The 111,361-nt window shown below is 71.5% G+C and carries 106 protein-coding genes, 7 pseudogenes and 1 CRISPR repeat array (2 of these 114 running past the window's edge); of the genes and pseudogenes, 70 read left to right on the forward strand and 43 right to left on the reverse strand.

Translation table 11 applies throughout. The features are described from left to right. Positions 1-213: the final stretch of a CHAT domain-containing protein gene (locus tag ACIOMQ_RS06565; RefSeq protein WP_402188118.1), read on the forward strand. Its footprint begins 2,250 nt before the window's first position; only the last 213 of its 2,463 coding nucleotides appear in the window; its start codon lies off the left edge, out of view; it ends in the stop codon at positions 211-213. A gap of 84 nt (positions 214-297) precedes the next feature. Here ACIOMQ_RS06565 and ACIOMQ_RS06570 read toward each other — a convergent pair whose 3' ends face one another. Next, positions 298-885 (reverse strand): HAAS signaling domain-containing protein, encoded by a 588-nt coding sequence (locus ACIOMQ_RS06570; RefSeq protein WP_362193020.1) that lies wholly within the window; start codon positions 883-885, stop codon positions 298-300. Continuing rightward, the gene (locus ACIOMQ_RS06575; RefSeq protein ID WP_402188120.1) at positions 882-1,277 is read right to left on the reverse strand and encodes a PadR family transcriptional regulator; all 396 of its coding nucleotides are present in this window, start codon (positions 1,275-1,277) and stop codon (positions 882-884) included. Before ACIOMQ_RS06575 ends, ACIOMQ_RS06570 begins: the two co-directional genes overlap by 4 nt. A 159-nt stretch (positions 1,278-1,436) precedes the next feature. On the opposite strand from ACIOMQ_RS06575, the pseudogene ACIOMQ_RS06580 reads away from it, so the two are divergent. The 3 genes and pseudogenes from ACIOMQ_RS06580 to ACIOMQ_RS06590 all read left to right on the forward strand — a co-directional run. Further along, positions 1,437-2,282, forward strand: a pseudogene (locus tag ACIOMQ_RS06580) (LysR family transcriptional regulator); the annotation flags it as partial. A gap of 366 nt (positions 2,283-2,648) precedes the next feature. Then, entirely contained in the window at positions 2,649-2,876 is a 228-nt protein-coding gene (locus ACIOMQ_RS06585) for a helix-turn-helix transcriptional regulator (RefSeq protein ID WP_362193014.1), read from the forward strand. Positions 2,877-3,079: 203 nt separating this feature from the next. Further along, positions 3,080-3,310: a hypothetical protein gene (locus ACIOMQ_RS06590; protein WP_362193011.1), complete on the forward strand. Its 231-nt coding sequence runs from the start codon at positions 3,080-3,082 to the stop codon at positions 3,308-3,310. Between the two features lie 68 nt (positions 3,311-3,378). Here ACIOMQ_RS06590 and ACIOMQ_RS06595 read toward each other — a convergent pair whose 3' ends face one another. The 7 genes from ACIOMQ_RS06595 to ACIOMQ_RS06625 all read right to left on the reverse strand — a co-directional run bounded on the left by ACIOMQ_RS06595 (position 3,379) and on the right by ACIOMQ_RS06625 (position 9,899). After that, a complete protein-coding gene (locus tag ACIOMQ_RS06595) occupies positions 3,379-3,843 on the reverse strand; it encodes a hypothetical protein (protein WP_362193008.1) in 465 nt (154 codons plus the stop codon). 266 nt (positions 3,844-4,109) lie between these two features. Then, positions 4,110-5,171, reverse strand: coding sequence for a helix-turn-helix transcriptional regulator (locus ACIOMQ_RS06600; protein WP_362193005.1), 1,062 nt, complete (start codon positions 5,169-5,171; stop codon positions 4,110-4,112). Between the two features lie 212 nt (positions 5,172-5,383). Next, complete coding sequence (locus ACIOMQ_RS06605) at positions 5,384-6,262, reverse strand: JmjC domain-containing protein (RefSeq protein WP_362193002.1); 879 nt, start codon at positions 6,260-6,262, stop codon at positions 5,384-5,386. 35 nt (positions 6,263-6,297) lie between these two features. After that, positions 6,298-7,167, reverse strand: coding sequence for a JmjC domain-containing protein (locus tag ACIOMQ_RS06610; protein WP_362192998.1), 870 nt, complete (start codon positions 7,165-7,167; stop codon positions 6,298-6,300). Positions 7,168-7,401: 234 nt separating this feature from the next. Further along, positions 7,402-7,608, reverse strand: a complete 207-nt coding sequence (locus ACIOMQ_RS06615; protein WP_362192995.1) for a hypothetical protein — start codon at positions 7,606-7,608, stop codon at positions 7,402-7,404. A 345-nt stretch (positions 7,609-7,953) separates the two neighbouring features. Continuing rightward, positions 7,954-8,706, reverse strand: coding sequence for an MBL fold metallo-hydrolase (locus tag ACIOMQ_RS06620; RefSeq protein WP_362192992.1), 753 nt, complete (start codon positions 8,704-8,706; stop codon positions 7,954-7,956). 191 nt (positions 8,707-8,897) lie between these two features. Further along, complete coding sequence (locus ACIOMQ_RS06625) at positions 8,898-9,899, reverse strand: GlxA family transcriptional regulator (RefSeq protein ID WP_402188122.1); 1,002 nt, start codon at positions 9,897-9,899, stop codon at positions 8,898-8,900. A gap of 500 nt (positions 9,900-10,399) precedes the next feature. Here ACIOMQ_RS06625 and ACIOMQ_RS06630 point away from each other — a divergent pair, with 500 nt between their 5' ends. The 9 genes from ACIOMQ_RS06630 to ACIOMQ_RS06670 all read left to right on the forward strand — a co-directional run bounded on the left by ACIOMQ_RS06630 (position 10,400) and on the right by ACIOMQ_RS06670 (position 18,582). Continuing rightward, the gene (locus ACIOMQ_RS06630) at positions 10,400-11,641 is read left to right on the forward strand and encodes an ATP-binding protein (RefSeq protein ID WP_362192986.1); all 1,242 of its coding nucleotides are present in this window, start codon (positions 10,400-10,402) and stop codon (positions 11,639-11,641) included. After that, positions 11,638-12,042 carry a roadblock/LC7 domain-containing protein gene (locus ACIOMQ_RS06635; protein WP_362192983.1) on the forward strand — a complete coding sequence of 135 codons (405 nt, stop codon included), beginning with the start codon at positions 11,638-11,640 and terminating at the stop codon, positions 12,040-12,042. Before ACIOMQ_RS06630 ends, ACIOMQ_RS06635 begins: the two co-directional genes overlap by 4 nt. Then, a complete protein-coding gene (locus ACIOMQ_RS06640; RefSeq protein WP_362192980.1) occupies positions 12,039-12,413 on the forward strand; it encodes a DUF742 domain-containing protein in 375 nt (124 codons plus the stop codon). The genes ACIOMQ_RS06635 and ACIOMQ_RS06640 overlap by 4 nt, the downstream gene beginning before the upstream one ends. Continuing rightward, complete coding sequence (locus ACIOMQ_RS06645) at positions 12,388-12,978, forward strand: ATP/GTP-binding protein (RefSeq protein ID WP_362192977.1); 591 nt, start codon at positions 12,388-12,390, stop codon at positions 12,976-12,978. Before ACIOMQ_RS06640 ends, ACIOMQ_RS06645 begins: the two co-directional genes overlap by 26 nt. 102 nt (positions 12,979-13,080) lie before the next feature. Beyond that, complete coding sequence (locus tag ACIOMQ_RS06650; protein ID WP_401262235.1) at positions 13,081-14,472, forward strand: cytochrome P450; 1,392 nt, start codon at positions 13,081-13,083, stop codon at positions 14,470-14,472. Positions 14,473-14,799: 327 nt separating this feature from the next. After that, positions 14,800-15,930 (forward strand): cytochrome P450, encoded by a 1,131-nt coding sequence (locus ACIOMQ_RS06655; RefSeq protein ID WP_362193721.1) that lies wholly within the window; start codon positions 14,800-14,802, stop codon positions 15,928-15,930. Continuing rightward, on the forward strand, positions 15,927-16,736 hold the full coding sequence (locus ACIOMQ_RS06660; RefSeq protein ID WP_362192970.1) for an enoyl-CoA hydratase/isomerase family protein: 810 nt from the start codon (positions 15,927-15,929) through the stop codon (positions 16,734-16,736). The genes ACIOMQ_RS06655 and ACIOMQ_RS06660 overlap by 4 nt, the downstream gene beginning before the upstream one ends. An 87-nt stretch (positions 16,737-16,823) precedes the next feature. Next, positions 16,824-17,507, forward strand: a complete 684-nt coding sequence (locus tag ACIOMQ_RS06665) for an RNA polymerase sigma factor (protein WP_402188125.1) — start codon at positions 16,824-16,826, stop codon at positions 17,505-17,507. A 280-nt stretch (positions 17,508-17,787) separates the two neighbouring features. Then, on the forward strand, positions 17,788-18,582 hold the full coding sequence (locus ACIOMQ_RS06670; RefSeq protein WP_401754830.1) for a DUF2785 domain-containing protein: 795 nt from the start codon (positions 17,788-17,790) through the stop codon (positions 18,580-18,582). 149 nt (positions 18,583-18,731) lie between these two features. Here ACIOMQ_RS06670 and ACIOMQ_RS06675 read toward each other — a convergent pair whose 3' ends face one another. Next, positions 18,732-19,442: a hypothetical protein gene (locus tag ACIOMQ_RS06675; RefSeq protein WP_362192961.1), complete on the reverse strand. Its 711-nt coding sequence runs from the start codon at positions 19,440-19,442 to the stop codon at positions 18,732-18,734. A gap of 270 nt (positions 19,443-19,712) precedes the next feature. Between ACIOMQ_RS06675 and ACIOMQ_RS06680 the strand changes: the two genes are divergently transcribed. The 5 genes from ACIOMQ_RS06680 (at position 19,713) to ACIOMQ_RS06700 (ending at position 25,656) form a co-directional block, all read left to right on the forward strand. Continuing rightward, on the forward strand, positions 19,713-20,105 hold the full coding sequence (locus ACIOMQ_RS06680; protein ID WP_402188127.1) for an FAD-dependent oxidoreductase: 393 nt from the start codon (positions 19,713-19,715) through the stop codon (positions 20,103-20,105). A 108-nt stretch (positions 20,106-20,213) separates the two neighbouring features. Then, on the forward strand, positions 20,214-22,475 hold the full coding sequence (locus tag ACIOMQ_RS06685; RefSeq protein ID WP_402188129.1) for an MMPL family transporter: 2,262 nt from the start codon (positions 20,214-20,216) through the stop codon (positions 22,473-22,475). Positions 22,476-22,645: 170 nt separating this feature from the next. Then, a complete protein-coding gene (locus ACIOMQ_RS06690; RefSeq protein ID WP_362192955.1) occupies positions 22,646-23,884 on the forward strand; it encodes a histidine kinase in 1,239 nt (412 codons plus the stop codon). Next, positions 23,881-24,567: a response regulator gene (locus ACIOMQ_RS06695; RefSeq protein ID WP_401262222.1), complete on the forward strand. Its 687-nt coding sequence runs from the start codon at positions 23,881-23,883 to the stop codon at positions 24,565-24,567. Before ACIOMQ_RS06690 ends, ACIOMQ_RS06695 begins: the two co-directional genes overlap by 4 nt. A gap of 291 nt (positions 24,568-24,858) precedes the next feature. Continuing rightward, entirely contained in the window at positions 24,859-25,656 is a 798-nt protein-coding gene (locus ACIOMQ_RS06700) for a VOC family protein (protein ID WP_362192949.1), read from the forward strand. Between the two features lie 26 nt (positions 25,657-25,682). Here ACIOMQ_RS06700 and ACIOMQ_RS06705 read toward each other — a convergent pair whose 3' ends face one another. After that, complete coding sequence (locus ACIOMQ_RS06705) at positions 25,683-26,546, reverse strand: HAD-IIA family hydrolase (protein WP_401262220.1); 864 nt, start codon at positions 26,544-26,546, stop codon at positions 25,683-25,685. A gap of 120 nt (positions 26,547-26,666) precedes the next feature. Between ACIOMQ_RS06705 and ACIOMQ_RS06710 the strand changes: the two are divergent. Then, positions 26,667-27,293 (forward strand): annotated as a pseudogene (locus ACIOMQ_RS06710) (phosphoribosyltransferase); the annotation flags it as partial. Between the two features lie 70 nt (positions 27,294-27,363). On the opposite strand, the gene ACIOMQ_RS06715 reads toward ACIOMQ_RS06710, so the two are convergent. From ACIOMQ_RS06715 to ACIOMQ_RS06725, 3 genes are all read right to left on the reverse strand, one after another. Continuing rightward, complete coding sequence (locus tag ACIOMQ_RS06715) at positions 27,364-28,869, reverse strand: alpha/beta hydrolase (RefSeq protein WP_401262217.1); 1,506 nt, start codon at positions 28,867-28,869, stop codon at positions 27,364-27,366. A gap of 158 nt (positions 28,870-29,027) precedes the next feature. Continuing rightward, positions 29,028-29,243: a DUF397 domain-containing protein gene (locus ACIOMQ_RS06720; RefSeq protein WP_362192940.1), complete on the reverse strand. Its 216-nt coding sequence runs from the start codon at positions 29,241-29,243 to the stop codon at positions 29,028-29,030. Beyond that, positions 29,240-30,076, reverse strand: coding sequence for a helix-turn-helix transcriptional regulator (locus tag ACIOMQ_RS06725; protein ID WP_362192937.1), 837 nt, complete (start codon positions 30,074-30,076; stop codon positions 29,240-29,242). Before ACIOMQ_RS06725 ends, ACIOMQ_RS06720 begins: the two co-directional genes overlap by 4 nt. Before the next feature lie 101 nt (positions 30,077-30,177). Here ACIOMQ_RS06725 and ACIOMQ_RS06730 point away from each other — a divergent pair, with 101 nt between their 5' ends. From ACIOMQ_RS06730 to ACIOMQ_RS06790, 13 genes are all read left to right on the forward strand, one after another. Next, positions 30,178-30,357 carry a hypothetical protein gene (locus ACIOMQ_RS06730; RefSeq protein ID WP_402188131.1) on the forward strand — a complete coding sequence of 60 codons (180 nt, stop codon included), beginning with the start codon at positions 30,178-30,180 and terminating at the stop codon, positions 30,355-30,357. Then, a complete protein-coding gene (locus ACIOMQ_RS06735; protein WP_402188133.1) occupies positions 30,354-30,545 on the forward strand; it encodes a hypothetical protein in 192 nt (63 codons plus the stop codon). The genes ACIOMQ_RS06730 and ACIOMQ_RS06735 overlap by 4 nt, the downstream gene beginning before the upstream one ends. Before the next feature lie 119 nt (positions 30,546-30,664). Beyond that, positions 30,665-30,808 carry a hypothetical protein gene (locus ACIOMQ_RS06740; RefSeq protein WP_362192931.1) on the forward strand — a complete coding sequence of 48 codons (144 nt, stop codon included), beginning with the start codon at positions 30,665-30,667 and terminating at the stop codon, positions 30,806-30,808. Between the two features lie 105 nt (positions 30,809-30,913). Further along, positions 30,914-31,324: a fluoride efflux transporter CrcB gene (gene crcB, locus ACIOMQ_RS06745; protein ID WP_362192928.1), complete on the forward strand. Its 411-nt coding sequence runs from the start codon at positions 30,914-30,916 to the stop codon at positions 31,322-31,324. Continuing rightward, positions 31,321-31,743, forward strand: coding sequence for a DUF190 domain-containing protein (locus tag ACIOMQ_RS06750; protein WP_401754842.1), 423 nt, complete (start codon positions 31,321-31,323; stop codon positions 31,741-31,743). Before crcB (ACIOMQ_RS06745) ends, ACIOMQ_RS06750 begins: the two co-directional genes overlap by 4 nt. After that, complete coding sequence (gene crcB, locus ACIOMQ_RS06755; protein ID WP_362192922.1) at positions 31,740-32,114, forward strand: fluoride efflux transporter CrcB; 375 nt, start codon at positions 31,740-31,742, stop codon at positions 32,112-32,114. The genes ACIOMQ_RS06750 and crcB (ACIOMQ_RS06755) overlap by 4 nt, the downstream gene beginning before the upstream one ends. A gap of 273 nt (positions 32,115-32,387) precedes the next feature. Beyond that, positions 32,388-33,155, forward strand: coding sequence for an SDR family oxidoreductase (locus ACIOMQ_RS06760; RefSeq protein WP_362192915.1), 768 nt, complete (start codon positions 32,388-32,390; stop codon positions 33,153-33,155). Between the two features lie 572 nt (positions 33,156-33,727). Next, positions 33,728-35,626, forward strand: coding sequence for a LamG-like jellyroll fold domain-containing protein (locus ACIOMQ_RS06765; RefSeq protein WP_401262203.1), 1,899 nt, complete (start codon positions 33,728-33,730; stop codon positions 35,624-35,626). A gap of 468 nt (positions 35,627-36,094) precedes the next feature. Further along, on the forward strand, positions 36,095-36,562 hold the full coding sequence (locus ACIOMQ_RS06770; protein ID WP_362193718.1) for a hypothetical protein: 468 nt from the start codon (positions 36,095-36,097) through the stop codon (positions 36,560-36,562). A 6-nt stretch (positions 36,563-36,568) separates the two neighbouring features. Next, positions 36,569-37,186 carry a toxin gene (locus tag ACIOMQ_RS06775; protein WP_362192909.1) on the forward strand — a complete coding sequence of 206 codons (618 nt, stop codon included), beginning with the start codon at positions 36,569-36,571 and terminating at the stop codon, positions 37,184-37,186. Between the two features lie 40 nt (positions 37,187-37,226). Next, a complete protein-coding gene (locus ACIOMQ_RS06780) occupies positions 37,227-38,525 on the forward strand; it encodes an MAB_1171c family putative transporter (protein ID WP_362192906.1) in 1,299 nt (432 codons plus the stop codon). Beyond that, complete coding sequence (locus ACIOMQ_RS06785; RefSeq protein WP_401939235.1) at positions 38,522-39,190, forward strand: hypothetical protein; 669 nt, start codon at positions 38,522-38,524, stop codon at positions 39,188-39,190. Before ACIOMQ_RS06780 ends, ACIOMQ_RS06785 begins: the two co-directional genes overlap by 4 nt. 61 nt (positions 39,191-39,251) lie before the next feature. Beyond that, positions 39,252-40,100, forward strand: a complete 849-nt coding sequence (locus ACIOMQ_RS06790; RefSeq protein WP_402188136.1) for a GNAT family N-acetyltransferase — start codon at positions 39,252-39,254, stop codon at positions 40,098-40,100. A gap of 88 nt (positions 40,101-40,188) precedes the next feature. On the opposite strand, the gene ACIOMQ_RS06795 is transcribed toward ACIOMQ_RS06790, so the two are convergent. The 3 genes from ACIOMQ_RS06795 to ACIOMQ_RS06805 all read right to left on the reverse strand — a co-directional run bounded on the left by ACIOMQ_RS06795 (position 40,189) and on the right by ACIOMQ_RS06805 (position 43,317). Next, positions 40,189-41,844, reverse strand: coding sequence for a SpoIIE family protein phosphatase (locus ACIOMQ_RS06795; RefSeq protein WP_362193715.1), 1,656 nt, complete (start codon positions 41,842-41,844; stop codon positions 40,189-40,191). A gap of 413 nt (positions 41,845-42,257) precedes the next feature. Continuing rightward, positions 42,258-42,530 carry a DUF1876 domain-containing protein gene (locus ACIOMQ_RS06800; protein ID WP_362192896.1) on the reverse strand — a complete coding sequence of 91 codons (273 nt, stop codon included), beginning with the start codon at positions 42,528-42,530 and terminating at the stop codon, positions 42,258-42,260. Between the two features lie 13 nt (positions 42,531-42,543). Next, a complete protein-coding gene (locus tag ACIOMQ_RS06805; RefSeq protein WP_362192893.1) occupies positions 42,544-43,317 on the reverse strand; it encodes an alpha/beta fold hydrolase in 774 nt (257 codons plus the stop codon). 119 nt (positions 43,318-43,436) lie between these two features. Between ACIOMQ_RS06805 and ACIOMQ_RS06810 the strand changes: the two genes are divergently transcribed. The 3 genes from ACIOMQ_RS06810 to ACIOMQ_RS06820 all read left to right on the forward strand — a co-directional run bounded on the left by ACIOMQ_RS06810 (position 43,437) and on the right by ACIOMQ_RS06820 (position 46,107). Continuing rightward, positions 43,437-43,922, forward strand: coding sequence for a peroxiredoxin (locus tag ACIOMQ_RS06810; protein WP_362192890.1), 486 nt, complete (start codon positions 43,437-43,439; stop codon positions 43,920-43,922). Between the two features lie 147 nt (positions 43,923-44,069). After that, the gene (locus ACIOMQ_RS06815; protein WP_362192886.1) at positions 44,070-44,579 is read left to right on the forward strand and encodes a hypothetical protein; all 510 of its coding nucleotides are present in this window, start codon (positions 44,070-44,072) and stop codon (positions 44,577-44,579) included. Positions 44,580-44,649: 70 nt separating this feature from the next. Beyond that, on the forward strand, positions 44,650-46,107 hold the full coding sequence (locus ACIOMQ_RS06820; protein WP_362192883.1) for an SPFH domain-containing protein: 1,458 nt from the start codon (positions 44,650-44,652) through the stop codon (positions 46,105-46,107). Positions 46,108-46,212: 105 nt separating this feature from the next. Here ACIOMQ_RS06820 and ACIOMQ_RS06825 read toward each other — a convergent pair whose 3' ends face one another. Together ACIOMQ_RS06825 and ACIOMQ_RS06830 are read right to left on the reverse strand one after the other, a co-directional pair. After that, on the reverse strand, positions 46,213-46,608 hold the full coding sequence (locus tag ACIOMQ_RS06825) for a nitroreductase/quinone reductase family protein (RefSeq protein ID WP_401939241.1): 396 nt from the start codon (positions 46,606-46,608) through the stop codon (positions 46,213-46,215). A 69-nt stretch (positions 46,609-46,677) separates the two neighbouring features. Further along, positions 46,678-47,442 (reverse strand): hypothetical protein, encoded by a 765-nt coding sequence (locus ACIOMQ_RS06830; RefSeq protein ID WP_402188138.1) that lies wholly within the window; start codon positions 47,440-47,442, stop codon positions 46,678-46,680. Positions 47,443-47,708: 266 nt separating this feature from the next. Here ACIOMQ_RS06830 and ACIOMQ_RS06835 point away from each other — a divergent pair, with 266 nt between their 5' ends. Beyond that, complete coding sequence (locus ACIOMQ_RS06835; protein ID WP_402188396.1) at positions 47,709-48,032, forward strand: HNH endonuclease; 324 nt, start codon at positions 47,709-47,711, stop codon at positions 48,030-48,032. Positions 48,033-48,095: 63 nt separating this feature from the next. Here ACIOMQ_RS06835 and ACIOMQ_RS06840 read toward each other — a convergent pair whose 3' ends face one another. Next, positions 48,096-49,397, reverse strand: a complete 1,302-nt coding sequence (locus ACIOMQ_RS06840; RefSeq protein ID WP_402188140.1) for a tetratricopeptide repeat protein — start codon at positions 49,395-49,397, stop codon at positions 48,096-48,098. Between the two features lie 289 nt (positions 49,398-49,686). On the opposite strand from ACIOMQ_RS06840, the gene ACIOMQ_RS06845 reads away from it, so the two are divergent. The 5 genes from ACIOMQ_RS06845 to ACIOMQ_RS06865 all read left to right on the forward strand — a co-directional run bounded on the left by ACIOMQ_RS06845 (position 49,687) and on the right by ACIOMQ_RS06865 (position 54,231). Further along, complete coding sequence (locus ACIOMQ_RS06845; protein ID WP_362192870.1) at positions 49,687-49,872, forward strand: hypothetical protein; 186 nt, start codon at positions 49,687-49,689, stop codon at positions 49,870-49,872. A 96-nt stretch (positions 49,873-49,968) separates the two neighbouring features. Next, the gene (locus tag ACIOMQ_RS06850; RefSeq protein ID WP_402188142.1) at positions 49,969-51,876 is read left to right on the forward strand and encodes a nucleotidyltransferase domain-containing protein; all 1,908 of its coding nucleotides are present in this window, start codon (positions 49,969-49,971) and stop codon (positions 51,874-51,876) included. After that, the gene (locus ACIOMQ_RS06855) at positions 51,873-52,991 is read left to right on the forward strand and encodes a hypothetical protein (protein ID WP_401262186.1); all 1,119 of its coding nucleotides are present in this window, start codon (positions 51,873-51,875) and stop codon (positions 52,989-52,991) included. Before ACIOMQ_RS06850 ends, ACIOMQ_RS06855 begins: the two co-directional genes overlap by 4 nt. Further along, on the forward strand, positions 52,972-53,763 hold the full coding sequence (locus tag ACIOMQ_RS06860; RefSeq protein WP_401262185.1) for an SDR family NAD(P)-dependent oxidoreductase: 792 nt from the start codon (positions 52,972-52,974) through the stop codon (positions 53,761-53,763). Before ACIOMQ_RS06855 ends, ACIOMQ_RS06860 begins: the two co-directional genes overlap by 20 nt. Positions 53,764-53,793: 30 nt before the next feature. Further along, on the forward strand, positions 53,794-54,231 hold the full coding sequence (locus ACIOMQ_RS06865) for an NUDIX domain-containing protein (protein WP_402188144.1): 438 nt from the start codon (positions 53,794-53,796) through the stop codon (positions 54,229-54,231). A gap of 244 nt (positions 54,232-54,475) precedes the next feature. On the opposite strand, the gene ACIOMQ_RS06870 is transcribed toward ACIOMQ_RS06865, so the two are convergent. Beyond that, positions 54,476-54,784, reverse strand: a complete 309-nt coding sequence (locus ACIOMQ_RS06870; RefSeq protein ID WP_402188398.1) for an ImmA/IrrE family metallo-endopeptidase — start codon at positions 54,782-54,784, stop codon at positions 54,476-54,478. A 189-nt stretch (positions 54,785-54,973) separates the two neighbouring features. On the opposite strand from ACIOMQ_RS06870, the gene ACIOMQ_RS06875 reads away from it, so the two are divergent. Together ACIOMQ_RS06875 and ACIOMQ_RS06880 are read left to right on the forward strand one after the other, a co-directional pair. Further along, positions 54,974-55,444: a TrkA C-terminal domain-containing protein gene (locus ACIOMQ_RS06875; RefSeq protein ID WP_362192851.1), complete on the forward strand. Its 471-nt coding sequence runs from the start codon at positions 54,974-54,976 to the stop codon at positions 55,442-55,444. Between the two features lie 2 nt (positions 55,445-55,446). Continuing rightward, a complete protein-coding gene (locus ACIOMQ_RS06880; RefSeq protein ID WP_401262178.1) occupies positions 55,447-56,709 on the forward strand; it encodes a cation:proton antiporter in 1,263 nt (420 codons plus the stop codon). Positions 56,710-56,844: 135 nt separating this feature from the next. Here the strand turns inward: ACIOMQ_RS06880 and ACIOMQ_RS06885 are convergent, their stop codons facing one another. Beyond that, entirely contained in the window at positions 56,845-57,813 is a 969-nt protein-coding gene (locus ACIOMQ_RS06885; protein ID WP_362192846.1) for a M56 family metallopeptidase, read from the reverse strand. A gap of 7 nt (positions 57,814-57,820) precedes the next feature. Beyond that, positions 57,821-58,246 (reverse strand): BlaI/MecI/CopY family transcriptional regulator, encoded by a 426-nt coding sequence (locus tag ACIOMQ_RS06890; RefSeq protein WP_362193709.1) that lies wholly within the window; start codon positions 58,244-58,246, stop codon positions 57,821-57,823. Between the two features lie 351 nt (positions 58,247-58,597). Here ACIOMQ_RS06890 and ACIOMQ_RS06895 point away from each other — a divergent pair, with 351 nt between their 5' ends. Continuing rightward, positions 58,598-59,053 (forward strand): TerB family tellurite resistance protein, encoded by a 456-nt coding sequence (locus ACIOMQ_RS06895; RefSeq protein ID WP_362192843.1) that lies wholly within the window; start codon positions 58,598-58,600, stop codon positions 59,051-59,053. 312 nt (positions 59,054-59,365) lie between these two features. Here the strand turns inward: ACIOMQ_RS06895 and ACIOMQ_RS06900 are convergent, their stop codons facing one another. Beyond that, on the reverse strand, positions 59,366-60,436 hold the full coding sequence (locus tag ACIOMQ_RS06900; RefSeq protein WP_362192840.1) for a helix-turn-helix domain-containing protein: 1,071 nt from the start codon (positions 60,434-60,436) through the stop codon (positions 59,366-59,368). Positions 60,437-60,714: 278 nt separating this feature from the next. Between ACIOMQ_RS06900 and ACIOMQ_RS06905 the strand changes: the two genes are divergently transcribed. From ACIOMQ_RS06905 to ACIOMQ_RS06925, 5 genes and pseudogenes are all read left to right on the forward strand, one after another. Beyond that, a complete protein-coding gene (locus ACIOMQ_RS06905) occupies positions 60,715-61,419 on the forward strand; it encodes a hypothetical protein (RefSeq protein ID WP_401939249.1) in 705 nt (234 codons plus the stop codon). 118 nt (positions 61,420-61,537) lie between these two features. Beyond that, complete coding sequence (locus tag ACIOMQ_RS06910; RefSeq protein WP_362192834.1) at positions 61,538-63,658, forward strand: flotillin family protein; 2,121 nt, start codon at positions 61,538-61,540, stop codon at positions 63,656-63,658. 227 nt (positions 63,659-63,885) lie between these two features. Further along, positions 63,886-68,922: a DNA repair ATPase gene (locus tag ACIOMQ_RS06915; protein WP_402188146.1), complete on the forward strand. Its 5,037-nt coding sequence runs from the start codon at positions 63,886-63,888 to the stop codon at positions 68,920-68,922. Positions 68,923-68,951: 29 nt separating this feature from the next. Continuing rightward, positions 68,952-70,943, forward strand: coding sequence for an NAD-binding protein (locus ACIOMQ_RS06920; protein ID WP_362192828.1), 1,992 nt, complete (start codon positions 68,952-68,954; stop codon positions 70,941-70,943). A gap of 170 nt (positions 70,944-71,113) precedes the next feature. Beyond that, positions 71,114-71,314: pseudogene (locus tag ACIOMQ_RS06925) on the forward strand (DNA polymerase III); the annotation flags it as partial. Between the two features lie 15 nt (positions 71,315-71,329). Here the strand turns inward: ACIOMQ_RS06925 and trpS are convergent. Next, positions 71,330-72,394 carry a tryptophan--tRNA ligase gene (gene trpS / locus ACIOMQ_RS06930; RefSeq protein ID WP_402188148.1) on the reverse strand — a complete coding sequence of 355 codons (1,065 nt, stop codon included), beginning with the start codon at positions 72,392-72,394 and terminating at the stop codon, positions 71,330-71,332. A gap of 475 nt (positions 72,395-72,869) precedes the next feature. Next, entirely contained in the window at positions 72,870-74,333 is a 1,464-nt protein-coding gene (locus tag ACIOMQ_RS06935) for an FAD-dependent monooxygenase (RefSeq protein ID WP_401262171.1), read from the reverse strand. A 63-nt stretch (positions 74,334-74,396) separates the two neighbouring features. Between ACIOMQ_RS06935 and ACIOMQ_RS06940 the strand changes: the two genes are divergently transcribed. Continuing rightward, positions 74,397-75,026: a TetR family transcriptional regulator gene (locus ACIOMQ_RS06940; protein WP_362192819.1), complete on the forward strand. Its 630-nt coding sequence runs from the start codon at positions 74,397-74,399 to the stop codon at positions 75,024-75,026. 223 nt (positions 75,027-75,249) lie between these two features. Here the strand turns inward: ACIOMQ_RS06940 and ACIOMQ_RS06945 are convergent, their stop codons facing one another. Then, the gene (locus ACIOMQ_RS06945) at positions 75,250-76,827 is read right to left on the reverse strand and encodes a hypothetical protein (protein WP_402188150.1); all 1,578 of its coding nucleotides are present in this window, start codon (positions 76,825-76,827) and stop codon (positions 75,250-75,252) included. A gap of 24 nt (positions 76,828-76,851) precedes the next feature. Continuing rightward, entirely contained in the window at positions 76,852-76,980 is a 129-nt protein-coding gene (locus ACIOMQ_RS06950) for a DUF6126 family protein (RefSeq protein ID WP_362192816.1), read from the reverse strand. 165 nt (positions 76,981-77,145) lie between these two features. Between ACIOMQ_RS06950 and ACIOMQ_RS06955 the strand changes: the two genes are divergently transcribed. The 3 genes from ACIOMQ_RS06955 to ACIOMQ_RS06965 all read left to right on the forward strand — a co-directional run bounded on the left by ACIOMQ_RS06955 (position 77,146) and on the right by ACIOMQ_RS06965 (position 79,566). Next, a complete protein-coding gene (locus ACIOMQ_RS06955) occupies positions 77,146-78,234 on the forward strand; it encodes an LLM class flavin-dependent oxidoreductase (RefSeq protein WP_389793349.1) in 1,089 nt (362 codons plus the stop codon). Positions 78,235-78,257: 23 nt separating this feature from the next. Continuing rightward, positions 78,258-78,911: an FMN reductase gene (locus ACIOMQ_RS06960; protein ID WP_362193706.1), complete on the forward strand. Its 654-nt coding sequence runs from the start codon at positions 78,258-78,260 to the stop codon at positions 78,909-78,911. A gap of 232 nt (positions 78,912-79,143) precedes the next feature. Next, the gene (locus ACIOMQ_RS06965) at positions 79,144-79,566 is read left to right on the forward strand and encodes a universal stress protein (RefSeq protein WP_362192810.1); all 423 of its coding nucleotides are present in this window, start codon (positions 79,144-79,146) and stop codon (positions 79,564-79,566) included. A 121-nt stretch (positions 79,567-79,687) separates the two neighbouring features. On the opposite strand, the gene ACIOMQ_RS06970 is transcribed toward ACIOMQ_RS06965, so the two are convergent. Continuing rightward, a complete protein-coding gene (locus ACIOMQ_RS06970) occupies positions 79,688-80,098 on the reverse strand; it encodes a hypothetical protein (RefSeq protein ID WP_362192807.1) in 411 nt (136 codons plus the stop codon). A 121-nt stretch (positions 80,099-80,219) separates the two neighbouring features. Between ACIOMQ_RS06970 and ACIOMQ_RS06975 the strand changes: the two genes are divergently transcribed. The 4 genes from ACIOMQ_RS06975 (at position 80,220) to ACIOMQ_RS06990 (ending at position 84,515) form a co-directional block, all read left to right on the forward strand. Then, entirely contained in the window at positions 80,220-81,104 is an 885-nt protein-coding gene (locus tag ACIOMQ_RS06975) for a hypothetical protein (protein WP_402188152.1), read from the forward strand. A gap of 89 nt (positions 81,105-81,193) precedes the next feature. Further along, positions 81,194-82,141 (forward strand): NADP-dependent oxidoreductase, encoded by a 948-nt coding sequence (locus tag ACIOMQ_RS06980; RefSeq protein ID WP_401262161.1) that lies wholly within the window; start codon positions 81,194-81,196, stop codon positions 82,139-82,141. A gap of 129 nt (positions 82,142-82,270) precedes the next feature. Next, entirely contained in the window at positions 82,271-82,534 is a 264-nt protein-coding gene (locus ACIOMQ_RS06985; protein WP_401985971.1) for a DUF2630 family protein, read from the forward strand. A gap of 22 nt (positions 82,535-82,556) precedes the next feature. Beyond that, positions 82,557-84,515 carry an FUSC family protein gene (locus tag ACIOMQ_RS06990; protein WP_362192795.1) on the forward strand — a complete coding sequence of 653 codons (1,959 nt, stop codon included), beginning with the start codon at positions 82,557-82,559 and terminating at the stop codon, positions 84,513-84,515. A gap of 127 nt (positions 84,516-84,642) precedes the next feature. On the opposite strand, the gene ACIOMQ_RS06995 is transcribed toward ACIOMQ_RS06990, so the two are convergent. After that, positions 84,643-85,044, reverse strand: coding sequence for an RNA-binding S4 domain-containing protein (locus ACIOMQ_RS06995; protein WP_362192792.1), 402 nt, complete (start codon positions 85,042-85,044; stop codon positions 84,643-84,645). Between the two features lie 137 nt (positions 85,045-85,181). Continuing rightward, on the reverse strand, positions 85,182-85,307 hold the full coding sequence (locus tag ACIOMQ_RS07000) for a hypothetical protein (protein ID WP_362192789.1): 126 nt from the start codon (positions 85,305-85,307) through the stop codon (positions 85,182-85,184). A 582-nt stretch (positions 85,308-85,889) separates the two neighbouring features. Here ACIOMQ_RS07000 and ACIOMQ_RS07005 point away from each other — a divergent pair. Beyond that, positions 85,890-87,596 carry a VWA domain-containing protein gene (locus tag ACIOMQ_RS07005; protein WP_402188154.1) on the forward strand — a complete coding sequence of 569 codons (1,707 nt, stop codon included), beginning with the start codon at positions 85,890-85,892 and terminating at the stop codon, positions 87,594-87,596. Here ACIOMQ_RS07005 and ACIOMQ_RS07010 read toward each other — a convergent pair. Both ACIOMQ_RS07010 and ACIOMQ_RS07015 read right to left on the reverse strand, forming a co-directional pair. Further along, positions 87,530-88,750: an ATP-binding protein gene (locus tag ACIOMQ_RS07010; protein ID WP_362193703.1), complete on the reverse strand. Its 1,221-nt coding sequence runs from the start codon at positions 88,748-88,750 to the stop codon at positions 87,530-87,532. The genes ACIOMQ_RS07005 and ACIOMQ_RS07010 overlap by 67 nt on opposite strands. A gap of 32 nt (positions 88,751-88,782) precedes the next feature. Then, the gene (locus tag ACIOMQ_RS07015; protein ID WP_362193700.1) at positions 88,783-89,436 is read right to left on the reverse strand and encodes a response regulator transcription factor; all 654 of its coding nucleotides are present in this window, start codon (positions 89,434-89,436) and stop codon (positions 88,783-88,785) included. Between the two features lie 311 nt (positions 89,437-89,747). Here ACIOMQ_RS07015 and metG point away from each other — a divergent pair, with 311 nt between their 5' ends. Continuing rightward, complete coding sequence (metG, locus tag ACIOMQ_RS07020) at positions 89,748-91,352, forward strand: methionine--tRNA ligase (RefSeq protein WP_402188156.1); 1,605 nt, start codon at positions 89,748-89,750, stop codon at positions 91,350-91,352. 66 nt (positions 91,353-91,418) lie between these two features. Here the strand turns inward: metG and ACIOMQ_RS07025 are convergent. The 5 genes and pseudogenes from ACIOMQ_RS07025 to ACIOMQ_RS07045 all read right to left on the reverse strand — a co-directional run. Beyond that, positions 91,419-91,535, reverse strand: a pseudogene (locus ACIOMQ_RS07025) (Uma2 family endonuclease); the annotation flags it as partial. A 191-nt stretch (positions 91,536-91,726) separates the two neighbouring features. Then, positions 91,727-92,545 (reverse strand): L,D-transpeptidase family protein, encoded by an 819-nt coding sequence (locus ACIOMQ_RS07030; RefSeq protein WP_362192780.1) that lies wholly within the window; start codon positions 92,543-92,545, stop codon positions 91,727-91,729. Positions 92,546-92,722: 177 nt separating this feature from the next. Next, complete coding sequence (locus ACIOMQ_RS07035) at positions 92,723-93,676, reverse strand: intradiol ring-cleavage dioxygenase (RefSeq protein ID WP_402188158.1); 954 nt, start codon at positions 93,674-93,676, stop codon at positions 92,723-92,725. A gap of 73 nt (positions 93,677-93,749) precedes the next feature. Next, the gene (locus ACIOMQ_RS07040) at positions 93,750-93,947 is read right to left on the reverse strand and encodes a DUF397 domain-containing protein (protein WP_362192774.1); all 198 of its coding nucleotides are present in this window, start codon (positions 93,945-93,947) and stop codon (positions 93,750-93,752) included. A gap of 8 nt (positions 93,948-93,955) precedes the next feature. Beyond that, positions 93,956-94,807: a helix-turn-helix transcriptional regulator gene (locus ACIOMQ_RS07045; RefSeq protein ID WP_362192771.1), complete on the reverse strand. Its 852-nt coding sequence runs from the start codon at positions 94,805-94,807 to the stop codon at positions 93,956-93,958. Between the two features lie 243 nt (positions 94,808-95,050). Between ACIOMQ_RS07045 and ACIOMQ_RS07050 the strand changes: the two genes are divergently transcribed. The 6 genes and pseudogenes from ACIOMQ_RS07050 to ACIOMQ_RS07075 form a co-directional block, all read left to right on the forward strand. Continuing rightward, entirely contained in the window at positions 95,051-95,467 is a 417-nt protein-coding gene (locus ACIOMQ_RS07050) for an ATP-binding protein (RefSeq protein WP_401985966.1), read from the forward strand. Between the two features lie 163 nt (positions 95,468-95,630). Then, positions 95,631-95,834 (forward strand): hypothetical protein, encoded by a 204-nt coding sequence (locus ACIOMQ_RS07055; RefSeq protein WP_401262148.1) that lies wholly within the window; start codon positions 95,631-95,633, stop codon positions 95,832-95,834. Position 95,835: 1 nt separating this feature from the next. Next, a pseudogene (locus tag ACIOMQ_RS07060) lies at positions 95,836-96,371 on the forward strand (DUF6879 family protein). Next, a pseudogene (locus ACIOMQ_RS07065) lies at positions 96,368-96,463 on the forward strand (transcriptional regulator); the annotation flags it as partial. The pseudogenes ACIOMQ_RS07060 and ACIOMQ_RS07065, both read left to right, overlap by 4 nt. 319 nt (positions 96,464-96,782) lie before the next feature. Continuing rightward, positions 96,783-96,994: a CRISPR direct-repeat array (repeat unit 29 nt; unit sequence CTGCTCCCCGCGCACGCGGGGATGGTCCC). Between the two features lie 69 nt (positions 96,995-97,063). Then, the gene (locus ACIOMQ_RS07070; protein ID WP_402188400.1) at positions 97,064-97,807 is read left to right on the forward strand and encodes a DUF6879 family protein; all 744 of its coding nucleotides are present in this window, start codon (positions 97,064-97,066) and stop codon (positions 97,805-97,807) included. Next, positions 97,804-97,989 (forward strand): annotated as a pseudogene (locus ACIOMQ_RS07075) (helix-turn-helix domain-containing protein); the annotation flags it as partial. The gene ACIOMQ_RS07070 and the pseudogene ACIOMQ_RS07075, both read left to right, overlap by 4 nt. Before the next feature lie 546 nt (positions 97,990-98,535). On the opposite strand, the gene ACIOMQ_RS07080 reads toward ACIOMQ_RS07075, so the two are convergent. After that, positions 98,536-99,444, reverse strand: a complete 909-nt coding sequence (locus ACIOMQ_RS07080; RefSeq protein ID WP_362192762.1) for a lysostaphin resistance A-like protein — start codon at positions 99,442-99,444, stop codon at positions 98,536-98,538. Between the two features lie 165 nt (positions 99,445-99,609). Between ACIOMQ_RS07080 and ACIOMQ_RS07085 the strand changes: the two genes are divergently transcribed. Beyond that, complete coding sequence (locus tag ACIOMQ_RS07085; RefSeq protein ID WP_362192759.1) at positions 99,610-100,836, forward strand: histidine kinase; 1,227 nt, start codon at positions 99,610-99,612, stop codon at positions 100,834-100,836. Further along, positions 100,833-101,504 carry a response regulator transcription factor gene (locus ACIOMQ_RS07090; protein WP_362192756.1) on the forward strand — a complete coding sequence of 224 codons (672 nt, stop codon included), beginning with the start codon at positions 100,833-100,835 and terminating at the stop codon, positions 101,502-101,504. The genes ACIOMQ_RS07085 and ACIOMQ_RS07090 overlap by 4 nt, the downstream gene beginning before the upstream one ends. A 706-nt stretch (positions 101,505-102,210) precedes the next feature. Here ACIOMQ_RS07090 and aspS read toward each other — a convergent pair. Beyond that, positions 102,211-103,995 carry an aspartate--tRNA ligase gene (aspS, locus tag ACIOMQ_RS07095; RefSeq protein WP_401262141.1) on the reverse strand — a complete coding sequence of 595 codons (1,785 nt, stop codon included), beginning with the start codon at positions 103,993-103,995 and terminating at the stop codon, positions 102,211-102,213. A 219-nt stretch (positions 103,996-104,214) separates the two neighbouring features. Here aspS and ACIOMQ_RS07100 point away from each other — a divergent pair, with 219 nt between their 5' ends. Then, entirely contained in the window at positions 104,215-106,338 is a 2,124-nt protein-coding gene (locus ACIOMQ_RS07100) for a SpoIIE family protein phosphatase (RefSeq protein ID WP_362192750.1), read from the forward strand. A 12-nt stretch (positions 106,339-106,350) separates the two neighbouring features. On the opposite strand, the gene ACIOMQ_RS07105 is transcribed toward ACIOMQ_RS07100, so the two are convergent. The 3 genes from ACIOMQ_RS07105 to ACIOMQ_RS07115 all read right to left on the reverse strand — a co-directional run bounded on the left by ACIOMQ_RS07105 (position 106,351) and on the right by ACIOMQ_RS07115 (position 109,103). Beyond that, positions 106,351-107,472, reverse strand: coding sequence for an AI-2E family transporter (locus tag ACIOMQ_RS07105; RefSeq protein ID WP_402188161.1), 1,122 nt, complete (start codon positions 107,470-107,472; stop codon positions 106,351-106,353). Positions 107,473-107,524: 52 nt separating this feature from the next. Further along, complete coding sequence (locus ACIOMQ_RS07110) at positions 107,525-108,481, reverse strand: pirin family protein (protein WP_362192744.1); 957 nt, start codon at positions 108,479-108,481, stop codon at positions 107,525-107,527. Positions 108,482-108,662: 181 nt separating this feature from the next. After that, complete coding sequence (locus ACIOMQ_RS07115; RefSeq protein ID WP_072487501.1) at positions 108,663-109,103, reverse strand: SseB family protein; 441 nt, start codon at positions 109,101-109,103, stop codon at positions 108,663-108,665. A 172-nt stretch (positions 109,104-109,275) separates the two neighbouring features. Here ACIOMQ_RS07115 and ACIOMQ_RS07120 point away from each other — a divergent pair, with 172 nt between their 5' ends. Beyond that, entirely contained in the window at positions 109,276-111,102 is a 1,827-nt protein-coding gene (locus ACIOMQ_RS07120; protein ID WP_362192741.1) for an acyl-CoA dehydrogenase, read from the forward strand. A gap of 208 nt (positions 111,103-111,310) precedes the next feature. Continuing rightward, positions 111,311-111,361, forward strand: partial view of a M18 family aminopeptidase gene (locus ACIOMQ_RS07125; protein WP_362192738.1) — the start only. It continues 1,248 nt past the right edge of the window; 51 of the gene's 1,299 nt are visible here — the first part of the coding sequence; it begins with the start codon at positions 111,311-111,313; its stop codon lies off the right edge, out of view.

Genomic DNA, 111,361 nt, shown 5'->3' on the forward strand with positions numbered 1-111,361 from the left:
TACCGCCACGTGATCGGCACCCTCTGGCCCGTCGCCGACGACGCCGCTGCCGACATCGCCGTCGACGTGTACGACAACCTGCCGCAACGGCCCGACGGCACCCCCGACACCGACCACATCGCGCTCGCCCTGCACCATGCCCTGCGCAGGCTCCGCCACGCCTATCGCAGAGTTCCGACGCGCTGGGCATCCCATCTCCACGTCGGCAGGTGACGCACCGCTCGGGAGCAGGGCTGCCGGTGAAAGCCGAAGGGGGAAAGAGGGAAAGGGGGAAGGCGAAAGCAGAAAGGGGCGCGGTCAGGAGCGCTTGGTGCGCCACAGCCACCCGGAGCCGACCGCCGTCAGGACGAGCACCAGGGCGACGGCCGTCCAGCGCCACGTCTCGGTGACATCGGTGTTGTCGGGGGCGACGAAGAGGAAGTACCAGGCGATGTGCATGGCCACAGGGACGAGGACGGTCAGGGTGAGGCCGATCCACTTCTGGGGCGCGCTCCAGTGGCGGGAGCGGCACACCATCACTATGGCGGTGATCTTGATGGCGACGGAGAGCCAGTCCAGGAGGACGAAGCCTCCCGCATAGGGCAGGACATCGCTGACCAGCAGGAGCAGGATCGGCAGCCATGCCGGGGAGCGGCGTCGGCGGGGCTTGTGGGCGCGCGTGTCGGGGGTGTGGCCGAGCTCCTGGAGTGCTGTGGTGGCGATCGTGCGCGGGTCGCCCACTTCGCGGAGGATCTCGCGGATGCCGCCGGGCCGTTCGGCGAGCGCGACCTCGATGTGCTCGCCCAGGTCGGCCAGAAGTTCCTGGCGGGCGGCCGGGGGCAGCGCCGCGCTCTCGCGGTCGACGGCCGCGAGGTAGTCCCGGACGAGGGTGTCGTCGGTCTTCATGAGTGTTCGTCCTTTGCGGGATTGTGCCGATGCCCGGTGGTAGGCGTGAGGAGATGGTCGACGGCGTCGCGGAACCCTGGCCAGATGCCGGCGAACTCCGCGAGTGCCGCGTGCCCGGACTCGGTCAGTTCGTAGTAACGCCGTGGCGGACCGGACGCGGACTCCTGCCAGGTGGTGACGACGAGTTCGTCCCGCCGCAGCCGTGACAGCAGCGGGTAGACCGTGCCCTGGCTGGTCGCCAGGGTGCCGGTGCCCTGCAATTCGCTCAGCAGTTCGACCCCGTACTTGGGCCCGGCGCGCATCAGAGCCAGGACGCAGTACTCCAGAACCCCTTTGCGGAGCTGGCTCTCGACCTTCTCCGGCGCTTGGCGACTTGCCTTACCGCGTTCCATGCATAGCAATGTACCAGGCGAGTCGACCTACATGGCGAGTCGACCTGCATCGGGGTTGGGCAAGCGCACGGCTTCCAGGGCCGGGCAGGCATGTCGCAGCACCCGCACAGGGCGACCGCATGACCTCCAGCGCCGGGGAGGCACGCCGCAGCACCTTGCACCCAGAGCCGTGTGAGCCAGTTGCTGCGCGCCCTGGAGAACAGGATCGGCGCCCGGCCCGTCGAGCGCACGAGCCGTCGCGTACGGCTCACCCCGCTCGGGGAGCAGCTGCACGAGGGGCTGCGTCCCGCTTTCGACGCGATACTGACGACGCTCGATGACGTCCGTACGGTCGCCAGAGGCGTCGAAGGGGTCCTCCGCATAGGTTTCCAGGGCACGGCCAACGACCACGTCATGGACGCCATGGCGCTCTTCCAGAACAGACACCCCGACTGTGCCACCGAGATCGTGGAGATCCCCTTCTCCGACCCTTTCGGTCCGATCCACCGTCGCGAGGTCGACACGGCCGTGGTCCTCCTGCCGGTCGAGGAGAGCGACCTCGTTCTCGGGCGGGTCTTCTCCGAACAGCCGCAGGCACTGGCTGTTTCCTCCCGGCACCCCCTCGCGAGACGCGGCAGTCTGAGCGCCGAGGATCTCGCCGCCTGCCCGCTCATCAGCGTCCATGGCGCGGCGCCGGAGTACTGGCGCCGCGCGCAAGCCCCGAGCACCACTCCCGAAGGACTCGCGATCCCCGCCGGGCCCACGGCGACCACTCTTCAAGAGGGCCTCGCCCTCATGCAAGCAGACCGTGGCGCCATGCTTCTCTGCCGCCCCGCCGCCGACTACTACGGCCGCCGCGCGATCACCCTCGTGCCCCTCACCGGGCTCGCGGACTCGTATCTCGGCCTGGTGTGGCACCGGAACCACGAGACCGCACGCATCCGCGCCTTCTCACAGGCTCTCGCCACCGTCACGGATGGCGCCGACGGACCGCGCCGGAGGCGCCGGGACGACAAGCCCAACTGAGCAGGGGAGAAAACCGTCAGCGCTTCACGCGGGGAGCGGGAGCCGGTTCCTGGCTGCGCTTCGGCGGCTTTCGCCTGCGCTTCGCCGGTTCCTGGCCGTGCTTCGCCGGCTTCCGGTTGCGCTTCGGTGAAGGCTCATCGGGGATCGGGCATCAGGCATCGGGCGACCACCGAACGGGGCCGGGCCCGCGACGACGTGGCGCGCTTCGTCCCCCTTTGTCGCCACCTCGCTTTGCTGTCAGGCAGGTTGATGAGGCGTCCGGCCCGTCGCGGGCGGGTTCGCGGGTGGCCCAATGTGGTGGATGTCCGGACGGGCCCACCCCAAGAGGGCGCCCGCCGGTCACCCGTCGACGAGGAGGAGCCCGCCATGCCGGACGCCCTGAACACCGTTGTCTGCGAGCCCACACTGACCCCCCGCGAGCACCAGGTCCTGACGCTGCTCGCAGGAGGCGAGACCTACTGGGGAATCGGCCGTCGGCTGGGCATCAGCCCGCACACGGTCGACACCCATCTGCGCCGGCTCCGCGACAAGACGGGCACGACGAACCGGACCCAGCTCGTGGTGCTGGCCATGCAGCGGGGCTACCTGACCTGAGGGGGCGCGCACGGCCCGGAGATTCGCCGGACTTCCACCGCCTCGGGGGTATTCGAGCCCCCTTCACTTTGCGGTCACGCACCTTGGTGAGGGGCTCGCTCCCGTACATGCGCGACGGGCCTGGGCCAGTGTGGTCACACACCGCACGAACGGAGCGGGTCCGCCGGAACGGCGGGCCCCACACCACGTCCCTGGGGGGAATCATGCCGAAGCGCCTTGCCCTGCTCCTCACCGCCACCGCCGCCCTGTTGGTCCTCCAGCCCGGCTCCCCCGCGTACGCCGCCGACCTCGATTGCGGCGGCATCGGGCTCCAGTCGGTGCCCGTCTCCGCCGAGGAGGCCACGGGCGACCCGGCCACCGGATGGCACCTCTCGGACGTGGAGCCGACGGGCCAGGGCGTGGTGACCCCGTGCGACACCTCATGGGGCGGCTGATCCCCCCGGCGTCCATGGGGCCCCGGCGCCCATGGGACCGACAGGGGCCGGCAGGGGCCGGTACGGGCCTAACCGCCGGGCGGCGTCAGGTCGGTGACCACGTACTGCGCTCCCGGCGTCAGTTCCACCGTCCAGGACCAGCGCGCCGGAATGTAGAGGACCTCGCCCGACCGCAGGCGGTGCCGGAACGCCCCCGCGCCGCCGTCGGTCCGGTCGCCGCGCAGTCGCCACAACCCCGTGCCCTCGGTCTGATGGATCACCAGATGTGCGGCGGGGTTCCGCGCACCGTCGCACGTGCGAGTGGCCCGGCCGCTGTTCGCGACCAGGCCGGTACGCAGGCCGAGTTCGGCGGCCAGGCCGTCGAGCGCCTCCGGTCGTTCCGGGCTGCCGAAGGCCGGATGCTCGTACTCGGGCCACATCACGCCGGGCGCCCGGTCCAGGTGCACCGAGAGGAACAGCAGCAACTCCTGCAGATGGAGCCTGCCTTCACTCTCTGCCCGGGGTGCCGGGGGTGCCAGGGGCCGGCCGTCCATGTCCCTCCTCGTAGTCGCCGCCGAAGCGCCGTGCGGGAAGCGTCCCGCACGGACTCTGCTGACAGCATCCGACACCGGACGGCCCCGGGCCAGTCGCGTAAGTTCGCTACCGGGGAACGGGACCGGCCGGCGAGAGGCACGGCCGTCGGCCGACCGCCGGCCGACGGCTCTCAGGAGACCGGACCGCCGGACGACCGGACCGCCAGGGGACCGGGCCGCCAGGGGACCGGGCCGCCGGGCGACCGGACCGCCAGGAGACCGGGCCGTCAGACGACCGGGGCGTCAGGCGCCTCGGCTACGGGAACGGGGTTCGCCAGGAGCCCCCGGGCCGCGGCGTGGGCACCGGCCTGGAAGCGGCTCGCGGCGTCCAGCTCCTCCATGATGTCGGCGATGTGCCGACGTGCGGTACGCAGCGACATGCCGAGTCTTCGTGCGATGGCCTCGTCCTTCAGGCCCGCTGCGAGCAGCCGGACGATCGTCTCGTGGATCTCCCGGGACACCTCTTCCAGGCCCTGGCTGACGGCATCGGCGAACGGGGTGGCCCGGTCCCAGGCCTGCTCGAAGATCTCGCAGAGGTACATGACCGTGGACGGCTCCCGTATGACGACGGCGCCCCAGCTGTCGTCCTGTACGGGGATGAAGGCGAGTTCGCGGTCGAAGACGATGAGCCGGCCGAACAGTTCGTGCGCGGTGCGGTACTTGCCGCCCAGCGCCGACGCGGCGGCCACGTAGGCCTGGCTGGGGCCGTTGAAACGGGCCGTGTGGTGGTAGAGCGTACGCAGCTGGATGCCGCGCTCCAGCATCGACTGGTCCCGCACCAGCGCCTCCCGCATCGCCTCGGGATCCCGCGCTCCGCCGCCGGGCTGGCTGGTCAGCACCTCTTTGCGGCAGCGGTTCGACGCCTGGTTGAGGGTGTTGCGGACGTCCTGGACGTTCTCCAGCAGCTCCAACGACTCGCTGCGGGAATGCCGCTGGTGGTAGCACGCGACGAAGGGACCGAGGTCCTGGCGCATACCGGCGAGGCCGTCCTGCTGTTCGCGTATCTTCGCCTCCACGGGCGCGGCCAGCTGCGCCAGCGCGGTCTCGGGCGCGACGGCGAACAGCGCCCGGGAGCTCCCGGAAATGTCCTGCGCGTGCAACAGCCTGGCCAGCCGCAGCCGTTCCAGGCTCAGTGCGGCCTCCTCGGGGCCGATCCCGGTGGCCTCGGACACGGCCTCCGGGTCGCCCGTACGGTGTTCGAGAACCCAGCCGTACACGGCGAGGTCGTTCTCGCCCAGCCCCCGGGCCGCCTCGAACGGCCCGGTGCGTACTTGCTCCTGCCCTTCCACGTACCCCCCTCGTCGCCGTCTGACGGGTGGTGCCGACCGGCGCATCGGATGCCCCGGGCAAGAATAGGCAGAAGGGCCAGGCAGAAAAGATCTTGTCGCGTCAGGACTGCGCAAAAGCCCCCGAGCACGGGGCTTCGGGGGCTGTGTGCTGCGGACTGCGGGCTGCGCGGCGGTTCAGTCACCGGCGCCGGTGCCGGCACCGGCCGGACGGGTCACGCGGCGGCGGGCATCGTCGCGCGCATCGCGTCGCGTGCGTGGGCCACCAGCGCCTCGGGGGTCAGGGTCGCCAGGGTGCGGCGGGTGTGGCCGATCAGTGCCTCGGCGGCATCGGTGAGCGCCTCGTCGTCGAGCGGCCGGCCGGGGATCGCGGCTCCGTCCGCGAGGAACGCCTGCAGCAGGGCGTACAGGTTCGCGGTGCCCGCCTCGCGCACGGTCAGCGAGAGGTGGACGGACGGTGCGTCGCCCACGGCGTCCGCGTGGTGCGCGAACCCCCGCGGCACGTACAGGACTTCGCCGGGGCGCAGGACGGTCTCCAGCAGTACCTCGCCCGGGTCGCCGTCCTCCCTGGCCGGTTCCCAGTTGCCGTCGGCCGGTCCGGCGTGGACGCGCCAGCGCTTCTCCCCGCTGATCTGGATCGCGAGGACGTCGGCGTCGTCGCGGTGGAGGGGGCGGCCCTGGGTGCCTGCGGGGGTGCGGAAGCAGAACGCCTCGACCTGGCGGCCGAGTTGCTCGGCGAGGCCCGTGGTGAGCGCCCGTACACCCCGGTGCCACTGGTCCACGTACCGCAGCAGTACGGTGGCCCGCTCGTCGTCGACCAGTCGGCGCACCAGTTCCGCGTCCGCGTAGTCCTCGACCACCTCGCCGAGCACCACCCGCGGCGTGCAGAACCGTTCGGTGGGTACGTGGCTGTCCTCGTGGACGAGCCCGATGTAGGGCACCTTGAGCAGCCCGGCGTCGAGCAGGCCGTCGAGTTCGGCGGTGTCCAGGAGGTCCACCGGGGGGTCGTCGGGGCGCAGCACGGCCGGTGCGCGGCGCCAGTGCGCGGCGAAGAACTCCTGCTCGTCCCGGACACATCGCTTCAGCCAGTCCATCGTTGTTCTCACTCTCCGTCGGGTGCTCCGGCCGCTCAGGCCGTGGGGCGGCTGCTGTACGCGTGCAGGCGGGCGCTGTGCACGAGGGACTCGGCGCTCGCGCTGTCGAGCCGGTCGCGGAAGTGGTCGAGGAGGGCGGCGGCCGTCCCGGTCAGATCCGCGTCGTCGAGGGGGCGGGCGGGCAGGGCGAGGCCGGAGGAGAGCAGGGACTGCAGCTCCGCGCGCAGGTGCCCGGCGCCGGCTTCGCGCAGCGCGATCGTGAGGTGCAGCGAGGGGCCGTCCTCGGTGGCCTGCGCGGTGTGGGCGTAACCGTTCGGGACGTACAGGACCTCGCCGGCCCGTACGACGGTGTCGAGCAGGACCGGGCCCGGGTCGTCCTCCCGTACGGGCTGCCAGCCCGCGTCGGTGGGGCCGCCGAACACCTGCCAGTGCTTGGCGCCGCTGAGCTGGAGCACGAGGATGTCGCCGTCGTCGCGGTGTACGGCACCGAAGCGGCCGGGCTGCGAGTAGAAGCAGAACGCCTCGGCCAGCCGCCCGAGTTGCCCGGCGAGGCCCGTGGTGAGCTGCCGGACCGGCGGGTACCAGTGGTTGACGTAGCGAAGTTGCAGGGTGGCCTGCTCCTCCCGGATCAGCGTCCGTACGCGCTCCGGGTCGAGCCAGCCTTCGAGATACCGCCCGGCCACCACACGGGGCGGGCAGAAGGCCGCCTCCGGCACGGCGCCCGCCTTCGTGAACAGTCCGGCGTAGGGCACTCTCAGGGCGCCCGAGTCGATGAGGTCGTCGAGGTCGGCGGGGGTGAGGATTTCGGTGGGCGGATCGTCCGGCCGCAGCACGACGGGCCCTTGGCGCCACTGCGTACGGAGGAACCGTTCCGCGTCGGAAACACAGCGTTCGAGCCAGTTCACGGCTCACTCTCCTTGCTCACGTTGCTCACGCTCCGGCTGCGGGGCCCGCCGGCCGGGTGGCAGGCGGGCCCCGTCAGGGCGCTGTCGGGTCGGATCCGAAGGGACCGCGGGAGTCGGACGGCTCCGGGGGTCGGGCGACCATCGGAGTCGGACGACTGCCGGGATCAGCCGACCGGGATCGGTCGGACGACTACCGGGGTCGACCGACCGGGATCAGTCGGACGACTGCCGGGATCAGATGACGTCCGGGTAGCAGTCGCCGCAGCCCGCCTCGACGGAGTGGCTGGGCGCGGAGTCCGTCGCGGCGAAGGCGCTCGGGGCGAACATCGAGCCGCCGATGACCGCGGCCGCGGCGACACCGAGCGCGGCCTTGCGGGACAGGGTCAGGCCGGTCTTGGTCTGGGCGTCGGTCGACTGGGCGGTGTTCTGCGAGAGGTTCATGAGATCTCCTGTGACTTCGGCCGGCCCTGTGAGGACCGGGGTTCTGCCTGGGGCGTTTCCCCTTGGCTGGTCTCAATACTGGATTCCGCCCGCCTTCGCCGACAGTGACGAGAGCCCGCTCCCGCATGCACGTGACCCGAGGTCCCGGGACGGGCAGGCACGCCGTGACACCGCGTCCTGGGCCGGGGTTTGAGCCCGGGTTTGAGCCCGGGTTCGGGCCTGGGTTCGGGCCTGGGTTCAGGCCTGGGTTGGGCCTGGGTTGGGCCCGGACGCGGGCGCGGGGTTTCAGTCGGTGGTGGCCCGTCGGCTCGCCGACGGCACCGCGGCGGCGGGCCGTGCCCCGTATCAGTCGAGGGGTTCGGCGACCCCCGGAGTGAGCCAGTGGAGCCGGTCCGCGAGACCGGCCTCGGCGAAGCGGGCGGTGACCTGCTCGCGGCCCTCGGTGAAGTGCTCCCAGGAGTCGTAGTGCACCGGCACCACCCTGCGGGCGCCGAGCGAGCGGGTGAGGGCCGCGGCCTGGGCGCCGTCCATGGTGATCAGCTCGCCGCCGCCGAAGGCCTCGATACGCGCCGCCCCCAGGTGCAGCAGGGCGGTGCCGATCGTGAAGCGCCGGCCGATCTCGTCGAGCTCGGGAATGTGGACGGTGTCGCCGGAGACGTAGACGGCCTCGTCCTCGCCCGGCGCCTCGACGACGAAGCCGGTGACGTCCCCGACCGGACCGTGCAGGCCGGGCGTGCCCGTGACCCGTACGGTCCTGTCGCCGATGGCCAGCGTCCGGGTCTCCCACGGCGCCAGGCCGCGGGCTTCGCCCCCGAGGCGCGCCGCGCCGCTGACGGTGGTGAGTACGGGGCGCCCCGTAAGGAGTCCGCGTCCGGTGGCGTCCAGGTTGTCGGGGTGCTCGTCATGGCTGAGCAGCACGGCGTCCACGTGGGGGAGCTCGGCCGCGCCGATCGCGGGCCCGGCGGTGCTGCGCAGAGTGACCGGGCCGTGGTGGTACACGGCGGGTGCGGGGTCGAACGCCGGGTCGGTGAGCAGGCGCAGCCCGCCGATCTCCAGCAGGACGGTCGCGGTGCCCAGGTGGGTGACGGTGATCTTCAAGGTGATTCTCCTTGGTCGAGTCGGCGCCTTGATTGAGTCGGCGCCTCGGTGACGTCAGCGCCTCGGTGACGTCGGCGCCTCGGTGACGTCGGCGTCGCCGTATCGCGGCGTGCGGGAGTGCTCGACGCCACGGGATGCGGCGCCGATGTCCTGCGGCGTCGGGGACCCGGGGCCGGCCCGGAGTCGCGGCGTCAGTGCGCGGAGGTCCGGAAGCGGCGCCGGTATGCGGCCGGCGTGGTGCCGAGGCGATCGCGGAAGACGCGGTGCAGGGTCTCCACGGAGCCGAAACCGCAGGCGCGCGCCACGTCGTCCAGCACCCGGTCCGTACGTTCCAGAAGTCTGCGCGCGGCCTCCAGCCGCATCTCCTCGACGAACGCACCGGGCGTGCTGCCGGTCTCGGTGTGGAAGGTCCGCGCGAAGTGGCGCTCGCTCATCGCCAGTCTGGAAGCCAGTGCGGGCACCGACAGATCGGCGTCCAGATGCGCACCGATCCACAGGCGCAGGCTGCGTACGTCGTCCCGGCTTCCCGCCTGCTGAGCGAGCGGCACGCTGAATTGACTCTGCCCGCCCGGCCGTTGCAGGTACATGACCATGATCCGGGCCACTTCCAGCGCGACCCGGTCCCCGTGGTCGTCGGCGACCAGGGCGAGCGCGAGGTCCATCGACGAGGTGAGCCCGGCACTGGTCCACATCCGTCCCGAGCGTACGAAGACGGGGTCGGCCTCGACCTCGATCTCCGGGTACTCGGCGGCGAGGCGTGCGGCGGTCGCCCAGTGCGTCGTGGCCCGGTGGCCGTCGAGCAGCCCGGCGGCCGCCGTCACATGCGCGCCCGCGCACACCGAGGCGACCCGGCCGGCCTCCGGCCCGACCGCGCGGAGCCACGCGACCACGGCCTCGTCGATCCGCGGCACCGGGCCCTGCGGACCGATGTCCATCCGGCCGGGCACCAGCACGGTGCCGGGCCTCCCGGGCTCCTCGGCGAAGGTCCCGTCGACGCCGAGCCGTACGCCCGAGAAGGTCGCCACGTCGCCGGGCCGCTCGCCGACCACCCGCACCTCGTACGGCGCCCGCCCCGCGGGCGGCATCCGGGCGGCGAGCGCGAAGATCTCGGCCGGTCCGGTCACATCGAGTGCGTTGACTCCAGGGAACACCGGGATCACGACCAGATGCGGGATCGGAGGGGAATCGCTCATGCCCTCAACCTTCACCCATGGCCGGAATGTCCGCAATGACAGATCTCTGCAACATACGGACAGCGGTATTCGGGCATCGAGCCGGGCTTCCCGGCCGTTCTGAACGACCCCGCTCGCGCGTCGACAGCCCCCTCGGGCAGCGGACCCCTACCGCGGGGCACCCCGGACAGATCTGAGCAATCGTCACATTTCACCCCGCAAAACCGAGGCGTCCGCCAGGGCGGAGGGGGCGCCGCCCCTCATCCCGGATGTGAACATTCCGCGTCAAGCGTGCAACTGGCGTGTCGGTCTTGACATTTACCCAACAGGCCGATGCTAAGATCATCTTACTTCCAGTGGGCTGATGGCATACGGGGGCATTCCGGGAGGGATGGGTTCCTCGGCCCCACTTTCGGAGGCTTCCCCGCGTGACACAGGCCGTGGCTCAGCCAGCCCGGCCCGTGCGGCACATGAGGGAGCGTCAAGCCGTTTCCATAGCCATGGCACTTGAAGTGAGTCTCATGACATTTGCACAGGGCCCGCTCCTCTGGGCGCTGGTTGTCGTAGCACTGGTCGCTGTCGGTGCCGTCCTGCGGGCTCGCAAGACCAATACCGGGCTTCGCAGACAGAACTCCCAACTCCGGGGCGAGCGCGATGCGCTGCAACGGCAGCGGGACGAGCTCCACGTCGCCCACACCGGTCTTCTGCACCGGCAGGCCGCGGAGATGACCGAGGTCCGCAAGGACGCCGAGGAGGAGACCAAGGCCGTCCTCAAGGCGGCCGTGCGCACCCTCCAAGGGCTCGCGGACGAGCAGCAGGTGGTCATCGAGAACGCCCAGAAGAAGTACGGCGACGACCCGCAGATGCTCGCCGACCTGATGGCCATCGACCACGCCAACAGCCAGTTCGGCCGCCGGGCACAGGGCATCGCGGTGCTGTGCGGTGGCTGGCTCGGGCGCCGGGAGACCGTCGCGTCCGTCTTCGACGTGGCCCGCAGCGCCCAGGGCCGTATCCGGCAGTTCGACCGGGTCCGGGTCAACGGGCAGGTCAACTTCTCCGTCGTCAGCAAGGCCGTGGAGCCGGTGGCGGTGGTCCTCGCCGAGCTGCTGGCCAACGCCACCAACTACTCCGCCCCCGGCACCCCGGTGGAGATCAACATCCAGGCCGTCCCGATGGGCGTCTGCCTCATCGTCGACGACGCCGGCCTCGGCATGGGCCAGGAGGAGAAGGACCGCGCGGCGGCCCTCCTCGCGCCTCAGGCCGCGATCAGCGTCTCCAGCCTGGGCATTCCCCCGCAGTTCGGATTCGCCGTCTCCGGCGTGCTGGCCTCCCGCTACGGGTTCAAGGTCTCGGTGGACTCCGTATCCCCCTATGGAGGCGTACGCGCGGTGGTTCTCCTGCCCGACGAGCTTCTCACCGGCGACGCGCCGGCACCCCCGGCCGCTGCCGCGGCCCCGATGACCAACGGCGGCTACGACGCGGACGTGGCGGCGCTCCCCCAGCGCCACGTGCCCGCGCCGGCCCCGACCCCGCTGTTCCCCCCGGCCGCGCAGCCGGCCTCCGCCCCGCAGCCCTCGGGGTCCTTCACCACCGCAGGCGGCCTGCCCAAGCGTCGTCGCAAGAGCCCGGTGTCCGTGGTGCCGTCGACCGAACCCGGGCCGGCGCGCAGCAACGAGGAGACCGCTTCCCGCCTGGGCGCGTTCCAGCGCGGAACCCGGTCCGGACGTGACCAGACGACGATGGAAGGACCCGAGATCCTGTGAACCCCGATCTCTCCTGGGTGCTCAACGATGTGCTCCAGGTACCCGGCGCCCGGCACGCGATCCTCGTATCCGCCGACGGCCTGCTGCTGGCCAACTCCAGCCAGATCGGCCGGGACGACGCGGAGACCGTGGCGGCGGCGATGAGTTCCATGCAGTCGCTGAGCCGGGCCGTCGCCCCCTTCATCGGCGCCCAGACCCCCGGCCGCTGGCGGCAGACCCTCCTTGAGTACGAGCACGGCTGGATCTTCCTGATCGCCGCCGGTACCGGCGCCTACCTGGCGGCGGCCGCCGCGGCCGACGTGGACATGGAGGCCATGTCCTTCCGCATGCAGCAGCAGGTCACCGCGCTGGGGAAGGCGATGACCACGCCGCCCCGCCAGAACGCCGGAAGCGACGCATGACGGCGCCGGGCGAGGAGCAGTCGGTCAGCAGCGGGTTCGTCCGGTCGTACGTCATCACGGGCGGCCGCGGCCTGCCCGACGCGGAAGACCTCTCCCTCGTCACCCTGGTCACGATCGCGCCCGACCGGCTGCGGCCCCCGAACCCGAGCCCCGAGGTCCGGGCGATCTGGGAGCTGTGCTCCGGCGGCTATCTGTCGGTGGCCGAGGTGGCGGGCCACCTCGGCCAGCCGGTCGGAGTGGCGCGGCTGCTGCTGAACGACTTAGCGGAACAAGGTCATCTGATCCGCCGCAAGGCGCCCCCGCCGGCCCAGCTCGTTGACAGGAAGATCCTCGAAGAGGTGTTGCATGGACTCCAGGTCCGGTTCGGCTGAGAACATCTATGTGCCGGACGCGGTGCAGCGTGCGGCGAAGATCCTCGTCGTCGGACACTTCGCCGTGGGCAAGACGACGCTCATCGGCACCCTCTCCGAGATCACTCCGCTGCGCACCGAGGAGCGGATGACGCAGGCCGGCGCGCACATCGACGATCTGCGCGGCGCGCCCGACAAGGTGACCACGACGGTCGCGCTGGACTTCGGCCGTCTGACCCTGAGCGACGAGCTGGTGCTGTACCTGTTCGGTACGCCGGGCCAGCAGCGCTTCGTCGAGCTGTGGGAGGACATGGCCCGGGGCTCGCTCGGTGCGCTGCTCCTCGTCGACCCGGCCCGTCTCGCCGACACCTTCCCGGTGATCGACCTGGTCGAGACGTACGGGCTGGAGTACGCGGTCGCGGTCAACAGCTTCGACCCGTACTCCCGGCATGCCGAGGAGGAGCTGCGCGAGGCCCTCGACCTGCTGCCGGACACCCCGGTCGTGTACTGCGACGCCCGGGACGAGAACTCGTCCGCGCAGGCCCTGATCACCCTGGTCCAGCACCTTCTCGCCCGGGTGGCCTGACCCCCGCTCCGTCCGCCGTCCTTCGGTACGGGTGGTCCCGTCCCCGTTTTCCGTCCACCGTCCGGGCCCCGCGAGGCCCGCGATCACATCGAGGAATCACACATGGACTCTCATCCGGGAGCCGCCCCGTACAGCGCCCCCACCGGGTGCCCCATGCACGGTGAGCGGCAGAAGTCGCTCTACGGGCCGGAGTTCGCGTCCGATCCGCAGCGTGTGTACGACGAGTTCCGGGCGCACGGGCTCGCCGCTCCGATCGAGCTGGCACCCGGCGTGGACGCCACCCTCATCGTGCAGCACGAGGCCGCGCTCCGGGTCCTGCAGAACCCCTCCTACTTCGCCCGTGACTCGCGGCGGTGGGCGGCGCTGCGGGAGGGCCGTGTACCGCTCGACAGCCCGGTGCTGCCCATGATGGCGTACCGGCCCAACTGCCTGTTCACGGACGGCACCGAGCATCTGCGCCTGCGCAAGGCGGTCACCGAGAGCCTCGGCCGGCTCAACACCACCCGGCTCAGCCGGGACGTCGAGCGCATCGCCGACTACCTCATCGACCAGTTCATCGAACGCGGCTCCGCCGACCTGCTGGGCGACTACGCCAAGCTTCTGCCGCTGCTGCTGTTCAACCAGCTCTTCGGCTGCCCCGGTGAGATCGGCGACCGGCTGACCCGCAGCATGTCCGCGATCTTCGACGGCGAGGACGTACTGCGGGCCAACGCCGAGCTGACCGAGTGCCTGATGGAGCTCGTCGCGCTCAAGCGGCGCCAGCCCGGCGAGGACATCACCTCCTGGCTCATCCAGCACCCGGCGGGTCTGCGGGACGAGGAGCTCAAGGACCAGCTCGTGATGCTGATGGGCGCGGGCATCGAACCGGAACGCAACCTCATAGCCAACGCGCTGCTCCTCCTGCTGTCGGACGACACCGGGAACGCTCAGCGGCGCGGTACGGGGCTGCTGGTCGAGGACGCCCTCGACGACGTGCTGTGGAACAACCCGCCGATCGCCAACTACGCGACGCACTTCCCGGTCCAGGACATCGACCTGGGCGGCGTGACGCTGAAGGCGGACACCCCCGTACTGATCAGTTTCGCCGCCGCGAACAGCGATCCCGCGCTCACCGACGCCCGCCAGACCCTGAGCAAGGGCGCCCATCTGGCCTGGGGCGCGGGTCCGCACGTCTGCCCGGCGAAGTCTCCCGCGCAGCTCATCGCCCTCACCGCGATCGAGAAGGTCCTCAACTCGGTGCCGGACCTGGCTCTCGCCGTCCCGGCCTCCGGCATCGAGTGGCGGCCGGGACCGTTCCACCGCGCGATGGTGTCCCTGCCGGTGCGATTCAGCCCGAGTGCGCCGCGCCAGGCCGCGAAGGCCGCGACACAGTCGCCCGTTTCGTCCCGGATCGCCACCCCGGAGGAGGCTCCCGCCGCGCGGTACGACCACGCTGAGCAACCGAAGAAGGCGAAGGGCTGGTGGAGTTCCTTCCTGGACGTGTTCCGCGTATGACGGCGGCGGGTGACTGGTTTTCAGGCGGCATGTACGCATAACTCGCCCGACCGGGCAGCACACTTGAGGGCGACCGGGCATACGACAAGGGGTCGGCGGCACATTTCCCTGTGATACGGGCAACAGAGATCGACGCTTGGCGGAGAGATGCGGAGGGGTAGGTTCTGGCCGTAACCATGAGCCCAGGGCAAGGAACTCTGCGTGAGCGCTATATGTGGCACCGACCGGCCCCCCGTCGACCGGCGTGCCCTCATCTCCCTCCTGAGACGTCTCAAATCACCCGAAGGGCAGGCTGATCCCTACGCCCTTCTGGGCGAGCTGAGAGCCATGGGAGACGTCGTACGCGCTCCGTGGGACGCGTACTTCGTCACCGGGTTCGACGTGTGCAGCGAGGTGCTTCGCGGCCGAAACTGGCTGGCGCCGGACTTCGCCTGGCAGGAGCGCCAGGCCGACACCGAGCGCTGGGACGCGGTCGCCACCCAGGAGATGACCAGGACGCTCTCCCGCCTCAACGCGCCCGAGCACACCTGCCAGCGCCGCAGCCTCGGCAATCTCTTCGACCGCTCGACCATCGAGCGGCTCGCTCCGCAGGTCGAGGAGCATGTCACCCGCCTGCTCGACGAGCTGGCCGAAAAGCTGGCCTGGGGCGAGGCCGACTTCGTCAGCACGGTCAGCGAGCAGCTCCCGATCAGCACCATCGGCTCCTGGCTGGGCATCCCGCCCGAGGACTACGCCCACATCCTGGAGATCACCCACAACCAGGTGCACGCCCAGGAGCTGCTGCCCACCAAGAGCCAGCTCGCCGTGTCCGCCGAGGCGACCGTGCAGCTGCGCGCGTACTTCACCGAGCTGCTGAAACAGCGCCGCGCCAACCCCGGCAACGATGTCCTGACCGGCTGGATACACAGCTGGGACGCGCGGGAGCCCGACCGCGAGACGGCGGACGAGATTCTCTACCGGCTCACCATGTTCGTCACCATCGCCTCGCTGGAGACCACCGCGACGCTGCTGTCGGCCATGGTGGGGCTGCTGCTGAGGGAGCCGGGCCGGTGGGCCTGGCTCGCGGAGCACCCCGGGTACATCGACGCCGCCGTCGACGAGGCGCTCCGGTACGACCCGCCGATCCACATCAACACCCGGGTCGCCGCCGAGGACACCGTCCTGGCGGGCGTGCCGATCGCGAAGGACAGCATGGTCCACGTCATGTACGGGGCCGCCAACCACGACCCGCGGCGCAACGCGGATCCGGACGCCTTCGACATCGAGCGCACGGGCACCCACCTCACCTTCGGCGGCGGGGTGCACTACTGCCTGGGCGCGGCCCTCGCCCGCCTTGAGGCACGAACGCTGCTGACCCAGCTCGTGAAACGTTTCCCCACCCTGCGCGCCGTCACCCGGCCCAGTTATGCGTCCCGTCTGGTCTTCCGGCGCGTGACCTCGATGAGCGTGGCGGCATGAAGCTCTCGCTCCCCGACTACCTGCCCCCGTACCGACGGCCGCGCACGGTACGCACCCTGCGCGAGGGCCCCGTCCTGCGCGTGGAGCTGAACTGCCCCGCCACGGGCAACGCGGTCACCGAGGCGATGCTGGACGACCTGCTGGCGGTCCTGGCCGTACCGGACCCCGACGTCCGGGTCATGGTGCTCAGCGGGGCCGGGGACGACTTCTGCCTGGGCGGGGACCGCAACGAGTTCGCCGACTGGCTCGACGACGACCCCACCGGCCGGGGCATCCGGGTCGCGGGCGACAAGGCCCGCCGCGTCTGCGAGGCGATCTCCACCGGCCAGGCCGTCACCGTCGCCAGGATCCAGGGCAAGGCGATCGGCGCGGGCCTGGCGCTGGCCCTCGCCTGCGATCTGCGCGTGGGCGCCGACACCGCCGGCTTCCGGCTGCCGGAACTGGCCCTCGGACTGCCCACCGCCTGGGGCGGCGTGCTGCCCCGGCTGATCCACGAGGTCGGCGCCGCCCGCGCGCGCGAGCTCATCCTGACCGGGCGGGCGTTCGACGCCGCCGAGGCGTACGAACTGTCGGTCCTCCAGCGCGTGGTCCCCGAGGACGCCCTCGACGAAGCGGTCACCGCGTGGACCAAGCCCATCGTGCGCCGCCCCGAGGCCGCCCTGCGCGTCACGAAGGCCCTGCTCAACTCGTACGCCGCCCCGACGCGACTGGCCGATCCGTCGGTCCTGGACGCGGAACTGATGGCCACCGTCGCGGCCGCGACCCGCCGGAACCGCGACGCCCGGGGGACCGGGGCGGTGCGCTAGAGACTTCCGTGCCCACGAGCCCGACCGCGCTCACTCCGTGACGCAGGTCACGGGAACCCTCCCCGGGGTGCCGGACAGCTGAGGGGGGTGAGCACAGATATGCGTACCCGGGTACGGGCCGGGGAGCCGAGCGCGTTCGCGGAGCTCTTCGACAGCTACGCCCGCACGGTCTGCAACCATGCGTTCCGGCTGACCGCCGACTGGGCGACGGCGGAGGACGTGATGGCCGCGACGTTCATGGAGGCCTGGCGGCTGCGCGGCAGGGTCGACCACGAGGGCGGCTCGTTACGCCTCTGGCTGCTGGGCATCGCCACCAACACCGCACGGAACCAGACCCGGAGCAACCGCCGCTACCGGGCCGCGGCCACCGCCGCCGCGCGGGCCGAGACGGCGGTGCCCGACCACGCCGAGGAGGTCGACGGCCGGGTCGACGACCGGCGGCGCCTCGCGGCCGCACTCACCGCTCTGGCCGCGCTGCGCAGACCGGAGCGCGAGGTCCTCGCCCTCTGCCTGTGGGAGGGCCTGGAGTACACGGCCGCCGCCGAGGCGCTCGGCATCCCGGCCGGCACGGTCCAGGTGCGGGAGGACGGCGGCGTCGTCAAGCGCGGCACGGTGACCTTCACGAGCGCCATCACCACTCGTAACGCGAGTCACCGTGGCGTCACATCCCCCTTCGCTTCGGAAAGTGACACATTGACCCAGCGACGTCACGTTGTTGATCGATGTGCGTGGAGGAACGCTCCGGCTTCCCCAGCTTGGCTCTGTTCATGAGTTTGGGTTCTGGCTCAACTCCTCCGGAGCGACCACGGAAAATGAGACGCTCGCGGTTTCACGCTGCCTCTGTCGATGGTGCTGCAACAGTTCTTGCCGATGCAGTAGGAGGCCGTGAATGCCGCATCAACGTCCGGCATCTCAGCGCGGCTCGTCGGGTGGCCCTCATCACGGGTATGGAGAGGAAGCATCGGCAAGGGCGGCTTCGTATGGCCCAGTTGAGGAAGACCCTCAATTAATGGCTGGGCACACCGCGCGTGGCGAGCTAACCTCGCCGATCATGACTGATTGGTACAAAATTTACTCGGCCGATTGTGCTCTGCCCCCGGGGAGCGACCTGGACGAGCTCACCGCGGAGTTGGCGGAGTGTCTGCGAGATCCGGACCCGGAGGTGCGCGACAGCTACCCGTACGGCGTGTTGCGGACCTGGATCGAGCGCGACTTCATCGACGGCGACCGCCGGATCCGCCTGGGCAATGAAATGGCGGCCCGCTTCGCCGATGCGCAGATTCAGGCCCGCACGTTCGCGCCGCTGGTCCTGGCCATGATCGTCAACCGCGGGGACTTCTGCCGGGAATGGACGAACGCGTTCGTCCGCTGGTACCCCGCAGAGAGTGACCTGCGCGGACACGATGCGCGTCTGGGGTGGCTGCACGCTGTGGCACACGGCGCCGACTTGCTCGGTGCCTTCGGCTGCCACCGCGATGTCGAACCGGTCGAAATGCTGGACATTGCTACCGCGCGGCTCGTCGCGCCCACCGACTACCTGTACGCCGAACGGGAAGACGACCGGCTCGCCCGTGCAATTGCGTTGACTCTCACCAACCCGAAGCTCACCGCGGATCAATCCGTCGCCTGGCTCGACGAAATCGGTGCCGACTTGCGGGCCGTGGCTCGGGGCACCACTCCGACGTACGTTTCCAACGCACTACGCACCCTGCGGATGCTCTACATTCTCGCCGACCTCGGCGTCTCACCGCAGCCGGGGCAACCGTCCCGTCAGCTTCCGCACCGCGACTTGGTCAAGCGGCGGATTGTTGAAGTGCTGGCGAATGATGCGAAATCCATCGGTTGACATTTCCACGCCGGAGGCCCACCGAGCCTGACGGGCCGCCGCGGGAACCGTTTCTGCCTTTCCTGCGCCGATGGCCCGTCGAGGTGGCGTCGCAGTAAATACCGCCGCCGGATTCACTGCGGCGAAGCCTCTACGGCGAGGTGGAGGTGTCAGGCGATGACGGGGACGGCCTCGGCGCGGTTGGTGGCCCAGTTGGTGACGATGGGCTTGTCGACGTTGGCGGGGTCGGGGAGCTTGAGTTCGGCGGGGTTGGGGTCGTCCTCGGTGGTGGCGATGATGACGTTCTCGAACTCCTTGCCGGCATCGCTGTTGGTGGTCTTGGGGTTGATACCGGTGTATGCGACGGCGGAGCCGGTGAGCTTGATGGGGTCTTCGCCACCCTGTCCGACGGGGGAGGCGACGCCGTCGGCGCCGGAGCCGAAGGACACGCTGGGGGTGTTGACCTCCAGGTAGCAGGTGATGCCGGACTTGGCCTTGGCGGTGACGAGGTAGTAGCCGCCGGCCTGGGACTCCGAGGTGACCGTGAAGTCCAGGTCGTTGGTGCCGCAGGACTGCCCGTAGCCGCCCTTCTTGCCGTCGCCGGAGTCGGCCTTGTCGCTGGAGCCGCCGGACTTGGAGCCGCCGGCGGAGGAGCCGCCGGAGTTGGAGCCACCGGCGGTGGAACCGCTGGTGGAGGGGCTGCCGCTGGAGGAGTTGTCGCTCCCGCCGCTGTTGGCGGAGGCGACGGCGGAGGGGGCCGTGGAGCTGCCGGCGTCCGCGACGTCCTCGGGGTCGCAGGCGGTGGTGGTGGCGGCGAGGGCCGTCACGGCCGCGGCGGCCAGGACGAGACGGGCGGAACGGGCGGCGAGACGCGAGCGCATCGTGATCTCCAGCGGCTGTCGGTTGCGGTGTTTCCTGCTGACACCGATGACACTAGGGCCGAGTCGATCCTGAAATGATCCTGTGCATGTCCGGGTTCTGTCTCAGCAACTTCGGTTCCAAAAAACGGCGTTGAATTGCACCGACCCCAGCTCAAGGGGCATGTACGGGACCGTGCGAGTCGCCGGGACGCTGCGGGAGATCCAGCAACTCCGGCAGCCGCAGCACCCGGCCCCGGTGACAACCCGCCGGCCGTGCCGGGGTCCGGACCCGTGCCCGGGACGGTTCTCCCGCAAAGGCGCAGGCGCTGCGTCGGCTCCGAACGGCTGGCCGACTCCGCGTTGCGGGTGCGGGCCACGGCCATGGCGGCGGGCCAGACGGCCGGTGCGCTCGCGGCCCTGTCGGCGGACCGGGGCAGCGACGTCGTCGGCGTGCCCATGGCCGGCCTGCGGCAGGTGCTCGTACGCTCCGGAGCGATCGTGCCCCCGCTTCCCGCGTCCGCAGGGTCTGACCCCGGCGGCGGAGGTCGGCCCCGAGGAGGGCGCGACGCACCCCGGCCGTCCTGTCCGGGCGGTACGCCGGGCCCGTCGCCTACGGCAGCGGTAGTACGTACGACTCCATGCAGGCGGACGACGACGATGACGCCCCTGTTCACGAAGGATTGAGGCATTCCTCCGGCCCCGCCGTGGACCGGCGCGGCCCAGGCACGGCCGGAGCGCGGCATCCGCGCCGCCGACCCGTTGCCCGATCCAGACAGACTGGAGCGCCTCTTCGTGGCTACCTTCCTCTACCGGCTAGGCCGCTTTTCCTTCCGGAGACGCCGACTCGTCGCCCTGCTCTGGGTGGTGATCCTGGCCGCCTGCGCGTTCGCCGCGGCCAAGGCGCCGACCGCCGCCGAGGACGGGTTCTCGATGCCCGGAACGGAGTCGCAGAAGGCGTTCGACCTGCTGGATCAGCGCTTCCCCGGCGGCAACTCCAACACCGCCGACGCCCGCATCGTCTTCGTCGGCCCCAAGGGCCAGAAGGTGACGGCGGCGGCGAACAAGGCGGCCGTCGAGAAGATCGTCGCGAACGTGGCGAGCGGTTCGCAGGTCAAGGGCGCTCTCAACCCGTTCGACATGGCCGGGGCCGTCAGCAAGGACGGCACGACCGCGTACTCCACCATCTCGTACGACGTACAGAGCATCGACCTCACCGACGCCACGACCAAGGCGCTGGAGGACGCCGCGAAGGAGGGGCGCGACGCGGGCCTGACCGTGGAGCTCGGCGGCTCGGCCCTGGTGCCGGACGGGGAGCTCGGCGGCACGACCGAACTCGTCGGCGTCGCCGCCGCCGCGGTCGTCCTGCTCATCACCTTCGGGTCGCTCGCCGCGGCGGGCCTCCCGCTGCTCACCGCGATCGTCGGCATCGGCGTGGGCGTGGCCTCGATCGTCGCCCTCGGGATGTCCACGACGACCACCACGCTCGCCCTGATGCTGGGGCTCGCGGTCGGCATCGACTACGCCCTGTTCATCGTCTCGCGCTACCGGACGGAACGCGCGGACGGCCACAGTGCCGAGGAAGCCGTCGCACGGGCCGTGGGAACAGCGGGTTCCGCCGTCGTCTTCGCCGGCCTCACCGTGGTCATCGCCCTGGCGGGCCTGTCCGTGGTCGGCATTCCCGTCCTCACCAAGATGGGCCTCGCCGCGGCGGGCACCGTCGTGATCGCCGTCCTCGTCGCGATCACCCTGCTGCCCGCGCTGCTCGGCTTCTTCCAGAAGGCCGTCCTGTCGCGCACCGAGCGCCGGGCCGGGAGCGGTGCCAGGGGCCGGCAGCGCGCGAGGGGCGGCGCGGTGTCCGGGGCCGCCGGGAGCGCCGGGAGCGCCGGGAGCGCCAAGCCCAACATGGGCACCCGCTGGGCCCGCTTCGTGATCCGCCGGCCGCTCGCGGTCCTCGTGCTCGGCGTCCTCGGCCTCGGCCTGATCTCCGTACCGGCGCTCGATCTCCAGCTCGGCATGCCGGGCGACGAGTCGAAGCCCACCTCGACCACCCAGCGCCGTGCCTACGACGCCCTGGCCGACGGCTTCGGCCCCGGCTTCAACGGACCGCTCACGGTCGTCGTCGACGCCAAGGGGTCGGACGACCCGAAGGCCGCCGCGGCACAGGCTGCGAAGCAGCTCTCCGCCACCGACGGCGTCGTCGCCGTGACGCCCCCCGCCTTCAACAAGGCCGGTGACACCGCGGTGCTCACCGCCGTGCCCGCCACCGGACCGAGCTCCTCGGACACCACGGACCTCGTCCACACCATCCGTGACGAGGCAGGCGGCCTGAAGTCCGAGACCGGTGCGACGATGCTCGTCACCGGCACGACCGCGGTGAACGTCGACGTCTCGCAGAAGCTCGACGACGCACTGGCCCCCTACCTGACGCTCGTCGTCGGCCTGGCCTTCCTGCTCCTGATGATCGTCTTCCGCTCGCTGCTCGTGCCGCTCAAGGCGGCGCTCGGCTTCCTGCTGTCGGTGACGGCGTCCTTCGGAGTGATCGTCGCGGTCTTCCAGTGGGGCTGGCTCGCCGATGTCCTCGGCGTCGAGCAGACCGGGCCGGTGATGAGCATCACGCCGATCTTCCTGATCGGTGTGGTCTTCGGCCTGGCCATGGACTACGAGGTCTTCCTGGTGACCCGGATGCGGGAGGCGTACGTCCACGGGGAGCGGCCCGGCGAGGCGATCGTCGCCGGCTTCCGGCACAGCGCGCGGGTGGTCGTCGCGGCGGCCGTGATCATGATCGCGGTGTTCGCCGGGTTCATCGGGATGAACGAGTCGATGATCAAGATGATGGGCCTGGGCCTCGCCTCGGCCGTCTTCTTCGACGCGTTCGTCGTCCGGATGACGATCGTCCCGGCCGTTCTCGCCCTGCTCGGCCACCGGGCGTGGTGGCTGCCCCGGTGGCTGGAGAAGGCCGTGCCCCAGGTGGACGTCGAGGGCGAGAAGCTGACCCACGGCGGGCCCGCGGCCGCACCGGTGGCCGAACCCGATCCCGATCCCGTACGCGTATGAGCGCGATCGGTGAAGTGAAGTGACGCGAAGTGTCCGGGGGCCCGTCCGTCGTGCGGCATGACGGACGGGCCTCCGGCCGCCCCGCGCGGGTACGAGGGGCGAGTCGACGACCATGGTGGGACGGACGGACTCCGCGGAACCGGACTCCGAGGAAGAGGAAGAGAGACTGCATGTTCACCGACTGGCGGCAGTGGGCCCGGCGCCATCCCCGGGCCGTCGATGTGGCGGTGGCCGTGCTGCTGTGGGCTATCGCGGTCTTCTCCAGCACCATGACCGGCGCCCGGATCGTCCGCGGCCCGACGCTCGCGTTCTCCCTGGCCGCCCTGGTGCCCTCCGCCGTACTGCTGCTGGGGCGCCGCAGGTACCCGCGCACGGTGGTGCTGGTGACGACGGTGTACGGCGGTGTCCTGGGCCTCATGAGCGGCCGCATGGGCGCCGACCCCAGCCCGAGCTTCGTCGGCGTCGCTCTGGTCGCCCTCTATCTCCTGGCCCTGCGTACGGACCTCCGTACGACCGTGGTGTACACGACCGGAGCGACCCTCGTTCTCCTCATCATCTCCGTCGGCTGGGGCGGCGCCGCGTTGCTGCGGCCCGACCGGATCGGCGTCCTCTCCTGCGTCCTGCTGGCGGGTGCCATCGGTGAGTCGCTACGGAGCCGGCGCGACCATGTCGCCGCCGTGGAGGCACGGGCCGAGCTGGCGGAACGCACCCGCGAGGAGGAGGCACGCCGCCGGGTCAGCGAGGAACGGACCCGGATCGCCCGCGAACTCCACGACATCGTCGCGCACCACATCGCCCTCGCCCACGCGCAGGCGGCCACCGCCGCGTACCTGCTGCGCAGCCGGCCCGAGCAGGCACAGGACATGATGGACCAGCTCGCCGGAACCACCTCCTCGGCGCTGCGCGAACTCAAGGCGACCGTGGGGCTGCTGCGCAGCGAGGGCGATCCGGAGACCCCCCTGGAGCCCTCCCCCGGCCTGGCCCAGCTCCCGGAGCTGATCGCCTCGTTCGAGCAGACGGGCCTCGTCGTCTCGGTGTCGGTGGAGGGGACCGAGCGGCCGCTGTCGCCGGGGACGGACCTGACCGCGTACCGGATCGTGCAGGAAGCGCTGACCAATGTCACCAAGCACGCGGGCTCCGCGACGGCTTCGGTCCGGCTCGGCTACTCGCGCCGCCTGCTCACGCTCACCATCAGCGACGACGGGCACGAGCCGCAGACGGCGGGGGCGCCGGGGTACGGCCTCATCGGCATGCGGGAACGGGCGCTGTCCGCCGGTGGCCGGCTGGCCGCCGGGCACCGGGCGAGCGGCGGCTTCGAGGTGACCACGGAGCTTCCGCTGGAGACGGCTGAAGCGGAACCCGAATCGTCACCGGGGCGATCGGACCACGACGAGAGGACGGCGCGGTGACCATCCGGGTACTGCTGGCCGATGACCAGGCGCTGCTGGCCGGGACCTTCCGGCTGCTGATCGACTCGAACGACGACATGGAGGTCGTCGGTCTCGCGGCGGACGGCCGGGAGGCGGTGGAACTGGCCCGCGCCACGACGCCGGACGTGGTCGTGATGGACATCCGGATGCCGGGCCTCGACGGGCTGGCGGCGACCCGGGAGATCTGCCAGGACGAGGCGCTGCGGGGGACCCGCATCCTCATCCTCACCACGTTCGAGATCGACGAGTACGTGGCCCAGGCCCTGCGCGCGGGTGCCAGCGGCTTCCTCGGCAAGGGCGTCGGGCCCGGGGAACTGCTGGACGCCATCCGCACGGTGGCCGCGGGCGACACGCTCCTGTCGCCCGCCGCGACCCGAGCCCTCATCACCCGCTACCTCGCCCGCCCGGAGGGCAGGATCGCCGCGCCCGAGTCCCTGGACGTCCTGACCGCCCGCGAGCGCGAGGTCATGGCGCAGGCCGCCGAGGGGTTGTCGAACGACGAGATCGCCGAGCGGATGCATGTCAGCCCGCTGACCGTACGCACCCATGTCGGGCGCGCGATGACCAAGCTGGGAGCCCGGCACCGGGCCCAACTGGTCGCCATGGCCTACCAGTCGGGCCTGGTGCGCGTGGACCCGCCGTTGCCGGACGCCGGGCGCTGAGGGGTACTCCCGGGGGGCCGGATCGGGGCAGGTCGGGGCGGGTCGGGGCCGGTCCGACGGCCGGTCCGACGGCCGGGACGGGTGCGGCTGCTCGGCCGGTCCGACGGCCGGGACGGGGCGGCTGCTCGGCCGGGTCGCCGGTCCACCGGCCGGCCCGCTCACCCGTGTGCCCCATCGAGACGCGGAAGCGAGGCGCTTCCAGCGCGCGGGGAGCCGGTGGGCTGGCTAGCGTGACAAACCGGACCACCCACCGAGCACGAAGATCACGAAGATCACGAAGGAGTCGACGTCATGGCCGTACACCCGGAGGGCACACCGTGCTGGGCCGACGCGATGTTCCCCGACATCGAAGGCGCGAAGCGTTTCTACGGTGACGTGCTGGGCTGGACGTTCGGCGAGTCCACGGCCGAGTTCGGCGACTACACGCAGGCGTATGCCGACGGCAAGGCGGTCGCCGCCGTCGTGCCCCCGATGCCCGGACAGGAGGGACCGTCGGCCTGGTGTCTGTACCTCGCCTCGCCGGATGCCGCCGCCACCGCCGCGAAGATCCGCGAGAACGGGGGCGAGACGCTGATGGACCCCATGGAGGTCGGCGCGTTCGGCACGATGCTGCTCGCCCGCGATCCCAGCGGTGTCCTCTTCGGCGTGTGGCAGGCGGGCGCCCATGAGGGCTTCGAGGCCCAGGGCGTCCCCGGTGCGTTCTGCTGGGCCGAGGTGTTCACCCGGGAGCCCGAGAAGTCCGATGCCTTCTTCTCCGCCGTCTTCCCGTACCGCATGGTGAAGATGGAGGACGACCACGTCGACTTCAGGATGTTCAACCTCGGCGACAAGACGGTCATGGGGCGGATGAAGATGGGCGACGAGTTCCCGCCCGAGGTGCCGCCGTACATGAATGTGTACTTCACCGTCGCGGACTGCGACGTGGCCGTCGCGAAGGCCACCGAGCGCGGCGCGATCCTGCGGTTCGGCCCGATGACCATGCCTTTCGGCCGCTTCGCCGCACTGACGGACCCGCAGGGTGCGGCGTTCTCCGTGATCGACGTCCACACGACCGGGGGCGAGATGCCGAAGACGTCCCCGGTGTCCTGACCCGGCCGTGCGGGCCGGCGCACTCCTCACGTCCCAGGCCGCTCCAGCAGGTCCGGCAGATCGGCGAAGGAGTCGATCACGTGATCCGGGGTGCCGTCGGCGGCCCGGTGGGTCTCGGGGAGGTACTTGCCGGTTCTGACGAGTACACCGGTGAGCCCGGCGCGCTGGGCCGCCAGCACATCGGACTCGATGTCGTCGCCCACCATCAGGGCCTGCGACGCGGTGGCGCCGAGGTGTGCCAGGGCTGCGGCGAAGAACGACCCGGCGGGTTTGCCGGTGATCTCCGCCTCGACGCGGGCGGCCCGTTCCAGCCCCAGGAGGAAGGCTCCGGTGTCGAGGTCGAGACCGGTGGCCGTGCGCCAGTACATGTTCCGGTGCATGGCGACGAGCCGGGCGCCGCGCCGCACGTGGCGGAAGGCGCGGTTGAGCGCCGCGTAGGTGAAGGCGTCCCCGGCCCCGCCGATGACGACGACGTCCGGCGCGTCACCGTGAGCCGGACCGGGCCCGTCCCCGGCCCCGTTCCCCTCTCCGGGCCCGTCCCCGGCCCCGTGCGCGTATGCGCCTTCGTCGACGAGTGTCACGCCCGTCAGGTCCTCCCGGATGTCGCCCGTGTTGATCAGCAGGCAACGGGCGCCGGGGTGGTGCTGCCGCAGGTGGGCGGCGGTGACGGCGGGGGCGGTGAGGATGTCGTCGGCCGTGACGGGGAAGCCCTCGGCGGCCAGTTTCCCCGCGATCGAGGCACGGGTGCGGGACGTGGTGTTGGTGACCAGCGCCAGCGGAAGCCCCGCCTCGCGCAGCCGTTCCATGGCCGCCACGGTGCCGGGCAACGGCTTCCAGGACACCGTGAGCACCCCGTCGATGTCGATCAGGACCGCTCCGATTCGTTCCATGCCACCGACCCTGCCCGAGTTGCGCGGACACCGCACTTGGGGTTGTTTCGAGGTAGGGAAGCGGGTGGGGTCCGCACGGCCCGTGTGGCCCCTGTCTCCCCTGGTTGGGGGTGAACCGCCGTGCTGTTCGCCGACCGCGCGGACGCGGGACAGCAGCTGGCCGAGGCGCTCCGTCATCTGGAGCGGGAGAACCCCGTCGTGCTCGGTCTGCCCCGGGGCGGAGTTCCGGTGGCCTTCCAGGTGGCACAGGTGCTCGGTGCTCCCCTCGATGTGATCGTGGTCCGCAAGCTCGGTGTGCCGCACCACGAGGAGGTGGCGTTCGGCGCCATCGGCGAGGGCGGGGTACGGGTCCTCAACGAGGACGTCGTCAGCCACCTCCGGGTCGGCAAGCAGGATCTCGCGGCGATCGAACACGTCGAGGCGACGGAACTCGCACGGCGGGCGCAGGCCTACCGCGCGGGCAGGCCGCGGACGCCGGTCGAAGGCCGCACCGTGATCGTCGTGGACGACGGCATCGCGACCGGTGCCACGGCCGAGGCGGCCTGCCTGGTGGTACGGGCCCAGCACCCGGAGCGGGTGGTGGCAGCAGTTCCGGTGGCGCCGCCGGACGCGGTCGTGCGGCTGCGCCGGAGCGCGGACGAGGTGGTGTGCCTGTCGGTGCCGCGCCTGTTCTACGCGGTCGGCGAGTGGTACCGGGACTTCTCCCAGACGTCCGACGAGGAGGTCGTCTCCCTGCTGGCACAGGCCAGGAACAGCGGACATGTGACACCGGGCTGCGACTGAGCGGAGCGCTTGCCCAGTCGCGGCCCGGTCACGGTCAGTCCGCGCAGTACGCGTCCTGCTCCGGCCGGGTCCCGGTGTTCAGGAACGTGGTGACCGCGCGGTCGCCGCAGGCGTTCCCGTGGCCCAGGTACATGCCGTGCCCGCCGTGGTCGACGGCCACCAGGCGGGCCCGGTCGCCGAAGGCCGCGCGCATCTTCAGGGCGCCGGAGTACGGGGTCGCCGGGTCGCGCAGGCCCTGGATCATCAGGACGTTGGACGGTCCCTGGTCCGTGATCCTGGTCGGCTGCTCGGCGGGGGCGTCCTTCCAGAAGGTGCACGGGGTGATGTTCACCGGCATCCCCGCGGTCAGCGGGTGCTTCACGCGGTCGGCGGCGACGGCCCGCGCGTACGAGGAGACCGTGCCCTGCCAGCGCACGTCGTTGCAGACCACGGCGATCGTGATGGCCGCCTCCGCGTCCGGTATCGGCCCGCTCAGCGCGTCGGGCAGGACCGGCTTCACCGACGGGTCCCCGGCCGCCCGGACGAGCCCCGCCAGCCCGGCGAACGCCTCGTCGTCGTACAGGGCCAGCTGGATCGCCTGGCGCAGCCGGTTGCCGGTCAGCGGGACGCCCGGCGTGGTGGACTCCCTCGGCTCACGGTCCAGCCGCGCCGCCAGGTCCAGCACCAGCGGCTGCACGTCCTCGGCCCGCTGCGCGAGTCGCAGCCCCTCCGCTTCCCTGGCCGGGTCCGAGGCCCAGCGCGCGAAGTCGGGGAAGCGGTCGGCCGCCCCCACCGCCATGTTCGCCAGCCAGCCCTTGGCCACTCGCGACGGGTCCGGGTCGCCGCTGCTGTCCAGCACCCAACGGTCCGTATGCTGCGGGTACTTCTGCGCGTACACGGCGCCCACATAGGTGCCGTACGAGCTCGCCCAGGCCGACAGCTTCTCCTCGCCGAGCGCCTGCCGGAAGCGGTCGATGTCCCGTACCTCGTTGGCCGTGGTGAGGCTCCGCAGCAGCGCTCCGCCGTTGCGGGCGCAGGCCTCGGCGGTACGCCGGGAGCGTGTCACGTTCTCGGTGATCGAGCCGTCGGCGCCGGGCCAGGCCCGCAGGTTCACTATCTCCCGGTCCTCCGGGGCGAGCCCGCAGCTCGCCTTCGGGCTGCCGCCGACCCCGCGCGGGTCGAGGCTCACGATGTCGTACCGCCCCTCCGTCTCCCGCTGCAACCGCTCCCCCTTCTGCGTCACCCGCTGCACCCCGGAGGAGCCCGGACCACCCGGGATCACCATCAGCGTCCCGCGCCGGGCGGCCGGGCGGTCGCTGCGGACCCGGGTCACCGCGAGGGAGAGCTGCGGGCCGTCCGGGTCCCGGTAGTCCAGCGGTACGGGCAGTTCGGCGCACTCCTGGGCGGCGGGGCCGCCGTCCTGGGCACAGGGCCGCCAGGAGAGCGAGGGGGCGGGGTTGGCCGACGCGACGGCTTGCGAGGGCGCGGCCCCGGTGAGAGCGGTGGCGACGGCGGTGACGGACAGGGCGGCGAAGGCGGCAGATTTTCTGTAAGTCCTCATGCCGCAAGCCTTGTTGAGCGAACGCCCTCAGCCCATCCGGGAGGCACGACGGAAAGCGGTGGAGGTAGCCCCCGGCTGCACGGTGTAGACAGCGAGAAGTCCCCACCGCGCGGTGCACGATGGGGACTTCGGGATCGCATGCGCCGGACCTGGTGAGGTCAGACGGCGCCGAACTCTCCGGCCTTGACGCCCGCCACGAAAGAAGCGAACGAGGCAGCGGGAACGCTCAGCACCGGACCGCCCAGGTCCTTGGAGTCGCGGACGGGGACCACGCCGCGCGGGGCGACGAGGTTGGCGGCGACCTCGACGCAGTTGCCACCGTTGTCGCTGTACGAGGACTTGAACCAGCGGGGAGATTCGGTCGTGGTCGTCACGGGGTGCCCTTTCGTGCCTCACGGATCATGGCCACCGATGCCGCCTGGGACAGCGCTTCGGCCTGTAGCTGATGGTAGGCCGTCAACAGCGGCAGCACAGAGGTCGTATCGCGCTCCAGATGTCCCCGCATCTGGGATTCCGCGTACGCGATCACGGACAGGTCCGACAGCGTCAGCAGGTTCATCGGGAGATTGAACGGGCGGCGCTCCCCCATCTCGTACGGGGCGATCTGGAGCACGGTGTTCGGCAACTCGGCGAACTCCAGCAGCCGGTCGAGCTGGGCCCCCATGACCTCGTTCCCGCCAACCCGTCTGCGGATACAGCTCTCGTCCATCACCACCAGCATCATGGGAGGGCGGGGCCGCACCAGCGTGGCCTGACGCTCCGCCAGGAACGACACTCGCTCGGCTGCCTGTTCGGAAACGATCGACCCTCGCCGCACGGCGCTGTCCGCCAGCACCCGGGCGTACTCCGACGTCTGCAACAGCCCGGGGATGACCCCGATTTCGTACAGCCGGATCTCCACTGCACGCCCCTCGTGCCCCACGTACTGCGGGAACCCCTCCAGCAGCGAACCGTGCCGGATCTCGCGGTACTGGCGTTCGAACGTGTCTGCCGTCTCCCCGGTGCCGAAAACTTGGTCCGCGTTGCGCGAGAACCGAAGAGTCGGCATCTTGCGACCAGTTTCGACGGCGGAGATGTGCGTGCCGGAGTAGCCCATCCGATCGGCTAACTCCTCCTGCTTCCATCCCCGCTCCTCACGCAATCTGCGGATGCGCGCACCAAAGGCGGCCTCTGGGCTGCTCTCGGGGTCCAACTCCTTGCGGTTCAACGGCTGTCACCTGACTTTTCGCTCGTGCCCAACAAGTTGAAGCACTCCCGACTCTAGGCCAACCTGAGCTCCCTTAGTAGTGGAATGACTACGGAGAGGAGTTGTCTGTGCTCGCCGAGAACAGGCGTGAAACAGAAGGCTGTTGTCCCGAGTGCCAGAGGCTCCGGTTGGCCGAGGCCCTCGCCAGTGATCAGTACGACTACAGCGGGGCGACCGACTGCCGGGTGCTGCTCCGGCGCCACCAGAACACGGCGGACTGCACGGAGCGGGGGTCGGCATGAGGGATCAAGACCCTACGTCCGAGGAGGAGTTGTCCGCGTTCGACCCGCTGCGCTGGCCGCCGTGCGAGTGCGCGCGGTGTTGCTCCCGTGAGGACGGCGATGCCGGGGACTCCACGTCGATACGGCAGCTCCGGGCCAGGGTCACCGAGGAGAACGGGCTGCGCAGCTCCCTCCGGCGGACGCGGTGAGGTCCCCGGCCGCCGCTCTCGTCACACTTCCCCTCCGCCGTCCGTCAGTGCAGTGAGGGCGCGGCAAGAACGCCACCGCGCCCGCGACGGATATCGGCGGATATCGAGGGAGAGACATCATGCAGGCACGCATCCAGAACCCGGCCGAGATCCTTCCCGAGGCCCTGCCGCCCGTGCTGGCCCTGGTCCTCTCGATCGGTCTGACGAACCTCTTCAACCGCATCAACGTCACCATCAGGCAGCCTCCGGGCAAGACCTGGTAGGCCACGCGCCGACGTAGCGGCCGGCGGGCCTGCCGAGGATGCGGTGGGCCCGCCGAGGGACGCGGCGATAGCCTGGTGCGTGAAGCAGGCAGGAGACACGTACGCATGGGAGCCCGGAATCCCCAAGGTCCCGTCGTCGCGGTGATCGCGCTCGGCGGCGCGCTCGGAGCGTGCGCCCGCTACGGGGCCGCGCTGATCTGGCCCACCGCCCCGGGCGGCTTCCCGTGGACGACGCTGGTCGTGAATGTCGTCGGCTGCGCGGTGATCGGTGTGTTCATGGTGGTGATCAGCGAGGTGTGGGCGGCGCACCGGCTGGTGCGGCCGTTCTTCGGCACGGGGGTGCTGGGCGGCTTCACCACGTTCTCGACGTACGCGGTGGACATCCAGCGCCTGGTCGAGGGCGACCGGGCCCGTACCGGCCTGGCGTATCTGGGACTGACACTGTGCGCGGCCCTCGCGGCGGTGTGGAGTGCGGTGTGGGCGACCCGCCGCGTGCTGGCCTGGAGGCAGCCATGACGACCCCGGAGACGGAACGGGCGCTGCGCCTGACGGTCCTCGTCGGCGAGTCCGACGGGTGGCACCACCGGCCGGTGTACACGGAGATCGTGCACCGGGCGCACCGGGCGGGGCTGGCGGGCGCGAGCGTCTTCAGGGGGATCGAGGGGTTCGGCGCCGGGTCGATGATCCACACCCAGCGGCTGCTCTCCCTGAGCGAGGACCTGCCGGTGGCGGTCGTGATCGTGGACGCGGAGGAGCGGATCCGCGCGTTCCTGCCGCTCGTCGAAGAGCTGGTCGCGGACGGCGGTCTGGTCGTCCTGGACGCCTGCGAGGTCGTCCGGTACGCGGACGGGAGCGACATCGACGGGAACGACACCGTCGGCGACGGGAGCGACCGCGACGGCGGCACCCGCGACGGCCGGGAGCGGCGCCGGTGAACTGGCTGCTGGTGATCGTCGGGGCGGCGGTCGGGGCGCCCCTGCGGTACCTGACCGACCGGGCGGTGCAGTCCCGGCACGACACCGTCTTCCCGTGGGGCACCTTCGCCGTCAACGTGAGCGGTTCGCTGGTCCTGGGGCTGCTGACCGGCGCGGTGGCGGCCGGCGCCGCCTCCTCCTCGCTGCAACTGCTCCTCGGCACCGGACTGTGCGGGGCGCTCACCACGTACTCGACCTTCAGCTACGAAACGCTGCGGCTGGCCGAGGACGGGGCGAAGTTCTACGCGGCGGCCAACGTCGTGGCGAGTGTGGTGGCGGGGCTCGGCGCGGCGTTCGTCGGTGTCTCCCTCGCCGACGCGCTCTGGGCGTAGCGGCCAGGGGCGTACGGGCGCGGACGGTCGGCGTCCCCTGCCACCGCGATGCGAGGCGGTGGCAGGGGAACGCCGTTGGGGAGGAGCCGCCACCGGTCCCGGGCGATTCAACCCGTTCCACGCCGACAGCGGTCCGTCAGCCGCCGACCCTAGGCACGGGCGCGGTCTCCCGCCGCGCACCACGCCAACGGCCCGCCGGGCACCACTCCAACGGCAGGCGCTCTCCGTACGATGCGACGCACACGCGTGATCCGAGAGCGAGAGGTTCCTCCCATGGCAGTCGGCAACACCGCTCCTTCCTCGTCGCGCCCCGTCACCGTCGTCACCGGCGGCAGTCGCGGCATCGGTGCCGCCACCTGTGTCCGGCTGGCGTCCGAAGGGCATGACCTCGCCCTGGGCTTCGTGAGCGACGCGGAGGCCGCCGAGCGGACCGCGGCGGCGGTGCGGGCCGCGGGGGCACGCTGTGTCACGGTGCGGGTGGACACCGCCGTGGAGGCCGATGTGGAACGGCTCTTCGACACCGCTGCCGCACAGCTCGGCCCGGTCACCGGGCTGGTCAACAACGCGGGGGTGACGGGTCCGCTGGGCCGGCTCGCCGACACCTCCGCCGAGACGCTGCGCCGGGTCCTCGACGTGAATCTCCTCGGCTGCCTGCTGTGCTGCCGCCGGGCCGCGCAGGACATGACGGCCGCCGGGTCCGGCGCGATCGTCAACGTCTCCTCGGCCGCCGCCACCCTCGGCAGCCCCGGGGACTTCGTCCACTACGCCGCCACGAAGGCGGCGGTGGACGCCCTGACGATCGGGCTCTCCAAGGAACTGGGGCCCGACGGCATCCGGGTCAACGCGGTCGCCCCCGGCATGATCGACACCGAGATGCACGCCGCCGCGGGCGACCCCGACCGTGCGGCGGCGGCCGCGTCCGGCATCCCGCTCCGCCGCCCGGGGGCGGCCCCGGAGATCGCGGCGGCCATCGCGTGGCTGCTGTCGGGCGAGGCGTCCTATGTGACGGGGGCGGTCCTGCGGGTCGCGGGCGGACGGTAGCGGGGCGGGCGCGGCGACGTTCCGGCGGGGCCTGGCCCGGGGCCGGGCCGGAGCCCGAGCCGGGGCCCAAGCCGGAGCCGGGGCCGGAGCCGGAGCCGAAGCCGGGCCGAAGCCCGAGCCGAAGCCGGGGCCGGGGCCGGAGCCAGGGCCCGAGCCGGAGCCGAAGCCGGGCCGAAGCCCGAGCCGAGGCCCGAGCCCGAGCCCGAGCCGAAGCCCGAGCCGAAGCCCGAGCCGAAGCCCGAGCCGAAGCCCGAGCCGAGGCCCGAGCCCGAGCCCGAGCCGAAGCCCGAGCCGGGGCCGGGGCCCGAGCCGGGGCCGGGGCCCGAGCCGAAGCCGGGGCCGGAGCCAGGACCCGAGCCGGAGCCGAAGCCGGGCCGAAGCCCGAGCCCGAGCCGAAGCCCGAGCCCGAGCCGGGGCCGGGGCCGGGGCCCCGCGGTCCCACCGCGGACCCCGGAGCGGGCAATTCATGGAGTCTTCGCCCGGATGTCGTCCTTACGGGCCATTCCTCCCCCGGTCCCGCGGCTAGCTTGCAGACGATCACCCCCCGACGATCGCCCTCCGCGGAGACACCCATGTGCAGCCCCCTCCACCAGCCCGACGGACCACTCCTGCCCGACGCCGGGCGCCGTACGTTCCTGCGGGCCGCCGCGCTCACCGGTGCCGCCGCCGCGGCCACGGGGCTCGTGTCCGCCGCCCCCGCCGCGGCTCTCCCCCAGCAGAACGCCGGTGCCGCCACGGCCCGTTGGCACCCCGATCCGGAGAGTTCCCGGTTCACGCTCGTCGTCATGCCCGACACCCAGTACCTCTTCGACGGGGCGAGCATCAACAAGGCCCCGGTCGAGGCGTCGTTGCGTTACGTCCTCGATCACGGGCGCGACGAGAACATCGTGTTCCTGTCCCATCTGGGCGACCTCACCGAGAGCGGCCGGGCCGACGAATTCGAGGCGATCGGCGAGGCGTTCGAGCTGCTCGACCGGCGGCAGGTCGGCTACAGCGTCGTCGCGGGCAACCACGACATCACGTCGTCCACCGACGACGGGCGCGGCCGCACCCCGTACCTGGACACCTTCGGTCCGCGGCGCATGCGGCGGCTGCCCACGTTCGGCGGGGCGACCCCGGACGGCTACAACACGTACCACGTGTTCCGCGCCGCCGGGCGGGAGTGGCTGGTGCTGGCGCTCGACTGGCGGCCGTCGGCGGCGTCCCTCGCCTGGGCCCGGAACGTCATCGCCGAGCACCCGCACATGCCGGTCGTCCTCACCACCCACGAGCTGGTGTACGCGAACGCGGACGGCGACGAGGCCGAGTTCTCCGAGCACGGAACGCATCTGTGGGACGAGCTGATAGCCGGGCACGACCAGATCTTCCTCACCCTCAACGGCCACTACTGGCCCGCCGGGCGCACCACCCGCAAGAACACCGCGGGCAACGACGTCCATCTGCACATCACCAACTACCAGAACCGCTATTACGGCGGCAGCGCGATGATCCGCCTCTACCGTTTCGACCTGGCCAGGAACACCATCGACGTGGAGACGATCTCGCCGTGGATCCTCGGCCGGGCGGGCGAGCGGCTCAACGAACTGGAGCGCGGTGAGATCGAACTGACCGGCCCGCAGGACCGGTTCGCCGTCCCCCTCGACTTCGGGAAGCGGTTCGCCGGCTTCGCGCCCGTGCCCGTGCGCCGCCCCCGCCCGGCGAAGCAGCTGCTGATCCCGGGCACGGTCGCCTACTGGCGCTTCGACTCGCCCGCGCACCCGGACGGTTCCGCAGCCGCCGCCGATCTGCGCGTCCCCGACCTGTCCGGGCACCGCAACGACCTGGTGCGCGAAGCCGTGCCCGGAAGCGCGCCCGACGCACTGCGCTGGTCCACCGGCCACCACCCCGACCAGCCCGGCCACGGCAGCCTCTACTTCGACGGCTCGAAGCCGCCGCTGCGGGGCGCGTATCTGCGTACGGAGAACAACGCCCCGCTCAACACCAAGACCTTCAGGTCCGGTTACACCATCGAGGCCTTCCTCCGCCTCCCCGCCGACTGGGACGCCGGACGCAATGCCTGGGGCGCCGTACTCGGCCGCCGGGGCACGCTCGGGGCCGCGGGCAAGACGTCCGGCGACCTGGACGAGCCCGTCGCCACCCTCTCCGTGTCGGACGGCCCCGGGCTCCAGTGGGCGGCGGCGCCGTTGAACCAGCCGGGGGGCGTCACCAACTGGAGCCATGAGCTGCTGCGCGAACGGTGGTGGCACGTGGCGGTCGTCAACGACGGCACGCACACGACGATGTACGTCGACGGCTGCGTCGTCGCCCGCAATCCCGCCACCCGCACCACCGGTCTCGCCACCGCGGGCCTGCCCTGGCTGCTCGGCGCCTATGAATACGGGGGCAGGCTCGACCAGTTGATGCACGGCTGGCTCGGCGACATCCGGATCGTCGAACGCCCCCTGCGCGTCCGGGACTTCATGACGGCCTAGGGCCTCTCGTTTGGATCACGCCGGGCTCGCGGGGTGATCCGGACGAAAGACCCTGGACGCCGCCGTCCCACTGACCGGGCAGTCAGTTGATGACAACCTGACCAGCGGTCATAATGTACGTGTAGCCCTTCACGCATCCCCCGTCGTGAAGGGCTACACCCATATTGCGGTGCATGCCCCTTTTACCCGCGCCGACTTCACGAGCAGGGGACTCCCCTCGTGGTTCCCTGCCCGTGTTTTTTCGAGTTAACAGTGACGTAGAGTGTTTACGCAAGCCCGTTCTCGTACGACCTCCCGCACGGCCCCCGCGCGGCCCCGTCCCGCCTCGTATTCCGCCTCGCGTTTCGCCCCGCGTTCCGTCTCCCGCGTCGAGGCCACCGCATCGGGGTTCGTTACAGTACGAGCCCGTTGACGGAATCGAAGACCGTGCGGCACCGGTCGGACGGGGACGGATACGTGGGGGGCCGGATGGACATCGGCGAAGAGCGCGCACCGGAGCTGCGGACGTTGCGGCAGAAGGTCGAGTACATGGTGGAGAAGACGTTCCCCGGCCAGAAGATCTCGGGGCGGGTCTTCGCCGACCTGGTCAAGGAGCGCGGCGGCGCCCTCTCGCACAGCTACTTCTCCAACATCCTGGCCGGAAAGGTCACCCAGCCGTCCGAGGACATCCTCAAGGCGCTCGGTCTGGGCTTCGGCGTCGACTGGCGGTTCTTCAAGGAGGAGTCCGAGGTCGTCGACGACGTCGTCGCCGGTCTCCAGTTCCTCGCGAAGCGGCGTACGGGGGAGATCAGCGGACTGGCCGGGCGCGGCCTCGACGAGGACGGCCTGCCGCCGGAGCTGCTGCAGTTCGCGCTCTCCCTGCTGGAGGACGCCAGGGGCCGGCGGGGCGCGGCGGGCGACGACGGCGCGGCACCCCGCGGCGAGCCGGCGAAGTAGGTCTCCATGTCCCTGCGCGAACTACGGAAGGAGTGCGAGGCCGGGCTGGCCGACCTGCCCATCCCCGCACCCTTCTCCATCGACGCACTGGTGGCGAACATGGAGGCGGCCCGCGGCCGCACCATCGTGCTGCACGAGATGCCCGACCGGCTGGCCCGCGTCAACGCCGCCTGCGGTCTGCGGCTGAAGACCGGCGGGACCAGCTTCGTGCTCTACCGGCGCCGGCCGACCGCGTACCAGACCCAGCACGTCATCCTGCACGAGCTGTGCCACGAGTGGTTCGACCACGGCACCTCGCTCGACCCGGAACAGCTCCGGCGGCTGCTGCCGGTCTTCGACACCTCGCTGATCAGCCGGGTCCTCGGAACCGAACCCCCGCCGCAGCCCTCCGCCGCCGCGCCGCCCGTGGCCGCCACGATCGCCGACGCGCTCCGGTCGGGGGACGGCACCGTGCAGGCCCGCGCGCAGTACGACACCCACGACGAGCGCATGGCGGAGTTCGGCGCTTCACTCATTCCCCGCATGGCCAGGGACGTCCCGAGCGACGACATGGTGGGGCGGCTGGCCAACTCCCTCTCCCGCCCCGTCGCCACCCGCCGCCGCGGCCTGTTCCGCCGTACCTGAACCGCGCCCCTCCCCTTCCCCCCACCCCCGAGGAATTGCCGTGACCCCGCTCGATCTCGCCGGCTATCTCATAGCGGCCCTGATGACGGCCGTCGCCCTCTGGCGCATGCCGGCCGCCCTGTGGGGCGACGAGGAAGACAAGCGCCGCCGGGCCCTGTGGGGCTGCTACGCGGGGTTCGCCGCCGCCCTGTGGACCAAGACCCGGGCCGTGCGCATCGCGCTCAACGACAGCGCCGTCACCGACCTCGCCGTCCTGATCAAGCACTACACGGCGACGATCGCGATCCTGGCGATCCTCAGCTACATCGTCGCGATCTACGGCCGGTACCCCGACGCCGGAACCGTCCCGCGCCACGTGCGGTTCGCCCGCGCCATCCAGCAGGTCGCGGCCAAGGCGTCGGTCGCCACGCTGATCCTGCTGACGGTGCTGTTCTTCACCGTCGTCGACCGTTCCGTGCCCTCGGACCGCTTCGTCGCCGACCACGCGGGACAGTGGGGCGCCACGCTGTACATGAGCGTGTTCTACCTCTACCTGGGTGCCGCGTCCGCCGTCTGCGCGTACCAGTGGGCGCTGGCCACCGCCGGTGCCGGGATGCGTCATCTGCGCGTGGGCCTCGGGATGATGACCTTCGCCATGTTCATCGGGGTCGGATACACCGTCAGCCGGACCCTGTTCCTGTGGATCAGCGTCGTCGACACCCCGAGCGAGTCCTTCGCCCTGCGGTTCGACGAGGTCACCGAGGCCGCGCAGGTGGTGCTGTTCGCCTTCTTCGCGGTGGGTGCCTCCATCCCCGCCCTCAGCAAGGGGCGGCGCCGCGCGAAGCTGTGGCGGGCCCAGGCCAGACTGCACGGCCTCTGGTACGAGTTGATGACGGCCTTCCCCGACCAGCCCTTCGACCCCCCGGCCCCGCTGGTCCGCGAACTGACCCGCTTCGGCACCCCCGCGGACCTGCGCGTCGACCGCTGGGCCGCCGACATCGCGGACGCCGTCGAGAAGCTGCGCCACTACGTCCCCGACGCCCTGCTCCCGGCCGCCAGGGCCGCCGCCGCGGACGGCACCCCCGACCGCGAGAAGGCCGGACCGCTCGCCGACGCGTACTGGATCAAGGCGGCGCTGCGGTCCAGGAACGCCGGAGCGCCCGCCGCGGCCGCCGCGACGGTCGAGACCCAGCACGCCACCGACCAGGACGGCGAGGTGGCCTGGCTGGTACGGGTGGCCGCCGCCTACCGGACGGTCACGGCGGAGCGGGCGGAACAGGTCCTGGAACACGCCAGGTCCGCGGCGCCCGCCGGTGCCGACGGGCCGACCCCCACGCCCTCCCTGGAGGAGACCTCATGACCCGCACCGACACCACCGGCACCCCCGGTACCCCCGACCCCACGGACACTCCCGGCACCCCGGGCGCCGCCGAGACCACCGACGCCCCCGCATCGCCGACCACCGGCACCGCGCGCACCGTCACCGACATATTCCAGCCCCGCAACGTCCTGCTGGTCGGCATGCTCGGCATCGGCCTGGCCGCCGCCGGCCACTGGACCGGGCTCCTCTGGGGCTTGCTGGGCGCCCTGTGCGCCGGGATCGTTCCCGCCGGGTACATCGAATGGGAGCGCGGGCGCGGCACCTGGGGCGACCGCCATGTCGTCGACCGCACCAAGCGGGCCCCGATCTTCTTCGTCATCCTCGGCTCCATCGGCGCCGGTTCGCTGGTGATGGTCCTGGGCCACGCCCCCACCGGCATCCTCGTGGCGATGCTCGCCCTCTGGGCGATGACCGTGATCCTCCTGGCCGTCAACACCGTCTGGAAGATCTCGGTGGACGCCGCGGTGGCCTCCGCCGTCGTCGCGCTGGCCGCGGCGGTCCACTCGCCGTGGTGGCTGCTCGCGTACACGATGACCGTCGCCGTGTGCTGGTCGAGGGTCGCGCTCGGGTACCACTCGGTGGCGCAGACGGTCGCCGGTGCGTCGCTGGGGGCCGCGACCGCGGGCGCGTTCCTGTTCGTCTGATCGGCGGGCGGGCCGGCCGGGCGCGGGCGTCGAACCGATCGTCCACGGGTACAGGTGCCCCGTGCCGAACTTCGAGATCACCACCGCAAGCGCCGACGACCTCACGATGCTGACCGAATGGGCCCACGCCGAGAGCTGGAACCCCGGCCTGACCGACCGCCACGCCTTCTTCGCCACCGACCCGCGCGGATTCCTGATCGGCCGGCTCGACGGCGATCCGGTCTCCTGCGTCTCCGTGGTCCGCTACGGCTCCGGCCACGGGTTCCTCGGCTTCTACCTCACCCGCCCCGAGCTGCGCGGACAGGGCTACGGCAGCCGCCTCTGGCGGGCCGGCACGGCACGGCTGGAGGGGCGCAACATCGGGCTGGACGGGGTGGTGGCCCAGCAGCCCAACTACCGCAAGTCCGGCTTCCGTTCCGTCTGGACGACCCTGCGCTACGAGGGCCGCCCGCCCACCGGCCTGCCCGCCCCGCCCGGCGCCGTCCTCGTCAACGCCCGCACCCTCCCCTTCGACCGGCTGGCCGACTACGACCGCCGCTTCTTCCCCGCCGACCGCGACAGCTTCCTCGCGCCGTGGATCGCCGGGCCTGCCCGCACCTCGCTCGCCGCCGTCCGCGACGGGGAGCTGTGCGGCCTCGCCGTGCTGCGTCCCTGCCGCACGTCGTCCCGCATCGGTCCGGTGTACGCGGATTCGCCCGAGGTGGCCGGTGCCCTGGTCGGCGCGCTCGCGGCCGGCGACCCGGAGACCGCGGTGGCGATCGACGTACCCGACGTCAACCCGGCGGCGGTGCGCCTCGCGGAACAGCTGGGCCTCACCCCGTCGTTCGAGACCGCCCGGATGTACACCGGCCCGTCACCGGACGTCGACCACTCCGGGCTGTTCGGCATCACCAGCCTGGAACTGGGCTGAGGCGCCGCTCTCCGGCCGGCTGGTGCCGCGGTTCGGGGCGCGGCCGGCGCCGGCGGCGGGGGGCTGCTCGCCGCGGCGGCGGCCCGGATCAAGAGGTGGCGGACCGAGGGGTGGTGGCGCCCGGGTGGGGCCGGGTGCGCGAGGCCAGTACCGCTATGTCGTCCTCGGCACCCGGTCCGAACCGCCTCAGCACCTCGTCGAGCAGAAGGTCGAGGCTGCCGCTCGCGGGCAGCGTCAGTTCCCCGAGGCGGCCGACCGAGACGTCGATGTCCTCGCCGCGCCGCTCCACCAGACCGTCGGTGTACAGGAACAGCACGGTGCCCGGCCCGAACCCCACCGATGCCGTCCGGTACCCGCCGAACCCGGTACCGAGGGGAGGGCCCACGGGTACCTCGTCGTACACCCTGGTCCCGGCCTTCCCGGGATCGATGAGCACCGGCGGCAGATGTCCGGCGCTCGCCACCTCGCACGCCGTGCCCGACCGGTCGACGACGACCAGCAGGCAGGTCGCCGCCCGGTCCGTTCCGGACCGTTCGACCATCCGGTCCAGCCGCTCCAGGATGCGGTGCGGCGGCAGCTCGTCGTCGGCGAACATCCGCAGCAGCGAGCGGTAGTGGCTCATGGCGACCGCCGCCTCCACCCCGTGGCCCATCACATCGCCCATCGCGTTCAGGTGCCGTCCGTCCCGCAGCGGGATGACGTCGAACCAGTCGCCGCCGACCATCACGCTCCGGTCGGCGGGCAGATAGCGGGTGGCGATCTCGATGTGCGGGTGCGGCGGGCGCGGCTCGGACAGCAGGGAGCGCTGGAGTTCCAGGGCGATGGTGTGCTCGTGGCCGTACCGGCGGGCGTGGTCGAGATCGACGGCGGCCCGGCCGGCGAGCTCCCGGGCGACCACCACGTCGTCGTCCGTGAAGACGGGTGAGTCGCCCGCCCGGATCAGGCCGAGGATGCCGAGCGGACGGCCGCGTACGCCGACGGGCACGATGACCGCCGAGTGCATCCCGAGGGCGCGGTAGGCGGCTACCCGTTCGGGGGCGGGGGCGGAGCGCATGAGCTGTTCGTCGGTGGTGTGGTTCTCCACGACCGGCTGATTGGCCGCCAGGCAGCGCTGTACGGCCGCGCCCTCCTGGTAGTCGACGTACTCACCGGTCAGCCCGAACCCCGGCAGCTCGGCGCGCAGCCCGGCCACCGCCGTCAGCGCCGCCCTGCGCAGCCGCAGCACCCCGGGGGGTGCGGGGCGGACCGGGGCGGCGACGTCGGGCGGGAAGACCTCGACCGTGGCCAGGTCCGCCAGCCCCGGAACGACGAGGTCGACGAGTTCCGCGCACGTGGTGTCCATGTCGAGCGTGGTGCCGATCCGGGTGGCCGCGGCGTCGAGCATCGTCATGTGCCGCCGGGCCTGTTCCAGCTCGTGCCGCCCCTGTTCCGAGCCCATGACCTCCAGCACGATCCCGGCCAGGCCGACGATCCGCCCGTCGACCTCCAGCCGGTGGTACGCCCCGTGCCAGTACCGCCGGACCCGGCCCGCCGAGGCGGCGGTGTAGCCGCTGGAGGTGATCTCGCGGGGCTTCCCGTCGGCGAGCACGGCCCGCATCATGTCCTCGCCCGCGTCGACCCCCGGGAGGACCTCGGCGACGGTGCGTCCGAGGTGTTCGGCGGCCGGAACGCCGTTGAGCCGTTCGAGGGCCGGGTTGACGTACAGATAGCGCAGCCCCGTGTCGAGCACTCCCACCCCCGCCATGGTGCCGTCGACCAGGGCCACCACGGCCGCGGGGTCGAAGGGCACCACGCTGTGGGTGTACGCATCGGCCGGCACGTCAACCTCCTGGGGCGGGGGCACGGACCTCCCGCAGCCCGGCATTCCATCGTCGGCCGCCCGCCCCCGTCACGCATCCGCAGCCGCACCCCGCCACGTCCACGTCCGCGTCCGCGCCCGCGTCCGCTGGACTCCCGGACACCGCCCACCTCCCGGACGCCGCCGGAGCCCCGGACACCGCCCGTCTCCCGGACGCCGCCGGAGCCCCGGACACCGCCCGTCTCCCGGACACCGCCCACCTCCAGCCTCCGTACGGCCTTCGCCGGCCTTCGCCGGCACGGCCCGCGCAGAGCCCGCGGGTCCCGGACGCGGGAACGTCCGGGACTCCCGATCAGGGCTCAGGCGAGCGGGTGCGACGTCCGGCCGGACGCCTCGTCGATCTCGTCGTGCGCCTTCGTCAGCATCTTCATCGCCAGCTCATTGAGTGCTCTGGCTCCCGCGATCTCCTCGCCGACCCTCGGCTGTTCCGTGTCGGAGGGGTGGCGGCTCGCATATCCGTGGGCCCGCACCTCGGACCCGTCCGGAAGCCGCACCAGTGCGGCCGCGCGGGTGCGGTGGCTGTCCTCCTCGAATTCCAGCTCCACATGCCACCCGACAGCTGTGTGCATCATGACGATCACCTCCCTACCAGGGTGCGCCCGTTCCCCCGCCCCTGCACCACGGACCGGGCGGGCGCCCGCGCCGGTCCCCGGGCCGGATGTGGCCCATCCGGTCGACGTCGAGGGTTCCACGGGCCGCCGGGGCGTCCGGCGGGAGCCGGAGGGCCGCCGCGACCTCCTCGGGAAGCGGGCCCAGGCCGAGCAGGCCGGTGGTGATCCGGGCCGTCAGCGCGTGCCAGGTCCCGGCGCGCCGGAGCATCGCGTGGTCGCTGCCCCGGATCGCGACCAGGCAGGCGCGGGCACCGGACCGGCGGGCGCGGGCGGTGAAGATCTGGGACGCCCGGGGGTCCGTGATGCGGTCGCGGGTGCTGTGCAGCAGGACGACGTCGCGGGCGGCGAGCTGGACGACCGGGTCGTCGGCCGGACACCACGGGGCGAGGCCCACCACCCCGCGCACCAGCGGGTGCCCGGCGGCGCGCAGGGCGGCACGGGCGCCCATCGAGTGGCCGACCAGGACCACCGGGATCTCGCCGGCCTCGCGGAGCAGGGTGTCAAGGGCGCGGACGGCGTCGTGGAGCGGGTCCTCGCGGGGGCCGTTCCAGCCGCGGCGGGTGTAGCGGACGGTGCGTACGAGAACACCCGCGGCGCCGTCGCCCGTGGCGCGGGAGACGGCCCGCGCGAACGGGCGCATCCGCATGGCGGGCACGTTCAGCGGGCCGGGCGGGGGCGGGCCCAGGCCCGTTTCGACGCCGCCGTGCAGCAGGAGCACGGCCGCGAACGGTGGTCGGCGGTCTGTCATACGTACCTCCTGGTGCGGTCATACATACCTCCTGGTGCGGTAACCGGCCCCCTGACGAGCATGCTGTACGGAGCACGGGCCGGAAGGCGCCCGCGGCACCGGACCACGGAGGAACCGACATGGGATCGTCACCACAACTCGGCCGGGCTGTCCCGGATTTCACGCTGCCGGGCGGTGTGCTCACCGGCGAGACGTTCGAGCGCCGCGACTACACCCTCTCCGCGGCACGCGGCCGCGCCGTGGTCCTGGCCTTCTACCCGGGCGACAACACGGCCGTCTGCACCAAGCAGCTCTGCTCGTACTCCTCGGGCATGGAGACCTTCGGCAAGCTGGACGCCGAGGTCTGGGGAATCAGTCCACAGGGTGTGGACAGCCATGAGTCGTTCGCCCACGCCCACGGGCTGCGGATGCCGCTGCTCGCGGACGCCGGACGGGAGACCGCGCGGGCGTACGGTGTCGCGGCGCCTGGGATCGGGGTGCGCCGCGCGGTCTTCCTCATCGGGCCGGACGGCGTACTGCGCTGGAAGCATGTCGCGCTGCTCGGAGCCACGTTCCAGTCACTGGACACCCTGGCCGAACAATTGTCCGGCATCAAAACCGAGTAAAGATTGCCGGAACCCGGCAGTATCTGCTGCCGGGTATGTATGGGATCATCCAGCCAGTTCGACAGAAATGTTCGAGGGAGAGACGTCCGAGGAGACGTGATCCGGGGAACCCTGTTCGGGGGAACCCTGTTCGGGGAGGGTGACCGCATGACCTTGTTTCTCGGTCTCGGCATTGCGGGAATCGTCCTGCTCGCCCTGTCCTTGATTTTCGACGGCATCCTCGAAGGTCTCTTCGGAGGCGTCCTGGACGGCCTCTTCGACGGCCTCCTCTCCCTCCCCGTCATCGCCGGATTCCTCTCGATGCTCGGCTTCGGCGGCGCGATCGTGCTCGGCACCACCGGTGCCGGCACGGTCGCCGCGGCCGCCGCCGGAGTGCTCGCCGGAGCCGTCGCGGCCTGGCTGACCTGGAAGTTCAGCCAGGCCCTGATGCGGGACCAGACCAGCGCGACCCCGCGCGGCGACGATCTCGTCGGCACGTCCGGGTCGGTCGTCACCCCCATCCCGGCCGACGGCTACGGCGAGGTCCTGCTGCGCATGGCGGGCCAGACCGTGAAGCTGGCGGCGAAGAGCCCGGTGCCGGTCGAACGCGGCACCGAGATCTGGGTGGAGGCCACGCTGTCGACCACCTCGGTCACGGTCCGCCCCGTCGAGCGCTGACCACCGCCCGAGCCGATACACCGCCCGAAAACAACTGCCGTCCCCGCAGGGAGGCAGGGGGGATCCCCTTATGAGCCCAGTCGTGACCGCAGTCGTCGGAGTCGTCGTACTCCTCGTACTCCTCGCCCTCGTCGTCATCACCCGCTACAAGGTCGCCGGGCCCAGCGAGGCGTTCATCATCACCGGCCGCCGCGGCAAGAAGTCCACCGACCCGGTGACCGGCCGCACCAGCATCGACAACAGCGGCCAGAAGGTCGTCGTCGGCGGCGGCGTCTTCGTCGTCCCGTTCGTCCAGCAGAAGTTCACCCTGGACCTGTCCAGCCGCCACATCCCGGTGGCCGTGCGCGGAGCCGTCACCCTGCGCGGGGTGAAGTCCCACCTCGAAGGCGTCGCGATCGTCAAGGTCGGCGGCAGCGAGGAAGCGATCCGGGCCGCCGCCCAGCGCTTCCTCCAGCAGCAGGACGGCATCGTCGGCTTCACCCAGGAAGTGCTCTCCGGCGCGCTGCGCGCCATCGTCGGCCGGATGTCGGTCGAGGACATCATCCGGGACCGTGCCGCGTTCGCCGGCCAGGTCGCCGAGGAGGCCGAGGCCAGCCTCTCCGGGCAGGGCCTGATCCTGGACGCCTTCCAGATCCAGGACATCACCACCGAGGGCTCCTACCTCGAAGACCTCGGCCGCCCCGAGGCCGCCCGCGCCAAGCAGGAGGCGGACATCGCCGAGGCGATCGCCAAGCGCGCCTCCGAGCAGGCCCGGCTCAAGGCCGCCGAGGAGATCGCCATCGCCGAGCGGACCTTCTACCTCAAGCAGGCCGAGATCAAGGCCGAGACGGAAGCCGCCGCCGCCAAGGCCAACGCGGCGGGCCCGCTCGCCGAGGCGGCCCGCCAGCAGGAAGTCCTCGCGGAGCAGGAGAAGGTCGCCCAGCGCCAGGCCGCGCTGACCGACCGCGAACTCGACACCAAGGTCCGCAAGCCCGCCGACGCCGCCCGCTACCGGGCCGAGCAGGAGGCCGAGGCCCGCCGGATCGCCCAGGTCAAGGAGGCCGAGGCGGACGCCGAGCGCTCCCGGCTCACCGGTCAGGGCGAGAAGCTGCACCGTTCGGCCCTCGCCGACGCCGTACGCATCGAGGGCGAGGCGGAAGCCGCGGCCATCGCCGCCAAGGGTGCGGCCGAGGCCGAGGCCATGCAGAAGAAGGCGGACGCGTTCGACCGGTACGGCGACGCGGCCGTGCTCCAGATGCTGGTCGAGGTACTGCCGAACGTCGTCGCCAAGGCGTCCGAGCCGCTGAGCGCCATCGACAAGATGACCGTCATCTCCACGGACGGCGCGAGCCAGTTGTCGCGCACGGTCACGGACAACGTCGCCCAGGGCATGGAACTCCTCAGCTCCGCCACGGGAGTCGACCTGGCGGCCCTGCTGAAGAACTTCAAGGGCGGCACCGCCGCCGGGACTTCGGCCGATCTGCCCGACCGGGCCCCGGACGCGGCCACCGCCGCGGCCCCCAACGGGAAGATCGAGATCACCGACTGATCCGGGCCGCACCCCGCCCGTGCCCGGCCGGCACCGCAGCACACCGCACCGGCCGGGCACGCGCACGTCCGGACCGGTGGAACCCGGCGCCCCGGCGCCCCGGCGTCAGTCCGCCAGGTCCACCCGCACCGTCAGCAGATCGGTCCCCAGCGCCCGCACCACCGCGCTGTTGTAGCGCGGCAGCGCCTTGAGCCGGGCGCGGGCGTCGTCCTCGGGAAGCAGGTGGGCGGTGCCCGTGTGCCACCGGCCCCCGATCCGGACCCGGACCCGGGGGTCGGCCTGGATGTTGCGTACGTACTGCGACTTCTCGCCGTACTCCGAGACCAGCCAGAACGCCTGGCCCACGCGCCGGCCGCCGACCGGGGTGCGGCGCGGGAGGCCGGAGGTGCGGCCCGTCGTCTCCAGCAGGGTCTGGAACGGCGACCGCCTGATGAGCGGGTTGGCGACATGCCGCTGGAACGACGTGACCGCCCGGAACTTCAGATCCCGAAAGTTCGCCATCGCGTGCCCCTTCCGCCTGTCGTCGCCCATGGGCATCCCGGCCGGTCCCTGACGACTGTGACCGCGAGCTTACGACCCTGTCGCCGTATCGCGGACGCTGCCGGAAGCGCGCGTGGCGGCGAGAACCTCGGACGGCTTTATTCCTTGCCCTCGTCCCCGCCCCTGCTCGCTCTCGTTGATCGCCGCGATCCGCTCCCGCCACGGCAGTGGATCGGGTTCGTTCTCCGTCTCGGCTCGCCGGGCAGCCAAGAAGGCCCGGTTCGCCTCACGGGCACACGGCCCGCACAGGGCCTCGTCCCCGACAGGACGGAAAACGTGCTCCTCGCCCTCCCCCTCGCAGACGACGAGCTCCCGCACGGGCGAAGGCATGACGGGTGGGGCCGGGGCAGCCACCGGCGCCGGAAGCTTCTGGACGAGCCGGTGGCGCAGGAACCCGACAGCGGACCGTACGCCGTCCTTGGGCAGCTCACTGGTCAACGCCCGGCGCGAATCCGCAGCACTCACGCCGCGCCGAATCCACTCGGCAGCCACCTCGGCCAGCCCCCGCGCCTCCCGAACCCCGAGGTGCAGTTGCGGATTCGCGTGCCGCAGCGACAGCAACACCCGCTCACCTTCCCCGACGTCGGAAGTTTCGGACTCTTCGCACTCTTCGGACTCTTCGGAGGATGGGTGGGAGTAGTTCTCCCCAAGTTCTTCATCTACCGGTTTACAGCCACCGACCGTCCGGTCAGGCTTGCCGGAGAGAAGCGCCACCCACCAGTCACGATCGCTGATGCCATCGCCCGACTCGCGAAGGCCGGCCTGCCCTGCTTTGCCGACCTCCTGACGCGGCACCTCGGGCGCCGAATGACGTGATGTGGTGGCGGGTGATGCGGAGGTGGGCGCGCGGCGCCTGAATTGGTCCGGACGACAACGAAGCCCCAGGTTTGTGACCTGGGGCTCTGCTGTGGAGCGGGTGACGAGAATCGAGCTCGCGCTCTGAGCTTGGGAATCACCCTGCACTTGGCCGCACACAAGGCTCTGACCTGCTAGAACGCCTGCCGAGAGGTGCGCAGTTCAGTTGGTTCAGGCGCTCTGGTGACCGCTGGTTACCGCTGCTACTGGCACGTAGTGGCACGGCCCCCGGCCAACGTCAGGATAGGCCGCTCCCCTGCGACCGGACCACGACGGCCGGCGACGTCGATCACATTCGTCCACTGAGCCGCGGTGGCCTGCATGAGGTCGCGAACCTGGTGCTTGCCTGCATTCACTGCATTCACTGCATTCACTGCAATCGCAGCAAGAACAACTGTCTGCTGACACGCTGGCGGCCGGACGAGTGCTGCGTGCCTGCCGCATGTCGGAGAAGGTCCAGGCCGAGTACGAACGTCAGGTCGCCGAGGCGAAGGGACAGTAGTTTGCCGTGGCCTATGAGGCTGGCCTAGTCCTCGGGGGGCGTCTTCAGGCTGGCGAAACGCTTCTCGGCGCCACAACTGCTGAACGCTTCGTTATACCGAAATGCGGGCCGCCCGCTCGCGGAGCTCCTGGGCTTCCGGGACGCCGTGGTACCGCCGAAGGCGGACGCGCATGTCCTGGAGGGCGGCCTGGACCTTCACCGAGCGGATTCCGTCGGCGCAGTCGAGGAACTCGCGCCAGGTGGACATGGCGCCGTCCACGTCGCCTTGGCGCAGCCGCACGCCGCCCAGGTCGGCCAGGACGATGGCGCGGGTGCGGCGACGGTCGAGGCCGTGGATGTCGAGGGCGAGGTGGAGGTGTTCTTCGGCGGCGTCGAGGTCTCCGAGGCGGGAGAGGATCATGCCGGATTCGTGGGCCCAGCGGCCGGGGGAGTAGTGAGCTGCCCAGGAGTCGCCGCCCGCGGCAGCCGGCCTGCCGATGGCCGCCTCGGACATGGCCAGGTGCTTGGTGGCCATGCGGCGGTCGTCGTCCTGGGCGGCGGCGTTGGCGAGGGTGGCTTCGTAGTAGGCCACGGCGCGCGGGTTGTCGAGGTGGCGGCCGTAGTCCACGCAGGCTTCGCCGAGCTGGACGGCTTCGGCCCGGTAGCCGAGGTCGACGCACTGCACGGCGAGGCCGCGGAGTGCGGTCGCCGAGAGTTCGGGGTCGCCTGCTTCGGCGGCCAGGCGGAAGGAGTGGGCGTAGTAGCGCTGGGCGAGCCCGCGCAGTTCGGGTGTGTCGCCTTCGTCCTGGGCCATCCAGCCGGCGAGGTGGACGAGCTGAGAGGTAGCGGCGAACAGGTCCCGGCCGGTGGCCTCGGTGAAGCGGCCCTCCAGCCAGGGCGCGACGTCCTGGGTGAGGTAGCGGACGGCCAGGTGGCGGGCATGGCCGCCACCGAGTTCGGAGGCCGAGTCGCCGAGGGCCTTCACCATGTGGCGTACGGCGGCCACCTCGCCCTGGCCGACGCGGACGGCTCCGGGAAGGGCGGTCTTGGTCCGGCGGGTGATGCTGTCCATGTCGGGCAGGCCGAGTGCGGACAGCGCGTATCCGCTGGAGGCGAGGATGAACTCCCGACGTTCCACGTCGCTCCTTCCCAGGTGCAGGACTGATGCAACGGTATCTGCGTGGAGTGCCGCAGGCATGGGCTCCGGAAGGTTGATCGCATCGGGGTCCAGCCCCAGCACCTGCGCGATGTAAGGCCACCAGTGGTCGGGAGTGCGCTCGCCCTCGATCCACCGCCGTGCGTGCTGGCGCTGCAGGCGCTGCGGATCGCCGCTTTCTGCCAGGCCGAGGGCGCGTGCCAACTCAGAAGGGCCCCAACCCCGTTCCTGGCATGCCTGCTTGATCAGTTCCGCCACGGCCGGGTTCCTCGGCACCTCGTCACCCTCCCCACCTGGATTACGCGGGATTACGCAGGACTACATCCTGGCCCCTGTCCTGGGAGGGCGGACCGCCGTTCACTGAACATCACCCCGCAGATCTCCGAATGGCTCGAACAGACACTGTTCAGGGCCTGTCGGCGCCTGCCCGGACACGTGAGAGGAACCGACGGTGGCGATGACCGCTGACAGCGCACGGACCCGCTCGATCCCGCCTTCCCGAGGGCCTGTTGCGGCACAGGACTCCGCGGTCCGAGGGGCGGGCCCGGTGAGCCGTTCTCCGTTAACCGACCCGCTGGAGATGGCCCTGGGCTGGGTCTGGGCGCTCGGCACGACTGCCGGATTCGCCATGGTCGGGCTCCTGGTCCACGCCGAGTACCCGGCCGCCCAGATGCCGTTGGCGAGTCCGCCGCTCAGCGCCGACGACATTTCGTTGGCCGACGGCGCCGGTTAGGCACTCCGGCCCCGGCTGGCCCCGCCCTCTCGTCGCAGGTCCTCCACGGCACCTCGTCGGCATACACGCTCCGCATCACCAGCGAAGGGAAAACCGATGTTCAGCCAGTACAGCAGCGACATGCACCCCCTCCCCGTGTCGGTCGCGTTCAGCGGCCCCGACAACACCGGGAAGACCAAGCAGATCGGGATCCTCGCCTGGCGCATGGGCCCGGCCGTGACCTCAGCGGGCCCGCTCGATCGCTACGACCCGCGCTGGGCCACCATCAAGGCCGACGGCATGGCCCGCTGGTGGTTCGAGACCGGCCCGGTCGAGGAGGTCGCCGATGTTCTCGCCACCTCCTACCTGGAACGCTCCCGTCACCCCTTCTCCGCGCCGGTGCGCCTGCTGGACCGGGGCATCCCCATGCTGGAGGCGACCATGGCCGCGACGGTCGCCGTACGGGAGAACCTGGGCACCACACACGCCGCGGACAGGGTTCGGCTCCTGCTGGCCCCGTACGAGGCCGACCTGCGGGCCGCCGAGGAGGACGAATACGCCCTCGTCCTCCTGCACTGCGACGACCCTGCGGAAGGCGCCCGCCGAAGCCTGGCCCATGAGGTGACCGTCACCGATACCTATGCGGCCTACCAGCGCCACCTGCACGAGCAGATCAACCGGCTCGTCGCCGAGGGCCGCTTCCCGATGTCGATCCGTATCGGAGACCGGCCGACCATCACCATCCAGGACGAGGTGCGCCGGCTCCTGGCGCCCCTGCACCCGAACGTGCCCAGCCGGGCCCTGGCAGGCGTACACGTCACCGCGCTGGGCGGCATGTCGGAGAGCGGCAAGAGCACGGCCGGCGAGTACCTGCGTACGCACCACGGCCACGCCCGACTCAAGGTCGGGTATCTCATCGAGGACGCGGCCGGCCGGGCGGTGATTCCCGATCCGTACCGAGTGGGCCCGATCGTGCAGGCCGAACTGATCGTGGACGCGCTGGACCGGTACTGCCAGGCGCACCACTTCCTCGACTCCGTCAGCATCGAGTCGCTGCACGACTTCGACTCGACCGCCGAACTCGCCCGGATGCTCGGATCCCAGCTCACCATCGCCTACCTGGACGCCTCAGAGACCACCCGCGCACGCCGGAGCACCGCCGGGGCCCAGGACGTCGCCGACCGCGACATCGTCAAGAGCGGACGGGGCGCGGACAAGATCGCCTCCATCGCCCACGAGGTCATTGGTAACGACGGGCCGCGGCTGGAACTGGAACGCCGGCTGGACCACATCGTGCTCGACCGCCGCTGGCCGGAGCATCAGCCCAGCACCATGCCGGTCAACGCGCTCGGACTCCCCGTACACCTGGAGTCCTACCTGGCCGAGTTCCTCGACCGCACCACCGGCCTGCGTCCGCTGATCGACTTGCTGGCCGTCACCGGCAGTGGCGCCCGGGGCAAGTACCAGCACGGCTGGAGCGACCTCGACGTCCTGGTCGTGGCTGACGCCTCCTCCCTCGACGAGATGCGCCAGGTCCTTGCGGAACTGGAGGCCGAACTCGGCGGGGTCAAACTCGGTCTGACCGTACTGACCCGAGCCGAGTGCCGGGCCGGTGCCGTGACCTCCCGCCTCCTCCACGTCCTGGCGCTGATCGGCAGCGGGGCGCTGGTCCCACTGTGGTCCTCCCCCGGCTTGGCCCTGCCCACCCCGGACGCAGCCACCGACATCGCCGTGAGCCTGCGCGATGGCATCCAGGCCGCCATCGAGATCCGCCGCCAGCTCCTCAAGGGAGCACCCGACCTCCGCGACCTCTACAAGGTCACCGCGCTGCTTGCGAAGATTCAGCTCCGCTTCAGCGGCATCGAGTGCCCCTCCGACAGCGACGCCCTTACCGTCCTCCTCGACGCCAAACGGCAGGACACGAGCGCGGTCACCACCGCCCGTACCGAGCGGCCCGCCGCCGAAGCGCTCGCACGTCTCGTTCTCCAGACCTGGCTGGACACCCTCCCCGGGGAGACACGGTGAGCGCGAGCACCCGGCGGGTCCCGGCGGCAGTGGGTACCTTCCACAAGCCGGCGGCGACCCGCGAGCAGGCCGAAGCCGAGGTGAAGGGATGGACGCAGCTGGCCTCCCGCATCGCGGTTCCGGGCCTTCACGGGCAGACCTCGCTACCGGACAGGCAGTTCCTCGCCTACGAGGACGTCTTCGCCACCGGCCGGTGCGAGCTGCTGATGGGCGACGTGATCGCCCTCGCCGACCGCGACCCGGCCGTGCTGTCCCGCCTGGACCGCCTCGTGACCGGTGCCTGCGCCGACCTGCGGGCGGCGGCCGAGGAGTCCGGGAGGCGCGTGCCGCTGGCTGAGTGCGTTCCGGACCTGTACCTCGACCGGATTCGCCCGGGCGGCCGGCTGGACCGCTGGTACCTCCGCCGTGACCTGCCGATCGCCCTGCCCCACACCGACACGACCCTCACCCTCCGGGAGCTGGCCGACTTCACCCTCACCGCCAACGGCCGGCAGCTGACGCTGAACGTCGCCGACATCATCGACAGCCTCCGCCACTTCCTGGCCCCCGACCGCAGCTGGCTGGCCGGTCTGACGCAGGGCGACCCCACGGAACCCAACATCGCCGACCCGCTGTGCTGGCTCGACTTCGAATTCGCCGGCCGCAACACCGCGGCGGGCGAGGCCGCCAACCTGCTCTGGTACCTGATGGCCCTGGGCGGCTGGCTCGTCCCCCGCTACCAGCCCGACGTGTACGCCCGCACCCTCCGCCTCGCCTTGCCGCCCCTGACCCGCCCGCACATCGAGCACCTGGAACTGCACCAGGGCAGTCGGCATATCGACGTCCGGTACTCCTGGAACACCGGCCCCGGCCGCACTGCGGCCATCGCACGGGCCCTGGAAGGTCTTTGGGGGGAGGACGGCAGCGGCCTGAAGGAGATCCACGCCTTCCTCGCCCTGCGCATCCTCGGAGTCATCCCTGCCTCCCGGCTGACCGGACACGACCTTCTGCTCGTACTGATCAAGCTCGCCGAGAGCCAGGACCCGCTCACGACGACCGACACCTTCTTCACCACCACACCGGCCCCTCACCCCCACTCTGGCGAACGGACCAGCGATGTCCCTGCCCCTGCTTGAGACCCCTCTCCTTGCCCGCCCGCTCCAGGGCCGCAACGCCCTCGTCACCGGCGGGGCCACCGGCATCGGTGCCGAGATCGGACGGGCACTCGCCACCGCCGGCGCGACCGTCGCGGTCAACCACCTCGGCCAGGACTCCGACGCCCACATCCTCCTCGCAGCCCTCGAGCGCGACGGCAGCCCCGGCATCCAAGCGAACGCCGACCTGACCGACCCCGGCACCGTCCAGACCATGGTCGACCTCGTCCGCGCCGAGATCGGCCCCATCGACATCCTGGTGAACAACGCCGGCTCCTACCCCCGCGTCCCCTGGCGGGACACGGACGAGGCCGCCTGGAACTACTCCCTCGACGTGAACCTCACCTCCCACTACCGCACCTGCCACGCGGTGACCCCCGGCATGGTCGAACGCCGGTGGGGCCGGATCGTGAACATCGGCAGCGTCAACGCCCGCGCCGGCCGGACGAACCTCGTCGCGTACAGCACCGCGAAGGCCGGGCTGCTGGGCCTGACCCGCTCCCTCGCCCGCGAACTGGGCCCGTACGGGATCTGCGTCAACACGGTCATGCCCGGCGCCATCCAGGTCGAGGCCGAGAACGCGATCCCCGCCCAGCACCGTGCGCGCCCGGAGGACCAGATCAAACGCCAGTGCGTCCCTCGCCGTGGCCGGCCCGAAGACGTCGCGGCCCTGGTGACGTTCCTCGTGGGCCCCTCCGCCTCGTTCATCACTGGGCAATCCGTCCACGTCGACGGCGGCTGGCTGCTGCACTGAGACCGCCAACAAGCAAGGAGACAGACCGACATGATCGAACGAGTCCGCGCCGTCCTCGTCACCGCTGACGACACGATGCTGGTCATTCGCCGCACCAAGCCCGACATCCCCGCGTACTGGGTACTGCCCGGCGGCGGCGTTGAAGCCAGCGACGAGTCCCGGGAGGCCGCCCTCCACCGCGAGATCCACGAGGAGATCGCGGGCAAGGCCGACATCATCCGCCTCCTCCACACGATGGAGTCCGACGACGAGCGTCAGCTCTTCTACCTCGCCCGCATCGCGACCTGGTCCTTCGACGACCGCACCGGTCCCGAGTTCAGCGCCGAGGGCCGGGGCGAATACGCGCTGGAGGAGATGCCTCTGACCGTGGAGGGGCTCGACGGCATCGACCTCAAGCCCGAGGAGATCGCCCGCGTCCTGCGGGGCGCCATCAGTACCGGAAGCCTCGGATGCGAGGCAACGCTCTGAGCCTTCGAGCACATCAACACACCACCGGGGCCGGCACCGAGATGTGTCGGCCCTGGCGGCGTGCCCATGCGCTGCCGGCATAGCAGCGTTCTCATGCTGGAGGGCCGCGGCGGAGTGCCGGGCAGCAGAACCTCGCCCGCGGCTCCCGAGGCCGAGTGGCGACCGCTACTGGACCGGGCGGAGCACCGGCCTCTGTTCCTGGACGCCCAGCAAGTCCCGCACCCTCGCGCCTGTCCAGGCCAGTTCATGTGCCGGTTGGGGAACCGAGAGGCCCGCTTCCTTGGCAGCCAGGTCGAAGGCTTGTCCGAGCAGCGAAGGCGTCGGCCTCCTTTTCCTGGCGGCTGTCACCGGTGGCATCGCCGTGAAGCACAAGGTGGCCCAGTTCATGGGCAGCCGTGAACCGGTGCCGGTAGATGTCGTCGGCCCGGTTGGCGGTCAGAACGACGAGCGGTCGCGCGGGCAGCCTGGAGGCGGAGTGGGCCCCGGTGGGGGAGGCCGGGATGGCGGCATGAGTGGCACCGAAGGTAGCTCTCCGGAGAGATCGAGAGGTCAGCGACGATTCGCGCCATACCGGGCAGACCTGATCCGCCGCCCGAACTCATCGCTCACGCATGAAGCATGCCGGATGCGAATCCGGCAGCCCCGCGCCCCGCAGGCGGCGGGAGCCTCCGGATAAGGTAATGAGCAGCTAAAGAGATCACCAAGTGCGTCGCCGCACCGCCGCACACCTCGGGAGGAAGCCATGGGAACCCACCGCACCACGCTGCCCGGAGTCGGTGTGCAGTACGACTACACGACCGAGTCGGGCCAGCACATCTCCGTCGTCGTCCACCACGACGGGCGGCGGTTCATCGGCTTCTACGACCAGGACGATCCCGATTCGTGCCGCCTCTCGGTACCCCTGACACCGCAGGAGGCCACCGGTCTCGCCCACCTCATCGACGCCGCGCCCATCGACGCCGTCCGGACCGACGGCATCGATCTCGTCACCGAGCACATTCCGCTCGGGACGCGCTCCCCGTACGGCGGCCGGCTGCTCGGGGACACGAAGGCGCGGACGCGGACGGGGGCCTCGATCGTGGCCGTGCTGCGGACCCACAGCGCGCATCCGTCACCCGGACCGGACTTCCGGCTGGCCATCGGGGACACGCTCGTCGTCGTCGGTACGAGGGAGGGCGTCGACACGCTCTCCGAGATCATTGCGGAGGGCTGACCGTGCACGACACGACCGCACTGCTGGTGGAGCTCGGCTCCGTCATTCTGGGCCTCGGAATCATCGGACGGTTCGCCGGGCGAATAGGTCTCTCGCCGATCCCGCTGTACCTGCTGGCGGGCCTCGCGTTCGGGGACGGCGGGCTGCTGCCGCTCGGGGCCAGTGAGGAATTCACCGCCGTCGGCGCCGAGATCGGGGTCATTCTCCTGCTGCTCCTGCTCGGCCTGGAGTACAGCGCCTCGGAGCTGGTGACCAGTCTCAAGACGCAATACCCGTCCGGCGCCGTGGACTTCGTACTCAACGCGACCCCGGGGGCGGTGGCCGCGCTGCTGCTCGGGTGGGGTCCCGTGGGGGCCGTCGCACTGGCCGGGGTCACCTGGATCTCCTCGTCCGGGGTGATCGCGAAGGTGCTCACCGACCTGGGGCGGCTGGGCAACCGGGAGACGCCCGTCATCCTCGGTGTCCTGGTCATCGAGGACCTGTCGATGGCCGTGTATCTGCCGCTGCTCACCGCGATGCTCGCGGGTGTGGGACTCGCCGGGGGCAGCATCGCGCTGCTCATCGCGCTCGGCACCGTCGGGTTCGTGCTCTATCTGGCGCTGCGGCACGGGCGGCTGATCAGCCGGGCCGTGTCCTCCGACAACCCGGAGATGCTGCTCCTGGTGGTGCTCGGGCTGACCGTCCTGGTGGCCGGTGTGGCACAGGAGTTGCAGGTCTCCGCGGCCGTCGGGGCGTTCCTGGTCGGGATCGCGCTCTCGGGCGAGGTCGCCGAGGGGGCGCGCAAGCTGCTGACGCCGCTGCGGGATCTGTTCGCCGCCGTCTTCTTCGTGTTCTTCGGGCTCTCCACCGATCCGGCCGAGATCCCGCCGGTGCTGCTCCCGGCGGCCCTGCTGGCCGTCGTCACCGTGCTCACCAAGATCGGCACCGGGTGGTACGCGGCCCGTCGGGCCGGAATCGGTTCGCGCGGACGGTGGCGGGCCGGCGGAACGCTCGTCGCCCGCGGTGAGTTCTCCATCGTCATCGCCGGTCTGGCCGTGGCGACCGAGCCCCGTATCGGGCCCATCGCCACCGCGTACGTCCTCATCCTCGTCATCGTCGGACCGCTCACCGCCCGCTGGACCCAGCCGGCCGTGGCCAGGATCCAGGCGTGGCGGGGCCGGGACGGCGGCGGGGGGACGGCAGGCGGCAAGACGGCGGGCGGCGGCGTTCCCGCGAGCCGTCCGGTACCCGTCGCTCAGGAGGAGTTCGCCTCCTCCGCCGACTGAGCCCGGCCGCGGTGGCGCCGCGTGGTGGCCGCGCGCGAGCGCGCCCGGCCACCGGCCGCCCCGGCGGGCCCGTACGGAGGGGACAGCGCGCGCCCGGTCACCGGCGCCCGGGCGGGCCCGTCCCCTCCGTACCGCTCACAGCAGGGTCGCCGCGTGCAGGATCTGCACCAGCGTCACCGCGGCGTTGAGCGACGACAGGGCCGAGACCGCCGTGCCCGCCGCCGCGACGAGCGCCGCCAGGGCGGCATGGGCGGACGACGGGGGCCACAGCCGCGTCGGGGGGACCGGGGCGAGCAGCGCCGCCACCCGGCGCGGTATGGGGCCCGCCGCCGAGCCTGGCGCGGAAGCGCCGGCGGCGAAGGCCGCGAAGCCGACCGAGGCGTCCGGGGCGCGGTGCGAGAAGAGCGCCGCCTTGCCGACCGCGACCGCCACCACCCGCCGGTCGCCGACCGCACGCGCGGCCTCCTCGTCCGCCCACCGTTCGGTACTGAACGCCACCGCCGTACGCAGCGGCAGCAGGAACGGGTTGGCGCGCGCCGCGAGCTGGGCGGCCAGCAGGTAGCGGTGGTGACGGGCGGCCAGATGCGCCCGCTCGTGGGCGATCAGGGCCCGGCGCTCACGGGCGTCCAGGCACTGGGCCATCGCGGTCGAGACGACGACCCGGCCCGGATTGCCGGGCAGCGCGTAGGCGTACGGTTCAGGGTCCGGGAGCACGGCGACGTCGCCCGAGATCACGGAAGGGGCGGCGGACAGGGCGCGGCCGGCCCGGACACGCAGCCGCACATGGCGGTACACCGTCCAGCCGCACGCCCCGAGCACCGCCGCCAGCACCCCGATGGCGACGATGCCCGCCTTCACCTCGTACGGCACGGCGTTCCGCACCTGAGGGTCCGACCAGCTGTCCGGCAGCGGATTGCCCGGGAGCTGGGCCGTGCCGACCACCATCAGCAGGGCCAGGCACAGAGTGCTGCACAGCGCGAGCAGCGTGCCGACGACGGCAAGCAGCCGGGTCGCGCTGCGCGGGTGCAGATGCTGTTCGGCCAGCCGCGCGATCGGCAGCGCGGTCAGCGGCAGCACGAGCGGCAGATAGACGAAGACACCCATCGGACCGCTATCGGCCTTCCGTGTCCGGGGAGTTGCCCGGATCCCCGGAATCACCGGAATCACCGGGCTCGCCCGGGTCATCCAGGCCGTCCGGATCGTCCGGGGTCGCCGCCCGCGCGAGGAGCGCGCGCAGCCGTTCCTCGTCGCCGGGGGACAGGGCCGAGATGAAGTGGGCGAGCACGGCGTCCCGGTCCCGTTCACCGTCCAGTACGCGGCGCATCCGCAGGGCCGCGAGGCCGGCCTCGTCGGAGGCGGACGTCCAGGTGTAGGAGCGGCCCTCGCGGGACCGCGTCACGGCTTTCTTCGCGTAGAGGCGGGAGAGGATCGTGATGACGGTGGTGTACGCGAGGTCGCCGTCGAGGTGTTCCTGCACCCAGCCTGCGGTCGCGGGGCCGTTCGCCGAGTGCAGTACGGCGAGAACCTGGGCCTCCAGTTCGCCCTGCCCGCGCCTTCGGAGCCGCCGGCTGTCGGGCCGTACGGGATCGGGGCGTACGGGATCGGGGCGTACGGGATCGGGGCGTACGGGATCGGGGCGTACGGCGCCGGGGCCCACCGGGGCGGGCACTTCTGCGCGGGGCGGCTCGTTGTCCGGTGGGTGGCCGGGCCTGGCCGAGTCCATCTGGGTCCGCCCTTCTGCGATACCGCGTCGGCCGCGGCATCGCAGCATCCTACTTACTGCCGTTTCCGGGACACAGCGGGCACCCGCCCCGCTAACTTCTACACGTCTGTAGAGTTGGCTTCCGTTCCGGCAACACAACGCAACGCAACGTATGGAGACGACGACATGGCACTGTGGGATCGGATCAAGGAATCCGCTTCGTCGATGCAGTCGCAGCTGGAAGCGAAGAAGAACGACCTGAAGAGCGGGGCGTTCCGTGACGCGAGCATGGCCATGTGCGCCCTGGTCGCCGCTGCCGACGGTTCCGTCGACCCGTCCGAACGCCAGCGTGTCGCCTCGCTGATCGCCGCCAACGAGGTTCTGCAGAACTTCCCGGCGGACGACCTGCAGCGCCGCTTCAACGACTACGTGAACAAGCTCACCGCCGACTTCGCCTTCGGCAAGGTCAGCGTGCTCCAGGAGATCGGCAAGGCGAAGAAGAAGCCCGCCGAGGCGCGTGCCGTCATCCAGATCGGCATCGTGATCGGCGGCGCCGACGGCGACTTCGACAAGTCGGAACAGGCCGTCGTGCGGGAGGCGTGCTTCGCGCTCGACCTGCCGCCGCACGAGTTCGACCTGTAGGTCTCCCTGCCCGGCGGACCGGCCCACCGGTCCGGCCCCGCCCCCAGACCGCCGGAATGACCGCGGACCGGCTGACCACCCGTCCGCGTCCGGCAGGCCGGAGGCGCGCTACTCCCCCGATGCGCGCCTCCGGCCACTTTCTTTGCGGGACCGGGACCTCCTGGGCCGGCCCGGTCGGCCCGGCCCGGTCGGGCTGAGGAGGTCGGGTCGGGCCGGGCCCAGGAGGTCCGGACGGGCTCAGGAGGTCCGGACGGGCTCAGGAGGTCCGGACGGGCCGCTCTTCACCCTCCCCCGGCCGCGCGGCGCCCCACGTCACAGCTCCTTGGCCGGCCAGTCCAGCAGCCGGGCGCCGATGACCGCCGTCTGCAACGTGTAGCGGTGCATCGGGTCGGACGGGTCGGAACCGGTCAGCTGATGGATCCGCTCCAGCCGGTAGGTCAGCGCCCGCACGCTCAGCGACAGCCGGCGCGCCGTCTCGGCGGAGACACAGCCCGCGTCGAAGTAGGCGGTGAGCGTCCGCAGAAGGGGTTCGGCGCCGCCGCGGGCCTGCTGGAGCGGGCCCAGCTGACTGCGCACCAGATCGGCCATCGCCTGCCGGTCCCGGGTCAGCACCGGATAGACCAGCAGGTCGGAGGCGTACAGCACCGGCTCGTCCAGATCCATCCGTTCGGCGAGATCGAGCGCTTCGAGCGCCTCGTCGTAGGAGTGGACCACGCCGCCGGGGCCCCGGTGCGGGCGGCCGACCGCGACCCGGCCGCCGTCCGTCGCCGCGTGCGACTGCTTGGCGAAATACCGCAGGACATCGGGCTGGCTGCCGGGGGCGATGCAGACCAGCCGCCCGTCCTTCGTCGTGATCAGGATCTTCCGGCCGCCGAAACGCGCGAGCAGCGCCGCCTCGACCGTACGCGGTACGGAGTCGGTCTCCGTGTACGCCTGAGGGCCCGTCGCCACCGCGACCGCGTGGGCGCGCGAGAGCCGCAGCCCGAACCGGGTGGCCCGCTCGGCGAGCCGGCCCAGGTCACTGCGTCCGTACAGCAGGTCGTCGATGAACTCGCGGCGGGCCGCCTCCTCGCGCCGCACGGTCAGCCGCTGGGCCCGCTCGAAGCCCTCGGCGAAGGCGTCGACGGCCTGCTCGACCGCGGCCAGCACGGCCTCGGTGGCGGCGGTATCGGTGGAGGCGGTGCGCGGCCAGCCGGTGCGGGTCGCCGCGAGATGATGGCCGACCAGGGCGCGCAGCTGGAATCCGGCCTCGGCGGCCTCCCGGCCCAGGAGGCGGCGGGCCTCCAGTTCGTCCCGGGTCAGCCTGCGGCCGGTGGCGACGACATCGGCCAGAATGCGGGCATAGCCCTCCAGATATTTGTCGGGAATCTCCGGCTCCGGCACACGAACTCCTCACATCCTGACGCGACATTGACACTCACCCAACGCATACGGGCCGGTGCCGGTGCCCGGCATCAAGGACCAGTAAAGATTGCCGGATTCCGGCAGTGCGATGAACGGCTCCGAGTGACACGATCCGGTCAGCACCAAACGGGGGAACTCGGGGGACACGGGGGATACGGGGGAAGACCCGGCTGCTGCGGTGCCGCGCATGCGCGGCACCGCGGCACCGCGGTCACCCGCCACCGGGCCGCCCGCAAGAACAGACAGGGGGTGGGCCGATGCAGGAGTTCCTGAGCGCGGGAACCGCCTTTCCGGCCGTCCTGTTCGGCGCCGCGCTGGTCGTGGTCGTCTTCTTCTGGCTTCTCGTACTGGTCGGTGCGGCCGATCACCATTCCTTCGACGGGGACCTCGGCACCGTTCCGGCCGGGATGGGCGGAGTGCCGGTCACCGTCACGGTGTCCGTGATGGTCGTCGTCGGCTGGTTCACGAGCCTGGCCGGTACGGTCCTGCTGCACCGCAGCGGCGCCACCGGCCCCATCCGCGCCGGGCTCGCCTGTGCCGTGCTCGCCGGGGCGCTGCTGATCGCCTGGGTCGTGATGCGGGTGCTGGTGCGCCTGGTGCGCCGGCGCTTCCCGGAGGTGCCTCCTCCGTCGCGGCAGGACTTTCTCGGCCGGGTCTGCACGATCCGTACCGGCTCCGTCAGCTCCGACTTCGGCCAGGCCGAGGTCGCGGCGGCCGACGGTTCCACCGCGATCGTCCAGGTCCGGCTGCTCGCCCCGGCGGGCGCCGCGGACGACACGGGCGGGACGGACGGCACGCGCGGCACGGTGCGCACGTCGGGCGGCACGATGCACGCCTCGGGCGGCACGGTGCTCACCTCGGGCAGTGCGGCGCTCCTGTACGCGTACGACGACGAGGGCGAGTTCTTCTGGGTCTCGCCGTACGACAGGGCGCTGGACCCGGGACCACCGCGTTCCGGCTGACCCCCGCCCGCCGCCGCAGCCGCACCGGCACCGCGGCACCGGCACCGCCCCGCGGGAACCGTCCGAGCGGCCCCGCCCACCTCTTCTCCACTTTTCTCACCAGCTGCCAAGGACTGCCATGGATGCCATCTCCCTGGGCTTCGGTGTGCTCGTAGCCGTTGTCCTGCTCATCGCCGTCGCCCTGCTCCTCGTCATCAGCCGGCTCTTCCGCAAGGTGGAACAGGGCAAGGCGCTGATCATCTCCAAGACCAAGAAGGTCGATGTCACCTTCACCGGGGCTGTCGTCCTGCCGGTGCTGCACAAGGCCGAGTACATGGACATCTCGGTGAAGACCATCGAGATCCGCCGCACCGGGCGCGAGGGTCTGATCTGCCAGGACAACATCCGCGCCGACATCCACATCAACTTCTTCGTGCGGGTCAACAAGACCGTCGAGGACGTCATCAAGGTCGCCCAGTCCATCGGCACGGAGCGGGCCAGCGACAAGGTGGCGATCCAGGAGTTCTTCGCCGCGAAGTTCGCCGAGGCGCTCAAGACCGTCGGCAAGCAGCTCGACTTCGTCGACCTGTACACCAAGCGCGAGGAGTTCCGGGACCGCATCATCCGGGTCATCGGCACGGACCTGAACGGTTACCACCTCGACGACGCCGCGATCGACTTCCTGGAGCAGACCCCCATGGCGCAGCTCGACGGCGCCAACATCCTCGACGCGCAGGGCATCCGCAAGATCACCGAACTGACCGCGATCGAGCACGTCCGCACCAACGAGTACCAGCGCACCGAGCAGAAGGAGATCACCCGGCAGAACGTCGACGCCCGGGAGACCATCCTGGAGCTGGAGCGCCGGCAGGCCGAGGCCGAGATCAAGCAGCGCCGCGAGGTCGAGACGCTGCGGGCCCGCGAGGAGGCCGCGACCGCCCGGGTCCAGGAGGAGGAACGGCTCGGCGCCCAGGCCGCGTTCATCCGCACCGAGGAGCAGCTCGGCATCCAGCGCGAGAACCAGGCCCGGGAGATCGCCGTCGCGCAGAAGAACCGCGAGCGGGTCATCGCCGTGGAGAACGAGCGCATCGAGAAGGACCGGCTGATCGAGGTCATCGGGCGCGAGCGGCAGACCGAACTCGACCGGATCGCCGCGACGAAGGAGGTCGAGGCCGAGCGCCGCGAGGTCGCCGATGTGATCCGGGAGCGGATCGCCGTGGACCGTACGGTCGCGGAGCAGGAGGAGTCCATCAAGACGCTGCGCGCCGTCGAGGAGTCGGAGCGCACCCGCAGGTCGGTCATCATCGCCGCCGAGGCGGAGGCGCAGGAGAAGCTGGTCAAGGACATCAAGGCCGCGGAGGCCGCCGAGGCGGCGGCCACCCACCTGGCCGCCGAGCAGCTGACGCTCGCCGAGGCCCGGCTGAAGACCGCGGACCTGGACGCCCAGGCGAAGCTGCGACTGGCCGAGGGCATCCAGGCGGAGTCCGCGGCGCCCGGACTCGCCGAGATCCAGGTGCGTGAAGCGGAGGCCGATGTCATCGAGAAGGCCGGTCTCGCCGAGGCCGAGGCCACGTCCGCCCGCCTCAAGGCCGAGGCGGAGGGTTCCAGGCTGAAGGCGCTCGCGGCGGCGGAGGGCACGCAGGCCCAGGCGACGGCCGACGCGGCGATGATCGGCGAGAAGCTGAAGGCCGAGGCGGCCGGACTCACCGAGAAGGCCGCCGCGATGGCGGCGCTGGACGACGCGTCGCGCGGGCACGAGGAGTACCGGCTGCGGCTCGCCGCGGAGAAGGAGATCCGGCTGGCCGGGCTCGATGTGCAGCGGCAGGTCGCCGAGGCGCAGGCGACGGTGCTGGCCACGGGGCTGGAGAACGCCGACATCGACATCGTCGGCGGGGAGTCGGTCTTCTTCGACCGGCTCGTCTCGGCCGTCTCGATGGGCAAGAGCTTCGACGGGTTCGTCGAGAACTCGGACACGGCGAAGGCGCTCGCGGGACCGTGGCTGAACGGCACGTCGTCGTTCACGGACGACCTGACGCGGGTGCTGGGCTCGGTGTCGACGGGCGACGTGCAGAACCTGACGGTGTCGGCGCTGCTGATGCGGATGATGCGGGCGCCCGGAGCCGGTGTCGCGCCGGGTCAGGTGCAGCAGCTGCTGGCCGCGGCGCGGGAGCTGGGGCTGGCGGACGTTCCGGTGTCCGCGGTGACCGGGGCGGGCGCGTCCGACGTACCCGCCGCGCGAAACGGGTCGCCGGTCGCGTAGGGCGGACGCCGATCGCCGGACGGGCCTGATCTCCGTGCAGGCCGGGTGGATCGGGCCCGTCCGGCCGACGCTTCGTCCTCGGACACCGATCGCCGGGCGGGCCCGAAACCTCCGTGCAGGCCGGGCGGATCGGGCCCGTCCGGCCGACGCTTCGTCCTCGGGCGCCGGGCGGGCCCGCCCGGCCGCATCCACCCCGCACCACACATCTCGTAGGGAGAGCCGCACGTATGGACACCGACACCACGACCGCACCGCCCGCCGGCGGCCCCGTGGACGCGGGGACGTACGACGTGCTGCGCCGCCGGCTGAACGACCGGGCCGCCGACCTCGCGAGCCGCGCCGAGGCGCTCAACGCGCGGCGCACCGAGGAGTTCGGGTCGACCGAGCTCCGGCTGACCGGTACCGAGCAGATCCGTACCGAGCGGGCCTCCGTGGCCCGCGACCTGGTGGCCGTCGGCGGCCGGCTGCTGTTCGGCTTCGAGCGGGGCCCGGGGGCGGCGGAGGCCGTCGAGGTGCGCGACGTACTCGCCCTGTACGGCCCGGCGTTGGACGAGGCGCCGCCGGGCGGGGGTGGTCTGCTCGACGACGAGGCCTTCGTCCGCGAGTTCGCCGCCCTGCACCGCTACTACCGCGACGCCCGCCTCCTGCGGCTGCGCCGCGTGGACGGCAAGCTGCTCGCCGTCTTCCGTACCGGGGAGAGCGCCGACGGCATCCGGGTGCTGCGCTGGGCGCTCGCCCCGGACGGTTCGCCCGGGGCGTTCCTCGACGCGCGCGGCGACCGCGACCACGTCTTCCCGCCGTCGCACGACTTCACCTGGACCGTCGCGGGCCGCGAGTCCCACGTCCTGGGCCGGCACCCGCACATCGCCGTGGGCGGGGACGGGGACGGCACGGGCGCCGTCCTCTTCGTCGACACGCTGGGCGGCACCCTCACCGTCAAGGCGGTCAACGACACCGACACCCCCGACGGGATCTACGAGGAGCCGGTCACCGAGCCGCTCCAGTCCCTCGCCGACGCGGATGTCGAGCACGCCGTGATCGGCCCGCTGGTCCTGCTCCGCGTCCGCCCGTACAACGAGGAGTCCTGGCGGTATCTGGTCCACAACACCCTGCTCGGCACGGTCCTGCGCCTGGACCTCATCGGGCCCGCCTGTCACCGGCTCCCGGAGGACCAGGGGATCATCTTCCCCGGCGGCTACTACCTCACCACCGGCACCACCAAGACCTTCGACATCGCGGAGCCGCTCACCCGCCCGGTCTTCGAGGGCGCGGTCCGCTCCCCGAACGGCGAGGACGTCCTCTACGTCTTCCGCTCCCCCGACGACGGCCGCGGCCTGCTCCTGCCCTACAACCTGATCCGGCAGGAGGTCGCCACTCCCCTCCAGGGCCGCGGCCACGCCCTGCTCGACGACGGCACGCTCGTCCTGCTGCGGGACACCGCGACGGGCGGCGAACCGGCCCGGATCCACCCGTTGCAGCGCTGGCACACCCCGTACGTCTCCGACACCCACGCCGCGTCCCGCCCCGCCGGGACCGGCCCGCTCGCCCGGGTCGGCAACGCCGATCTGGTGCGCGGCATCTCCGACTGCCTCGCGCTCGCGCACAGCGCCGCCGAGACGACGCCGACCGCCGCCGTGTACGCGCGGCTGGTCGCGGACTGCACCCGCGCCACCGACCGCTACCACTGGCTGACCGACCCCGAACTGGGTGAGCTGGCCGCCCCGTTGGCGGAACTGCGCGACACCGCGCAGCAGGTCCTCGGCGAGTTCGAGACGGTGCGGGAGCTGACCCGGCAGGCCGCCGAAGCGCTGGCCGGGACGGCCGACCGGCTCACCGTGCTCGTCCGCCGCATCCGGGGCGAGGCCCCGCGCTCGGCCGCCGCCTGGGTCGACCGGCTCACCGAGCTGCGCCGCGCCCACGGCCGGCTGGCGACACTGGCCGAGATGCGGTACGCGGACACCGAGCGGATCGCCGAACTCACCGCCGCCACGGCCGACGACATCGAATCGGCCGCCCAGCGTGCCGTCGCGTTCCTCGGCCGGGACGACGCGTTCGCCGGCTACCACGAGGACATCGACCGCCTCACCGCGGAGGCGTCCGCACTCACCGCGGTCGTGGACGCCTCGGCGCTCGGCGACCGGCTGACGGAGATGACGGAGGGGCTGAGCACCGTCACCGAGGTCGTCGCCGGGCTCGACATCGGTGACGCGACGGTCCGTACGTCGATCCTGGAGCGGATCGCCGAGGTGCTCGGCGGGGTCAACCGGGCCCGCGCCACGCTCGACGCGCGCCGCCGCGAGCTCCTGGACCACGAGGGCCGCGCCGAGTTCGCGGCAGAGTTCGCGCTGCTCGGGCAGGCCGTCACGGGGGCCCTGGCCGCGGCGGACACCCCGGACGCCTGCGACGATCAACTCACGCGGCTGCTGCTCCAGTTGGAGAACCTGGAGTCGCGGTTCGCGGAGTTCGACGACTTCCTCGCCGAGCTGGCCGAGCGGCGGACGGAGGTGTACGAGGCGTTCTCGGCCCGCAAGCAGACGTTGCAGGACGCCCGCGCCCGGCGGGCGGAGCGGCTGGCGGATTCGGCGGCCCGGGTCCTGGAGACGGTCTCCCGGCGGCTGGCCGCCCTGCCCGACCCGGACGCCGTCCACACGTACTTCGCCTCCGACCCGATGGTCGCCAAGGTCCGCCGCACCGCCGACGAGCTGCGGGAGCTCGGCGACCCGGTGCGCGCCGAGGAACTGGACGGGCAGCTGCTGGCGGCCCGCCAGGAGGCCGGGCGGGCCCTGCGCGACCGCGGCGAGCTGTACGCGGACGGCGGCGCCACGATCCGCCTCGGCCGGCACCGGTTCGCGGTGAACACCCAGCCCTTCGACCTGACGCTCGTCCCGCACGGGGACCGGCTCGCGTTCGCCCTCACCGGCACGGACTACCGGGCGCCGGTCACCGACCCGGAGTTCGAGGCGAGCCGCCCGTACTGGGACCGGACGCTGCCCTCCGAGTCCCCGCACGTCTACCGCGCCGAGCACCTGGCCGCCCGGCTCCTGGACGAGCACGGAACCGATGCCCTCACCGCCCTGAACGCCGACGAACTGGCCTCTCTGGTACGGGAGTCGGCGGCGTCCGCGTACGACGAGGGCTACCAGCGCGGGGTCCACGACGAGGACGCCACCGCGATCCTCACCACCCTGCTCGGCCTGCACGCCGGGGCCGGGCTGCTGCGCTGCCCGCCCGCCGTACGGGCGGCGGCGCAGCTGTTCTGGGCGTACGGCACGGACGAGACCCGGCGCACCTCCTGGACCCGGCGGGCCCGCTCGCTGGCCCGTGCCCGTGAGACCTTCGGTCTCGCCCCGGCCATCGGGGCCCTCCAGGAGGAATGGGCGGACGCCGTCCGGGCCGGCGGATGCGGGGGCGGGGCGTCCGGGGCCGACGGTGCGCGGGCGGTCGCCGCGTACCTCTTCGAGGAGCTGACCAGCGGTCCCGCCGGATTCGTGACGAGTGCCACCGTCCGCACCTTCCTGGACAAGTTCCGCCGTACGACGGGTTCTTCGGCGTACGACGAGGACCTCGACGCCCTCCACGACGACCTCCCCGCCCGGCGCCAGCTGGTCGAGGGCTGGCTCGCCCCGTACGCCTCCGCGAGCGGTACGGAGGTCGACGCGGGCGATCTGGCGGAGGCCGTCGCCGTGGAGCTCTGCCCGGAGCCGGTGCTCGCCCGGTACGAGTGCGACGCGCCGCTCACCGCGACCGTGGACGGCCTGCTCGGCACCCATCCGCGCGTCACCCGGGGCCGGCTCACCGTCCGCCTCGACGAACTCCTCGCCCGCACGGCCGAGTTCCGCACCACCGCCGTTCCCGGGTTCCGCGCCTACCAGCGTCTGCGCACCGCACTCGTCACCGCCGAGCGCGCCCGGCTGCGGCTGGACGACCACCGTCCGCGCGTCATGTCGGCGTTCGTCCGCAACCGCCTCCTGGACGAGGTGTACCTGCCACTGATCGGCGACAGCCTCGCCAAGCAGATCGGCACCGCCGACGCCGACCGGCGCACCGACTCGCAGGGCCTGCTGCTGCTCGTGTCGCCGCCCGGCTACGGCAAGACGACGCTCATGGAGTACGTCGCCGACCGCCTCGGCCTGGTCCTCGTCAAGATCAGCGGACCGAACCTCGGCCACGACGTGACCTCCCTCGATCCGGCACAGGCGCGCACCGCGACCGCCCGCCAGGAGATCGAGAAGATCAACTTCGCCCTGGAGTCGGGCAACAACACCCTCCTCTACCTCGACGACATCCAGCACACCTCGCCCGAACTGCTCCAGAAGTTCATTCCGCTCTGCGACGCCACCCGCCGGATCGAGGGCGTCCGGGACGGCGAGCCGCGCAGCTACGACCTGCGGGGCAAGCGGTTCGCGGTGTGCATGGCGGGCAATCCGTACACCGAGTCCGGGGCGCGCTTCCGCGTCCCCGACATGCTCGCCAACCGGGCCGACGTGTGGAACCTCGGCGAGGTGCTGAGCGGCCGCGAGGACGTCTTCGCGCTGAGCTTCATCGAGAACGCGCTGACCGCCAACCCGGTGCTGGCCCCGCTCGCCGGGCGTTCCCGCGACGACCTCGCCCGGTTCCTGCGGCTCGCCTCCGGTACGGGCCCCTCCCCGGACTCTCCGCGCCGTCCGAGCACGGGAGACGCCGGCGCGGGCGCGGACCGGCTCGACCATCCCTACGCACCCGCCGAGGTCGACCGGATCGTCTCGGTCCTGCGCCATCTGCTGGCCGCGCGGGACACGGTGCTGGCCGTGAACGCCGCGTACATCGCCTCCGCCGCGCAGACGGACGCGACACGCACCGAGCCGCCGTTCCGGCTCCAGGGCTCGTACCGCAACATGAACAAGATCGCCGAGCGGATCGTGCCGGTGATGAACGAGGCGGAGCTGTCCGCCGTCATCGACGACCACTACGCGGGCGAGGCCCAGACGCTGACCACCGGCGCGGAGTCCAACCTGCTGAAACTCGCCGCGCTGCGCGGGCGGCTCACCGACGGACAGTCCGCGCGCCGGTCCGCGATCAACGCCTCCTACGTCCGTACCCAGACGCTCGGCGGCCCGGACGGCGACCCGGTGACGAGAGCGGTCGCCGCGCTGGGGCTGCTCGCGGACCGGATCGCGGCCGTCGAGTCGGCGATCGTCCGGGCCGCGGACCCACGCCACCTGCTCGCAGGCCCGCAGGCCCGGCACGCGGCCCGCCCGCTCGGCGCCCCCGGAGAAGATCGCTGACCGGCGGGTACGACGCAGAGGAGCAAGGCATGCTGGGTTCCGTGCCTCCACTTCCCCCACAGTCCCAACGCTCCCCGTTCGGCGGCCACATGGTCGTCTGCGGTGACGACGCGCTGGCCCAGCGGCTCGCCGGAGAGCTGCGCTATGTGTACGGCGAGCGGGTCACCCTCGTCCTGCCACCCGGACGCGACGCGCGCCGGCCGGAACTGCCGCTGACCGGGCGGGGCCGGGCGGCGGCGCTGTTCGGCCGGATGTCGCAGGCGATGAACCGCAACGGCGGGACCGGGCCCACGGGTGCTCCCGGGGACGGCGACACCAACGCCGGGGTCGAGGCGGTACGCATCCTGGAAGCGGCGGAGCCGTCCGACGAGGTCTTCGAGGAGGCGGGCGTCGGATCGGCCGCCGCACTGGCCCTGGTCTACGACGACGACGAGCGCAACATCCGCGCCGCGCTGACCGCCCGCCGCCTCAACCCCCGTCTCCGGCTGGTCATCCGGCTCTACAACCGCAAGCTGGGCCAGTACCTGGAGACCCTGCTCGACCAGGCCGCCGCCGTCGCCGCCCCCGACCTCGACCGCAGCGCGCTGGACACCTCGACGACCGTCCTCTCCGATGCCGACACCGCCGCGCCCGCCCTCGCGGCAACCGCGCTCACCGGCTCCAGCAAGGTCATCCAGGCGGAGGGCCTGCTGCTGCGCGCCGCCGAACGGACCCCGCCCCAGGACGGCCGGATCGCCGACCCCGGCCTGTGCACCCTCGCGCTGCTCTCCTCCACCGCCCACGACCCGGCGGGCACCGAGGGCTCCGACAGCAGCGGCGACGAAGGCCCCCGACTCCTGCCCGACGAACGGCAGGTGGCCGCCGCGACGGGCCGGGGCACGATCGTCCTGGAGGCGGTCAGCCAGGCGGGCCCGGCCGGTCCGCCGCCCCGGATGGGCGGCCGGGGCGCACCGCTCAGCCAGTTCTTCTCCCGGCGGCTGCGCTGGTCGGCACTGGGCGTCGGCCTGGCCGTGGTGGGCCTCGCCGTCGCCTCCACGCTCACCACCGGCGACGATCCGGTGCACGCCGCGTATCTGACGCTGCTGGACCTGTTCGCGATGGGCGACCCGGCGATCGGCGACCCCCTGGCCCGCCAGCTGATCCAACTCCTTTCGGGCGTCGCCGGGTTGATGCTGCTGCCGCTGCTCGTGGCGGGTGTGCTGGAGGCTTTCGGCTCCCTCCGCACGGCGTCCTCCCTGCGCCGCCCGCCACGCGGTCTCTCCGGCCATGTGGTGCTGCTCGGCCTCGGCAAGATCGGAACCCGGGTCCTCGTCCGGCTGCGTGAACTCGGCATTCCCGTGGTGTGCGTGGAGGACGATCCGGACGCGCGCGGCATCCCCGTGGCCCGGCGGCTGCACGTGCCGGTGGTCCTCGGTGATGTCACGCAGGAGGGCGTGCTGGAGGCGGCGAAGATCCAGCGCGCCCGCGCGCTCCTCGCCCTGACCAGCGCCGACACCACCAACCTGGAGGCCGCGCTGTACGCCCGCTCGGTCGAGCCGGATCTGCGCGTCACGCTGCGCCTGTTCGACGACGAGTTCGCCACCGCCGTCTACCGCACCCTGCGCGCCGCCCACCCGCAGGCCCTGACCCGCTCCCGCTCCGTGACCCACCTGGCCGCCCCGTCCTTCGCGGTCGCCATGATGGGCCGCCAGATCCTGGGCGCGATCCCGGTCGAACGGAAGGTGATGCTGTTCGCGGCGATCGAGGTCGCGGGGCACCCGCAGCTGGAGGGCCGCACGGTGGAGCAGGCGTTCCGGGCGGGTGCCTGGCGGGTCCTCGCCCTGGACGCGACCCCGCCCGAGGACCGCCGCCCGGCCCTGGCCACGCCCGCCCCCGCGTCCCCGGACCGCCCGTCGGGCCTGGTCTGGGACCTGCACCCGGGGTACGTACTGCGCCCCGAGGACCGCGTGGTGATCGCGGCGACGCGGCGGGGCCTGGCCGACCTGCTCGGCAGGCGGCGCCCCGTGGCACCGCGGTCGTGACGGGGCGGTGGGGTGTGCGGTGCGGTGTGCGGTGCGGTGTCCGACGCGGTGCGGTGCGGTGTCCGCCCTCGGGGGCGCATCGATCTTCTGAGGCTTGTACCGGAAGTGGATCAGGTCGTGGTGGCGAGTTCGACGAGGTGGCGGGCCGTGCCGGCAGGACCGACGATCGCTTCGGCAGCCGTCACACCAACGCCAAGCTCCCCTTCACCGCCGCCCACGGCCTGCGCAAACGCCCCGGCATGGCCCAGGCCCTGCACCTCGCGGGACTTCCCCTGGACGGACGCCACCACAGCGGCGCGGACGACGCCTGGAACATCGCGGCGCTGATCCTGGACGTGGCGGCACGGGGTGCCTGGCCGACTGCGGACTGACCGGCGGCCGCGCGCCTACAGCACGCCCCCCATCACCTCCCGTACCTCGTCCAGCGTCGCCTCGGCGATCTCGTTGGCCCGCTCGTTCCCGTCCCGGAGCACCGACCGCACGTACGCCATGTCCCGCGCGTACTCGGCGCGCCGGGCCCGGATCGGTGCCATCCGGCCGTTGACGGCCTCGGTCACCGTCCGTTTGAGGGCGGCCGCGCCCCCGCCGCCGATCTCCTCGGCCACGGCGTGCGGATCGCGGTCCAGGCAGAGCGCCGCCAGCAGCACGAGCGAGGACACCCCGGGCCGGGCCTCCGGTTCGTACGTGATGTGCCGCTCGGCGTCCGTCTTCGCCCCGCGGATCAGCCGCGCCGTCTCGTCGGCGGTGGCGCCGAGCGCGATGGAGTTGCCCCGGCTCTTGCTCATCTTGGTGCTGTCGGTGCCGAGCAGGAGCGGCGCGGCGGAGAGCAGCGCGTCCGGCTCCGGGAAGACCGCCCCGTACCGCTCGTTGAAGCGGCGGGCGACGGTCCGGGTCACTTCGAGGTGCGGCAGCTGGTCCTGCCCGACCGGCACCAGGTTGCCCTTGCAGAACAGGATGTCGGCGGCCTGGTGCACGGGATACGTGAACATCAGCCCGCTCACGGCCGACTGCCGGGAGTGCACGATCTCGTCCTTGACGGTGGGGTTGCGGTTCAGCTCGGCGACGGAGACGAGGCTGAGGAAGGGCAGCATCAGCTGGTTGAGCGCGGGCACGGCGCTGTGGTTGAAGATCGTCGAACGAGCGGGGTCGACGCCGATGGCCAGGTAGTCCAGCAGCATCCCTTCCATGTGCTCGGAGAGCCGCTCGGCGAGATCCCGGTCGGTGAGCACCTGGTAGTCCGCGATGATCACGAAGACGTCCACACCGAGGTCCTGGAGCCGGACGCGGTTGTGGAGGGTGCCGAAGTAGTGCCCGAGGTGCAGCGGCCCGGTGGGCCGGTCCCCGGTCATCACCCGGAACCGGCCGGGGGTCTGCCGGATCCGCTCCTCCAGTTCGACACTTCGGCACTGGGCAGGGTCGGGGGCGGTTTCGGCAGCGGTGGCTGTGTTCATGGGGCTCTCTCCTCGCGAGTGCTGGTTGCGTGGAGGACGGCCCGCCGGGATCGGCATCCGTACCCGTACGAGGGCAGAGAAAAGGGCCGTCCATATCGAACGGCCCTGGTCCCGCGCTGATGAGGTGGCCGCTCCTAGAAGGAGCGCCACCAGTTTCGGCACGGTACGGAGGTCATGGGCCGATGGTAGCGCGACCCTGCCCTGCGGTCACGGCCCCTTTCCGGAGCTCATCGGCCGGGCGTCAGCTCCGCCCACACCACCCCGTCCCGGGTCCGCTGGGCAGCACAGGCAGGGGCGCAGCCGGGCAGGGTGGCAGGGGGCGAGGTGCAGCGGGGCGGGCGACCGGGGTCCGGCCGGGATGCCGGGGGTGAGGACTGCCGGCACCTTCTCCGGTGACGAAGGTGCCGGCAGTCCGGGGAGGAGAGAAGAAGCGCTCCCCATTCCTCGACCAGCGGCGGACGCTCGCTCGCGGGGTTCAGCCGAACCAGCGGGCGAGAGCGGTCTTGAGTGGGGTGCCGTCGGTGTCGGCCCAGGCGACGTAGCCGTCGGGCCTGATCAGCAGGGCTCCGGCGCCGTCGAGGTCCTCGTCGGCCTTCGCCATGACGTGGTCGACCCGGTCGGACCGGTCGCCGACCGAGCGCCGCCTGCCGTCGAGGGAGAGCAGCAGGCCCCGGCCGGAGTGCATCAGCCGGCTCACCCGGCTCGGGCCGTCCTCGGTGGTCAGGTCCACGTCGATCAGCCGGGGGCCGACGCCGGGGTACCGGACGTCCAGGCCCGACATCATGCCCGAGACGTAGTGGTTGGTGTCCGGCAGCCGCAGCAGGTCGGTCACCAGATCGCGGACCGCGTCCACCTCCTCGTCCCCGCCCGGGTTCATGATCACCGCCTGGGCGCGGGTGTGGCGCAGCACGCGCGCGGCGACCGGGTGCCGCTCCTCGTGGTAGCTGTCGAGCAGACCGGCGGGCGCCCAGCCGCGGATCGTGCCGGCGAGCTTCCAGCCCAGGTTGATCGCGTCCTGGACGCCCAGGTTGACGCCCTGGCCGCCGATGGGCATGTGGATGTGCGCCGCGTCCCCGGCGAAGAACACCCGGCCTTCGCGGTAGCGCTCGACCTGTCGTACCGCGTCGCTGAACCGGGAGGCGGCGAGCAGCTCGCCCAGTTCCGTCTCGGGGCCGTACACGGCGTGCAACGCCTCACGGACCTCGTCGGGCGAGACGGGCACCTCACGGCCCGGTTCGTCCCCGGAGAGATTGCCGAAAAGCAGCCGGTACAGATCCGGGCCGAGGGGGTGCAGGATGGTGAGGAAGCCGCCCGCGGACCGGGGGTACTGGCTGAAGTGGCCTCGGCCGGTGGGGACTTCGGCGGACCGCGCGGCAAGGGTGAGGTCTGCGGCCACGGCGGACATCCGGCCCGCCCTGCCGGGGAAGGGGACGCCGAGCAGGGTACGGACCGTGCTGTGCGCGCCGTCGCAGGCGACGAGGTGGCTGCCGCGGATCTGCCCGGTCGCGGTGCCGTCCACGGCCCACTCGACCGAGACGCCGTCCCCGTCCTGTTCGACCGACGTCACCTGGTGGCCGCGGAGCACGGGCACGCCCCGCTCGGCGAGACGCTGTTCGAGGTACGCCTCCAGCCGGGCCTGCGGGAGAGTGACCGGATACGGGTGCCGGGTGCGCCAGGTCCGGCAGTCCAGCTCGACCGGCAGGGTGGCGAAGTGCCCGCCGGTCGTGTCGCGCGACGGCGCCTGGGCGAGCAACGGGTCCAGCAGTCCGCGCAGGTCGAGCACCTCGGCGGTGCGCGGCTGGAGTCCGCCCGCCCGGGACTGGGTGCTGCGGGTGCGCTGCTTCTCCAGGACCACGACCGGCATCCCGGCCAGGGTCAGCTCATGGGCCAGCATCAGCCCGGTCGGGCCGGCTCCCACCACGATGATCTCGGTCCGCATGACGACCTCCTGAGTACACCAAGTGCAATTACGCACTCAGTCTACCCCAGGTAGACTGAGTGCATGAATCAGCGGATGGGCCTGCGGGAACGCAAGAAGGAACGGACTCGGGAGACGATCTCCGAGACGGCGGTCCGCCTCTTCCTCGACAAGGGCTTCGACCAGGTCTCGATCACCGAGATCGCGGAGGCGGCGGAGATCTCCCGGCGGACCCTCTTCGCGTACTTCCCGACGAAGGAAGACCTCGTACTGCACCGGTTCGCCGACCACGAGAGCGAGGCGGCCCGGACCGTGCGCGCCCGGCCGGCCGGTCAGCCGCCGCTCGACGCCCTGCGGGACGCGATGCTGCGCGCGCTGGCGGCCCGCGATCCGAACACCGGGCTGAACGACGAACCCGAGACCATGGCGTTCCTCCGGATGGTCACCGGCACCGAGAGCCTGTCGGCGCGGCTGACCCGGTACGCCGTGCGCGGGATCGACGCGCTGGCGGAGGCGCTCGGGCAGGCGGGAGCGGATCCGCTCGTCGCCCGCCTGGCGGCCGCCCAGGTGGTCGTGGTGCAGCGGGAACTCGCCCTCATGAACTGCGCGTGCCTGGCGCGCGGCGAGTCCGCGGACGACCGGTACCCGGAGGCCGTCCGGGCGGCGCGCCAGGCGTTCGACCTCCTGCGCGACGGCCTGGGAGCGCGCGACTGAGGGCTGTCCCGCACGCGTGATCGACGGGAGTGTCCGCCAGTGGGCGCCGAACTCGGCGTCGGCAGCGGCGCAGGCACGGCTTCTGGTACCGGCCGCCCGCTGCGGGACTCTACGGCCGGAGCCCCCGGCCACCCATGCAGTCGTTTCCGAACGTGTCGAACATGCCCCTGACTGTCACGTTGAACGAAGACCCCCTCGCGCTTCTCAGGCTTGGCCGCCGCTTCTACAGCCGCCCCATCACCTCGTTGAACGCCACGCTCCACCCCTCCTCCGGACCCCCGTTGTCCTCCGCCCTCGACACGAGCAGGACCCTCGCCGGTACGCCGGACGCCGCGTAGGCGGCGAGCTTGTGGTGGCCGTCCAGGATCGCGGTGACCAGGAAGCGCTCGTCGTGCTCGGCCTCGACGCAGACGTCCTCGACCCAGGCGAGGGCCAGGGCGGCGGGACGGCGGCCCGCCGCGATCGCCGAGGTGTACCGGGCCACCGTCTCCGCGTCGAGCGCGTCCAGTGGCTGGGACGGGAGCAGCACGCCGTACGTCGGGGTCTCGCCGGGGATGCGGTCGCGCAGCTGGAAGTGGTCGGTGCCCGGCCAGTCGCCGAAAGCGTCTTCGCCGTACGGCTCGGCGTCCACGCGCAGCTCGTGGCGCCGGGCCCACCACGACGCCGCCGGGTCGGTCACCCGCTCCACGGCGAGGTCGGCCAAGTGGGCGCGGTAGTGGCCGGACGGGAGCTCCCCGATGAGGGGAGCGGCCGCGTCGAGAACGCCGGCTCCCAGGTCGTCGGCGTCGGCCAGTGCGGTGCGCAGGCGGTCCGCACCCTCCCGGGCCGCCCGGGGCGGCCAGCCGAGGAGATGCATCGTCGTCTCGCAGGTGCCGCAGTCCGAGCCGACGCGGTAGACCGACTGCCCGTCGATACGGAGGGATTTGTCCCAGCGGGGCCAGAACGAGCCGGGCGTGGGCGGGTCGTAGTCGATTCGGATCCGGCCCCGGCCGTCGTCGAGGGCGAAGCGCGCGCGGCGCGGGGAACAGGGCGTGACGGGACCCATCGACGGCGGGTACCGGTGGTCGAGTCGGTGATCGACTCGGTCGTCGAGTCGGCGCTCGGACCAGACGCGGTGCAAGAACTCGCTGTAGTTGCCGTTCGGGGGAGCCAGGGGCAGCAGCGGGTCCTGGCCCGTCAAGGCGACCAGGGCATGGTGCACATCGCCCGCCGGGGCCCGCTTCTCCTCCAGCTCCCGCAGGAGGTGGGGTATCGCCGCGGGGTCGTCCAGCAGCTCCAGGGCCACGACGAAGGCGCCGTGGTCCAGTCCCGTCAGAGCGGGCAGCCGTCGCGCGATCGGGACCGTCCACTCCCGCGCCCCGAGCCGCCCCAGCGCCAGGGCCGCGCGCCCGCCCAGGGTCTTGTTCTTCAGCAGGGCTCCGAGGAACGGTGCGAAGCCCGGGTCGCGCGACAGGCCCATCGCGTCCACGAGGGCTTCCACCGCGCCGAGTTCCTCGGCGAGCCGGTGCAACTCGGCTGCCGGAATCCGGAGTTGCCGCTGCACCGCCGTACGCAGCAGATCCTCCGCGCCGTCGCCGCCGCTCACCCCCAGCAGGCGCAGGAGCACCGGATCGCCCCGTTCGCCGGCGCACCGGAGCAGCCACGCGAGGTGGCGCCGCTCATCCTTCGACGCCTGGCCGTAGCGGGCCTCGACGGCGGCGGGCAGGTCGGCCGGCGCCTCCTCGGTCAGCGCGAAGAGAGCGCTCCAGATGTCGTCCGCCGCGAGCACCGCGTCCAGGCGCGCCCATGTGGTGCCGTCCATGTCCCCCACCCCACCCCGCTCACTTCACTTCTTGGCGTGCTCGCCGACGTAGAACAGGATCCAGATGAAGCCCGCGAAGAGATGCGTGGCGAAGACGTAGACGAAGACGCGCAGCGCGACGCCGCGCTCCTTCCAGCGCTCGCTCTCGCTCACCGTGCCCGCCTCGTCGTCGGCCGGGGGCGCCTGCGGCCCTCCGTACTGCGTGTCCCGTCCAGGGTACGGAAAGACGGAGGCGGGGCCACGGAATAGGTCAGGGGGGCGCCCCGTTGTAAGGTGTGCTCACATAGTTCAACATTCAACAAGCTGGAGGCGGGCGCCATGGAGTTCGGGATCTTCACCGTCGGAGACGTGACCACCGACCCGACGACCGGCAGGACACCGAGCGAGCACGAGCGGATCAAGGCCACCCTCGCCCTCGCGCAGAAGGCGGAGGAGGTCGGCCTCGACGTCTTCGCGACCGGCGAGCACCACAACCCGCCGTTCGTCCCGTCCTCCCCGACGACCACGCTCGGCTACATCGCCGCCCGCACCGACCGCATCATCCTGTCCACGTCCACGACGCTGATCACCACCAACGACCCGGTGAAGATCGCCGAGGACTACGCGACACTCCAGCACCTCGCGGACGGCCGCGTGGACCTGATGATGGGGCGCGGCAACACCGGCCCGGTCTACCCCTGGTTCGGCAAGGACATCCGCCAGGGCATCCCGCTCGCCATCGAGAACTACGCCCTGCTGCACAAGCTGTGGCGCGAGGACGTCGTCGACTGGGAGGGCAAGTTCCGTACGCCGCTCCAGTCCTTCACCGCGACCCCGCGCCCGCTGGACGGCGTCCCGCCGTTCGTCTGGCACGGCTCGATCCGCTCCCCGGAGATCGCCGAGCAGGCCGCGTACTACGGCGACGGCTTCTTCCACAACAACATCTTCTGGCCCATCGAGCACACCAAGAAGATGGTCGACCTCTACCGGCGGCGGTACGCGCACTACGGGCACGGCACCGCCGAGCAGGCCGTCGTCGGCCTCGGCGGCCAGGTGTTCATGCGGAAGAACTCGCAGGACGCGGTACGGGAGTTCCGTCCGTACTTCGACAACGCCCCGGTCTACGGGCACGGCCCTTCCCTGGAGGACTTCTCCCGGCAGACCCCGCTGACCGTCGGCTCCCCGCAGGAGGTCATCGAGCGGACCCTGTCCTTCCGGGACGCCGTCGGCGACTACCAGCGCCAGCTGTTCCTGATGGACCACGCGGGACTGCCGCTGAAGACGGTCCTGGAGCAGCTCGACATCCTCGGCGAGGAGGTCGTCCCGGTGCTGCGCAAGGAGTTCGCCGCCCTGCGGCCGGCCGGAGTCCCGGACTCCGCCCCCGTACACCCGGCCGTCGCCGCCCGCACGGCCACGAAGGAGGTCTGACCGCCGTGTCCAGAGAGTCCACCGTGTTCGTCACCGAGCCGCTGAGGATCGTCGCCGTGTCGGCCGGGCTCAGCAGCCCCTCGTCGACCCGGCTGCTGGCCGAGCGGCTGGCCGGCGCGGCCCGCGAACGCCTGCTGGCCGACCAGGACCGCGCGGTCGAGGTCCACATGATCGACCTGCGCGACCTGGCCGTCGACATCGCCAACCACCTGGTGACCGGATTCCCGCCGAGCGCCCTGGACGAGGCGGTCAAGGAGGTGACGGGGGCGGACGGCCTGATCGCAGTCTCGCCCGTCTTCACCGCCTCGTACAGCGGACTGTTCAAGTCGTTCTTCGACCTGATCGACAACACGGCGCTGACCGGCAAGCCCGTCGTCGTGGCGGCGACGGGCGGCACCGCCCGCCACTCCCTCGTGCTGGAACACGCGATGCGCCCGCTCTTCGCCTACCTGCGGGCCACCGTCGTACCGACCTCCGTGTACGCGGCGTCGGAGGACTGGGGCTCGTCCGGCGACGAGTACACCGACGGCCTGCCGTCCCGCATCCGGCGCGCGGGCGGCGAACTCGCGGCCGTGATCGCGGGCGGCCGGGCGTCCTCCGGGGCGCCGAGGGCCCTCGGGCTCGACGACGAGGTCGTGCCGTTCGAGCAGCAGCTCGCCGACCTCCGGCTGGACTGATCCGGCCGCCGGACGGACCCGAGCCGGCCGCCGACCGGACCGAGCCGGGCGGACTGGACCGGACGCCGACCGGACCGAGCCGGGCGGACTGGACCGGACGCCGACCGGACCGAGGGGACCCACCGCTCGACGCTCTGTCCGGTTTGATTAGAGTTGATCCGAAAGATGCGCCGTGCAGGGCTTTCTCGCACGACGCCTCTGCGCACTGAGCCGAACCGAGCTGGAGGCAGAGATGGGCAGGATCGTGGTGGGCGTGGACGGCTCCGAGTCGTCGATCAAGGCGCTGCACTGGGCCGTACGCCAGGCGGAACTGACCGGCGACACGGTGGAGGCCGTCAACAGCTGGGAGTACCCCGCGACCAGCTGGGCGTCCATGATGCCGGGCATGCCGGAGGACTTCGACCCGCAGGCCCTGGCGACCGTGTCCCTCACGGAGGCGCTGGAAGAGGCCCTGGGCGCCGAGGGCGCGGCCGAGGTCAGCAAGGTCGTGGTGATCGGCAACCCCGCCCAGTCCCTGCTGGAACGCGCCAAGGGGGCGAACCTGCTGGTCGTCGGGGCACGCGGCTACAGCGGCTTCAAGGCGACGCTGCTCGGCTCGGTCAGCCTCCACGTCACTCAGCACGCACCGTGCCCGGTGACGGTCGTACGCGACTGAGCGCGACCGCGAGCAGATCAGGACATGGGGACGGGCCCGCGCCGAGCGCGGGCCCGTCCCCATGTGCCGGATGTCCCGATGCGCCGGGAAGCGCGCTCACGTCATGCGCCGGGAGGCGCGCTCACGTCTTCTCGTGCGTGTAGAAGATGTAGAACGCCGTGATGAACATCCCGAGGCCGACCGCCAGTCCCAGCGCCGAGGACCGCAGCACGCTCGAATCGGTCAGCCCGACCAGCAGGCCGATCGCCGCGGCCGTCAGCACGCCGTACGCCACCGCCCGCACCAGGGGCAGCATGGCGTGCTGGATCCGGCCCAGCCCGAAGCACAGGGCGGCGAGCACCACCGCGGTGATCAGGCCGTACCAGAACTGCCGGCCGCCGCTCGCACCGTGGTTGCGGAGGATGAACGACGCGTAGAGGCCGTACGCCGCGCCCAGCGTGGCGGGCACGGCCCAGGCGTACGCGCTGTGCCGCCGGGCGCGGGACCGGCCCCGGGCCCGTCCGCGGGACGGCATCGCTGCATGAGTGGCCATGGCGGAGAACTCCTTCCGTCGCCCTCTTCGTCCCTCCAGAGCACACCCGGCCGCGCCACCCGGCAACTCGGATGGCGTACGGACCGCGGCACACCGCTTCCGTACGGGATTCCCTGGAGGGATGCGGACGTATCTTTCGGCGGCTCGGACGGTGGCGGTGCTGGTGCTGCTCGCCGTGCTCGTCCCGGTGAGCGCGCTCTCCGCCTGGGTGGACCTGGAGATCGACGACACGGACCGCTACATCACCGCGGTCGCCCCGCTCGCCTCGGACCCACAGGTGCGGAGCACCGTCGCCGGCCTCATCACCGACGCGACGATGAAGCAGGTCGACGCCGGTCCGCTCCAGAGCACCGTGCGCGACTTCCTGCACCAGGCGGTCATGTCCTTCACCACCACCGACGCCTTCCGGGCCGCGTGGAGCGCCGCCAACCGCACCGCCCACGAGGCCGTCACCGCCGCGCTGAACGGCAACACCGGCGAGGCCGTCACCATCGACCTGGCCCCCGTGACCCGGCAGGTCAGACAGAACCTGGAGGGGAACGGCGTGCCGTTCGCCGACCGGATCCCGGTCCAGCACACCGACATCACGCTCATCTCCGCCGACCGCGCCGACCAGCTGCGCCAGACCTTCCGGTGGCTGCGCGCCTGCAGCGTCTGGCCCGCCGTGGGCACGGTCGTGTTCGCCGCCCTGACGGTGCTCGTGCCCTGGGTGCGCGGCGGACCGGGGCGCGGGCGCTCCGCACGCGCCGCGCTCACGGCCACGGCGGTGGCCGGGTTCGGTTTCGCGCTGGGGGCGCTCGTGCTGCGCACGGTGATCGCGATCGCCCGCGCCCGGGTGCTCGCCGAGGTGCCGGACAGCGAGACGGGCGGTGCGGCGGCGGTCTACGACGCGCTCACCGGCTCCCTGCGCACGACGGTGTGGATCGTGTTCGGGACGGGGCTGGCGGTGGCGCTGTGCGCGGTGTTCGGGCGGCTGTGGGCGGCCCGGCGGCGGCCGGGTCCGTAGCGGCCCGGGTTCGACGTGCGGCGGCGGACGGGCCGGGGAAGAGTGGTTCTCGTGACTGCCGGATCGGGGGCGACTGAGAGGTCTTCCGCATGCGAGCCATAGCCGTCGGCGCGTTCCGGGCCGACCCCGCACTGGTCGAGTTGCCCAAGCCCGAGCCGGAAGCCGGCGAGGTACGGGTCAGGATCGAGTACGCCGCACTCAACCCCTGCGACTGGCAGGCCGCGCAGGGCACCCTGGACGACGGTTCCGCCCCGCGCGTGTTCCCGCTGGTCGTCGGCGTGGACTTCGCGGGCCGGGTGGACATGATCGGCAGCGGCGGGAACCGCTTCCGGGTCGGCGACCACGTCTTCGGCCGGGTCACCACTCCGGAGACCGGCGCCGGCACCTACTGCGACTACGTGTCCGTACCGCAGGACTCCGCCATCACCCACGTCCCGGACGGCCTCTCCCTCCGGACCGCGGCGGCACTGCCGTCCGCCGGGATGGCGGCCGCCCAGATCCTGGAGATCTCGGTGCTCCGCGGCCACGAGAGCCTGCTGGTCATCGGGGCGGCGGGCGGCGTCGGCAGCTGTCTGACCCAGCTCGCCGCGGCCCGCGACATACGCGTGATCGCGGCCGTGCGCGGTGACGAACACCAGCGGATGGCGGACCTGGGCGCCGCCGTCACGATCGACACCACGGACCGCCCCCTCGAAACCGCGGTACGGGAGAGCTGCCCGGACGGCGTCGACGCACTCGTCGACCTGGTCTCCACCACCCCGGACGCCTTCGCAGCCCGTGCCGCGCTGGTACGCGGCGGCGGGATCGCCCTCACCACGCGGGGCGTCGCCGCCGGGGCCGCGCTCCCCGCGGACGTGACCGGCATCGACTTCCGGCTCGAACCCACCCCGGTCCTGCTCGACGTCCTGGCCGCGGGCGCCGCCGAGGGCGTCCTGCGCGTGCCCATCGACATCGAACTCCCGCTGGAGAAGGCCCCGCAGGCCCTCGACCGGAACCGGACGGGCGGCGCACGCGGCAAGACCGTCATCGCACTCTGAGCCGAACCGTCCGCAAGCCGTACCGTCCGTACGCCGAACCGCCCGTACGCCGACCCCGCACCGTTTCGAACCCGAGGGAGCCCGCACCGTTTCGAACCCGAAGGAGCCGAGGGAGCCGAAGGAGACGCCATGGACGACCGGGAACGCGACATCGAGCACAACATCATCGACAACATCGGCGGACTCATCGCCGAGGAACGGGAGCTGCGCGACCGCTCCGCCCGGGACACGGGCCTCACCGAGGACCAGAGATCCCGCCTGCGTACGGTGGAGGTCCGGCTCGACCAGTGCTGGGACCTGCTGCGACAGCGCCGCGCCCTCAGTGAGTTCGGCGAGGACCCGTCCGCGGCGAAGGTCCGGCCGGCCGACGAGGTCGAGGACTACCGGGGCTGAACGCACGACGCAGGGGGACGCATTGACCGACACGGAGGCCGGATCCGGGCGCAGGCGCACCGCACCGCCCCCCTGGCTGCTGAGCGGACTCCGCCCCCAGTCGTCCGCACCCGTCCCCTGGGCAGCGGCCGTCCGCGCCTCCCTCGCCCTGGCCGCCCCGCTCACCGTCGGCTTCGCGCTGGAGCGGCCCGCGTACGGCGCGCTCGTCTCCATGGGGGCGCTCTCCGGCGTCATCGGCGACACCGCCGACGCGTACCGGATGCGCATCCTCAACATCGCGGTGCCGCAGCTGTTCGGCGCGCTCGGCATCATGCTGGGCACGCTGGTGTTCGGGACCGGCTGGGCGGCCGTCGCCGCGCTGACCCTGGTCGGGCTGGTCTCCGGCATGATGTCGACGATCGGCGCCGTGGCCTCCGTGTCCGGGCTCCTGCTCCTGCTCAACGCGGTGGTCGGCGCCGGACTCCCGCTGCCCGCCCCCTGGTGGGTGGCACCGCTGCTGCTGACGGTCGGCGGCCTGTTCGTCCTCACCATGACGCTGCTGGCGTGGCCGCTGCGCCGCAAACTGCCGGAACGGGTCGCGGTCGCGGGCACCTACCTCGCGGTCGCCGACCTGCTCGCCGCCGCGGGCACCGACGCGTACGAGGAGCGGCGGCAGGCCGTCACCCAGTCCCTCAACACCTCCTACGACCTGATCCTGGCCCGCCGGGCCCGCTACCACGGCCGCAGCAACGCCATGGTGCGGCTCCTCGCCCAGCTCAACGTCGTCATCCCGCTCGTCGAGGCGGCGCCCGCGGTGCACGTCCGCCGCTGCCCGCTCCCCGACGAGATCCCGGCGGCGGTACGCGAACTGGCCGGCGCCGTCGAGGAGAGCCGCACCGGCGGCGCCGCACTCACCCTGCCCGCCCCGGACTCCCCCGCCACCCGGGCGGTGGACGGCGCGCTGCGGCACGCGGCGGTCGTCGTGCACAAGGCCGACCCCGACCCGTACAACGTCGACGACCGGCTCGGACGCCCCGCCGCGCTCGGCGTGCGCATCCGGCGGACCACCCGCGACGTGCTGCTCTCCGGGGCCTCGTGGCGGTACGGGCTGCGCCTGGCCCTCTGCATCGGCCTGGCCCAGGCGCTGACCTCGCTGGTCCCGGTGCCCCGCTCCTACTGGGTCGCGCTGACCGTCACGTTCGTCCTCAAGCCGGACTTCGGCTCGGTGTTCTCCCGGGCCGTGCTGCGCTCGGTGGGCACGGCGGCCGGTCTCGTGATCGCCGCACCGGTGCTCGCCGCGGTCCCGATCGGGTGGTGGGACGTACCGGTGATGGTGGTGCTCGCCGCACTGATCCCGGCGCTCACGGCAAAGGGGTACGCGTTCCAGACCGCGGCCATCACCCCGGTCATCCTGCTCCTGTCCGACCTGCTGAACCACCAGGGTTTCCACCTGGTCTGGCCGCGCTTCCTGGACAGCCTGATCGGCTGCGGCATCGTGCTGGTGGCGGGCTACCTGCTGTGGCCGGAGAGCTGGCACGTCCGGGTCGGCCACCGGCTCGCGGACGCGGTGGCGGACATCGCCGACTACGTGGCGTACGCGTTCGGGCCGGACGGCTCCGGCGACCGGGCGGAACGGGTGCGGGCCCGGCGCCGTATCTACCGCGATCTGTCCGTCGTACGTTCCGAGTTCCAGCGCGCCCTGACGGAACCGCCCCCGGTCGGCGCTCGGGCCGCGGCCTGGTGGCCGCTGGTCGTCGCGGTCGAACGCATCGTGGACGCGACGACGGCGGCCCGGGTCCGCGTCGACCACGGAGCGCCGGAGCCACCCGCCGCGGAGGTGGCCGGGATCCAGCAGCAGCTGCGGGAACTGGCGGACGGCATACGCGCGAGCGAGACCCTGGTCGGGGTACGCGCGGAACTGCCCGGCGACGAGGAGGGGGTACTGGCTCCGCTGCGCCAGGAGGTGGCGGCGGCGCGGGCGATCGCGTCACCGCAGCCGTAGCCGCAGCCGTAGCCGCGGCCTTGGCCGCGCGCCCATCGAGCCCGCCGAGGCACGTCCTCAAGCCTGCCCGAGGCACGTCCTCGGACCCGTCGGGCGCTTGAGGGCAAACAGCCGTGGACGACCCCGGTCAGTCCGTGGGCCCGGACCCCCGCAGCCGCTCCATCTCCCGCCGGTCCCGCTTCGTCGGCCGCCCCGCGCCCCGGTCCCGTACCGGAACCTGGATCGCCGCCTCGCGCGGCGGCGGGGGCGGGCTGTTGTCGATGAAGCACTCCGCCGCCACCGGAGGGCCGACCCTCTTCTTGACGAGCTTCGACACGACGACGATCCGGTCCCGGCCCGCGTGCCGGAGCCGTACCTCGTCGCCGACGCGCAACGCCTGGGCGGGCTTGGCGCGCTCGCCGGCGACCTTCACATGACCCGCGCGGCAGGCGGCAGCGGCCTGCGAACGGGTCTTCGTCAGCCGGACCGACCAGATCCAGACGTCGACCCGAACGCTTCCCTCCGCCTGCGGCGCCTCACCGGAAACCATGCAGCCGACTCTAGTGCGGCAGACGCGTGGCGTCGGCGGCCGTACCGGTCGCGCCCTCGACCGCGGCCGTCAGCTCGGTCATGGGATACGTACCGACGCGGCCGGGGCTGGTGCCGCCGTTGTCGGTGTTGCAGTACTCACCGAGAATCAGGTGGTCGGTGGGCGGTGTTGCCCGGGTCGAGGTCCATGATCTTGCGCAGGTCGAAGACCCGCATGCCGTTGGCGGTGTCGGCGACGTACAGGTAGGTGCCGCACCAGACCATGCCCCGGCGTGAATGCCGTTCCGGTTCCCGCGAAGTCGTCCTGCTCGCCCTCGGGTTCGTTGTCGAAGCCGCCGTCCGGCATGCCCTCGTTGCCCGGTACGGGGTCGTCCGCGGCCGGCGCCGCGGGCGGGCGAGCGGATGGACCACGCGGAGGACGGAACGGCGCTTGCAGCGGCTGCCGGCACGAGGCCGGAAAGCACCGCCCCGGCCACCACGGCACAGGCCGCGAAACGCGTTCTGCGAGATCGTTTCCCCACGTGGGAGCCCTTCTTGACAGCACATGCGGGTAAACGGACAACGGTGTGCCCGATCACTTCTCAGGCACACCGTCCGTTCACGCTGACAAGGCAACTCGGGACCGGGTGCGCACATTTGAACGACGTACATCAGGTCCGCACCGCGTACGCACAGGGCTTGGTCGGAGCCCGGTCGCAGTTCGGTCGCGGCTCAGTCGCCCCGCGGGCGGGCCGCGCCGCCGAACGGCCGGATCCGGCCGCTAACCTTACGTATCCGCCCTGGCCAGGGATGAATTCCCACAGGTCGGACATTCATCGCACCCAACTCACGCGAAAGGCCTCGCCCATGGGCATTCGGAGCTTGCTGCGCAAGGTGTTCGGCCGCGACCGCGCGGAGCAGGACGCGTCGGCGCCGGCGCCGACGGCCACGGTCCCGCCCCAGACCGAACGCACCGCGCCCGCGGAGTCGGAGCCGGTCACGGCGACGGTGGACGAGCCGGCCACGGAGACCGCCCCGGCCACCAAGGCCTCGGTCCCGGCCCCCGCCTCGCCCCGGTCCGTCACCGGCGACAGCGGTCTGGCGTCGGACCTGGTGGCGGCGGCCTTCGACAAGGCGTCCCTGCCCACGGTCCCCTCCCAGGGCTCGGCCCCGAAGCCGAAGCCGGCGGAGGCCGCGGAGCCGGAGGCTGCGGAGATCGAGGCCGCAGAGACCGACAAGGACGCGGCCGAGGCCGAGGCCACGGAGCCGGAGACTGCGGAGACCGAGGCCGCAGAGACCCACAAGGCCGCGGCCGAGGCGGTGGCGGAGCCTGCGGCGCCGGTGGCGGAGCCTGCCGCCGAGACCGAGCCGGAGCCGGTCGCTGCGAAGGCGGAGCCGGAGCCTGCCGCCGAGACCGAGCCGGAAGCTGCGGAGCCGGTGGCCGAGGCCACGGCAGTCGCCGAGGCCGAGGTCGAGATCGAGGCCGCCACCGTTGAGGCCGAGACCGCCGACCCCGAGCCGGAGGCCGCACCTGCCGCCGAAGCCGGGCCGGAGGCGGCGCCCGAGGCGGTCATCGCCGAGACCGAGCCCGCCGAAGCCGAGGCTGAGCCGGTCACTGCCGAGACCGAGCCCGAGCCGGTCGTCGCCGAGAGCGAAGCCGCCGCCGAGCCGGAAGCCGAGCCCGTCACCGCCGAGACCGAGACCGCCGCCGAGCCGGAGACCGCCGCCGAGCCCGAACCGGAGGCGGCACCCACCGCCGAGGCCGAGCCCGAACCCGAGGCCACCCCCGCGCCCGCGCCCGCCGAAGCCGAAACGACCCCGACCCCGACCCCTACCCCCGCAACCCCCAACACCCCCAACACCCCCAACACCCCCGCAACCCCCGAGCCCGCCACCGCCCTGGCCCAGGTCGAGGCCGGTGCACCCGGGCTCGTCGAGCCGTACAAGGCCGCCCAGGCCGCACTGAAGGCGCACGGGCTGGCCGGGCTGCGTGCCACCGTCTATCTGGTCCTCGACCGCTCCGGCTCCATGCGGCCGTTCTACAAGGACGGCAGCGCCCAGCACCTGGGCGACCGCACCGTCGCCCTCGCCGCGCACCTGGACGAGAGCGCCGCCGTTCCCGTCGTCTTCTTCTCGACCGACATCGACGGCACCGGCACGGTCGAGCTCACCGCCCACGAGGGCCGGATCGACGAACTGAACGCGGGCCTGGGCCGCCTCGGCCGTACCAACTACCACCGCGCCGTCGAAGAGGTCGTCGCGCACTACGAGAAGTCGGAGGCGACCGGCCCCGCGCTGGTGATCTTCCAGACGGACGGCCCGCCGGACGCCAAGCAGCCCGCCAAGCAGGCGCTGGCCGACGCGGCGCGGCTGCCGCTGTTCTTCCAGTTCGTCGCGTTCGGCGACGTGGACGCGAAGGGCTTCGACTTCCTGCGGAAGCTGGACGTCCCGAACGCCGGGTTCTTCCACGCGGGCCCCGCTCCCCGCGAGGTCGCCGACACCACGTTCTACGCCGAGGTCCTCGCCGCCCTCCCCGCCTGGATCGAGGCGCGCGAAGCGGCGACCGAGGGCTGATCCACCGGCAGGCGTACGGTCACGGCGAGCCCGCCCGCAGGGCCCGGCACCGCCGTGACCGTACCGCCGTGCGCGACAGCAATAGAACGCACGATCGAGAGACCGAGCCCCGAGCCCCGCCCCATCCGGTCCTTGCCCTCACCCCGCCGGAACGGCTCGAACAGCCCGGGGATGTCCGCCGCGTCGACCACGGGCCCGGTGTTGCGCACCTCCAGCAGCGCCCCGTCGCCGGCCGTCACCAGCGACACGTCCACCGTCCCGTCCGGCACGTTGTACGTGACGGCGTTGGCCAGCAGATTCGCCACCAGCTGGGCGAGCAGCAGCCGGCTGCCCCGTACCGCGCAGGGCCCGGCTTCGACGTTCACGCCCGGGTGCAGGGCCGTCTCCTCCGCCACCACCTGCGCGAAGTCCACCGCTTCCCGCTCGCTCGCCGCGAGCCCCCGTTCGCTGCGCGCCAGGACCAGCAGCCCCTCGATGAGCCGCTCGCTGCGCCGGTTGTTGTCCAGGAGCGTCTGCCGGGTCCGTACGAGATCCTCCTGGGACGGGTCGTCCAGACCGATCTGGATCGCGGCCCGCTGGGTGGCGAGCGGTGTGCGCAGTTCGTGCGAGGCGTTGGCGATGAACCGGCGCTGGCTGTCGAACGCCTTCTCCAGCCGGGCCAGCAGCGCGTCGAGCGTGTCGCCGAGCTCCTTCAGTTCGTCGTCGGGGCCGCTGGACGCGATCCGTTCGTGCAGGGTGTGTTCGGAGAGCCGGCGCGCCTTCGCCGTCATGGCGTGGACGGGCCGCAGGACCCGCCCCGCGGTCCACCACCCCACCGCGACCGCGCAGGCCGTCATGACGAGGAGCGCGGCCACGGACCACACGAGCAGCTGGTGGCCGGCCGCGTCGCTGACGTGGTCGGTGAGGTCGTAGACGGTGGGCGGTCCGAGGCTCCGCCGGGTGATGAGGGGGCCGTTCACCGCGTAGCCGGGCTGGACGACCGCGGCCGTGCGGGCGATGGCGCGCGCCTGGGAGTCCGTACCGGCGCGGGAGGCGAGGTTGACGGTGGTGAGCAGCGCCGTCCCGAGCACCAGGAACACCCCGCCGTACACGAGTGCGATCCGGGTCCGGATCGTGGAGTGCTGGACGTGCGGGACACGTCGAACGCGCCGGATGCGCCGGACCGACGGGTCGCGCGGCGAGCGCTTCACAGGGCGTACCCCACTCCCTGCACCGTACGGATCAGGGCCGGCTCCCCGAGCTTCCCCCGCAGCTTGCTCATGCAGACGCGGACGGCGCCGGTGAACGGATCGGCGTTGGCGTCCCAGGCCCGCTCCAGCAGTTCCTCCGCGCTGACGGTCCCGCCGTCGGCCTCCAGCAGCAGCTGGAGCACCGAGAACTCCTTAGGCGAGAGGTCCAGCTCCCGCCCTTCCCGGGAGGCGGTACGTCGCACGGTGTCGAGCCGGATGCCGTACCGCTCCAGCTGCGGCGGTACGGGGCGGGCGCTGCGCCGCCGCAGCGCCCGTACCCGCGAGACCAGCTCGGGGAACTCGAACGGCTTGCCCATGTAGTCGTCGGCGCCGAGATCGAGACCGGCGACCCGGTCCTCCATGGAACCGGCGGCGGTGAGCATCAGAATCCTGGTCCGGGAGCCGTCGGCGACCAGCCTGCGCGCCACGTCGTCACCGTGCACCCGCGGCAGATCGCGGTCGAGGACGACGACGTCGTAGTCGTGCAGCCCCAGGTAGGCGAGGGCGGCATCGCCGCTGTACACCGTGTCGACGGCGAACCCGGCCCGCCGCAGCCCCGTCGCGACCAGCTCCGCCAGGATCTCCTCGTCCTCGGCGACCAGTACCCGCATCGTGATGTCCCCTGCCTCGTGCATGCGCGTCCACTCCCTCCCAGGATGCGTCTTTGTTACTGGAAGGCATGTTTCGCAAAGGTCTCCGCCACTCTCCGCCGTTCTTCGCCACTCTCCGCTGCTCTTCGCTGCTCTTCGCCGCGCTCTGCCGCCCGTCGCCGCTCCCCGACCTCTCTTCGCCGCTCCCCAACCTCTCTTCGTCGCTCCCCACCGCTCCCCGCCGCCCGTCGCCGCTCTCCGCCGCCCGCCGTGCCCGGGGCCCGGCCTTATCCGTGTGAGTCGATCTCCCGCAGGCCGTTAGGATTTCGACCATGGCGGCCACTGGATCCGAGAAGCAGGGGGCGACGGCGTACTACGTCTCGACCCCCATTTACTACGTCAACGACGCTCCTCACCTGGGCCACGCCTACACGACCGTCGCAGGCGACGTGCTCACGCGCTGGCACCGCCAGCGCGGCGAGAAGGTGTGGTACCTCACCGGCACGGACGAGCACGGTCAGAAGATCATGCGCACTGCCGAGGCGAACGACGTCACCCCGCAGGAGTGGTGCGACAAGCTCGTGGAGGAGGCCTGGAAGCCCCTCTGGGAGCACCTGAACATCGCGAACGACGACTTCATCCGTACGACGGAGAAGCGGCACACCGACCGGGTGCAGGAGTTCGTGCAGGACCTCTACGACAAGGGCGAGATCTACAAGGGCGGGTACGAGGGCCCGTACTGCGTGGGCTGCGAGGAGTACAAGCTCCCCGGCGACCTCATCGAGGACGAGAACGGCGTCAAGCTGTGCCCGATCCACAAGACGCCGGTGGAGATCCTCAAGGAGGAGAACTACTTCTTCAAGCTGAGCGCGTACGGCCCGAAGCTGATGGAGTTCTACGCGAACAACCCGGGCTTCATCCAGCCCGAGTCCGCCCGCAACGAGGTCGTGAACTTCGTCAGGCAGGGCCTGCAGGACCTCTCCATCTCCCGCTCGACCTTCGACTGGGGCGTCCCGGTGCCGTGGGACGAGAAGCACGTCATCTACGTGTGGGTCGACGCCCTGCTGAACTACGCCACGGCGGTCGGCTACGGCGCCAACCAGGAGAAGTTCGACGGGACCTTCCCGGCCGACGTCCACCTGGTCGGCAAGGACATCCTCCGCTTCCACGCGGTGATCTGGCCCGCGATGCTGATGGCCCAGGGTCTGCCGCTGCCGGGCCGGATCGCGGCCAACGGCTGGCTGATGGTCGGCGGCGAGAAGATGTCGAAGTCGAACCTGACCGGCATCAAGCCGCAGGACCTGACCTCGCACTTCGGCGTGGACGCGTACCGCTGGTACTTCCTGCGCGCCATCGCGTTCGGCAGCGACGGCTCGTTCTCTTGGGAGGACTTCTCCGCCCGCTACACCTCCGAGCTCGCCAACGACTACGGCAACCTCGCCTCGCGCGTCGCCGCCATGGTCGGCAAGTACTTCGGCGGGGCGCTCCCGGAGGCCACCGCCGAGAGCGACGCCGAGAAGGCGGTCCAGGAGGGTCTGGCGAAGGCCGTCGCCACGGCCGACCGGAAGATCGGCGAGGAGCTGGACTTCCAGGCCGGCATCCTGGCGATCTTCGAATTCGTGAAGCAGGTCAACGGCTACATCACGGAGCAGGAGCCCTGGAAGGTCGCCAAGGACACCTCCCCCGAGGGCCAGGCCCGCCTCGCGACGATCCTCTACACGGCCGCCGAGTCGCTGCGCGGTGTCGCGGTCCTGCTGAACGCCGTGATGCCGGAGACCTCGCAGAAGCTGTGGGACTCCCTCGGCGCCCAGGCGTCCCTGGGCGCGCTGTCCGACCAGCGCGTACAGGACGCGGGCACGTGGGGCCGGCTCCCGGTGGGCACGACGGTGACGAAGGGCGCGGTACTGTTCCCCCGCCTGGAGGAGAAGCCGGCGTAACCGGCACGTACGCACGGGGAAGGGCCGGGACCGATCGTGCGGTCCCGGCCCTTCCCCGTACCCGGTTCAGTGGACCCAGTTCTTCAGCGGCTCGGTGTCCAGTTCGATGCCCACGGGGTCGGGCAGCTCGACGGTCTTCCCGTAAGGAACTGTCACCACCTGCTCGTACCTCACCCCGTCAGGCAGAGCCTTCGCTCCTGGTTTCCCGTTCACGAACTCCAGCCGCGGTGCTTCCTCCAAGCGAGCGAGGTGCCGGGCGAGATCCTCGAAGGCCTCCTGCGTCAGCGCACCCTGCTCGCCCGCGCGCATCATCGCCTCCTGAAAAACCCGGGCTTCCTCCAGCGTACGGGCCCGCCTCCCGGCCCGTACCCCGTTCACCGCTCCAGTGCCTCCGCGTCCCCCATCACCACCACCGGCTTCTTCTCCGGGTCGAGGAGGCGCAGCAGTTCCTTCATCCGGTCCATGGGGAGCGAGATGCAGCCCTGCGTCGGGCCGCCGTGGTCGACGTGGATCCAGATGCCGCCGCCGCGTTCCTTGCCGAGCGGGCGCTCGGGGTCCAGAGGGGAGGCTCCGGGGACCCGGTTGTAGTCGACGGCGACGACATAGTCGAAGGAACCCTCCAGCGGCTCCCCGTCGAACCCTTCACCGCTCACCGCGAACTCCGGGCGCTGCTCGTACGGGAACGCGGTCCCCGGGGGTTCGAACAGGCCGCCCCCGGCCGTCAGTCCGTAGACCCCGACCGGGGTGCGGAGGTCGTTCTCCCAGTGCTCGTCGGTCCACCCGTTCAGGGCGTTGTGGGCCGGCCAGCGGGACGTGGCCGCACGCCAGCCCCCGGCGGGATCGTCACGGGTGTACAGGACGGCGGTGGACAGACTGGAGTCGTAGGAGTCGCCGGTGACGACGAGCGCCTGCCGGGAGTCCGCCGGGATCCCGCCCCTGGTCCGCGGCCCCAGCACGGGGATCTCGCTGGGGCGGACGCGCGGCGCGCGCGGACCGGGGGCGGCCCGTTCCCGTACCCCGTCGGCCTGGGGGCCCGCGACACCGGCGGTGGCCGTGGCGGCGGCCCGGACCTTGCGGGTCCCGGTGGCGGTCTGGGAGGTGTCGCCGCAGGCGGTGAGCAGCAGGATGGCGGCGGCACACGTTCCGGCGCGGACGGCGTACGGGGGACGCCGGGCGGCCGACGGACGGGTCACGGACACGGACACTCCTCAGCGGTCGTGGGGGAAGGCGGCACAGGCGGGCTCCCCGTCACACTTCGTCCCGCCGAACCCAGTTAACGCCGCGGCCCCCGTGCGCGAATCCGCACGAGGGCCATACGGCGGTACCGGCCGGGGGGCGCTGGGCGCCGCAGGCCGGGGGCTGAGGGCCGGTCAGAGATCTGTGCCGTCGTGCGTCTCGTCCGGGTCCACACCCATGGTGATCGAGCCGACGACGCCGCGCGCCATGTGACGCTTGCGGTAAGAGAGCCTCATCAGCCCGCCCGTGACCCCGCTCTGGTCGTAGATGGTGTCCTCGGTGAGGGTGGTACGGGTGGTGGTGCTGGTCGAGTACGGCTCGATCTCCGCCGAGTCGAGGACCGCGGACTCCGCGAAGAAGAGCTGCCCGGTGTGGCAGGTGTGGCCGCCCTCGTACCCGGCGTCGGTCATCTTCCCGCCGACGTGCACCTTGGTGTGGATGTGCACGCAGCGCCCCTGGTACCAGCCCGGGAAGATCGTCCTGAACTCGGCGTACCCGTGCTTGTCGGTGAGCTGGGTGCCCCGGAGATAGCGCTCGTCGTCGGTGGGCTCACTGTGCCCGCCGCCCCCGCCACCGGGGCCGCCGGACGGGGGTGCTCCGGTGAGGGTACCGGTGGGCGCGTCGGTGGGCGCACCGCTGGGCGCACCGCTGGGCGGCGTACCGCCCCCGCCGGGGCCGCCAGGGCCACCGGGCCCGCCGGAGCTCATCGCCTCGTAGCCGGAGTAGATCCCCAGCGCGTCGCAGTGCCAGATGTCGACGGCCGCGTGCGCGACCGGCTTGCAGGTGTCGGAGTCGATCACCTTGAGCCGGAGGGTGAGGGGGATGCCCTCCTTGTCCTCGGTGATGTCCTTCCGGAACTTGTCGGCGTCGATGTAGTACGGCCCCTCGGTGGTCTCCGAGGTGAGCCGGTAACACGCCTCGCCCGGTCCGCCGCCGGACTTCTTCGCACCGGCCGTGTCCTCGTCGGCGGACGCGGTGGCGACAGCCCCGGCTCCGATCCCGGCGGTCACGATCGCCGCACCCCCGGCGAGCACCACCCTGCGACGCGTCATGTCCTTCTTGTGCGCGGGCCCTTGAGTCTCTGTCATGAACGGCGAGGCTAGGCAGGGAAGTTGGGAGGGGCGTGTGTGCGGGCTGTGCGTTGCTGTGAGGCCGCGAATGTCACGCCTCGCCGAACCGCCCGCCCTTCACACCCCCCAGGAGCCGGCCCAGCTGATCCGGGGTGACCGCCAGCTCCGTACCGGGGTCGTCGCTCTCGCGCAGGCGTATCAGGCTGTTGTGTGCGGCGAGCTCGACGCAGTCGTTCCCGTCACCACCACCGGAGAAGGACGACTTCTGCCAATGGGTCCGCATGGTCATACCGTTCCTCACACATTCTTCGACAGTCGGTGGATGAAGTCCCGCGATTGCTGTGGGTCGAGCGCCGCGCTCTCCACCTTATGCAAAAGTGTTCGAAACCTGTCGAGCTGAGATTCCGCATCAACGAATGCGGTCCCGTGCGGGGCGTCCCGCACCACGGTGTCCAACTGCGGTACCGCACCGCCCGCGTACATCATTGCGCTGCTGGCGCCTGCGAAACCATCCACATCAAAGGGAACGACCCGCACAGACACAAGCCCGGACGCGGAAAGCTCCAGAATCCACTCAAGCTGCGCACGAACCGCAGCACGGTCACTCACCCTGATGCGCAGCGCTGTTTCATGAATCACCGCCGCGTAGGGCGTGGGCGTGCCCCCGTCGAAGATGACCCGCCGAGCCATCCGGTGGGCCACCCTGGCAGCAAGATCCTCTTCCGCCAGTTCAGGCACCATGTAGGCAAAGACTGCCCTGGCGTACGCCTCCGTCTGAAGCAACCCCGGCACATGAATGACCGCGACATCACGCCGGGACACAGCATGGTGCTCCAACTCCGACAGATCGAGGAAGGCCGCCGGCAATACGTCCCGGTACTGTTCCCACCAACCACGTGTGCGCTCTGTCGCCATGACTGCAAGGGCGTCGATCAGGCTGTCGTCCACGCAGCCGTACTGTGCCGCCAGCAAACGCAGCCGTGACTCGCTGACACCGGCGATCCCAGCTTCCACCTGGCTCATCTGCGCCGAGGTCGACCCCAGAGCGCCCGCAGCCTCCCTGGCCGTCATCCCGGCCGCTTCGCGCATTCTGCGCAGTTCAGTACCTACTCGCACCTGACGCGCGGTTGGTCGACTCCTCGGCGGCATGAACCACTCCTCGCCTCAACATCCGTCCCGGAGGACCGTGTTGAGCCCACCCGTTCGGGTGCCAGATTACGCCACAGCCTTGCGTAGGCATAAATTAATGCCTTACGTTCTGCGACGTATCACAGACGCAGCGAAATCACCTCCGGAAGCGCACCGCCCCGTCATGCCACGGCGGGCGCGACAGGCCACCGCCCACAGACCGCCGCGCCCCACAACCACTCGCGCACCAAACGGAGTTCCCGTATGCCGAACTCGCCTGTGAGCACCGACGCTCCATGGGAGTACACCCTCTACATCCCCCACGAACCCCGCGCAGTCACGGTCTCCCGCCGCACCCTGCGCCTGATCCTCACCCTGCACGGCCTGCTTTCCCTCTCCGAGATCGCCGAGCTCGTCGCCACGGAGTTGGTCGGCAACGCGGTACGCCACACCAAGGGGCCGGCCGCGTTGCGCCTGCGCTGGGCGGGCCGCGTACTGCGCATCGGCGTCTGGGACGCGGCCCCCACCCCACCCGCGCCGCCTCTGCACCCGTCCGCAGAAGCGGAGAACGGGCGCGGTCTCGACCTGGTCCGCAACAGCGCGGACGGCTGGGGCTGGTATCTGCTCAGCAGCACCGGCGATTCGGGCAAGTACGTCTGGTGCGAGCTACTGGCTTCGTAACGTTCAACCATGCGGCGTCACAGAGCTCGGCGGCAGGATGCGCGTCCTCAGTTTCAAGCAGTCCGACGGCCATGGACCAGATTCGCAATCCGCCGCAACCGCCGCACAGGCATCGACCATTCATCGCATCCTGATCATCCAACCAACGCGGATGGAGGGCCACATGACACTCAGGTTCATCGGCACCACATCGGAGCACGGCAACTGCCCCACCCTGTATGGAGTCGTAGAGACCGGCGACATCCTCGTTCAGGGTGAGAAGGAGACCAACCCGGAGCATCTGACTCAGCTTCGTGACGTCAAGGAAAGCGAGACGTTCGTCGTCATCCCCCGTGAGCTGCTGACCCGCTTCGCCCCCAAGGAGTGACATGCCTTCCCTCGTCCCCTTCGAGGAGATCGTGCATCTCTTCGAAGAATTCGACCACACCGCATGGCGGTTGGAGACCCAGCGCGGCTACGCCACCGACCGCGTCAGTCGGAACTGGGCCCGTTTCCAACGAGGGGAGAGTCTGGGATACGGCCCGAGCAGCCCGTGGCACGCAGCGTTCGCGAGAAAACTCAGCAGGGAAAGGTGTTCGCACGAGTGCGCCTGGTCGATGCCCCACCCACCGAAGGCCAACGATTCCTTTTGGCCAGCGGGCTGGGCAACGTAGAGGCTGGCGAGGACATCCGCAACCTGCACCGGACCGACGCTCAACGTATCGGGCTACCTGAATTCGACTTCTGACTGTTCGACTCACGCCTTCTGGCACGTTTCCACATCGATGACCAAGGCGTGACCTCGGGCGTGGAACTCATCGACGATGCCCCCGCTGTCCTTCGAGCCTGCCAGGCCCGAGATGCTGCCTGGCATCACGCGATCCCTACAAAGGAGTTCCAGGCGCAGGTACCGTCAACTGCGTGAGTACGGACTTCCAAGCCGGGCGGGTCGCCCTTGGTGCACGGCTGCGTGAACTGCGCACCGAGGCCGGCCTCAACAGCAGGGAGGTCGCAGGGACAACTCGGCTGACATTGGCGGCAAGTGTCCCGGTTGGAAAAGGGGAAGTAGACCATCACGGCCGATGGCTTCGATGCAATTGGCAGTCGCGGCCAGCGACGTCTCAGAAGCTGACTCTGCACGAGCAATCCGCACCCGGACCGTCAGCCGCCGAGTAGCCTCCATGCCACACGCCCCCATCGCCGACGTCAAGCCATCCCAGAGCCCGGAAGCGCGACCGTGCCGCCACACCAGAGGAGCGCTTTGATCCCAATGTCGCAATTCAAAGAAGTAGGTAAAAACAGCCACCGCATCACCTAAACCCGCAGGTCAGGAACTCTGCTCCCCGCGCACGCGGGGATGGTCCCGTGGTCGGCGAGGTTGACGGTCGGGATCGTCTCTGCTCCCCGCGCACGCGGGGATGGTCCCAGGCCACGGCCGCCGCCACCGTCCGGGACATCCTGCTCCCCGCGCACGCGGGGATGGTCCCCGTGTCCAGTCGAGCCCGTCGTGGGCAATGCGCTGCTCCCCGCGCACGCGGGGGTGTCACGCCTACTGCTGCGTGCATTCCCGTTCAATTACATTGCGCGGAAAGTTAGTCACTGCGCGAAAGGAACCCGATACCTCGACAGTTCCGCAAGGTCGGTACCAACAGCGGGAACAACGGCTGCCCGACCCTCTACGAAGCCAGCCCGGATGCACACGTCGTGCAGGGAGTTCGCATTTCCGATCCCACTGAGCTCACCCAGCTTGACAACCTCACGGCAGAGGAAGGCGCCGTTGTGGTTCCCCGCGAACTCCTCGCGAACTTCGGCCCCAAGGAGCCTGTGCACGTGCCTCAATGGATCACATTCGACGAGTTCGACGGCATGTTCACCACCCTCAAGCACAGCGCCTGGCGGATGGAGAGCCGGCGGCTCTACGCATCCGACGAAGCCACCGAGACGTACGCGCAGTTCGCACGTGGCAAGGCGGTGACCTGGGACCTCGACGACCCGTGGTGCGTCGAGCGACGTGAGCAAGCTGCCTCTGGGAAGCGGTTCGAGCGGGTGCGGATCCTTGACGAGCCCGCCACTGAGGGACAGCTCTACCTCCTCGACAATGCCCGCCGGAACACGGCGGTCGGCGAGGACATCCGGGCCCTCACTCGGACCCGTGCCAACCAGCTGAAGCTGCCCTGCGAAGACTTCTGGATCTTTGACTCACGCGTTGTCGCACTTCTCCACTTCGACGACAACGACCGGATGACCGGGGTGGAACTGGTCACAAACCCCGTAGAAGTCGTTCGGTACGCGCAAGTTCGCGCGGCCGCGTGGCACCACGCCACTCCGTACGATCAGGTGCGCGGTAACTTCGGTTTGTGAGCACGGACTTTCAGCAGGGACGCACGTCGCTCGGCGCGCGGCTTCGGGAGTTGCGCGCCGAGATTACCGGCCGTGAACTCGCAGATCGTCTCGGTTGGGCGCAGTCCAAGGTGTCCAAGCTGGAGACAGGGCGGCAAACCGCCACGGCTGCGGATCTGAAGGCGTGGGCCGAAGCCACAGGCTGCCGGATGCCGCGTACAAGACGCTCATCGACCACACCTTGGCCTGCGGCAACTGCCGCAGAGGAGCCCCCTGCGCCACAGCCGCACACCTCGGCCGCTCCTGGCGAAAGGCCCGCCGGTGATGTGCGACCGCTGACTCTGCTGCGCAATTCCGTGCGGGGTGACGGTGGGCGCGGGGTGATCGTCCGTGCGGTCGTTGTCCTGTCATGCGGCGGTGGGGGTGATGCGGATGTCGATGCTGCCGAAGGGGCTGCCGGAGGTTCCGGCGCAGACGGTGGCGGTGGCCCGGGCGGCGTTCCCGCGGGGGAGCCTGGCGATGCGGGTGCGTGATCGCCTCGCGGAGGTCTTCGCCGACGAACCAGTGCGAGATCCCGCCGCCGTCCTACAACCACGAGGCTCTGCTCGAACGAATGCGGCAGATCAACGAGGTCGTCTTCGAACTGCACTACCGCTCCCCGGAACAGGACCTCGCACACACGCCCCGGTACCCTGCGGGGCACCCGCCCACGACAACCGCGCGGAAGCCAACCCGCAACGGCGGGAACCTCACGAGGCGTGGGCGCGCAGGGACCGGTCCAGTAGGCAGAGGACGGCGAGCGGCGCCATCGCCAGCGTCGGGAGCACCGTCGTGGCGAGGGCGCTCATACCAGCCCCGGGGCTGCCGAGCAACTGGCCGACCAGCAGGAACAGCACCATGTTGTTGCCGCTGTGCGCCAGGCTCGCCACCCACACGCTCCCGCTGCGCCGGTAGAGCCACCACAGCAGGACCTCCTGGACCAGGAAGGACGCCGTCCACGCGGCGAGCCCGACGGCTCGGTCGCGGAACTCGACGTAGCCGATGAACGCCAGCGGAAAGTGCCAGACCGCCCAGATCAGCCCGGTCGCCAGCACCGACGGCACGGTCCGGCCCCCGAACAGCCGGGGCCGCAGATAGCTGGTCCAGCCGAACTCCTCACCGCAGTACAGAGGGGTGAGCACCGGCACGACCAGCATCAGCGCCGCTACCCCCGCCCAGCCCGGCAGCCCCGACAGCACCTCGCCCAGCGGCGCGAGGTCCGGCTCCCACAGGCCGAGCGCCGCCGCCAGGGCGACCGACGCCGCGGCGATACCCAGCGGGCCGAGCCAGGCGATGATCCAGTACGGCCACGCCTCCCGCAGTCGGAGCCTCAGCCCCGCGTCCGCAAACCCCTCCTTCGTGACCCAGCGGCGCACAACGACCGCCACGATCCCCGGACCGAGGGCGTACGGGAGCTGCAGCAGCGGATTCACCGCCGGCAGCCCGAGCCCCCGCCGGGCGAACAGCAGCCACAGCCACGTCAGACCGAACGACAGGGCCAGGAACACCACAACGCCCCTGCTCCCGGCGGCTCTTGCCCCGCCCTTCTCCATGCCTCGTGCCCCGGGCTCCCCCACGACCTCTGCCCCGACCCCTTCGAGGCCCGCTTCCTGTGCCATGCGCACGCTCCCCACTTCTCCGGACGACGACACGGAGAAAGCTCCCACCCCCGGCCCCGCCCCCGCATCGCCGCCCGGAGCCAACCCCCGCTCCCCCGGAAGAGGCCCCCCACCTGGCTCTTTTGGGGGACGTGGCGGGCATCGGCCGGGCAGTATGGTCCAGCCATGCGCACCGCGTTGATCCGGAGCCCGCGGCCGTGGCTCCACGCCGTCGCCGGCGCCCTGCTGAGCCTCCCGCCCGCGCTGGCCGCCGCGTTGGCGGCGCCGCCCGGCCGACCGCTGCCGCTGCGGGTCGCCGCAAGCGCGGTGGCGCTGCTCGCCGCCCTCACCGCCATGGGCTTCCCGCGCGCCGCCCGCACCGGTTCCGTACGCCTGGCGAACGCCCTCCTCGGTGGTACCGAACTGCCCGCGCCTGCCCCCGGGACGAGCCGCGACCACCGGCTGCGGACGACGGCGTGGCTCGTGCCGCACATAGTGGTGGGCGTCGCGGTGACCACGGTGACATTCCTCCTGCTGCTGTCCGCCGCGGTGTTCCCCGGGGTGTGGCTGACCGGCGGCGGTCATGTGTCGACGTTCGGCACAACCGTGCCGGTGGGGGCCGGATGGCGGGGCGCGTGGACCCCGCTGGTGTCCGTCGTGACACTCGCCGCCGCGGCGTACGTCGCCCTGGGCGGCGCAGCCGTGCTGCGCCCGCTCGCCCCGGTCCTCCTCGACCACCGGCCCGCCGAACGGCTCGCCGCCGCCGAGGAGGAGCTGAACCGGCTCGCCGGACAGCAGCGGCTGGCACGCGAGTTGCACGACTCGATCGGGCACACCCTGACCGCCTCCACCATCCAGGCCGCCGTCGCGGGCGAACTGCTGGACCGCGACCCGGAGGCGGCGCGGCGCGCCCTCACCAGCATCGAGGAGACCACGCGCGCCGCGCTGGACGACCTCGACCACGTCCTCGGCCTCCTGCGCGCCGGGGACACGCCCACCGCGCCTCCGCGCACCCTCGCCGACCTCGGCCCGCTCACCGACCGGGTCCGGCAGGCCGGTGCCGGACTGCGCGTCAAGACCCACGGCGACCTCACCCGGGTCCCGGCGACCGTGTCCCGCGAGACGTACCGGATCGTCCAGGAGGGGCTGACCAACGCGCTGCGCCACGGCGACCCGTCGTCGATCACCCTGCAGGTGACGGCCGGGGACGACTGGCTGGACGTGGAACTGCTCAACCTGCCCTCCGAGGTACGCACGTCGCGCCGTCGGCAGGCCGGTCAGGGCCTCGACGGCATCCGCGAGCGCGTACGCACCCTGCGCGGTGAGACCTCCGCGGGCCCGTCGTACGACGCCGAGGACGGCCGCGAACGCTGGCGGCTCACCGCCCGGCTCCCGCTACGCTCGGCAGCATGACCACCCCGGCCGAGCGCCCCGTGACCGTACTCGTCGTCGACGACGAGGAGTTGACCCGGACCGGGCTGCGCACGCTGCTCTCCGCCCAGCCCGACATCGAGGTGGTCGGTGAGGCCGACGACGGCTCCCAGGTGCTGCCGCTCGTCGAGCGGCTGCGGCCGGACGTCGTGCTGATGGATGTCCGGATGCCCACGGTCGACGGCATCGAGGCGACGCGGCGGCTGCGGGCGGAACTGGCCGCCCCGCCGAAGGTCGTGGTCATCACCACGTTCGAGAACGACGAGCACGTGTACGACGCGCTGCGCGCCGGCGCGGGCGGCTTCCTCCGCAAACGGGCGCCCGTCCGGCAGATCGCCCAAGCCGTCCGGCTGGTCGCGGAGGGCGACTCGGTACTCTTCCCCGACGCCGTACGCCGCCTGGCCACGGCCCGGCCCGTGCGTCCGGAGGCCGCCGCGCGCACCGCCGCGCTCACCCAGCGGGAGACCGAGATCCTCCGGCTGATGGCGCGAGGCCTCTCCAACCAGGCGATCTCGGCGGAGCTCGTCGTCAGCCAGGAGACCGTGAAGACCCACGTCGGCAACATCCTCGCCAAACTCGGCGCGGACAACCGCACCCAGGCCGTCATCACCGCGTTCCAGGCGGGCCTCGCCGACCCGGGAGTGGCGTAGACCGCGGGTGCGCGTCCCTGCGTACGAGGGGGCGCGTACTGCGGTGCGCACCTCGCCGGGCAATCATCGAGGCATCAACGACGTCGCGCCTCACCTCGCCCAGCAGCCCGAGGTCGACGAGCTGCTTGCGCGCGTCCGAGCTGCCGCCGCACCCCGCCGTGACGACGGTGCGGGTGTGGGACCTGACCACCGGACAGCGGGTTGGTCCGGAGTGGGTGTTTCCCGCGGAGGTGCACCCGGTGGCAGTCACTCCGGATGGCTGGCTGGTGGTCGGGTTCGGCCAGGAGGCAGCGGTGATGACCCCATGCTGACCGGGCCCCGCACGGCACGCCCCTGGGGTGTCTGCCACGCGGAGGCCGACACCGCGGCGTGCCGGTGTCGGCCGTCAGGGGCAGTGGCGGGGTCGGGTGTGCCAGCGGTGGGTGGCCCACGCTTCAGCGGCACTCAACCAGCAAAAACGGTCGCCCCCGGTAGCGGGGAGACCCAAAACGCCCGCGGAGCATCCGTCAGACAACCAACAGTTACTCGCGCTGGACTGCTTGCCGAACCCACGGCCGACGGATTATGAGTCCGCCGCCACCTACGCACCCGCACCCGCACCCGCACCCGCACCCGCACGAAACGGCGAACATCCCCCGGCCGACCCGGCCAGGGGATGTTTCACGTGGAACCAGGAGAAGAGCCTCCAGGCGGAGGAAACGGGCGGTTACTTCTCCGTCTTGTCCTTCGCCGCCGCCACCGGCTTGCGGAGCTGGATGTTCAGCTCGCGCAGGCGGGACTCGTCCAGCTCCGTCGGGGCACCCATCATCAGGTCCTGGGCGTTGCCGTTGAGCGGGAAGGCGATCGTCTCGCGGATGTTGGGCTCGTCGGCCAGGAGCATCACGATGCGGTCGACGCCCGGGGCGATGCCACCGTGCGGCGGGGCGCCGAGGCGGAAGGCGCGGAGCATGCCCGCGAACTCGTGCTCGACGGTCTCGCGGTCGTAGCCGGCGATCTCGAAGGCCTTGAGCATCAGCTCGGGCTCGTGGTTGCGGATGGCGCCGGAGGACAGCTCGATGCCGTTGCAGACGATGTCGTACTGCCAGGCGAGGATGTCCAGCGGGTCCTTCTCCTCCAGGTCCTTCAGGCCGCCCTGGGGCATCGAGAAGGGGTTGTGCGAGAAGTCGATCTTCCCGGTGTCCTCGTCCTTCTCGTACATCGGGAAGTCGACGACCCAGCAGAACCGGAAGACACCCTCCTCGAAGTGGCCGGCGCGCTTGGCGGCCTCGACGCGGACGGCGGACATGATCTTGGAGACCTCGTCGAACTCGCCCGCACCGAAGAAGATCGCGTGGCCGGGAACGAGGGACAGACGCTCGGTGAGGGTCTTGATGTCGGTCTCGGTGAGGAACTTGGCGATCGGGCCGGTCAGGCCGCCGTCCTCGCCGACGCGGACCCAGGCCAGGCCCTTGGCGCCGTGCTGGACGGCGTAGTCGCCGAGGCCGTCGAAGAACTTCCGGGACTGGCCCGCGGTGTCCGGGACCGGGAGCGCGCGGACGTGCTTGCCGGCGAACGCCTTGAACTCCGAGTCGGCGAAGACGTCGGAGATGTCGACCAGCTCCAGCTGGGCACGCAGGTCCGGCTTGTCGTTGCCGTACTTCAGCATCGCCTCGCGGAACGGGATGCGCGGGAACGGCGAGGTGACGTGGCGGCCGTTGCCGAACTCCTCGAAGAGCTCGGTCATCAGCTTCTCGATCGGCCGGAAGACGTCCTCCTGCTCGACGAACGACATCTCGACGTCGAGCTGGTAGAACTCGCCGGGCGAACGGTCGGCGCGGGCGTCCTCGTCGCGGAAGCACGGCGCGATCTGGAAGTAGCGGTCGAAGCCGGAGATCATCAGCAGCTGCTTGAACTGCTGCGGGGCCTGGGGCAGGGCGTAGAACTTGCCCGGGTTCAGGCGGGACGGGACGACGAAGTCACGGGCGCCCTCGGGGGACGTCGCGGTGAGGATCGGGGTCGCCATCTCGTTGAAGCCGAGAGCCACCATCTTGGCGCGGATGGAGGCGATGACGGCCGAGCGCAGCATGATGTTGCGGTGCATGCGCTCGCGGCGCAGGTCGAGGAAGCGGTACTCCAGGCGCCGCTCCTCGTTGACCCCGTCCTCGGCGTTGATCGTGAAGGGCAGCGGGGCGGCCTCGCCCAGCACCTCGACCTCGGTGACCTCGATCTCGATCTCGCCGGTCGGAAGCTCCGGGTTCACGTTGTCGGCGCCGCGCGCGGAGACCTTGCCGTCGATCCGTACGACGGTCTCCTTGGTGAGCTTCGCCAGGGCCTCGTTGCCGGGGGTGCCGGGACGGGCGACGAGCTGCACCAGGCCGTAGTGGTCGCGCAGATCGATGAAGAGGATGCCGCCCAGGTCTCGGCGATTGTGCAGCCAGCCGCTCAGCCGGACGTCGGTGCCGACGTCAGAGGCGCGGAGCTCGCCGCAGGTGTGTGACCTGTACCGATGCATTCTCGTTCATCCAGTCTTCGCGGTTCGGGGTGGATTCAGCCTCCCCAGGCTACCGCCCGCACCCGCATCGAATCATTGACATTGACATTTCAAGATCATCGGGACCGGGTGGACGGGCCCCCACCCTGTGACCGGACGGGCCCCGGTCCCGCGACCGGACAGGGCGTGGACCGCCACCCTCGGTGGCGCCTGCGGCGCAGATCTCCTTAAATAGGGGCAATGCGCACCGAGGACGTCCTGGCCGCGACCGCGACCGGTCTGTGGCGGTGGGACAACGGAGCCGGGACCGTCACGCTCGATGCGGAGGCGGCCCGGCTGCTTGAGCTGCCCGCCGCGGCCGGTGTCTTCCGTGAGTCCGCGGTGCGCTCCCGTTTTCATCCGGTCGACTGGAACGAGATCTACGGGGTGGTGAACCTCGCGGTCGCCGAGGGCACCCTCGCCGAGGCCCGGCTGCGGATCGTGGACGAGAACGGCCGGGTGCTGCGTACCGTACGCAGCCGCTCCAGGCCGTTTCCGCCCGAGACGCCGGGCAGCACCGCCTATGTGCTGGTCGGCACGGTTCAGGAAGTCGCCGAACCGCAACCCGGCACCACCGGCGCGCACACCCCCATCACGGGGGACTGGCGCCGCTCCCGCGAGGCGTTCCTGCTGGACGCCGGCCGGGCGCTGGCCGAGGCCCGGTCCACCGCCGAGGTGCTGCGGGTCGCCTCCTCGCTCTCCATGCCCGGGTTCTCGCCGGACGGCCTGGCGGTCTTCGGCATCGCGGGCGAACGCCTGACGATCACCGGGCACCACGGGCACAGCGTGGGTGACGAGGACCCGTTCAACGACATGCCGCTGGAGACCGACTACCCGGCCGCCGAGGTCATACGGACCGGGCGGGCGATCTATCTGCCCTCGCCCGAGGAGTACAGCCGCCGCTACCCGGTCACCTGGCCGCTCGCCCGCCGTTTCGGGCGCCGCTCCTGGGCCTTTGTGCCGCTGATCGTGGCGGGGCGGACCATGGGCGCCTGGATGGCGGGGTTCCGGAACCCGGTGTCGTTCTCGCCGGACGAGCGTTCCGTACTGACGACCGTGGCCCGGATGCTCGCCCAGGCGCTGGCCCGTGCCGGGGTCGCGGAGACCGAGCGGGAACTCTCGCTGGGGCTCCAGCGCTCGATGATGCCGTCCCTCGGCCCCGGCATCCCGGGCATGACGGTCGCCGCCCGCTACGTGCCGACCGGCGGCGGGCTCCAGGTCGGCGGCGACTGGTACGACATGATCCCGCTCCCCAACGGCCGTATCGCCCTCGTCATCGGTGACGTCCAGGGCCACGACGTGCGCGCCGCGGGCCTGATGGGGCAGTTGCGGATCGCCCTGCGCGCGTACGCCTCCGAGGGGCACAGCCCGGACGCGGTGCTCTCCCGCGCGTCCCGGTTCCTCTCCGGGCTGACCGACGCGTACGAGGAAGGGGAGGAGACCGGACCGCGCTTCGCGACCTGCCTGTACGCGGAGGCCGACCCGGAGACCGGGACCCTCGACATCGCGCGGGCCGGCCATCCCGATCCGGTGGTGATGACCGCCGACGGGACGGCGCTGATCCGCCAGACCGAGGGCGGGCTGCCGCTCGGCATCGAGGCGGACGCCGACTATCCGACGACCCGGCTCACCCTGGAGGCCGGAGAAACGATCATGCTCTGCACGGACGGGCTGATCGAGACCGGCGGCCATGACATGTGGACCGGCTGGATCCGGCTGCGGCCGATCCTGGAACAGGACACCGCCGACCTGGAGAAGCTCGCCGACGCCCTCGTCCAGGCCGTGCACGGGCCGACCTCGCACTACACGACGGGACCGCTGGCGGACCGCCGGGAGGACGACATCGCGGTGCTGCTGCTGCGGCGCGACGGGGAGACACCGGGGCAGACGGCACAGCGGCGCACCGCGCTGACCATCGCGCAGGCCGAGCCGGAGCGGCTGTCGGCGGCCCGGCAGCAGCTGCGGGAGCTGCTGCACGACTGGGCCGATCCGGAGCAGGTCGACGCGGCGGTGCTGATGTTCTCGGAGATGGCCACCAATGTCCTCGTCCACACGGACGGGGACGCGCTGATGGTCGCCCAGGCGACGGGGGAGCACGGTGAGCGGCGGCTGCGGGTGGAGGTGGCGGACGCCAGCGACGAGCTGCCGCACAGGCGGCGGCCCGGGGAGATGGCCTCCAGCGGGCGGGGGCTGGTGCTGATGGAGATGCTCGCGGACGCGTGGGGGGTGGATCCGCGGGGGTCGGGGAAGTCGGTCTGGTTCGAGCTGTACGAGGCGGAGGCGGAGGTGCCGGGGCCGGACGGGCCGGGACGGCCCGTGAGGTGACCGGCTGTCCCGTCAGGTGCCGGACGCGGCCGGGGCCGGCCCACCCGGCCCGCCCGGCCCGCCCGGCTCGCCGCCCTCTCCGCCCTCTCCGCCCGCTCCCTGCCCTCCGCGCAGTTCGCCGAGGATGCCGAAGGCCGCCGCGCAGGCCGGTACCGCGAGCAGCATGCCCAGCAGGCCCGCCACACTGGCGCCCGCGGTGATCGCGATCATGATGGTGGCCGGGTGCATCTGGACCGTACGGCTCTGGATCAACGGCTGCAGGACGTGGCCCTCCAGCACCTGTACGGCGAGCACGACCCCCAGTGCCCAGAGCGCGATCACGAGCCCCCGGTCGGCGAGCGCGACGAGCACCGCGACCGCGCCGGAGATGAACGCTCCGAGATAGGGGATGTAGGCGCCGACGAAGACCAGCGCACCGAGCCCCACCGCGCCGGGGACTCTCAGGATCAGCAGGCCGACGGTGATGCAGACCGCGTCGATCAGCGCGATGAACGTGGTGCCGCGCATGAAGCCCTGCACGGCTTCGAAGGCCCGTCGCCCCATGGCCTCGACCAGATCGCCGGTACCGCGCGGGGCGACCGCGTGGGCGAGATCCACGGCCTTGTCGGAGTCGCGCAGGAAGAAGAAGGTCAGCAGCAGGGCGAGGACGCTGGTCGCGAGCAGCGAGCCGATCAGGCTGATCCCGGAGAGGAGTCCGCCCGCGGCGCTCGCGCCGAACTTCTCGAAGAGTTTCTGGGCGTTGGAGACGAGGTCGTTCACATTGGTGTGCTTGCTGATCCCGAAGTGGTCGACGACCCACTGTCCGGCGTCCTTCAGCGAGTGCACAATCTGGTCGCCGGTGTCGACGAGCGCGGTGACGACGATGTATCCGGCGCCGCCGACCACCGCGACGAGCAGGGCGCACGTGAGCCCCGCGGCCAGCGAACGGTTCACTCCGCGGGCGGTCAGCCGACGGTGGACCGGCCCGAGCAGCGCCGTACCGAGCAGCGCCAGCAGAACGGGCGTGACCGCGGTCTTGAAGATGATGCACAGCCAGACCGCGACCGCGGCGACCCCGGTGACGAGGAGGACGACACCGCACCAGGCGGCCGTACGCCGCGCACCGTCGGGCAGGAGGGGATTGGGGGTCTGCACCCTCCCACCCGATCACATTCCGGCCTTGAGTGTCACATTCCGGCCGCGAGTGTCACATTCCGTGGACGGCGGGCACCGTACCGAGGCGGCCGGCCTGGAAGTCCTCGAAGGCCTGCTTCAGTTCGGCCTGGCTGTTCATCACGAACGGCCCGTAGTGCGCCATCGGCTCGCGGATCGGGCGGCCGCCGAGCAGGACGACCTCCAGGTCCGGGGTGTTGCCGTCCTGCTTCTCGTCCGCGCGGACGGTCAGCGAGGAACCGGCGCCGAAGACCGCGGTCTGCCCCATGTGGACGGGACGGCGCTCCGCACCGACGGTGCCGCGCCCGGCGAGGACGTACGCGAGTCCGTTGAACTCCTCGCGCCACGGCAGGGTCACCTCGGCGCCGGGGCGGACGGTGGCGTGGATCATCGTGATCGGGGTGTGGGTGATTCCGGGGCCCTCGTGCCCGTCGAGCTCACCGGCGATGACGCGGAGCAGCGCGCCGCCGTCCGGGGAGGCGAGGAGCTGGACCTGGCCGCCGCGGATGTCCTGGTAGCGGGGGGCCATCATCTTGTCGGCCTTGGGCAGGTTCACCCAGAGCTGGAGGCCGTGGAAGAGGCCGCCCGACATCACGAGACTCTCCGGCGGTGCCTCGATGTGGAGGAGGCCGGACCCGGCGGTCATCCACTGGGTGTCACCGTTGCGGATGGTGCCGCCGCCCCCGTTGGAGTCCTGGTGGACGAAGGTTCCGTCGATCAGGTACGTGACGGTCTCGAAGCCGCGGTGCGGGTGCCAGGGAGTGCCCTTCGGCTCTCCGGCCGCGTACTCCACCTCGCCCATCTGGTCCATCATGATGAACGGGTCGAGGTACTTGTAGTTGATCCCGGCGAACGCGCGGCGAACCGGGAAGCCCTCGCCCTCGAATCCGCTCGGAGCCGTGGTGACGGCGAGCACGGGGCGGGCCGTGGCGTCGCCCGTGGCGGCGACCTTGGGCAGGGTCAGCGGGTTTTCGACGGTCACTGCGGGCATGGGAGCCACCTCCGGGATTGTCCTGGCTTCAATTTAGTTGAATGGTGAACATCCTGCAAGGTGCCATCCATTCCCCATGCCGCCCACGGGAACGAGGAGGGGCCCGTACCAGGCGGTACGGGCCCCTCCTCGAACGAAGACCGGACGTCGGCCGTATAACCGGACGCCGGCCGTATATGCGTCAGCCGTACATACGGCGCATCGCGAAGTCGACCATCTGCTCCACGGCCTTGGCGTCGAAGACCATGCGGTGCTCACCCTCCATGTCGAGGACGAAGCCGTAGCCGGTCGGCAGCAGGTCGATCACCTCGGCCCCGGTGATCACGAAGTACTTGGACTCCTTGCCCGCGTACAGCCGCAACTCCTTGAGCGTGGTGAACATCGGGATCACCGGCTGCTGGGTGTTGTGCAGCGCGAGGAATCCGGGGTTGTCGCCACGCGGGCAGTAGACCTTCGACGTCGCGAAGATCTGCTGGAAGTCCTCGGCGGACAGCGAGCCCGTCGTGAAGGCACGCACCGCGTCCCCCAGGGACGGCGGCGAGGGCTCGGGATACAGCGGCTGCTCGCCGTAGCCGCCACCCATCTGCTGCTGTGCGCCCGGGTTCTGGTCGTAGCCGTACATACCGCAAAGAGTAATCGGACACATCAGGCCCTTGAGGGGTTGCGTCTTATTACTGGCGGGTAGCATCATCGTAGAGGTCAGCTGATATACGCACCGCCAGCTCGTCGCCCGCCCGGCCCACACCCCTTCCCGGGGCGCTGCACGCCACTGCTATTGATTACGGAGCCTTCCCATGGGGCACTACAAGTCGAATCTCCGCGACATCGAGTTCAACCTCTTCGAGGTCCTCGGGCGCGACAAGACGTACGGCACCGGCCCGTTCGCCGAGATGGACGTCGAGACGGCGAAGAGCATCCTCGACGAGGTCGCCCGCCTCGCGGAGAACGAGCTGGCCGAATCCTTCGCCGACGCCGACCGCAACCCGCCGGTCTTCGACCCGGAGACCAGCACCGCGCCGGTCCCGGAGACCTTCAAGAAGTCGTACCAGGCGTTCATGGACTCCGAGTACTGGCGTCTGGGCCTGCCCGAGGAGATCGGCGGCACCACCTCCCCGCGCTCCCTGATCTGGTCCTACGCGGAGCTGCTGCTCGGCTCGAACCCGGCCGTCTGGATGTACTCCTCGGGCCCGGCGTTCGCCGGCATCCTCTTCGACGAGGGCAACGAGGCGCAGAAGAAGGTCGCCGAGATCGCCGTCGAGAGGCAGTGGGGCTCCACGATGGTGCTGACCGAGCCGGACGCCGGTTCGGACGTGGGCGCCGGCCGCACGAAGGCGGTCGAGCAGGAGGACGGCTCCTGGCACATCGAGGGCGTGAAGCGCTTCATCACCTCGGGCGAGCACGACATGTCCGAGAACATCCTCCACTACGTGCTGGCACGCCCCGAGGGCGCGGGCCCCGGCACCAAGGGCCTCTCCCTGTTCCTGGTCCCGAAGTTCCACTTCGACTGGACCACCGGCGAGCTGGGCGAGCGCAACGGCGTGTACGCGACCAACGTCGAGCACAAGATGGGCCTCAAGGCGTCCAACACCTGCGAGATGACGTTCGGCGACCAGCACCCCGCCAGGGGCTGGCTGATCGGCGACAAGCACGACGGCATCCGCCAGATGTTCCGCATCATCGAGTTCGCCCGCATGATGGTCGGCACGAAGGCCATCGCGACCCTGTCGACCGGCTACCTCAACGCGCTGGAGTACGCCAAGGAGCGCGTCCAGGGCACCGACCTGTCGCAGTTCATGGACAAGACCGCCCCCAAGGTCACCATCACGCACCACCCGGACGTGCGCCGCTCGCTCATGACGCAGAAGGCGTACGCGGAGGGCATGCGCTCCCTCGTGCTGTACACCGCCACCGTCCAGGACGCGATCCAGGAGAAGGAGGCCGCGGGCGAGGACGCCAAGGCGCTGCACGGCCTCAACGACCTGCTGCTCCCGATCGTGAAGGGCTACGGCTCCGAGAAGTCGTACGAGCAGCTGGCGCAGTCGCTCCAGACCTTCGGCGGCTCCGGGTACCTCCAGGAGTACCCGATCGAGCAGTACATCCGTGACGCCAAGATCGACACGCTGTACGAGGGCACGACGGCGATCCAGGGCCAGGACTTCTTCTTCCGGAAGATCGTCCGCGACCAGGGCGCCTCGCTGAACGCCCTCTCCGAGGAGATCAAGAAGTTCCTCGCGGGCGCCCAGGGCAACGAGGAGCTGTCCGGTGCGCTGGACTCGCTCGCCAAGGCGGCCGTGGACCTGGAGGCGATCGTCGGCACGATGATCACCGACCTCACCGCGACCGGCGAGGACGTCAAGAACATCTACAAGGTGGGTCTCAACACCACCCGGCTGCTGATGGCCTCCGGCGATGTCGTCGTCGGTTACCTGCTGCTCAAGGGCGCGGCCGTCGCGGTCGAGAAGCTGCGGGACGCCTCCGCGAAGGACGTCGCCTTCTACCGGGGCAAGATTGCCGCCGCGAAGTTCTTCGCCGCGAACGTCCTGCCGGGCGTCTCCGCCGAGCGCGCGCTCGCCGAGTCCGTCGACAACTCGCTGATGGAGCTGGACGAGGCCGCGTTCTAGCCCTCGGCCCGCTCACGGTCATCACCACGCACCGCCCCCCGGAGACGCTTTCGGGGGGCGGTGCTGTCGTATCGGCCGGGTACGCCGGCCGCGGGCCCGGCCCGCCCGGAACGGCGAGAAGCCCTCCGCGGCGCTCCCCGGAGACTGGGCGGACGCTGCCCGGGACGACGGTGAAACCTCCCGGTCCGGCCTCGTTACAGTGAAGAACATGAGTTCCTCCCTCCGCTTCGACCGCGGGCACACCGACGATCTGATGGCC

This window comes from Streptomyces sp. NPDC087845 (assembly GCF_044742755.1).
Classification (GTDB): Bacteria; Actinomycetota; Actinomycetes; order Streptomycetales; family Streptomycetaceae; genus Streptomyces.

Bases quoted from the DNA above. Each gene is read 5' to 3' on its own strand.
- ACIOMQ_RS06945 (WP_402188150.1), bottom strand. From the start codon at position 76,827: ATGGACGGCACCACATGGGCGCGCCTGGACGCGGTGCTCGCGGCGGAC.
- ACIOMQ_RS06770 (WP_362193718.1), top strand. From the start codon at position 36,095: ATGGACATCGGCGAAGAGCGCGCACCGGAGCTGCGGACGTTGCGGCAG.
- ACIOMQ_RS06895 (WP_362192843.1), top strand. From the start codon at position 58,598: ATGGCACTGTGGGATCGGATCAAGGAATCCGCTTCGTCGATGCAGTCG.
- ACIOMQ_RS07050 (WP_401985966.1), top strand. From the start codon at position 95,051: ATGCCGAACTCGCCTGTGAGCACCGACGCTCCATGGGAGTACACCCTC.
- ACIOMQ_RS06920 (WP_362192828.1), top strand. From the start codon at position 68,952: ATGCTGGGTTCCGTGCCTCCACTTCCCCCACAGTCCCAACGCTCCCCG.
- ACIOMQ_RS06860 (WP_401262185.1), top strand. From the start codon at position 52,972: ATGTCCCTGCCCCTGCTTGAGACCCCTCTCCTTGCCCGCCCGCTCCAG.
- ACIOMQ_RS07040 (WP_362192774.1), bottom strand. From the start codon at position 93,947: ATGACCATGCGGACCCATTGGCAGAAGTCGTCCTTCTCCGGTGGTGGT.
- metG (WP_402188156.1), top strand. From the start codon at position 89,748: ATGGCGGCCACTGGATCCGAGAAGCAGGGGGCGACGGCGTACTACGTC.
- ACIOMQ_RS06965 (WP_362192810.1), top strand. From the start codon at position 79,144: ATGGGCAGGATCGTGGTGGGCGTGGACGGCTCCGAGTCGTCGATCAAG.
- ACIOMQ_RS07085 (WP_362192759.1), top strand. From the start codon at position 99,610: ATGCGCACCGCGTTGATCCGGAGCCCGCGGCCGTGGCTCCACGCCGTC.
- ACIOMQ_RS06605 (WP_362193002.1), bottom strand. From the start codon at position 6,262: ATGGACTGGCTGAAGCGATGTGTCCGGGACGAGCAGGAGTTCTTCGCC.
- ACIOMQ_RS06910 (WP_362192834.1), top strand. From the start codon at position 61,538: ATGGATGCCATCTCCCTGGGCTTCGGTGTGCTCGTAGCCGTTGTCCTG.
- ACIOMQ_RS06750 (WP_401754842.1), top strand. From the start codon at position 31,321: ATGACGACCCCGGAGACGGAACGGGCGCTGCGCCTGACGGTCCTCGTC.
- ACIOMQ_RS06825 (WP_401939241.1), bottom strand. From the start codon at position 46,608: ATGGCGAACTTTCGGGATCTGAAGTTCCGGGCGGTCACGTCGTTCCAG.
- ACIOMQ_RS06700 (WP_362192949.1), top strand. From the start codon at position 24,859: ATGGCCGTACACCCGGAGGGCACACCGTGCTGGGCCGACGCGATGTTC.
- ACIOMQ_RS07120 (WP_362192741.1), top strand. From the start codon at position 109,276: ATGGGGCACTACAAGTCGAATCTCCGCGACATCGAGTTCAACCTCTTC.
- ACIOMQ_RS06995 (WP_362192792.1), bottom strand. From the start codon at position 85,044: ATGGTTTCCGGTGAGGCGCCGCAGGCGGAGGGAAGCGTTCGGGTCGAC.
- ACIOMQ_RS06980 (WP_401262161.1), top strand. From the start codon at position 81,194: ATGCGAGCCATAGCCGTCGGCGCGTTCCGGGCCGACCCCGCACTGGTC.
- ACIOMQ_RS07100 (WP_362192750.1), top strand. From the start codon at position 104,215: ATGCGCACCGAGGACGTCCTGGCCGCGACCGCGACCGGTCTGTGGCGG.
- ACIOMQ_RS06675 (WP_362192961.1), bottom strand. From the start codon at position 19,442: ATGCGCTCGCGTCTCGCCGCCCGTTCCGCCCGTCTCGTCCTGGCCGCC.
- ACIOMQ_RS06595 (WP_362193008.1), bottom strand. From the start codon at position 3,843: ATGGACGGCCGGCCCCTGGCACCCCCGGCACCCCGGGCAGAGAGTGAA.
- ACIOMQ_RS06885 (WP_362192846.1), bottom strand. From the start codon at position 57,813: ATGGGTGTCTTCGTCTATCTGCCGCTCGTGCTGCCGCTGACCGCGCTG.
- ACIOMQ_RS06590 (WP_362193011.1), top strand. From the start codon at position 3,080: ATGCCGAAGCGCCTTGCCCTGCTCCTCACCGCCACCGCCGCCCTGTTG.
- ACIOMQ_RS06905 (WP_401939249.1), top strand. From the start codon at position 60,715: ATGCAGGAGTTCCTGAGCGCGGGAACCGCCTTTCCGGCCGTCCTGTTC.
- ACIOMQ_RS07055 (WP_401262148.1), top strand. From the start codon at position 95,631: ATGACACTCAGGTTCATCGGCACCACATCGGAGCACGGCAACTGCCCC.
- ACIOMQ_RS07045 (WP_362192771.1), bottom strand. From the start codon at position 94,807: ATGCCGCCGAGGAGTCGACCAACCGCGCGTCAGGTGCGAGTAGGTACT.
- ACIOMQ_RS06940 (WP_362192819.1), top strand. From the start codon at position 74,397: ATGAATCAGCGGATGGGCCTGCGGGAACGCAAGAAGGAACGGACTCGG.
- ACIOMQ_RS07080 (WP_362192762.1), bottom strand. From the start codon at position 99,444: ATGGCACAGGAAGCGGGCCTCGAAGGGGTCGGGGCAGAGGTCGTGGGG.
- ACIOMQ_RS06975 (WP_402188152.1), top strand. From the start codon at position 80,220: ATGCGGACGTATCTTTCGGCGGCTCGGACGGTGGCGGTGCTGGTGCTG.
- ACIOMQ_RS06795 (WP_362193715.1), bottom strand. From the start codon at position 41,844: ATGGCGGGGGTGGGAGTGCTCGACACGGGGCTGCGCTATCTGTACGTC.
- ACIOMQ_RS07090 (WP_362192756.1), top strand. From the start codon at position 100,833: ATGACCACCCCGGCCGAGCGCCCCGTGACCGTACTCGTCGTCGACGAC.
- ACIOMQ_RS06570 (WP_362193020.1), bottom strand. From the start codon at position 885: ATGAAGACCGACGACACCCTCGTCCGGGACTACCTCGCGGCCGTCGAC.
- ACIOMQ_RS06850 (WP_402188142.1), top strand. From the start codon at position 49,969: ATGTTCAGCCAGTACAGCAGCGACATGCACCCCCTCCCCGTGTCGGTC.
- ACIOMQ_RS06735 (WP_402188133.1), top strand. From the start codon at position 30,354: ATGAGGGATCAAGACCCTACGTCCGAGGAGGAGTTGTCCGCGTTCGAC.
- ACIOMQ_RS06985 (WP_401985971.1), top strand. From the start codon at position 82,271: ATGGACGACCGGGAACGCGACATCGAGCACAACATCATCGACAACATC.
- ACIOMQ_RS06760 (WP_362192915.1), top strand. From the start codon at position 32,388: ATGGCAGTCGGCAACACCGCTCCTTCCTCGTCGCGCCCCGTCACCGTC.
- ACIOMQ_RS07000 (WP_362192789.1), bottom strand. From the start codon at position 85,307: ATGGTCTGGTGCGGCACCTACCTGTACGTCGCCGACACCGCCAACGGC.
- ACIOMQ_RS06875 (WP_362192851.1), top strand. From the start codon at position 54,974: ATGGGAACCCACCGCACCACGCTGCCCGGAGTCGGTGTGCAGTACGAC.
- ACIOMQ_RS07015 (WP_362193700.1), bottom strand. From the start codon at position 89,436: ATGCGGGTACTGGTCGCCGAGGACGAGGAGATCCTGGCGGAGCTGGTC.
- ACIOMQ_RS06775 (WP_362192909.1), top strand. From the start codon at position 36,569: ATGTCCCTGCGCGAACTACGGAAGGAGTGCGAGGCCGGGCTGGCCGAC.
- ACIOMQ_RS06935 (WP_401262171.1), bottom strand. From the start codon at position 74,333: ATGCGGACCGAGATCATCGTGGTGGGAGCCGGCCCGACCGGGCTGATG.
- ACIOMQ_RS06645 (WP_362192977.1), top strand. From the start codon at position 12,388: ATGGACTCCAGGTCCGGTTCGGCTGAGAACATCTATGTGCCGGACGCG.
- ACIOMQ_RS07115 (WP_072487501.1), bottom strand. From the start codon at position 109,103: ATGTACGGCTACGACCAGAACCCGGGCGCACAGCAGCAGATGGGTGGC.
- ACIOMQ_RS06765 (WP_401262203.1), top strand. From the start codon at position 33,728: ATGTGCAGCCCCCTCCACCAGCCCGACGGACCACTCCTGCCCGACGCC.
- ACIOMQ_RS06655 (WP_362193721.1), top strand. From the start codon at position 14,800: ATGGGAGACGTCGTACGCGCTCCGTGGGACGCGTACTTCGTCACCGGG.
- ACIOMQ_RS06615 (WP_362192995.1), bottom strand. From the start codon at position 7,608: ATGAACCTCTCGCAGAACACCGCCCAGTCGACCGACGCCCAGACCAAG.
- crcB (WP_362192928.1), top strand. From the start codon at position 30,914: ATGGGAGCCCGGAATCCCCAAGGTCCCGTCGTCGCGGTGATCGCGCTC.
- ACIOMQ_RS06815 (WP_362192886.1), top strand. From the start codon at position 44,070: ATGACCTTGTTTCTCGGTCTCGGCATTGCGGGAATCGTCCTGCTCGCC.
- ACIOMQ_RS07110 (WP_362192744.1), bottom strand. From the start codon at position 108,481: ATGCCCGCAGTGACCGTCGAAAACCCGCTGACCCTGCCCAAGGTCGCC.
- ACIOMQ_RS06740 (WP_362192931.1), top strand. From the start codon at position 30,665: ATGCAGGCACGCATCCAGAACCCGGCCGAGATCCTTCCCGAGGCCCTG.
- ACIOMQ_RS06690 (WP_362192955.1), top strand. From the start codon at position 22,646: ATGTTCACCGACTGGCGGCAGTGGGCCCGGCGCCATCCCCGGGCCGTC.
- ACIOMQ_RS07005 (WP_402188154.1), top strand. From the start codon at position 85,890: ATGGGCATTCGGAGCTTGCTGCGCAAGGTGTTCGGCCGCGACCGCGCG.
- ACIOMQ_RS06865 (WP_402188144.1), top strand. From the start codon at position 53,794: ATGATCGAACGAGTCCGCGCCGTCCTCGTCACCGCTGACGACACGATG.
- ACIOMQ_RS06585 (WP_362193014.1), top strand. From the start codon at position 2,649: ATGCCGGACGCCCTGAACACCGTTGTCTGCGAGCCCACACTGACCCCC.
- ACIOMQ_RS06575 (WP_402188120.1), bottom strand. From the start codon at position 1,277: ATGGAACGCGGTAAGGCAAGTCGCCAAGCGCCGGAGAAGGTCGAGAGC.
- ACIOMQ_RS06800 (WP_362192896.1), bottom strand. From the start codon at position 42,530: ATGATGCACACAGCTGTCGGGTGGCATGTGGAGCTGGAATTCGAGGAG.
- ACIOMQ_RS06640 (WP_362192980.1), top strand. From the start codon at position 12,039: ATGACGGCGCCGGGCGAGGAGCAGTCGGTCAGCAGCGGGTTCGTCCGG.
- ACIOMQ_RS06630 (WP_362192986.1), top strand. From the start codon at position 10,400: ATGACATTTGCACAGGGCCCGCTCCTCTGGGCGCTGGTTGTCGTAGCA.
- aspS (WP_401262141.1), bottom strand. From the start codon at position 103,995: ATGCATCGGTACAGGTCACACACCTGCGGCGAGCTCCGCGCCTCTGAC.
- ACIOMQ_RS06625 (WP_402188122.1), bottom strand. From the start codon at position 9,899: ATGAGCGATTCCCCTCCGATCCCGCATCTGGTCGTGATCCCGGTGTTC.
- ACIOMQ_RS06715 (WP_401262217.1), bottom strand. From the start codon at position 28,869: ATGAGGACTTACAGAAAATCTGCCGCCTTCGCCGCCCTGTCCGTCACC.
- ACIOMQ_RS06805 (WP_362192893.1), bottom strand. From the start codon at position 43,317: ATGACAGACCGCCGACCACCGTTCGCGGCCGTGCTCCTGCTGCACGGC.
- ACIOMQ_RS06810 (WP_362192890.1), top strand. From the start codon at position 43,437: ATGGGATCGTCACCACAACTCGGCCGGGCTGTCCCGGATTTCACGCTG.
- ACIOMQ_RS06970 (WP_362192807.1), bottom strand. From the start codon at position 80,098: ATGGCCACTCATGCAGCGATGCCGTCCCGCGGACGGGCCCGGGGCCGG.
- ACIOMQ_RS06820 (WP_362192883.1), top strand. From the start codon at position 44,650: ATGAGCCCAGTCGTGACCGCAGTCGTCGGAGTCGTCGTACTCCTCGTA.
- ACIOMQ_RS06660 (WP_362192970.1), top strand. From the start codon at position 15,927: ATGAAGCTCTCGCTCCCCGACTACCTGCCCCCGTACCGACGGCCGCGC.
- trpS (WP_402188148.1), bottom strand. From the start codon at position 72,394: ATGAACACAGCCACCGCTGCCGAAACCGCCCCCGACCCTGCCCAGTGC.
- ACIOMQ_RS06705 (WP_401262220.1), bottom strand. From the start codon at position 26,546: ATGGAACGAATCGGAGCGGTCCTGATCGACATCGACGGGGTGCTCACG.
- ACIOMQ_RS06650 (WP_401262235.1), top strand. From the start codon at position 13,081: ATGGACTCTCATCCGGGAGCCGCCCCGTACAGCGCCCCCACCGGGTGC.
- ACIOMQ_RS06670 (WP_401754830.1), top strand. From the start codon at position 17,788: ATGACTGATTGGTACAAAATTTACTCGGCCGATTGTGCTCTGCCCCCG.
- ACIOMQ_RS07035 (WP_402188158.1), bottom strand. From the start codon at position 93,676: ATGACAGAGACTCAAGGGCCCGCGCACAAGAAGGACATGACGCGTCGC.
- ACIOMQ_RS06915 (WP_402188146.1), top strand. From the start codon at position 63,886: ATGGACACCGACACCACGACCGCACCGCCCGCCGGCGGCCCCGTGGAC.
- ACIOMQ_RS06785 (WP_401939235.1), top strand. From the start codon at position 38,522: ATGACCCGCACCGACACCACCGGCACCCCCGGTACCCCCGACCCCACG.
- ACIOMQ_RS06955 (WP_389793349.1), top strand. From the start codon at position 77,146: ATGGAGTTCGGGATCTTCACCGTCGGAGACGTGACCACCGACCCGACG.